The organism is Mesorhizobium sp. M0062 (genome assembly GCF_040323125.1).
Lineage (GTDB): Bacteria > Pseudomonadota > Alphaproteobacteria > Rhizobiales > Rhizobiaceae > Mesorhizobium.
Genome location: NZ_JAMYUO010000026.1, coordinates 1 through 95,306 on the forward strand (window position 1 = coordinate 1; position 95,306 = coordinate 95,306).

Annotated in this window: 86 protein-coding genes; 40 read left to right on the plus strand and 46 right to left on the minus strand. The window is 63.4% G+C overall.

What is annotated here, in order from left to right:
• Nucleotides 1–18 precede the first annotated feature (18 nt).
• Entirely contained in the window at nt 19–1,302 is a 1,284-nt protein-coding gene (locus tag NKJ64_RS24490) for a cystathionine gamma-synthase family protein (protein WP_023688001.1), read from the minus strand.
• Between the two features lie 123 nt (nt 1,303–1,425).
• On the opposite strand from NKJ64_RS24490, the gene NKJ64_RS24495 reads away from it, so the two are divergent.
• Complete coding sequence (locus NKJ64_RS24495) at nt 1,426–1,884, plus strand: Lrp/AsnC family transcriptional regulator (protein ID WP_023682177.1); 459 nt, start codon at nt 1,426–1,428, stop codon at nt 1,882–1,884.
• Nucleotides 1,885–1,932: 48 nt separating this feature from the next.
• On the opposite strand, the gene NKJ64_RS24500 is transcribed toward NKJ64_RS24495, so the two are convergent.
• The 5 genes from NKJ64_RS24500 to NKJ64_RS24520 are packed head-to-tail and all read right to left on the minus strand — an operon-like array spanning nt 1,933 to nt 6,290.
• Nucleotides 1,933–2,904 carry an ABC transporter substrate-binding protein gene (locus NKJ64_RS24500; RefSeq protein WP_023682178.1) on the minus strand — a complete coding sequence of 324 codons (972 nt, stop codon included), beginning with the start codon at nt 2,902–2,904 and terminating at the stop codon, nt 1,933–1,935.
• A gap of 38 nt (nt 2,905–2,942) precedes the next feature.
• Nucleotides 2,943–4,097: an ABC transporter permease gene (locus NKJ64_RS24505; RefSeq protein WP_352463483.1), complete on the minus strand. Its 1,155-nt coding sequence runs from the start codon at nt 4,095–4,097 to the stop codon at nt 2,943–2,945.
• Entirely contained in the window at nt 4,094–4,972 is an 879-nt protein-coding gene (locus NKJ64_RS24510) for an ABC transporter permease (protein WP_352463484.1), read from the minus strand. The genes NKJ64_RS24505 and NKJ64_RS24510 overlap by 4 nt, the downstream gene beginning before the upstream one ends.
• Complete coding sequence (locus NKJ64_RS24515; RefSeq protein ID WP_352463485.1) at nt 4,973–5,455, minus strand: endonuclease domain-containing protein; 483 nt, start codon at nt 5,453–5,455, stop codon at nt 4,973–4,975.
• A gap of 43 nt (nt 5,456–5,498) precedes the next feature.
• Complete coding sequence (locus NKJ64_RS24520) at nt 5,499–6,290, minus strand: ABC transporter ATP-binding protein (RefSeq protein WP_352463486.1); 792 nt, start codon at nt 6,288–6,290, stop codon at nt 5,499–5,501.
• A 110-nt stretch (nt 6,291–6,400) separates the two neighbouring features.
• Between NKJ64_RS24520 and NKJ64_RS24525 the strand changes: the two genes are divergently transcribed.
• Nucleotides 6,401–6,805, plus strand: a complete 405-nt coding sequence (locus tag NKJ64_RS24525) for a cupin domain-containing protein (protein ID WP_031193071.1) — start codon at nt 6,401–6,403, stop codon at nt 6,803–6,805.
• Nucleotides 6,806–6,822: 17 nt separating this feature from the next.
• On the opposite strand, the gene NKJ64_RS24530 is transcribed toward NKJ64_RS24525, so the two are convergent.
• The 5 genes from NKJ64_RS24530 to aptA all read right to left on the minus strand — a co-directional run bounded on the left by NKJ64_RS24530 (nt 6,823) and on the right by aptA (nt 11,759).
• On the minus strand, nt 6,823–7,206 hold the full coding sequence (locus NKJ64_RS24530) for a hypothetical protein (protein ID WP_031194883.1): 384 nt from the start codon (nt 7,204–7,206) through the stop codon (nt 6,823–6,825).
• Between the two features lie 16 nt (nt 7,207–7,222).
• A complete protein-coding gene (locus tag NKJ64_RS24535; RefSeq protein ID WP_023668216.1) occupies nt 7,223–7,600 on the minus strand; it encodes a hypothetical protein in 378 nt (125 codons plus the stop codon).
• Nucleotides 7,597–9,048, minus strand: a complete 1,452-nt coding sequence (gene hydA / locus NKJ64_RS24540) for a dihydropyrimidinase (protein WP_352463487.1) — start codon at nt 9,046–9,048, stop codon at nt 7,597–7,599. Before hydA ends, NKJ64_RS24535 begins: the two co-directional genes overlap by 4 nt.
• A gap of 62 nt (nt 9,049–9,110) precedes the next feature.
• Complete coding sequence (locus tag NKJ64_RS24545) at nt 9,111–10,361, minus strand: Zn-dependent hydrolase (protein ID WP_023690832.1); 1,251 nt, start codon at nt 10,359–10,361, stop codon at nt 9,111–9,113.
• 69 nt (nt 10,362–10,430) lie between these two features.
• The gene (aptA, locus tag NKJ64_RS24550; protein WP_352463488.1) at nt 10,431–11,759 is read right to left on the minus strand and encodes an omega-aminotransferase AptA; all 1,329 of its coding nucleotides are present in this window, start codon (nt 11,757–11,759) and stop codon (nt 10,431–10,433) included.
• A 255-nt stretch (nt 11,760–12,014) separates the two neighbouring features.
• Here aptA and NKJ64_RS24555 point away from each other — a divergent pair, with 255 nt between their 5' ends.
• Nucleotides 12,015–12,644 carry a TetR family transcriptional regulator C-terminal domain-containing protein gene (locus NKJ64_RS24555; protein ID WP_023705585.1) on the plus strand — a complete coding sequence of 210 codons (630 nt, stop codon included), beginning with the start codon at nt 12,015–12,017 and terminating at the stop codon, nt 12,642–12,644.
• A gap of 9 nt (nt 12,645–12,653) precedes the next feature.
• On the opposite strand, the gene NKJ64_RS24560 is transcribed toward NKJ64_RS24555, so the two are convergent.
• Nucleotides 12,654–13,526 carry a helix-turn-helix transcriptional regulator gene (locus NKJ64_RS24560; RefSeq protein ID WP_023697054.1) on the minus strand — a complete coding sequence of 291 codons (873 nt, stop codon included), beginning with the start codon at nt 13,524–13,526 and terminating at the stop codon, nt 12,654–12,656.
• A gap of 99 nt (nt 13,527–13,625) precedes the next feature.
• Between NKJ64_RS24560 and NKJ64_RS24565 the strand changes: the two genes are divergently transcribed.
• Together NKJ64_RS24565 and NKJ64_RS24570 are read left to right on the plus strand one after the other, a co-directional pair.
• On the plus strand, nt 13,626–14,465 hold the full coding sequence (locus NKJ64_RS24565) for an SDR family oxidoreductase (protein WP_352463489.1): 840 nt from the start codon (nt 13,626–13,628) through the stop codon (nt 14,463–14,465).
• Nucleotides 14,462–15,184 carry an SDR family oxidoreductase gene (locus tag NKJ64_RS24570; RefSeq protein WP_352463490.1) on the plus strand — a complete coding sequence of 241 codons (723 nt, stop codon included), beginning with the start codon at nt 14,462–14,464 and terminating at the stop codon, nt 15,182–15,184. Before NKJ64_RS24565 ends, NKJ64_RS24570 begins: the two co-directional genes overlap by 4 nt.
• Before the next feature lie 2 nt (nt 15,185–15,186).
• Here NKJ64_RS24570 and NKJ64_RS24575 read toward each other — a convergent pair whose 3' ends face one another.
• The 7 genes from NKJ64_RS24575 to NKJ64_RS24600 all read right to left on the minus strand — a co-directional run bounded on the left by NKJ64_RS24575 (nt 15,187) and on the right by NKJ64_RS24600 (nt 20,273).
• Entirely contained in the window at nt 15,187–15,564 is a 378-nt protein-coding gene (locus tag NKJ64_RS24575) for a DoxX family protein (protein WP_352463491.1), read from the minus strand.
• Between the two features lie 75 nt (nt 15,565–15,639).
• Complete coding sequence (locus NKJ64_RS24580) at nt 15,640–16,098, minus strand: carboxymuconolactone decarboxylase family protein (protein WP_023668206.1); 459 nt, start codon at nt 16,096–16,098, stop codon at nt 15,640–15,642.
• Between the two features lie 27 nt (nt 16,099–16,125).
• Nucleotides 16,126–16,644: an RrF2 family transcriptional regulator gene (locus NKJ64_RS24585; RefSeq protein WP_023823189.1), complete on the minus strand. Its 519-nt coding sequence runs from the start codon at nt 16,642–16,644 to the stop codon at nt 16,126–16,128.
• 109 nt (nt 16,645–16,753) lie between these two features.
• Nucleotides 16,754–18,067: an NAD-dependent dihydropyrimidine dehydrogenase subunit PreA gene (gene preA / locus NKJ64_RS24590; RefSeq protein WP_023729383.1), complete on the minus strand. Its 1,314-nt coding sequence runs from the start codon at nt 18,065–18,067 to the stop codon at nt 16,754–16,756.
• Between the two features lie 59 nt (nt 18,068–18,126).
• Nucleotides 18,127–18,480 carry a hypothetical protein gene (locus tag NKJ64_RS24595; protein WP_023668203.1) on the minus strand — a complete coding sequence of 118 codons (354 nt, stop codon included), beginning with the start codon at nt 18,478–18,480 and terminating at the stop codon, nt 18,127–18,129.
• Nucleotides 18,481–18,589: 109 nt separating this feature from the next.
• Entirely contained in the window at nt 18,590–18,913 is a 324-nt protein-coding gene (locus NKJ64_RS30555) for a hypothetical protein (RefSeq protein WP_023729384.1), read from the minus strand.
• A complete protein-coding gene (locus tag NKJ64_RS24600) occupies nt 18,906–20,273 on the minus strand; it encodes an NAD(P)-dependent oxidoreductase (RefSeq protein ID WP_352463492.1) in 1,368 nt (455 codons plus the stop codon). The genes NKJ64_RS30555 and NKJ64_RS24600 overlap by 8 nt, the downstream gene beginning before the upstream one ends.
• Before the next feature lie 212 nt (nt 20,274–20,485).
• On the opposite strand from NKJ64_RS24600, the gene NKJ64_RS24605 reads away from it, so the two are divergent.
• Nucleotides 20,486–20,929 carry a hypothetical protein gene (locus tag NKJ64_RS24605; protein ID WP_156935986.1) on the plus strand — a complete coding sequence of 148 codons (444 nt, stop codon included), beginning with the start codon at nt 20,486–20,488 and terminating at the stop codon, nt 20,927–20,929.
• Nucleotides 20,930–20,997: 68 nt separating this feature from the next.
• Here the strand turns inward: NKJ64_RS24605 and NKJ64_RS24610 are convergent, their stop codons facing one another.
• Entirely contained in the window at nt 20,998–21,717 is a 720-nt protein-coding gene (locus tag NKJ64_RS24610) for a gamma-glutamylcyclotransferase (protein ID WP_023699643.1), read from the minus strand.
• Nucleotides 21,718–21,912: 195 nt separating this feature from the next.
• Here NKJ64_RS24610 and NKJ64_RS24615 point away from each other — a divergent pair, with 195 nt between their 5' ends.
• Nucleotides 21,913–22,689: a VOC family protein gene (locus NKJ64_RS24615; protein ID WP_352463493.1), complete on the plus strand. Its 777-nt coding sequence runs from the start codon at nt 21,913–21,915 to the stop codon at nt 22,687–22,689.
• Nucleotides 22,690–22,764: 75 nt separating this feature from the next.
• Here the strand turns inward: NKJ64_RS24615 and NKJ64_RS24620 are convergent, their stop codons facing one another.
• Nucleotides 22,765–23,253, minus strand: coding sequence for a hypothetical protein (locus NKJ64_RS24620; RefSeq protein ID WP_023746952.1), 489 nt, complete (start codon nt 23,251–23,253; stop codon nt 22,765–22,767).
• A gap of 207 nt (nt 23,254–23,460) precedes the next feature.
• On the opposite strand from NKJ64_RS24620, the gene NKJ64_RS24625 reads away from it, so the two are divergent.
• On the plus strand, nt 23,461–23,853 hold the full coding sequence (locus tag NKJ64_RS24625; protein WP_023699646.1) for a DoxX family protein: 393 nt from the start codon (nt 23,461–23,463) through the stop codon (nt 23,851–23,853).
• A 113-nt stretch (nt 23,854–23,966) separates the two neighbouring features.
• Here the strand turns inward: NKJ64_RS24625 and NKJ64_RS24630 are convergent, their stop codons facing one another.
• Together NKJ64_RS24630 and NKJ64_RS24635 are read right to left on the minus strand one after the other, a co-directional pair.
• Complete coding sequence (locus tag NKJ64_RS24630; RefSeq protein WP_023826572.1) at nt 23,967–26,408, minus strand: GcvT family protein; 2,442 nt, start codon at nt 26,406–26,408, stop codon at nt 23,967–23,969.
• A gap of 78 nt (nt 26,409–26,486) precedes the next feature.
• On the minus strand, nt 26,487–28,025 hold the full coding sequence (locus NKJ64_RS24635) for a trimethylamine methyltransferase family protein (RefSeq protein WP_352463494.1): 1,539 nt from the start codon (nt 28,023–28,025) through the stop codon (nt 26,487–26,489).
• Nucleotides 28,026–28,256: 231 nt separating this feature from the next.
• On the opposite strand from NKJ64_RS24635, the gene NKJ64_RS24640 reads away from it, so the two are divergent.
• Nucleotides 28,257–28,832 (plus strand): transglycosylase SLT domain-containing protein, encoded by a 576-nt coding sequence (locus NKJ64_RS24640; protein ID WP_352463495.1) that lies wholly within the window; start codon nt 28,257–28,259, stop codon nt 28,830–28,832.
• A 56-nt stretch (nt 28,833–28,888) separates the two neighbouring features.
• On the opposite strand, the gene NKJ64_RS24645 is transcribed toward NKJ64_RS24640, so the two are convergent.
• The 8 genes from NKJ64_RS24645 to NKJ64_RS24680 all read right to left on the minus strand — a co-directional run bounded on the left by NKJ64_RS24645 (nt 28,889) and on the right by NKJ64_RS24680 (nt 44,265).
• Entirely contained in the window at nt 28,889–29,326 is a 438-nt protein-coding gene (locus NKJ64_RS24645; protein WP_023826569.1) for a TA system VapC family ribonuclease toxin, read from the minus strand.
• The gene (locus NKJ64_RS24650) at nt 29,323–29,550 is read right to left on the minus strand and encodes a hypothetical protein (RefSeq protein ID WP_023668191.1); all 228 of its coding nucleotides are present in this window, start codon (nt 29,548–29,550) and stop codon (nt 29,323–29,325) included. The genes NKJ64_RS24645 and NKJ64_RS24650 overlap by 4 nt, the downstream gene beginning before the upstream one ends.
• A 142-nt stretch (nt 29,551–29,692) precedes the next feature.
• Nucleotides 29,693–31,909, minus strand: coding sequence for a dipeptide ABC transporter ATP-binding protein (locus tag NKJ64_RS24655; RefSeq protein ID WP_352463496.1), 2,217 nt, complete (start codon nt 31,907–31,909; stop codon nt 29,693–29,695).
• A gap of 42 nt (nt 31,910–31,951) precedes the next feature.
• Complete coding sequence (locus NKJ64_RS24660) at nt 31,952–33,109, minus strand: ABC transporter permease (protein ID WP_023690814.1); 1,158 nt, start codon at nt 33,107–33,109, stop codon at nt 31,952–31,954.
• 13 nt (nt 33,110–33,122) lie between these two features.
• A complete protein-coding gene (locus NKJ64_RS24665) occupies nt 33,123–34,157 on the minus strand; it encodes an ABC transporter permease (RefSeq protein WP_023687977.1) in 1,035 nt (344 codons plus the stop codon).
• A 223-nt stretch (nt 34,158–34,380) separates the two neighbouring features.
• Nucleotides 34,381–36,033 carry an ABC transporter substrate-binding protein gene (locus NKJ64_RS24670; RefSeq protein WP_352463497.1) on the minus strand — a complete coding sequence of 551 codons (1,653 nt, stop codon included), beginning with the start codon at nt 36,031–36,033 and terminating at the stop codon, nt 34,381–34,383.
• Nucleotides 36,034–36,286: 253 nt separating this feature from the next.
• Nucleotides 36,287–42,334, minus strand: coding sequence for a translocation/assembly module TamB domain-containing protein (locus tag NKJ64_RS24675; protein WP_352463498.1), 6,048 nt, complete (start codon nt 42,332–42,334; stop codon nt 36,287–36,289).
• Between the two features lie 2 nt (nt 42,335–42,336).
• Nucleotides 42,337–44,265: an autotransporter assembly complex protein TamA gene (locus NKJ64_RS24680; RefSeq protein ID WP_286488128.1), complete on the minus strand. Its 1,929-nt coding sequence runs from the start codon at nt 44,263–44,265 to the stop codon at nt 42,337–42,339.
• A gap of 277 nt (nt 44,266–44,542) precedes the next feature.
• Here NKJ64_RS24680 and NKJ64_RS24685 point away from each other — a divergent pair, with 277 nt between their 5' ends.
• The 7 genes from NKJ64_RS24685 (at nt 44,543) to NKJ64_RS24715 (ending at nt 57,275) form a co-directional block, all read left to right on the plus strand.
• Nucleotides 44,543–50,029 (plus strand): alpha-2-macroglobulin family protein, encoded by a 5,487-nt coding sequence (locus tag NKJ64_RS24685; RefSeq protein WP_352463499.1) that lies wholly within the window; start codon nt 44,543–44,545, stop codon nt 50,027–50,029.
• Nucleotides 50,030–50,112: 83 nt separating this feature from the next.
• Nucleotides 50,113–52,218, plus strand: a complete 2,106-nt coding sequence (gene pbpC, locus NKJ64_RS24690; protein WP_352463500.1) for a penicillin-binding protein 1C — start codon at nt 50,113–50,115, stop codon at nt 52,216–52,218.
• Between the two features lie 253 nt (nt 52,219–52,471).
• The gene (locus NKJ64_RS24695; protein ID WP_352463501.1) at nt 52,472–53,155 is read left to right on the plus strand and encodes a M15 family metallopeptidase; all 684 of its coding nucleotides are present in this window, start codon (nt 52,472–52,474) and stop codon (nt 53,153–53,155) included.
• 230 nt (nt 53,156–53,385) lie between these two features.
• A complete protein-coding gene (locus NKJ64_RS24700; RefSeq protein ID WP_023673082.1) occupies nt 53,386–54,414 on the plus strand; it encodes a sulfate ABC transporter substrate-binding protein in 1,029 nt (342 codons plus the stop codon).
• A gap of 18 nt (nt 54,415–54,432) precedes the next feature.
• The gene (gene cysT / locus NKJ64_RS24705) at nt 54,433–55,284 is read left to right on the plus strand and encodes a sulfate ABC transporter permease subunit CysT (protein WP_023687973.1); all 852 of its coding nucleotides are present in this window, start codon (nt 54,433–54,435) and stop codon (nt 55,282–55,284) included.
• Nucleotides 55,277–56,161, plus strand: a complete 885-nt coding sequence (gene cysW, locus NKJ64_RS24710; protein ID WP_023690809.1) for a sulfate ABC transporter permease subunit CysW — start codon at nt 55,277–55,279, stop codon at nt 56,159–56,161. The genes cysT and cysW overlap by 8 nt, the downstream gene beginning before the upstream one ends.
• 73 nt (nt 56,162–56,234) lie before the next feature.
• Nucleotides 56,235–57,275 (plus strand): sulfate/molybdate ABC transporter ATP-binding protein, encoded by a 1,041-nt coding sequence (locus NKJ64_RS24715; protein ID WP_352463502.1) that lies wholly within the window; start codon nt 56,235–56,237, stop codon nt 57,273–57,275.
• A 14-nt stretch (nt 57,276–57,289) separates the two neighbouring features.
• Here NKJ64_RS24715 and NKJ64_RS24720 read toward each other — a convergent pair whose 3' ends face one another.
• Nucleotides 57,290–57,688 (minus strand): type II toxin-antitoxin system VapC family toxin, encoded by a 399-nt coding sequence (locus NKJ64_RS24720; RefSeq protein ID WP_352463503.1) that lies wholly within the window; start codon nt 57,686–57,688, stop codon nt 57,290–57,292.
• Nucleotides 57,688–57,957, minus strand: coding sequence for an AbrB/MazE/SpoVT family DNA-binding domain-containing protein (locus NKJ64_RS24725; protein ID WP_023739913.1), 270 nt, complete (start codon nt 57,955–57,957; stop codon nt 57,688–57,690). Before NKJ64_RS24725 ends, NKJ64_RS24720 begins: the two co-directional genes overlap by 1 nt.
• A gap of 227 nt (nt 57,958–58,184) precedes the next feature.
• On the opposite strand from NKJ64_RS24725, the gene NKJ64_RS24730 reads away from it, so the two are divergent.
• Nucleotides 58,185–59,168: a sulfate ABC transporter substrate-binding protein gene (locus NKJ64_RS24730; protein WP_352463504.1), complete on the plus strand. Its 984-nt coding sequence runs from the start codon at nt 58,185–58,187 to the stop codon at nt 59,166–59,168.
• A 260-nt stretch (nt 59,169–59,428) separates the two neighbouring features.
• The gene (locus tag NKJ64_RS24735) at nt 59,429–59,878 is read left to right on the plus strand and encodes an RrF2 family transcriptional regulator (protein ID WP_352463505.1); all 450 of its coding nucleotides are present in this window, start codon (nt 59,429–59,431) and stop codon (nt 59,876–59,878) included.
• 65 nt (nt 59,879–59,943) lie between these two features.
• Here the strand turns inward: NKJ64_RS24735 and NKJ64_RS24740 are convergent, their stop codons facing one another.
• Entirely contained in the window at nt 59,944–61,485 is a 1,542-nt protein-coding gene (locus tag NKJ64_RS24740) for an acyl--CoA ligase (RefSeq protein ID WP_502902889.1), read from the minus strand.
• A 113-nt stretch (nt 61,486–61,598) separates the two neighbouring features.
• Here NKJ64_RS24740 and NKJ64_RS24745 point away from each other — a divergent pair, with 113 nt between their 5' ends.
• Nucleotides 61,599–62,744 carry a hypothetical protein gene (locus NKJ64_RS24745; RefSeq protein ID WP_352463507.1) on the plus strand — a complete coding sequence of 382 codons (1,146 nt, stop codon included), beginning with the start codon at nt 61,599–61,601 and terminating at the stop codon, nt 62,742–62,744.
• On the opposite strand, the gene NKJ64_RS24750 is transcribed toward NKJ64_RS24745, so the two are convergent.
• From NKJ64_RS24750 to NKJ64_RS24780, 7 genes are all read right to left on the minus strand, one after another.
• Nucleotides 62,739–63,293 (minus strand): gluconokinase, encoded by a 555-nt coding sequence (locus NKJ64_RS24750; protein WP_023673072.1) that lies wholly within the window; start codon nt 63,291–63,293, stop codon nt 62,739–62,741. The two genes, NKJ64_RS24745 and NKJ64_RS24750, sit on opposite strands and share 6 nt — an antisense overlap.
• Nucleotides 63,294–63,295: 2 nt before the next feature.
• On the minus strand, nt 63,296–64,282 hold the full coding sequence (locus NKJ64_RS24755) for an ABC transporter permease (RefSeq protein ID WP_023673071.1): 987 nt from the start codon (nt 64,280–64,282) through the stop codon (nt 63,296–63,298).
• The gene (locus NKJ64_RS24760; RefSeq protein WP_023826556.1) at nt 64,279–65,259 is read right to left on the minus strand and encodes an ABC transporter permease; all 981 of its coding nucleotides are present in this window, start codon (nt 65,257–65,259) and stop codon (nt 64,279–64,281) included. Before NKJ64_RS24760 ends, NKJ64_RS24755 begins: the two co-directional genes overlap by 4 nt.
• Entirely contained in the window at nt 65,256–66,821 is a 1,566-nt protein-coding gene (locus tag NKJ64_RS24765) for a sugar ABC transporter ATP-binding protein (RefSeq protein WP_352463508.1), read from the minus strand. Before NKJ64_RS24765 ends, NKJ64_RS24760 begins: the two co-directional genes overlap by 4 nt.
• Before the next feature lie 94 nt (nt 66,822–66,915).
• Complete coding sequence (locus tag NKJ64_RS24770; protein WP_023682221.1) at nt 66,916–68,040, minus strand: sugar ABC transporter substrate-binding protein; 1,125 nt, start codon at nt 68,038–68,040, stop codon at nt 66,916–66,918.
• Between the two features lie 324 nt (nt 68,041–68,364).
• Nucleotides 68,365–69,393 (minus strand): HTH-type transcriptional regulator GntR, encoded by a 1,029-nt coding sequence (gene gntR, locus NKJ64_RS24775; protein ID WP_023826554.1) that lies wholly within the window; start codon nt 69,391–69,393, stop codon nt 68,365–68,367.
• A 155-nt stretch (nt 69,394–69,548) separates the two neighbouring features.
• Nucleotides 69,549–70,721 (minus strand): MFS transporter, encoded by a 1,173-nt coding sequence (locus NKJ64_RS24780; RefSeq protein WP_050588124.1) that lies wholly within the window; start codon nt 70,719–70,721, stop codon nt 69,549–69,551.
• A 229-nt stretch (nt 70,722–70,950) separates the two neighbouring features.
• Between NKJ64_RS24780 and NKJ64_RS24785 the strand changes: the two genes are divergently transcribed.
• The 4 genes from NKJ64_RS24785 (at nt 70,951) to mocR (ending at nt 74,252) form a co-directional block, all read left to right on the plus strand.
• On the plus strand, nt 70,951–71,238 hold the full coding sequence (locus NKJ64_RS24785) for a DUF3175 domain-containing protein (RefSeq protein ID WP_023826552.1): 288 nt from the start codon (nt 70,951–70,953) through the stop codon (nt 71,236–71,238).
• Nucleotides 71,239–71,452: 214 nt separating this feature from the next.
• Nucleotides 71,453–72,364, plus strand: a complete 912-nt coding sequence (gene iolE, locus NKJ64_RS24790; RefSeq protein ID WP_023826551.1) for a myo-inosose-2 dehydratase — start codon at nt 71,453–71,455, stop codon at nt 72,362–72,364.
• Nucleotides 72,365–72,577: 213 nt separating this feature from the next.
• Nucleotides 72,578–72,784, plus strand: coding sequence for a LacI family DNA-binding transcriptional regulator (locus NKJ64_RS24795; RefSeq protein ID WP_023682225.1), 207 nt, complete (start codon nt 72,578–72,580; stop codon nt 72,782–72,784).
• 1 nt (nt 72,785) lies between these two features.
• On the plus strand, nt 72,786–74,252 hold the full coding sequence (gene mocR, locus NKJ64_RS24800) for a rhizopine catabolism transcriptional regulator MocR (protein ID WP_245261374.1): 1,467 nt from the start codon (nt 72,786–72,788) through the stop codon (nt 74,250–74,252).
• 21 nt (nt 74,253–74,273) lie between these two features.
• Here mocR and NKJ64_RS24805 read toward each other — a convergent pair whose 3' ends face one another.
• Nucleotides 74,274–75,518 (minus strand): DegT/DnrJ/EryC1/StrS family aminotransferase, encoded by a 1,245-nt coding sequence (locus NKJ64_RS24805; protein ID WP_023826549.1) that lies wholly within the window; start codon nt 75,516–75,518, stop codon nt 74,274–74,276.
• 112 nt (nt 75,519–75,630) lie between these two features.
• Here NKJ64_RS24805 and NKJ64_RS24810 point away from each other — a divergent pair, with 112 nt between their 5' ends.
• The 6 genes from NKJ64_RS24810 (at nt 75,631) to NKJ64_RS24835 (ending at nt 81,066) form a co-directional block, all read left to right on the plus strand.
• A complete protein-coding gene (locus NKJ64_RS24810; protein WP_196814829.1) occupies nt 75,631–75,903 on the plus strand; it encodes a hypothetical protein in 273 nt (90 codons plus the stop codon).
• Entirely contained in the window at nt 75,878–76,789 is a 912-nt protein-coding gene (locus NKJ64_RS24815; RefSeq protein WP_023826548.1) for a polysaccharide deacetylase family protein, read from the plus strand. The genes NKJ64_RS24810 and NKJ64_RS24815 overlap by 26 nt, the downstream gene beginning before the upstream one ends.
• 62 nt (nt 76,790–76,851) lie before the next feature.
• A complete protein-coding gene (locus NKJ64_RS24820) occupies nt 76,852–77,820 on the plus strand; it encodes a rhizopine catabolism ABC transporter substrate-binding protein (protein WP_023687959.1) in 969 nt (322 codons plus the stop codon).
• A gap of 157 nt (nt 77,821–77,977) precedes the next feature.
• Nucleotides 77,978–79,093 (plus strand): ABC transporter permease, encoded by a 1,116-nt coding sequence (locus tag NKJ64_RS24825; RefSeq protein ID WP_031197030.1) that lies wholly within the window; start codon nt 77,978–77,980, stop codon nt 79,091–79,093.
• Complete coding sequence (locus tag NKJ64_RS24830) at nt 79,090–79,926, plus strand: ATP-binding cassette domain-containing protein (protein ID WP_050588122.1); 837 nt, start codon at nt 79,090–79,092, stop codon at nt 79,924–79,926. Before NKJ64_RS24825 ends, NKJ64_RS24830 begins: the two co-directional genes overlap by 4 nt.
• 33 nt (nt 79,927–79,959) lie before the next feature.
• A complete protein-coding gene (locus tag NKJ64_RS24835) occupies nt 79,960–81,066 on the plus strand; it encodes a Gfo/Idh/MocA family protein (RefSeq protein ID WP_352463509.1) in 1,107 nt (368 codons plus the stop codon).
• 149 nt (nt 81,067–81,215) lie between these two features.
• On the opposite strand, the gene NKJ64_RS24840 is transcribed toward NKJ64_RS24835, so the two are convergent.
• A complete protein-coding gene (locus tag NKJ64_RS24840; protein ID WP_352463510.1) occupies nt 81,216–81,992 on the minus strand; it encodes a FadR/GntR family transcriptional regulator in 777 nt (258 codons plus the stop codon).
• Nucleotides 81,993–82,110: 118 nt separating this feature from the next.
• Nucleotides 82,111–83,001: an NAD-dependent epimerase/dehydratase family protein gene (locus NKJ64_RS24845; protein ID WP_352463511.1), complete on the minus strand. Its 891-nt coding sequence runs from the start codon at nt 82,999–83,001 to the stop codon at nt 82,111–82,113.
• 117 nt (nt 83,002–83,118) lie between these two features.
• Here NKJ64_RS24845 and NKJ64_RS24850 point away from each other — a divergent pair, with 117 nt between their 5' ends.
• Entirely contained in the window at nt 83,119–84,057 is a 939-nt protein-coding gene (locus NKJ64_RS24850) for an NAD(P)-dependent oxidoreductase (RefSeq protein WP_023687954.1), read from the plus strand.
• Between the two features lie 18 nt (nt 84,058–84,075).
• Here NKJ64_RS24850 and NKJ64_RS24855 read toward each other — a convergent pair whose 3' ends face one another.
• Nucleotides 84,076–84,858, minus strand: a complete 783-nt coding sequence (locus NKJ64_RS24855; protein WP_023673051.1) for a FadR/GntR family transcriptional regulator — start codon at nt 84,856–84,858, stop codon at nt 84,076–84,078.
• 179 nt (nt 84,859–85,037) lie between these two features.
• Nucleotides 85,038–86,027, minus strand: coding sequence for a sugar-binding protein (locus tag NKJ64_RS24860; RefSeq protein WP_023673050.1), 990 nt, complete (start codon nt 86,025–86,027; stop codon nt 85,038–85,040).
• A 466-nt stretch (nt 86,028–86,493) separates the two neighbouring features.
• Between NKJ64_RS24860 and NKJ64_RS24865 the strand changes: the two genes are divergently transcribed.
• The 10 genes from NKJ64_RS24865 (at nt 86,494) to NKJ64_RS24910 (ending at nt 95,243) form a co-directional block, all read left to right on the plus strand.
• The gene (locus tag NKJ64_RS24865) at nt 86,494–87,234 is read left to right on the plus strand and encodes an ATP-binding cassette domain-containing protein (RefSeq protein WP_023673049.1); all 741 of its coding nucleotides are present in this window, start codon (nt 86,494–86,496) and stop codon (nt 87,232–87,234) included.
• Nucleotides 87,235–87,275: 41 nt separating this feature from the next.
• Nucleotides 87,276–88,274 (plus strand): ABC transporter permease, encoded by a 999-nt coding sequence (locus NKJ64_RS24870; protein WP_023673048.1) that lies wholly within the window; start codon nt 87,276–87,278, stop codon nt 88,272–88,274.
• Between the two features lie 39 nt (nt 88,275–88,313).
• Entirely contained in the window at nt 88,314–89,084 is a 771-nt protein-coding gene (locus NKJ64_RS24875) for an SDR family oxidoreductase (protein WP_031246147.1), read from the plus strand.
• Between the two features lie 149 nt (nt 89,085–89,233).
• Nucleotides 89,234–90,061, plus strand: coding sequence for an AraC family transcriptional regulator (locus NKJ64_RS24880; protein WP_023696208.1), 828 nt, complete (start codon nt 89,234–89,236; stop codon nt 90,059–90,061).
• Between the two features lie 113 nt (nt 90,062–90,174).
• On the plus strand, nt 90,175–90,618 hold the full coding sequence (locus NKJ64_RS24885; protein WP_023696209.1) for an SRPBCC family protein: 444 nt from the start codon (nt 90,175–90,177) through the stop codon (nt 90,616–90,618).
• A gap of 16 nt (nt 90,619–90,634) precedes the next feature.
• Nucleotides 90,635–91,426, plus strand: a complete 792-nt coding sequence (locus NKJ64_RS24890) for an FAD binding domain-containing protein (RefSeq protein ID WP_352463512.1) — start codon at nt 90,635–90,637, stop codon at nt 91,424–91,426.
• Nucleotides 91,427–91,486: 60 nt separating this feature from the next.
• Nucleotides 91,487–91,969, plus strand: a complete 483-nt coding sequence (locus NKJ64_RS24895) for a (2Fe-2S)-binding protein (protein WP_023752952.1) — start codon at nt 91,487–91,489, stop codon at nt 91,967–91,969.
• Between the two features lie 11 nt (nt 91,970–91,980).
• The gene (locus NKJ64_RS24900; RefSeq protein WP_352463513.1) at nt 91,981–93,348 is read left to right on the plus strand and encodes a xanthine dehydrogenase family protein molybdopterin-binding subunit; all 1,368 of its coding nucleotides are present in this window, start codon (nt 91,981–91,983) and stop codon (nt 93,346–93,348) included.
• A gap of 1 nt (nt 93,349) precedes the next feature.
• Nucleotides 93,350–94,354, plus strand: coding sequence for a xanthine dehydrogenase family protein molybdopterin-binding subunit (locus tag NKJ64_RS24905; RefSeq protein ID WP_352463514.1), 1,005 nt, complete (start codon nt 93,350–93,352; stop codon nt 94,352–94,354).
• Between the two features lie 7 nt (nt 94,355–94,361).
• Nucleotides 94,362–95,243: an AAA family ATPase gene (locus tag NKJ64_RS24910; RefSeq protein ID WP_352463515.1), complete on the plus strand. Its 882-nt coding sequence runs from the start codon at nt 94,362–94,364 to the stop codon at nt 95,241–95,243.
• Nucleotides 95,244–95,306: the final 63 nt, after the last annotated feature.

Below are 95,306 nucleotides of genomic sequence, written 5' to 3' on the forward strand. Positions count from 1 at the left end.
GCCGACCTTCGTCAGCAGTCAGACCGCTGCCAGCGCCTGCGTCAGGTCGGCGATAAGATCGTCCGGATGCTCGACGCCGATCGACAGCCTGACCGTGGTCTCCAGCACGCCGATGCGCTGGCGCACGTCGAAGGGAATGCCGGAGTGCGTCATCGCCGCCGGGTGGCTGGCGAGTGACTCCGTGCCGCCAAGGCTCACCGCCAGCTTGAATATTTGCAGCCCGTTGAGAAAGGCGAAGGCCGCCTTCTCTCCGCCCTTAATATCGAAAGAAAATGTCGAGCCGGCGCCGCTGCATTGCGCTTTGTAGGCCCGTCCCGCTGCCGTGTCCTCGCCCAGGAACGGCAGGTAATGCACCTTTTCCACCTTGGCGTGATCGCGCAGGAATTCAGCCACGAGCCGCGCATTGTCGTTGGCGCGCTCCATGCGGATCGACAGCGTTTCCAGCGAGCGGCCGAGCATCCAGCAGGAATGCGGATCGAGCTGCGTGCCGATTGCGCCGCGCAACGCCTTGATTGGCTTGGTCACCGCCTTGCTGCCCATCGCCGCACCGGCGATCAGGTCGGAATGGCCGCCGACATATTTGGTCAGCGAATAGACGGAGACATCGGCGCCATGTTCGATCGGCCGCTGGAACACCGGGCCGAGCAGCGTGTTGTCGCAGACGATGATCGGCGTTGATCCTTGGCTTGCGCCGATCTCGTCGGCAAACTTCCGGATCAGTGCGATGTCGACCAGGCTGTTGGTCGGATTTGACGGCGTTTCGATGAGAATGACCGAGACACGCCCCTTCGCCACCGCTGCATCAGCAGCGGCCCGCACCGCCTTCTCGTCGACGCCGTCGGCGAAGCCGACAGCGCCGATGCCGAAGCCGGACAGCGTGCGCGTCAAAAGCGTCTCAGTGCCGCCGTAAAGCGGCTGCGAATGCAAGATGACATCGCCCGGACGGGCATAGGCGAGCAGCGTGGTGGCGATCGCCGACATGCCGGACGAGAACAGGATGCAGGCGTCCGTTCCCTCATAGACCGCCAGCCGGTCCTCGACGATCTCGGAGTTGGGATGATTGAAGCGCGAATAGACCAGGCCGGACGCCGTGCCGCTCGGCGGCTCCTTGCGGCCGGATGTGTAGTCGAAGAAGTCGCGCCCCTCCTCCGCCGATTTGAACACGAAGGTCGAGGTCAGGAACACCGGCGGCTTGACGGCGCCTTCCGACAGTTGCGGATCGAAGCCATAGCTCAACATCAACGTTTCCGGATGGAGCTTGTGGTTGCCGATGTGGGTTTTCGACGGGCGCGGCGCGGTCATGGCTTTTCCTGCGTTCTGGAGGAGTCTCGTCCAGCAATTTATGCGATCCCGGTCCACCAGTCCTTGCTATTTTCGGCCTCGCATGGCTGCATTCCGGCAACAAATTGCCGAGCGAGAGCAAAAGTGCAACAGAAGATAGCCGACGATTTCGACCGCAAGATCCTGCGCGAGCTGCAGGCCGACGCCCGCATCACCAACAATGAGCTGGCGGAGCGCATCGGCCTGTCGCCGTCGCCATGTTTGAGGAGGGTACGCCGGCTGGAGGAGGCCGGCATCATCAGGGGCTATACCACGCTGGTCGACCCGGCCGCCTTCGGCTGGAACATGGTCGCCATCGCCACCGTCCGGCTCAGCCGCCAGAACGAGGACGAGATCGTCATGTTCGAAGACGCCATCCGCGGTTGGGAAGAGGTACTGGAATGCCACCTCGTCACCGGGTCACGCGATTATGTGTTGAAAGTGGTGACCGGCAGCCTCGAACAGTACGAGCGCTTCATCAAGGAAAAGATCGCGCGGCTGAAATGCGTCGCGTCGATCGAGACCAGCTTCGTCATGAACACCATAAAGGAACGGCGCCTCTGACATTTGGTCAAAGGCGCCGCTCTCGAGGTCGAAATTGCCTGGCCAGGCTTATTTGATCGCCTTGTCGGTGATGGCTGTGGTGTAGGCGCCGGTCGGCGCCTTGGTGATGATCTTCTGGTCGAGCAGCGCCTTGGCGGTGCGCTCGTAGGTCGCCGGGTCGAGCTTGCCGTCGGCATTGTCGATCAGCTTGGCGACTTCGCTCATCATCCGCTTCTGGTGGTTTTCGTCCTGGCCACCGCCGTCCATGACAATGCCCGCGGCCTCGTCATTGTTGTCGATGGCATATTTCCAGCCCTTCATCGAGGCGCGCACGAAACGCACCATCTTGTCTTCGAAAGCCGGATCCTTGAGCTTGTCTTCCGAGGCATAGAGCCCGTCCTCAAGCAGGTCGTTGCCCATGGCCGAGTAGTTGAACACGGTCAGTTGATCCGGCTTGTAGCCGGCATCGATCAGCTGCCAGTACTCGTTGTAGGTCATGACCGAAATGCAATCCGCCTGCTTCTGGATCAGCGGCTGCACGTCGAAGCTCTGCTTCAAAACCGTGACGCCGTCCGGGCCGCCTTCGGTCTTCAGGCCGAGCTTGTTCATCCAGGCGTAGAATGGATATTCGTTACCGAAGAACCAGACGCCCAGCGTGTGACCCTTGAAATCGGCTTCGGTCTTGATCGGGCCGTCCTTCGGGCAGACCAGCTCCATACCGGCCTTCTTGAACGGCTGGGCGATGTTGACCAGCGGCACGCCCTTTTCGCGCGCGGCGAGCGCCCCGCCCATCCAGTCGACGATGACGTCGGCGCCACCGCCGGCGATCACCTGCTCGGGTGCGATATCGGGACCGCCCGGCTTGATGTCGACGTCGAGGCCTTCTGCTTCATAAAAACCCTTGGCCTTGGCGACATAGTAGCCGGCAAACTGCGCCTGCGTGACCCATTTCAGCTGCAAGGTCACCTTGTCGGCGGCCATTGCCTGGAACGCGGCCAGCGACATCGCGCCGGCCAGCATCGGAATGATCAGTCTTTTCATGTTTTTACCCTCTGAAGTTAACACCCGAACCCACCGCCCTATCCACCACGGACAGAGGGATGCCAAAACGTGACGGCTCTCTCGACGAGAGCGACCACGCCATAAAAGACCGAACCCGCCAGTGCTGCAACTGCGATTTCGGCCCAGACCATATCGATGTTCATCCGCCCGACCTCGGTCGAGATGCGAAAGCCCATGCCGACCACAGGCGTGCCGAAGAACTCGGCGACGATGGCGCCGATCAGCGCCAGCGTCGAGTTGATCTTCAGCGCGTTGAAGATGAAGGGCGCTGCCGCCGGCAGCCGGAGCTTCAAGAGTGTTGGCCCGTAGCCCGACGCATAGGTGCGCATCAGGTCGCGCTCCATATGGCCGGAGGCGGCAAGACCGGCAACCGTGTTCACCAGCATTGGGAAGAAGGTCATGATGATGACGACCGCGGCCTTGGACGGCCAGTCGAAGCCGAACCACATCACCATGATTGGCGCCACACCGATGATCGGCAGCGCCGAGACCATATTGCCGATCGGCAGCAGACCGCGGCGCAGGAACGGCACCCGGTCCGCGGCGATGGCCACCAGGAAGCCGGCGCCGCTCCCGACGATGTAGCCGAAGATCACCGCCTTGAAGATGGTCTGCCTGATATCGGCGCCGAGCACCGGCAGGGAACTGGCGATGCGCACACCGATGGCGCTCGGCGGCGGCAAAAGGATGAAGGGAATGCCGGCGCCACGCGTCACCGCTTCCCATATGATCAGGATCCAGGCGCCGAAGATCGCCGGGATGATGAGGCGCAGCGCCATCCGCGCCCCTTTTGCCATAGGCCGAAGCCCCGACAGCACCGCCACGCAGCGCCAGGCCAGCAGCCAGGCAGCCGCGAGCAGCAGGAAATAAGGCGCCATTGCCGTGCCTTCGAACCCTGTAATGCCCGAGATCAGCATCCAGGCGACAAGGTGAGCGCCGATAAACAGCACCGCAGCCTCGGCTACCGCCGAAATTCTGATCATCGAGATCAGCCCCGCCAGCACGGCCAGGCCGATCATCGGGGTCTTTATACCGAAATAGGGGTAGTCGAAACTTGCCGTCGGGTCTGCAAGGGTGGCCGCTTCCGGCTTCGACATCGCGCCGAGCGCGACGGCGACGAGGCACAGCGCAATGGCCAGCACGGCTTGCCAGGAGGGCTTCAGCCAGTTCATGCCGGCCTCCCGCCCATCGCGCGGTCAACGAGGCGCCCGGCTATGCCGACCACCATGACCAGAAGGGCCGCCACCACCGAGCCCGCCACAAGGGCGGACCAGATGTCGATGGACTGGCTGTAATAGGCGCCTGTCAAAAGCTTGGCGCCGATGCCGGCGACAGCACCGGTCGGCAGTTCGCCGACAATGGCGCCGACCAGGCTCGCCGCCACCGCCACCTTCATCGAGGTGAACAGGAACGGCACCGAGGCCGGCACCCGCAGCTTCCAGAAGGTCTGCGAGACACTGGCATTGTAGGTGTGCATCAGGTCGAGATGCATGAGTTCGGGCGAGCGCAGGCCCTTCACCATGCCAACCGTCACCGGGAAGAACGACAGGTAGGTCGAGATCATCGCCTTTGGGATCAGACCGCTGATGCCGATCGCCCCCAGCACGACGATGATCATCGGCGCCACCGCCAGAATGGGAATCGTCTGGGAGGCGATGATCCACGGCATCAGGCTGCGGTCGAGCGTCGCCACATGCACGATGCCAACCGCGATGACGATGCCGAGCGCCGTGCCGAAGGCAAAGCCGAGCAACGTCGACGACAGGGTCACCCAAGCATTGTAGACGAGGCTTCGGCTCGATGTGATGGGCCGCAGGAAGGTGTTCTCGAAGAAGTTCACCGCCACCTGATGCGGCGCCGGCAGCGTCGGCTTGGGCTGCGACAGCGTCTTGCTGATGAATTCGACGGTGTCGTGGGTTTCCCCGGCGCGCCGGTCGAGGTCGCGCTGGAAGGGCGCGTTTAGGATGACCGCGAAGACATACCAGAGCACCACCACGCCCAGGAGGATGGAGGTCACGGGGATGAATTTTTCGCGGAAGGTGTCCATCTAGCGCGCCTCGCCAGCGGGGCGCCCTCCTCTCCCCAACGGGGAGAGGGTGGCCGGAGCGAAGCGGAGGTCGGGTGAGGGGGTAGAAATCTTTCCGTCGAGACAAGCCAAGATCGTATCCAGGACCGCTCGGCGCTCAGCCAAAACTTCGTGATTCCAGAAGCGCAGAACCGAATAACCTTGTCCGTTCAGCCAGGCTGTCCTGGCGGGATCGGTCAGTGAATCCGCGTGTTGGCTGCCATCAAGTTCGACAATCAGCCCCTGCTCGCGGCAGACGAAGTCCGCGATGAAAGGTCCGAGCGGCACTTGCGGCACAAATTTGTAGCCGTTGAGATGACGTCCTCTCAATTCCCCCCAAAGCCGGTATTCAGCTTCGGTCTCGTCAAACCGCAGCTTTCGGGCGCGAGCGGTTGCCCCGACATTTCTCTTGGTCGGATCCGTCGGCGCCGCTCCCTCACCCGACCTCCGCTTCGCTCCGGCCACCCTCTCCCCGTTGGGGAGAGGAGCCAGCCGGTCGTTCGCCCCCTCAATCATCATAGCTGTGCCCTGCCCTCAAGCCATCGCGTACCCTGGCCGCGATCGCCAAAAATTCCGGCGTCTCGCGGATATCCAGTGGCCGCTCTTTTGGCAGCGTCGATTCGATGATGTCGGTAACCCGACCTGGGCGCGGCGACATGACGACGATGCGCGTCGACAGATACACCGCCTCGGGGATGGAATGGGTGACGAAGCAGATGGTCTTGTTGGTGCGCGCCCACAATTCCAGAAGCTGTTCATTGAGATGGTCGCGCACGATCTCGTCCAGCGCGCCGAAGGGCTCGTCCATCAGCAACAGGTCGGCGTCGAAGGCGAGCGCGCGGGCGATCGAAGCGCGCTGCTGCATGCCGCCGGAAAGCTGCCAGGGGTATTTCTTCTCGAAGCCGGAGAGGTTGACGAGCTCCATCGTGCGCTTGATGCGCTCGGCCTGCTCCGCTCTCGAAAGGCCGATGATCTCCAGCGGCAGCGCCACGTTACGCTCGATCGTGCGCCACGGGAAAAGGGCTGCCGCCTGGAAGACGTAGCCATAAGCGCGTTTCTCGCGCGCCTGTTCCGGCATCATGCCGTTGACCGAGATCGTGCCCGATGTCGGTTTTTCCAGATCGGCGATGACGCGCAGCAAGGTGGTCTTGCCGCAGCCCGATGGGCCGATGAAGGAGACGAACTCGCCCTTGCCGATGGTCAGGTTGACATTGGAGAGCGCCTCTACCGGACCGTCATTGGTCTGAAAGGTAAGGCCAAGTCTGCTTGCCGAGACGACGGCTGGCGATTGTCCCGTCATCACTTGCTGCCTGCCTCTCGCAGCCGCCCAGGATGAAATGCCGTTGCATTCGCGTTGATGTTGCTTTCCACTCGTCCAATCCCACCCAATCGACGCCCGGAGCCTTGCCGATGTCGCCCAAACCCACTTGTCACCTTATCCGTCCTGAAAGCACTTATGAAGGCAAGCAGGGATTGACCTATTTTGCCGGCATTGCAGCCGAGACGGTCGGCTCGTCCGGCATCTGCATGCATCTGCTCACCCTGCCGCCTGGCGCCCGCGCCAAGGCGCATCTGCATGAAAGCCATGAGACGGCGATCTATGTGCTCTCGGGCGAGGTCCACACATGGTATGGCGACAGGCTCGAGAACCACATCGTCGTCAAGGCCGGCGACCTCTTCTACATCCCGGCCGGCGTACCGCATCTGCCGGCCAATCTGAGCAACGCCCCGTCCTCGGCCGTCATCGCCCGCACCGATCCCAATGAACAGGAAAGCGTCGTCCTGTTGCCGGAACTGGATGCGCTGGTGGCCTGACGCTGACGGGACTGCCGTCATTTGCACCGCGCCACTTCGCCCATGACATTGCCGTCGTCGTCGGCGACCGTCAGCTTCTTGGCGTTCTTGGCGCTGCGCTTGATGGTGAATTTGGTCGGCTCCTGTCCTTCTTCGCCTTCCGCCTCGCATGTTGCCGTCACCACCAGCGACCCATCAGCCTGCGCCTGCTTGTCCGTGAAGGTGCATGCGCTGGCGGCGGTGACCAATGCCTCGTCGGTCAAAAGCAGCATCCGATCGGCGGCGACTTCCTGGCCGTTGCGGTTGATGCAGCCATATTTGTCCCCATAGGGTTTCGTCAGGTCGATGCCTGCCGCAAGGGCCTGACCCGCAGCCAGAACGACTACCATCGCAACAGACGGCCCCAAACCGCGCGCGCTCATTCCCCCAGCTCCAACGTCACGAACACGGTTGCAACGGCCCCATTTCTTCAAGACCGGGAATGGTCACGAAGAACCCACCCTCGCCCTTGTTGGTGACCACAACGGTTTCAGCCGTCGTCCCCGCCTCGCCTTCGGCGGAACAGGTCGCATCAAGCGATTGCGTGCCCGGCGCCCACGTCAATTGCTGCGCGAACCGGCAGCCGCTGCCATAGGTCTCGATGCCTTCGGCGGTCAGCACGATATAATCGTCCCGGCCCTGAAAACCGGCCTTTGCAAAGACACAGCCGGCATCGTTGCCCCAGGAGCCGGCCAGCCTCTCGGCCCCTGTTGCCGGACCAGCGACCACCATCGCCACGACCAGTGAAATGAGCGCCCCCGGGCTCCGCAACGTCAAACGCCTGTCGCCGGAATGCCGGTGCGTTCCACCTTGCGCGGCGCGGTAATGTCCTTCCAGGTCGACAGCGCCCGGTTGACCGCCGCGTTCGGCTCGCGGGCGACGAATTCGCCATGGCCGGGCTTGGCCTTGACCTCCGCTTCCTCGACCGACAATTCGCCGCGCGAAAAGACGAAGCGCGGCAGCCCGGTCACCTCAAAACCTTCGAAGACGTTGTAGTCGATCAGCGATTGCTGCTTCTTCGAGGTGATGGTCTTCTTGGCGCTGGGGCCCCACACCACGATGTCGGCGTCCGCGCCTTCGACGATGGCGCCTTTCCTAGGATACATGTTGAGGATCTTGGCGATGTTGGTCGAAGTCACCGCGACGAACTCGTTCATCGTCAGCCGCCCGGTGTTGACGCCCGTCGTCCACAGCACGGGCAAGCGGTCTTCAAGCCCGCCGGTGCCGTTCGGGATCTTGGTGAAATCGCCGACGCCATTGCGCTTCTGCTTGGTGGTGAAGGCGCAGTGGTCGGTCGCCACCACCTGCAGCGATCCCGCCTGCAGGCCGGCCCACAGCGAATCCTGGTGCAGCTTGTTGCGGAAGGGCGGGCTCATGACGCGGCGCGCCGCGTGGTCCCAATCCTTATCGAAATACTCGCTTTCATCCAGCGTCAGATGCTGGATCAGCGGCTCGCCGAAAACCCGCATGCCCTTCTGGCGGGCGCGGCGGATGGCTTCGTGGCTCTGCTCGCAGGACACATGCACGACATAGAGCGGCACGCCGGCCATGTCGGCGATCATGATGGCGCGGTTGGTCGCCTCGCCTTCCACTTCCGGCGGCCGCGAATAGGCGTGTCCCTCGGGGCCATTATTGCCGGCGGCGAGCAGCTTTTGCGACAGCGCTGCAACCACGTCGCCATTCTCGGCATGAACGAGCGGCAGCGCGCCGAGATCGGCGCAGCGCTGGAACGACGCGTACATCTCGTCGTCGTCCACCATCAGCGCGCCCTTGTAGGCCATGAAATGCTTGAACGAGGTAATGCCTCTGTCGACGACGGTGGCCATCTCGTCGAACACCTGCTTGCCCCACCAGGTGATCGCCATGTGGAAGGAGTAGTCGCAGGCAGCCTTCGAGGTCTTGTTGTCCCACATCTGCAACGCTTCCAGCAGCGATTGCTGCGGCGCCGGCAGGCAGAAATCGACCACCATCGTGGTGCCACCGGAAAGGGCCGCACGCGTCCCGGACTCGAAATCGTCGGCCGAATAGGTGCCCATGAACGGCATTTCGAGATGGGTGTGCGGATCGATGCCGCCCGGCATGACGTAACAGCCGCTGGCGTCGAACTCATGGTCGCCATGCAGGTTCGAGCCAATGGCGACGATCTTGCCGTGCTGCATCAGCACATCGGCCTTCCAGGTGCGGTCGGCGGTGACGATGGTGCCGTTTCGGATGACTTTGGTCATTGTCGTGTTCCCTTGTTCTCTTCGCGCTTCTTGTGAGCGTCGTTTTGAATACAGATCTTAGTTCACGCCACGATCCCCGCTGTCTCTACCACCGCATGGAACAGCACGTCGGCGCCGGCGCCGGCCCATTCCTTGGTGATTTCCTCAGCCTCGTTGTGTGACAACCCGTCAACGCAGGGGCACATCACCATGGCGGTCGGCGCAACGCGGTTGATCCAGCAGGCGTCGTGGCCGGCGCCGGAGACGATGTTGCGGTGGGAATAGCCGAGCCGATCGGCGGCGTCGCGGATCGCCTTGACGCAGCCGGCATCGAAGGTGACCGGATCGAAAGCGCCGACCTGCTCGACCTTGTACTGGATGTCGAGCGCCTCACAGATTGTGTCGATGCCTTCGCGTATGCGCCCATCCATCGCGTCCAGCACTTCCTTCTCGGGCGAGCGGATGTCGATAGTGAAGACGGTGCGCCCGGCGATGATGTTGCGCGAGTTCGGAAACACCTCCATGTGGCCGACCGCGCCGACGGCGTCGGGCTGGTAGTCCATGGCGATCTCGTGCACCAGTTCGATGACCCGAGCCATGCCGAGCCCGGCATTACGGCGCTTGGGCATCGGGGTCGAGCCGGTATGCGCCTCCTTGCCGGTCAGCGTTACCTGCAGCCATTTCAGGCCCTGGCCGTGGGTGACGACGCCAATGTCGATGCCTTCGTCCTCGAGGATCGGCCCCTGCTCAATATGCAGTTCGAAGAAGGCGTGGATCTTGCGATCACCGACTTTCTCGGTGCCTTTCCAGCCGATGCGCTCCAGCTCCTCGCCAAATTTCCTGCCCTGTTTATCAGTGTGCTGATACACGTCCGCCTGATCGAGCACACCGGCGAACACGCCGGACGCCATCATAGCCGGGGCAAAGCGCGAGCCTTCCTCATTGGTCCAGTTGGTAACGACGATCGGATGCCTGGTCTGGATGCCGAGATCGTTAAGCGAGCGAATAATCTCCAGCCCGCCGAGCACGCCGAGCACGCCGTCATATTTGCCGCCGGTCGGCTGCGTGTCGAGATGGCTGCCGACATAAACCGGCGGCAGGCTGGGATCAGCGCCTTCCCGGCGGGCAAACATGGTGCCCATTTCGTCGAGCCCCATTTCGAGCCCGGCCGCCTCGCACCAGCGCTTGAACAGATGCCGTCCCTCGCCGTCCTCGTCGGTCACGGTCTGGCGATTGTTGCCGCCGGCAATACCGGGGCCGATCTTCGCCATCTCCATGATGGAATCCCACAAACGGTCTGAATTGATTCGCAGATTCTCGCCCGGGGCGGCCATTCAAAGTCCTCTCATTTCATATAACCAACCGGGCGGCGGTTCCCGCCGCCGCCCGACTGGCTGGATAGATTAGTCGATCGCCCTCAGCACTTCTCTGACATGGTCGATCAATTCGTTGATCTGGCCCTTGGTGATGATCAGTGGCGGCGACAGCGCGATGATGTCGCCGGTGGTGCGGATCAGCGCGCCGCGCTCGAACGCCTTGACGAAGGCCGAGAAGGCCCGCTTGGTCGGACTGCCGGCGATCGGCGCCAGTTCGATCGCGCCGATCAGGCCGATATTCCTGATGTCGATGACATGCGGCTCGTCCTTCAGCGAATGCAGCGCATCTTCCCAGTAGGGCGCCAGTTCCTCGCCGCGGGTCAGCAGGCCCTCTTCCTTGTAGGTGTCGAGCGTGCCGAGTGCCGCGGCGCACGCAATCGGATTGCCCGAATAGGTGTAGCCGTGGAAGAACTCGATCATGTGCTCGGGGCCGGTCATGAAGGCGTCGTGGATTTCCTTCTTCACGAACACCGCGCCCATCGGGATGACGCCGTTGGAGACGCCCTTGGCGGTGGTCATGATGTCGGGCGTGACGCCGAAATAATCCGCTGCGAACGGCGCGCCGAGACGGCCGAAACCGGTGATGACCTCGTCGAAGATCAGCAAAATGCCGTGCTTGGTGCAGATCTCGCGCAGTTTCTGCAGATAGCCCTTCGGCGGCAGGATGACGCCGGTGGAGCCGGCGACCGGTTCGACGATGACGGCGGCGATGGTCGAGGCGTCATGCAGGGCAACGATGCGCTCCAGCTCGTTGGCGAGTTCCGCGCCATATTCCGGCACGCCCTTGGAGAAGGCGTTCTTTTCCGGCAGATGCGTGTGCGGCATGTGGTCGACGCCGCCGAGCAGCGTGCCGAACATCTTGCGGTTGGTGACGATGCCGCCGACCGAAATGCCGCCGAAATTGACGCCGTGATAGCCGCGTTCGCGGCCGATCAGGCGGGTGCGCGCGCCCTCGCCCTTCACACGGTGATAGGCGATCGCCATCTTCAGCGCGGTTTCCACCGATTCCGAACCGGAATTGGTGAAGAAGACATGGTCCATGCCCTTGGGCGCGAGGTCGACCAGGCGGTTGGCCAGTTCGAACACGATCGGGTGACCCATCTGGAAGGCCGGCGCATAGTCGAGTTCGGCGGCCTGATGCTGGATCGCCTCGGTGATCTTGGGACGGCAATGGCCGGCATTGACGCACCAGAGGCCCGCGGTGCCGTCGAGCACCTTGCGGCCGTCGCTGGTGGTGTAGTGCATGTCCCTGGCGGACACGAACATGCGCGGCGCCTGTTTGAACTGCCGGTTTGCCGTGAACGGCATCCAGAATGCGCTGAGATCGTTCGGCGTGACTTTCAGCCGGTTGGACATGACCAAGACTTCCCCTTGTAACCTGTTTCGGTGCGGCTAACGCTTGGTCTTTCCAAAGCTTGGTCTTTGCTGCGTTTTCATGCTACGCAAATTTTTGACCGATTGGACAAACGTTAGCACCGCCCTGTCGGCGGTCAAGGGATTACTAGCGGAAATGCGGCCTGCGAAGTGCGCTCCACGGGTAAGAGAAAAACTGGTCCAGAGAATTGGTCCAGATGACCCGCTCGGCCAAGGCTTGCAGGGGTGAGCGGCGCCATGGAAGGCTCAGCCCCTCGCCGCACCCGCATCCAGCAGGAAAAGCGCGAACTGATCCTGGAAGCAGCGCTCGAAGTCTTCTCCACCAACGGCTTTCGCGGTTCGACCATCGACCAGATCGCCGAGGCCGCGGGGATGTCGAAGCCGAACCTGCTCTATTATTTCCGCCGCAAGGAAGACATCCACGAAACGCTGATGGAGCGGCTGCTGGCGACCTGGCTGGCGCCGCTACGTGAACTCGACGACATCGGCGACCCCCTGACCGAGCTCAGGAGCTACATCCGGCGCAAGCTCGAAATGGCGCGTGATTTTCCCAGGGAGAGCCGGCTGTTCGCCAACGAGATCCTGCAAGGCGCGCCGCGCATCATGCCGCTGCTGGCGGGTGAGCTGAAAACGCTGGTCGACGAGAAGGCCAACGTCATCAAGGGCTGGATGCGCGCCGGAAAAATCGCCCGCACCGATCCCTGGCACCTGATCTTTTCGATCTGGGCGACGACGCAGCACTATGCCGATTTCGATGTCCAGGTCCGCGCGGTGCTCGGGCCCGACCGCGGCAGCGACGGCCGCTTCGAGGATGCGGCGCGGTTTCTGGAGCAGTTGTTCATTGATGGGCTGAAGCCGAAGGGCTGACCTTGGGCGTCAGGCGCTGCGGCGCTCCGCCGGCATCGCCTCAAGCAAATTCTGCAGCTTCTCGATCGAATTCTGTTCGGCCAGCGGCGTGTAGACGATCAGCTTCATGTCCGAGCCGTCGTCGATCGACAGGCTCATATGCTCGAACGTCATGGCGCCGGCGCTCGGATGTCGGACATGTTTCACCCCCGACAATCGGCGTGCCACGTCGCGTTGCGGCCACCAGTCGCGAAACTCCGGACTTGAGCGCGTCATAAGCACGATCAGCCGCTCGAAATCCGCATCGCCCACATAGCGGGCGCTTTCCGCCCGGAACGAGGCCAGCACGGTGCGCGCCAATTGCTCCCAGTCAACCAACAGGCGCCGGTGATGCGGATTGGTGAACACCATGTGGACGATGTTGCGGGCGTCGCCCTCTAGCAGGCCATAATCACCGAACACCGCTACCGCCGCCGGATTCCAGGCCAGCACGTCCCAGCGCCGCCCGACGACATAGGCCGGCTGCAGCACCAGGCTCTCCAGCATATGCATCAGCGGGCCATCAACCTTTTCCGGCGCAGCCACGCGGTTCTCCGGTTGCTGGCGGCCTGCCAGGATGAACAGATGCCGCCTTTCAACGGCGTCGAGGCGCAGCGCTTCGCTGAGCGCCGCTAGCACCTCCACCGAGGGTCTGACCTCGCGCCCCTGCTCTAGCCATGTGTACCAGGTGGTGCCGACGCCGGCGATCATCGCCACTTCCTCGCGACGCAAGCCGGGCGTGCGTCTCCGCAGACCGGTCGCGATGCCGGTGGCGGACGGCGTCAATCTTTCGCGGCGCGAGCGCAGGAAGGCGCCAAGCTCGCGCCGGCGGCTGTCTTCAGCGGAGTGCGTGGGGGCATCCATGAGAGCTATTATAGCAGTATTGATACCAGGATAAAGTTTGAACTGTTTGGGCTGCGTCAGGCGCCCCATCTTCCATCCAGAGAGATGGAGGCTCTGAATATGGATCTGAAAGACAAGACAATCCTCATCACCGGTTCGACCGACGGCGTCGGCCGTGTCGTCGCGCAAAGGCTGGGCGCCGGCGGCGCGCGCGTGCTGGTGCATGGCCGTGACGCGGCTCGCGGCAAGGCAACCGTCGCAGAAATCGAATCCGCCGGCGGCAAAGCCGAGTTCCTCGCCGCCGACCTCGCCTCGCTAGCCGAGGTCCGCCGCCTTGCCGAGGCCGTACGCGCAAAAACCGACCGGCTCGACATCCTCATCAACAATGCCGGCATCGGCACGGCCGGCGCCAAGCGACAGCTCAGCGCCGACGGCTTCGAACTGCGCCTTGCGGTCAACTATCTCGCCGGTTTCCTGCTGACCTCGGAACTGCTGCCGCTGCTCAAGGCGAGTTCGCCGGCGCGCATCATCAACGTCGCTTCGGCCGGCCAGCAGGCGATCGATTTCGGCGATGTCATGCTGACCCGTTCCTATGACGGCGTGCGCGCCTATTGCCAGAGCAAGCTGGCGCAGATCCTGTTCACCATCGACCTGGCCGGAGAGTTGAAAGGCAGCGGCGTCACCGTCAACGCTCTGCATCCAGCGAGCTACATGAACACCACCATGGTCCGCCAGGCCGGCGTGACGCCATGGAGCTCGGTCGAGACCGGCGCCGACGCCATTCTCAACCTCGCGACATCGCCCGCGCTGGAGGGCCGCAGCGGCCTCTATTTCGACGGCCAAAGGGAGGCCCGCGCCGACGCACAAGCCTATGATGCCAAGGCCAGACAGCAATTGCGAACCCTGAGCCTCGACCTCGTCGGCCAGGCTTCCCCAAAATCGAAGGAACAGCATTCATGACCGGCAAGATCGAACACACGGTCGTCATCGGCGGCTCATCCGGCATCGGCTTGGCAACGGCGCGAAAACTGCTGGGCCCAGGCATGAAGGTGACCATCACCGGACGAAACCAGGACAAGCTCACCAGCGCCTGGAAGAGCCTCGGCGGCGCCGCCGAAAAAGCTGCCTTCGATGCTTCGAAGCCGGACGAAGTTCGCCAGTTCTTTGGGGAACTCGGACCGTTCGATCACCTCGTGCTGGCCGCCAGCGGCGGCAAGGGACTTGGGCCGTTCGAAACCCTCGACCTCTCAGACATCGCCGGCGGCGTCGACGAGAAAGTCCGGCCGCAGCTGTCCTGCCTGCAGTCTGCCTTGCCGACGCTCGACAGATCGGGATCGGTCACCTTCATCTCGGCGGTGTCCGCCCAATTGTCGGCGCCCGGCGTGGCTGGCATTGCCGCCGTCAACGGCATGCTGCTGACGGTGGTGCCGATCCTGGCGGTCGAACTGAAGCCTCTGCGCGTCAACGTCGTGGCGCCCGGCGTCATCGACACGCCATGGTGGGATTTTCTGGCCGAAGACCAGCGGCAGGCGGTGTTCAGCGAATATGCCGGCAAAACCCCGGTGGGCAGGATCGGCCGCGCCGAGGACGTCGCCGGCGCAATCGCCTTTCTCGTCTCCAACGGCTTCATGACCGGCCAGGTGCTGACCTGCGATGGCGGTTTGCGCTTCGCGGCGTGACCTTACAGCGACTGTGCGATCAGCGTGAGAAAGCCTCCGGCCAGGGCGACGTTGCCGACGAAGCCGTTGATGCGCGAGGCCCGGTCAGGGCCCTGATGGTCCCAGAAATTGTGGAACATCGGCGTCGCGACAATGAGGAACAGCACCAGCACAGCACTGGCGATCGCGGTCCACAGGCCGGCCATCACCAGCGCGCCGGAAACGGTCTGCAGGACGATGCCGGCCCACAACGCCAGTCTCGCCTGCGGCACGCCGCGCGCGGCCATCAGCCCGGTCAGGAACGCCTCGTTTTGAACATTGCGCAGGCCGGCGAAAACGAAGGCGCCGCCGAGCAACAGGCGGCCGAGAAACAAAAAGGTCGAAGGCAAATCGACAGGCATGAAATCTTCCCCGTACTTAAGCATGAAACAGGTGGAGCGCCGCCCTTTCGACGGCGCTCCATACTAACCGGACGGTCAGGCTGCTTTGGCAGCCGGCATCGGGTGAATGGCGTGGAACGGGATGCAGAGCCGGTTCCAGGTGTTGATCATTCCGATCGCGACCGACAGCTTGACCAGTTCCTCTTCCGAGAAGTGCTCTAGCGTGCGGGCATAGAGTTCGTCCGAAACGCCATTGTTGGCGATCAGGGTCGTTGCCTCGGTCCAGGCAAGCGCCGCGCGTTCGCGCTCGGAAAACAGCGGCGATTCCTTCCAGGCCGAAACCAGATAGAGCCGTGTCTCGGTTTCGCCATCGCGCCTCGCCTCGCGGCTATGCATCTCGACGCAGTAGGAGCAGCCATTGATCTGCGAGGCGCGGAGCTTGATCAAATGCAGCAGGCTCACTTCAAGCCCGCATTCGTCGACCGCCTTGTTAAGCGCCGACACGGCTTTCATGATCTCAGGCGCCTTGGCGAAGAATTGCAGTCTCTGTTTCATCGTCTTTCCTTTCTGTCTGGCGGGGGGTTAACTTTGCTTGGCTGCAGCGGGTTTCTGCGGCCGCTGATGGCGCGCGACAAAGGCACAGCTGGCGGCAAACGATCGCGGATCGCCTTCGGCCTTGTAGTCAGCCACGATGTCGGACAACCGGGTTTCCGCAAGGGCCGCGCGATAGGCGCGCTCGGCTTTCAGCATCGCGGCATTGATGCCGCACGGCTTCACATAGGCCGAAGCATCGATCTTGACCGGGCCGCGCTGGCGGATCTCGCCGCAGCGGAAGGCCGGCTCGCGACCCTCGACCGCAAGCACGATATCGAGCAGCGTGATGCGCTCGGCCGGACGCGCCAGCCGGTAGCCGCCCGCCGGTCCCGGCACCGATTCCAGGATGCGCGCAGCCGTCAGCTGGTTCAGATGTTTCAGCAGATAGCTCGGCGACAGGCCGAAGGACTCTGCCAAAGCAGCACCCGGTATCGTGCTGTTGCCCTCCACGCTGGCCAGTGTGGCCGCGCAATGGATGGCCGCTTCTACACCCTCGCCCAGTTTCACGATGTTGCGCTCCTATTCATGGATATCTTTTATCCTAGATAGATTTTATCTGCAATAGTAAAATGAAAAACGGCGCTCGAAAGCGCCGCTTTTTTCTTCGACCCGTTCCCTACTCTGCGGCCACCTTGGCCATCGGGTTGTTCGGGTGCGTCGTCCAGTTGGCATAGATCGGCGACACCGGCTTGCCGGTGCGCTGGTCCATGACGCCGGCGGCCAGCGGCTCCATGGTGATGCAGTTCTCGACCGGGCAGACATTGACGCACAGATTGCAGCCGACGCATTCGGCCTCGATCACCTCGAAATGCCTGACGCCGTCGACCATGTTGGTGATTGCCTGGTGCGAAGTGTCCTCGCAGGCGATGTGGCAGCGGCCGCATTTGATGCAGGCGTCCTGGTCGATATGCGCCTTGGCGATGTAATTGAGGTTGAGATACTGCCAGTCGGTGACGTTGGGCGTGGCGCGGCCGACAATGTCGTTGAGCGAGGCGTGGCCTTTCTCGTCCATCCAGTTTTCGAGACCGGCGATCATCTCCTGCACGATCTTGAAGCCGTAAGTCATCGCCGCCGTGCACACCTGCACATTGCCGGCGCCGAGCGCCATGAATTCAGCCGCATCGCGCCAGGTGGTGATGCCGCCAATGCCGGAGATCGGCAGGCCGCGCGTTTCCGGATCGCGGGCGATCTCGGCCACCATGTTCATGGCGATCGGCTTCACCGCCGGGCCGCAATAGCCGCCATGCGAGCCCTTGCCGTCGATGGTCGGCTGCGGCGCGAAACTGTCGAGGTCGACGCCGGTGATCGAGTTGATGGTGTTGATCAGCGACACCGCGTCGGTTCCGCCGGAGAGTGCGGCGCGCGCCGGCTTGCGCACATCGGTGATGTTCGGCGTCAGCTTGGTGATGACAGGCATGCGGGTGTTGGCCTTGCACCAGCGCACTACCATTTCGATGTATTCAGGCACCTGGCCGACAGCCGCGCCCATGCCGCGTTCCGACATGCCGTGCGGGCAGCCGAAATTGAGCTCGATGCCGTCGGCTTCGGTCTCCTCGACCACCGGCAGGATCGCCTTCCAGCTTTCCTCGACGCATGGCACCATCAGTGAGACGACGATGGCGCGGTCGGGCCAGTCCTTCTTGACCTGTTTGATCTCGCGCAGATTGACCTGCAAATCGCGGTCGGTGATCAGCTCGATATTGTTGAGGCCGAGCAGGCGCCGGTCGGCCCCCCAAATCGCGCCATAACGCGGGCCGTTGACGTTGACCACCGGCGGACCTTCTTCGCCCAGCGTCTTCCACACGACGCCGCCCCAGCCCGCCTTGAAGGCGCGGATGACATTGTAGGCCTTGTCGGTCGGCGGCGCCGAAGCCAGCCAGAACGGATTGGGCGATTTGATGCCGACGAAATTGTTGCGGATGTCTGCCATGGGTCTTTCTCCTCTGGCCGTGGCGGGCTTACCGCCACCTTAAAGCGTTGCCTATCGGATCATTCCTCGCATCGAAGAAAAACCGATGGCGGTTCACCTTCGACCGTTACCGTGATCTGGTCCGGATCGCCCTTGCGCGCTTCCAGCCCGACCATTTTTTCATCCATGCGCACGGTCTCGTCCCCGTTGAGATAGACGCTGGCGCATGAAATCCTTGTCTCAACATGATCGCCGCTTGGCGGCCCGGATGTCCATTGGCAGATCGTGTGCTCGCTGAAGCCGACACCGGATGCCTCGACGGACATCCGCTCTTCACCCTTCGCGTCACACCATTGCGTATAGAGCCAATAGTCCGGTGAAGCCGCCGGCATTGCCGCGGTGCCGATGACGGCAGCGAGGATCGGCGCGATCATCGCAGTGCCCGGTTGATCAAGCGGGTCGGCTTTACCGAGGCCAACCAGAACGGATTGGGCGATTTGATGCCGACGAAATTGTTGCGGATGTCGGTCATAACTCTCTCCGCTAGCTACAGATCACAACAAGAGTCATCTGAACTGCTACAGGCTCACTCGAAACGTTTCGGACGACGACCTGCCACACATGGTCGCTAAACGGATAACTTGCCGATACAACCAACGCAGTAGGGTTGGCCGGCGGGATATCAAGCGCGTAACCTCCAGAGATGAGCTCCTCGTTCCCGCACCCAAGCATAGGAGAGAACGCCTCCCCTGCGCGAACGTCCGGTTGATCAAAATATCTGGTCACACGATGAGCCGCCGAGGCGTTGGCAGAAAACAGCAACAGGCTCGTGCTTAAAGCTCCAACGAACTTGACGACGTTAGGCATTCCAGCTTCCTCCAGCCAGTGCCCGGTTGATGCTCTCCGCCGCGTCGCGGCCTTGCGCGACGGCCGAGACCGTCAAATCGTCGCCGCCGAAGATGCAGTCGCCGCCGGCCCAGACATTGGCGAGCGAGGTGCGGCCTTCCGCATCGACCTTGATGCGGCCGGCTTCAAGATCGATCGAGGCGCCGCTTCCATTAAGCGCGGCCGGCACAAAGCTCTGGCCGATGGCCTTGAACACCTGGTCGGCGGTAAGCGTCAGCGTCTCGCCCGTGCCGGCAAGCCTGTCCCCGTTCATGGCGGTGTATTCGAGCTCGATGCCCGACACTTTGCCAGCCTCGGCGATGACCCGCTTCGGCTGCAGCCAGTGGCGGATGGTGACGCCGTTGGCCGCGGCCAGATCCTGCTCGAACTCGGAGGCGTTCATGTGCTCCTGGCCGCGCCGGTAGCAGATCGTCACCTCCTCGGCGCCGAGCAGCTTCGACTGCACCGCGGCATCGATCGCCGTCATGCCGCCGCCGATGACGACGACGCGCCGGCCGACCGGCAGGCTCGCGAGATCGCTGGCCTGGCGTAGCTCGGCGATGAACTCGACCGCATTGACAACGCCATCGGCGTCCTCGCCATCCGCGCGCAACGCATTCACGCCGCCTAGCCCCATGCCGAGGAAGACGGCATCGTAATTCAGGATCAGGTCCGACAGCTGGTAGTCGCGGCCGAGCGCCTTGCCGTTATGGATATCGATGCCGCCGATCCCCGTGACATAGTCGACCTCGGCCTGGGCGAAATTGTCGGTGCTCTTGTAGGCGGCGATGCCATATTCATTGAGGCCGCCGGCCTTCGGGCGGGCTTCCAGAATGGTGACGTCATGGCCCTGGCGGGCGAGCCGGTGGGCCGCGGCAAGACCGGCCGGTCCGGCGCCCACGACGGCGACCGACTTGCCGGTCGATTCAGCGCGCGGATAAAACTGCTTGTGCTCGGCCATGGCGACATCGGTGGCGTAGCGTTGCAGGCGGCCGATCTGCACCGGCTTGCCTTCCGCCACCTCGCGCACGCAGACCTCTTCGCAAAGCGTCTCGGTCGGGCAGACGCGGGCGCACATGCCACCCAATATGTTCTGGTCGAAAATCGTCTTGGCCGAACCGATCGGGTTGCCGGTCGATATCTGGCGGATGAACAGCGGAATGTCGATCGAGGTCGGGCATGCATTCATGCACGGCGCGTCGTAGCAGAAATAGCAGCGATCGGATTCGACCAGCGCTTCGTGGTGATCGAGCGGCGGATGCAGATCGGAAAAATTCTCGGCGTACTGGTCGGCGGCAAGCCGGCCGCCGGCAATGCCGTCCTTGAACTGGCCTTCTGGCATCGTCAGTTCCCCTGTTTTCGTTTTGGGGAAGGCTAGCACGTTTTATTTTTTTATCAATTGGTCAATTTTCGACCCAAGCCGCTGAAAAGATTAGCTGATAATATGATTTAGTTGCTCATGTTATGAGTGACGGTTGCGTCCTCCAAGAGGGGAGCGCGACAAGCTCCAAGTCGCGGCAAGCTGTTCCAGGCCAGCGCGAAATGATAGGGCGCTTGAGCACGATGCGCGGCTTTCATTCAACGGAGAAGGCGATGACCGATGATAGGGAGACGGCTCACCGGTGGGAGCCCGTGGGAGATTTACCTCTGGCTGCCTGTCAGGTGTGGCGTCTAAAATCCGACAATAACTTTGAGCTGACCGTCGAAGGCGACTTCGGGACATCGGAACGAACTCTCAAGATCGATTTTCAAGGGGTAGTAGCCCTGGCTGCCCATGATGACATGCTGGGACTGACCAAAATCCGTGCGGACACCTCGATCCCATTGATTGGATCTGGCAGGCAAGCCTCCTACAGGTGGCCGATCCTGCGAGTGGAGAACTCGCACTGGTTGCGATCGACACTTGGCCCGACAGAAGACTGTACGCATTTTCTGCTGCTCAGTCTCGAATGCACGGTTGAGGTCATTGCTCGTGAAGCCACTCCTTCTTGGATCTGATCACCCGGGGAGCGAAACGCCTTGAAACCGCATACGCTCCGGCACAGGCCAAGATTGGTGGCTGTTCGCTACGAAGGTGCCAGCTGTAGGCTGGCATCTGAGCGGCCGCCATGGATCGACCTGATCTCGTCGGCAACCAGTTGCTGCAGCCGCCACAGATTGCGGTCGCGGATGCCGAATTCCTCGAGGTGGCTGACGGTGTTGTAGAGATATTCCGCGCCCGAGCCGACATGGCCGCAGGCTCTGGCAAGCACCCCCGCCACCGTGTCCAGCGGCTGCCCGAGCGACGTTCCCCTGCCGGTCACCCCGACCCAGAAGCCGAGCGCCCGTATCCGGCCCTGCTCCGTGCGCACGGGAACCCACCGGACCGAGCTGACACTCTCATGGTCGTCGATCTCGCGCCGCAGCAGTCTTTCGATCTGCTGCGGCTTGTCGCCGTCGGGCAGGCGGTAGATGACGCCGTCGCATCGGCCGCCGCGTTCGAGCGCCATCATCAGCCCCGGCTGCGCGACGCTGCCGCGCCAGCGCACCATGTCGAGGCAGAAGGAGCGATGCCAGCCAAACGCAGTGGCGCGCTGGCGTTCGACGGACTCGAAAGCCGGCTTCCAGATCAGCGAGCCATAGGCGAACACCCATAACGGCCCCGCATCGGCTTCGTCGGAGAGCTGTAAGGCAAGCGTGCGAAAATCCTCGTCGTTCAGCTGCGTCCAGCTGCCGTCCGGCCCGGGATCGACCTCTTCGCGATGACACAGTGACACAAGCTCAGGCGTGAGCGACATAAGGCGCATGAAACGACTACCCTTCGTTTGCCCAAGGAAAGTCGAAAACCGCCGCACGTGCAAGGCGTCGAGCGGGACGAAGTGCGGAACGATGTGTCAACGCAGCCGTTGAACTTTCTCCGCTTCGCTGTCGGATTCGCGTCGCTGAAAACGTCCTTTGATGGATCGGACGACGATCTATGCATGAAGGTGAGGAGACCGAAAATGCCGAAATCCGCAATGCCCTTCTTCTGGTACGAGTTGATGACCAGCGACCTCGATGCGGCGCAAGCGTTCTACACCACCGTGGTCGGCTGGCGGGCCGAGCCCTTCGACAAGGCGCCCGGCATGCCGCGCTATATCGTGGTGAACTCCGCCGAGCGTGGCGTCGGCGGGCTGATGACCCTGCCCGAGGAAGCAGCCAGGACGGGTTTGAAGCCGGCCTGGTTCGGCTATATCCACACCAGCGATACCGATGCCTCGACCGAGGCACTGAAAGCCGCCGGCGGGGCTGTTCACCGCGAACCCGACGACATTCCCGGCGTCGGCCGTTTCTCCGTCGTCGCCGACCCGCAAGGCGCCGCCTTCATGTTCCTGCAGCCCAATGGTCCCGACCAGCCCGTCCTTCCGGCAACGACGCCGGGCCATGTCGGCTGGCACGAGCTTTATGCGGCCGACCGCCAGAAGGCCTTCGATTTCTATTCAAGCCAGTTCGGCTGGACCGATGCCGGTAGCATGGACGTCGGCGAGATGGGCATCTATCAGACCTTCTCGGCCGGCCCTGAATCTGGCGGCGGCATCATGAACAAGCCGCAACAGCTGCCGGTGCCGGTCTGGCTGTTCTACTTCAATGTCGGCGCCATCGACGCAGCCGCCAAACGCGTCACCGACAATGGCGGCAAAATTGTCATGGGTCCGATGCCGGTGCCGACCGGCCAATGGATTGCCCAGTTCACCGATCCGCAAGGCGCTTATTTCGCGCTGATCGCGCCGGGCCGCTGATCCCCTCCGGTACTCGCCTGCACGGAACTGCTCTCATCGCGCCGCCGGTGCGATGAGAGGCGCGTCCGGGCGCGGTCACTCTGGCGCCAGCACCGCAACCTTGAGGTTCTCTTTCCTGGCGCCGCTGAGCTGGATCGTGGCTGCGCCAGGCGTCAGCTTGAAGCGCACGCTCTTGCGGATGCCGGGGCAGGTCTTCACGCCGCTGAAACCGGCTGATTTCACGGCCTGGCCATCCTGAATGACGTCGACCCAGGCCTCATCGGACAGGCTGATCTGGAGCTCTCCTTCCGTTGGCACGGCCACGTTTGCCGTCGCGCCGAACGTGCCGGCTGCCGGCGCGCGTTGCGGTGAGACCGTGAAGCTGACCGCATCGACCGGCTCCAGCGCCATATCCGCGGCTTCGCCGAAAGCAAGAGAGGCACCGGACTGCGCGGCGGGCGCTGCCGGAAACAGTTCCTGCTCGCGTGTCACCGGCCATTTGAAGGCATCGCAGCCAGCATCAGCGGCCATGGCGAAACTGGTGCTTGCGAGGATTGCGAACAGGCTGATGGCGACTTTTTTCATGGCGAAGGAACCCGTCTGGTTTGGAGTGTCTACACGCAGATATACAACCTTAACGAGATGTATGCAACCATAACGAGAGCAAATTTCGAAGTCAGACTGGAAATAATTGCAATCACCGATTGTTGATGACAGGCCATGGGAAGTGAATGGTCCAGCGTCGGGTGATGATTTATGGCCGGGCCACATGGTTGGAAAAATGGAGTTTAGATGAAGCTTTTTGACGGTCTCGCCAGATTTCAGCCGCAGGCACTCGGCGTCCTGCGCATCATCACAGCCCTGCAGTTCATCGAGCATGGCTCGCAGAAACTGTTCAATTTTCCGGTCAGCGCCGAGCCTCACGCTCTTACCGGCCTGACGGCGACGGCAGGCATCCTGGAATTCGCCGGTGGCATCCTGCTGGCGCTCGGTCTGTTCACCCGCCCGGTCGCGTTCCTGCTGGCCGGCGAGATGGCCATCGCCTATTTCATGGCGCACTACCCGCGCGACTTCTTCCCGGTCAACAACAGCGGCGATGCCGCGATCTCCTTCTGCTTCATCTTCCTCTATCTGGTGTTTGCCGGCGCCGGCGCCTTCGCGCTCGACAACCGCCGCAGCACCTGACGCGCCTAATGCATGTCGCCCAAAAGTGCGCAGCGGTTTTGGGGTAACGACTTGCACAAAAAACGACTTGCACAAAACAAGAATCTGAAGCGCCTCGGCGAAGCCGAAGCGCCTCAGGCGCGCATTCGCTCGAAGTTCGCGTCAAAGAGCGGCGCTGCCTGAACGCGCGCCGCGTGGCGCTTGCCCAAAAGTTCGATTTCGAAGCCGTCGCTCTTGTCTGCGATCTCCTTCGGCACATAGCCGATGGCGACGGATTTCTTCGAGTGATGCGCATAGCCGCCCGACGTCACCCAGCCGCGCACCGCGCCATCGTACCAGATCGGCTCGTCGCCGATGACATCGGCATCGTCGGCATCGAGGATAAATGTGCGCAGCCTGAGCTTGCCGCCCTGCTTGCGCTCGGCAAGAGCGCCGGCCTTGCCGACGAAATCGGCATCCTTGCCATAGGCGACGAAACGGTCGAGCCCGGCCTCCAGCGGCCCGTAGATCGGCCGGTATTCGCGCGCCCATGAGCCGTAGTTTTTCTCCAGCCGCAGCGCATTGAGCGCGCGCGAGCCGAACAGGCCGAGGCCGAATTCCTCGCCTGCCGCCATCAACGCCTGGAAGGCAGCGCGCTGATATTCCGGCGCCACCCAGATCTCGTAGCCGAGATCGCCGGTGTAGCTGAGGCGGCCGACCAGGCACGGCGCCGTGCCGATGTCCATTTTCGCGACCGCCATGAAGGGGAATGCGGTGTTGGCGACATCCGCGCGGCTGACCTTCGCCAGCACCTCCCTCGCCTTGGGTCCGGCGATCGCCAGACCGGTCAGTTTCTGCCCCAGCGCCTCCATGCGCACTGAGCTATCCGCAGGTAAATGCGCCTCGAACCAGCGCATATGATACTGCTCGGCGATACCGGAGCCGGCGATGAACCACTCGGTCCCGTTGGAATTGGGGGCACCGATATTGGCCAGCGTGAAATCGCCGATGAGCTTGCCGTCATCCTTCAGCATCGGCGCCAGCGTCATGCGGCCTGGCTTGGGCAACTTGCAGGCGAAGATCCGGTCGAGCCAAGCGGCCGCCCCTTCTCCCGTCACCTTGTATTTGGCGAAGTTCGAAATCTCCGCCAGGCCGACGCTCTCACGAACCGTCGCGACCTCATTGGCGACATGGGAAAAATCGCTGGACCGCCGCCACGAGAACTCGTCCTTGACACCCTCGGGCGCAAACCAGAGCGGCACTTCCAGCCCATAGGACACGCCCCATTGCGCGCCCTTGGCCGACAGCAAATCGTAGATCGGCGTCGTCTTCAGCTGCCGCCCGGCGGGCAGCTCCTCATTGGGGAAACGGATCGAGAAGCGGCGCGAGTAGTTCTCGCGCACCTTGGCGTTGGTGTAGGCCATCGTCGCCCAGTCGCCGTAGCGCGCGACATCCATCGCCCAGATGTCGGCGCCGGGATCGCCCTCGATCATCCAGTTGGACAGCGCCAGGCCGACGCCGCCGCCTTGTGAAAAGCCCGCCATGACGCCGCAGGCGACCCAGAAGCCGGGAAGGCCACGCACCGGCCCAACCAGCGGATTGCCGTCCGGCGCGAAGGTGAAGGGCCCGTTGATGATCTGCTTGATGCCGGTCCTCTCGAAGGCCGGGAAATGCCTGAAGCCGACTTCGAGCGACGGCGCGATGCGGTCAATGTCCGGCTCCAGCAATTCATGGCCGAAATTCCATGGCGTCTGGAATTCGGACCAGACCTTATTGGCCTTCTCGTACGTGCCCATCAGCATGCCGCCGCGCTCCTGGCGCAGGTACAGCTCACCATCGAAATCGACGGCATGGATGATCTCGGTCCCGGTCTTGGCGTTCCACGCCGCCACCTCGGGCATATCCTCGGTGATCAGGTACATGTGCTCCATTGCCAGCACCGGCAGCTCCAGCCCGACCATGCGGCCGACCTCGCGCGCCCATAACCCGCCGGCATTGACGACATGCTCGGCCACCACTTCGCCCTTGTTGGTGACGACGCGCCACATGCCGTCGGGCCGGCGCACAATGTCCTCGACCTTGGTGAAGCGCTCGACCTCGGCGCCCAGTTTCCGCGCGGCCTTGGCATAGGCATGGGTCACGCCGGAGGGATCGAGATGGCCGTCCTCCTTGTTGCGGACGGCGCCGACGAATTGTTTCGGGTCGAGCAGCGGCATCAGCTCGGCCGCTTCATTGGCCGATATTTCTTCGAGCTCGATGCCGAGGTAACGCCCTTTGGCGACGACGCCGCGCAGCCAGTCGAGCCGCGCCTCGGTCGCCGCCAGAAGCACGCCGCCCGTCAGATGTACGCCGGTCGCCTGTCCCGACAGCTCCTCGATGTCCTTGTAGAGCGAGATCGTGTATTTCTGCAGCTTGGCGACGTTGGGGTCGCCATTGATCGTGTGCATGCCGCCGGCCGCATGCCAGGTCGAGCCCGAGGTCAGCTCGTCGCGCTCCAGCAGCACGACATCGGTCCAGCCATGGCGGGCCAGATGGAACAGCACCGAACACCCGACGACGCCACCGCCAATGACCACGACCTTTGCATGCGATTTCATGAGTTTTGCTCTGTTATCAATGAGTTGAGGAGATAAGGTGAATCAGAAAGGCAGCGCCGCGCGCCGACGCTGAAAAAGTCACGGCTCGCCCTGCCCGATCGCTTCCTTGCGCCTGGCCACATACGCCTCCAGCGCCTCGCGCACGGCGATATCCATTACCGGCTCGACATAATCTTCCAGCGCCTTCTTCCACAGCCGCGTCGCGCGCGCCGTGGTGTCGAGGCCGCCGGCTTCCTGCCAGGCCTCGTAATTCTGCCAGTTGGACAGCATCGGCTGGTAGAAGGCGGTGGCATAGCGTTCCAGCGTGTGCGGTTCGCCGAAGAAATGGCCGCCGGTCGGCACCGCGCCCAGCGCCTCGACAGCAAGCTCCGCCTCGTCGACGACGATCGGGCGCAGGAATTCCATCATGTGCTGGATCATCTCGACATCGATGATGAGCTTTTCGAACGATGCCGTCAGCCCGCCCTCCTGCCAGCCGGCGGCGTGGTAGACGAGGTTGCCGTGGCCGAGCACAGCGCCCCACAGCGCCATCAGCGTCTCGTAGGCGCCTTGCGCGTCCGCCGCATTCGATGCCGACCCCGGTGTCGTGCGGTAGGGCAGATTGTAGCGCCGCGCCAATTGCCCCGAGGCGATATTGGCCTTGGTGTTCTCCGGCGTGCCGAAGGCCGGCGCGCCCGACTTCATGTCGACGTTGGAGGTGAAGGCGCCGTACATCACCGGCGCACCGGGGCGCACCAGTTGCGTCAGCACCACGCCGAACAGCGCCTCGGCGTTCTGCTGCGCCAGGGCGCCGGCGAGCGTCACCGGGCTCATCGCGCCCATCAACGTGAACGGCGTCACCGCCACCGACTGGCCGAACTCGGCCATGGTCATCAGCCCTTCGGCCATCATTTCGTCGAAACGCCGCGGCGAGTTGACCGAGATGATGGTGGCAATGCCGGGATCATCGCGCATCTCGTCCAGCGTCAGCCCGCGCGCGATTGCCATCATCTCGATGCCGTCCAGCGCCCGGCCTCGTCCGATCGCCGAGACATGGAAGGATTTGTCGGTCAGCGTCAGATTGGTGAAATAGGTATCCATGTGCCTGGTGTTCGCCGGCAGTTCCACCGGCGCGCAGACCTGGTTGCCGAGCATGTGGATGCAGTTGAAATGCTGAGCCAGCCGGGTCAGATCGGCATAGTCGTGCAAGTTTCCAGCGCGCCGGCCGCGCTCCGTGTCGTGCACATTGGGCGGCCCGGCGACGAGGGTGAAATTGATCGTGTTGCCGCCGAGATGAATGGTGTTGGCGGGGTTGCGCGGCGTCAGCCGGTAGCTGGACTGCGTGGTCTTCAGCGCCTCGGCGACAAGGCCCCGGTCGATGCGGACGTTCGCCGTTGCATGGTCGACCTTTGCGCCCGCCTTCTCGAACAGCGCCAGCGCCCGCTGAGACATCACCTCGATGCCGAAATTTTCCAGAATATGAATCGACGCCTGGTGGATCGTTTCGACCTGGTCGACTGAGAGCATCGCCATCGGCGGATAGGGATTGGTCACCCGCCGCAGTGGAAGTTGCGGGATGGCGGCGGGCCCCCGGTTGCTGGTTCGCTCCGCGCCGCGCTTTCGTCTTGGTTCATTCATGCCTGGCATCAGAGCGCCGGCATCCGGACATCGCTGTCAGAAATCCGCCCTTGGCGGACGCGATTTTAGCCAAGGCGGCATTTTTGAATTCTGACGGAGATAAAGGCGACGCGAAAGGTCGGAACAATGATACAGGCCCACTGAGCGCAGCCAGGCCGGCAAGCCGTTAAGAAACGCCGAAAGATTCCCTTTATGATTTCGGCCTATTCGTTTTCCAATGCGTAGTTCGAGTTGAGTAAAATTGTAGCGGTTGGCGTGCTGCTGGCTTTGTCGGCCTGCGCGACGCCGCCCAACCATATCAACAATGTCTGCGCCGTCTTCGACCAGAACGACGGCTGGTTCGACAACTGGCAGTCGGCCGCCGAGCGCGCCTCGCAGAAATACGGCGTCCCCGTCCCCGTGCTGATGGCGACGGTGCGCAAGGAATCCGGCTTCAAGAGCAATGCCAGGCCGCCGCGTACCAAACTGCTCGGCTTCATTCCGTGGAAACATGTCTCGTCGGCCACCGGTTTCTCGCAGGCACTCGACGGCACCTGGTCGCAATATCAGAGCGAGACCGGCAGCTGGGCGGCGCGGCGGACCAAATTTGCCGATGCCGTCGATTTCGTCGGCTGGTATCATTCCAAGACATCAGACACGTTCGGCGTCGCCCGCAACGACACCTACAATCTCTACCTCGCCTATTATCTCGGCTGGACCGCCTACGGCCGTGGCAACCGTGGCGACGCCGGCGTGCAGGGCTACGCCAGGGCGACCGAAAAGATGGCCCGCGACTATGCCGAACAGCTGCGGCAATGCGGCAGCTGACGTTGCCAAGCGGTCTTGCAGCCACGCAGTTTGCGCTCGAAGCGGAACTCAGCCATTCATTCGCTTGGGATCAGGTGGAGGATCGACCTCCCTCCCCTTACCGCTGCCGTCGACAGCTTTCGGTCAAACGTCGCCAATTGGCCGTCACGCGCCTTGGCGAGTCCCAACAGATAGCTATCCGTTACCTGTGCCGGGGTGAGGATCCTGGCTGCATCGATGTCGTTGGAACCGACAAGGCTGATCTCGTCAGGCCAGAACTGATGTCCTGAAAGGGCATGCAGCTTGCCGACAATCTGCGCCACCACGGCGGGCGAACCCGGAGAATTGGGGTATTTCGGGTTGCTTACAATCCTGATGACGCCATTCTCGGTAATGGGACATGTTGCCCATGATAAATGCCCGGTGGATTGGAACCACCGATGGGCATCTTCATGCGCGACGTGAGCCGGATCGATCAACGCAATCAACACATTGACGTCGAGCAGGAAGGTCACGGCAATTCGTCGCGAAGCGCATTGACCATTTCGAGATCGACCATCGGGCCGTCGGGCCGCGATGCAAGCAAGGGGATGCCGTTGCGTTCACCGCCGGTCGGGGGCCTGCGCAGTGAGCGGCGAGCCAGATCGGAAATGACGTCGCCAACGCTGCGATCCTGCTGTCGCGCCATGGCCTTGGCCGCAAGTAGGACATCGTCATCGATTGCAAGTGTGGTTCTCACAACATGCTCCCTATCGCGCATCAAACATCACGCATCACATAAAGCAATGGACAGCAATATTCAAGCGAACGTAGCTGTCGTTCCTTGAGCTATGGCGACGCTGCGGCAATGCGCCAACGAGCGGCATTGCCTCTATGGCTGGTCAGCTCGGCTTCTTGCCATGCGGGCGCTTCGGCGGTTCGCCGGCGAAACCGGGGCCGATCCCATCCGGTGCGTCTTCCGGCACGCCCTCATGCGCTGCGTGTTCCCTGTCGAACTTGATCACCGGCTCCATCGTCGCCAGCACATCGTCCGACAGCCAGCACAGGCTCATATGGCCATCGCCGAAATGCTTCACCGGCGGCACCTTGGTCTCGCACAGATTGTCCGGCACCAGCCTCTTGTAGCCGCAGCGCGTCTGGAACGGGCAGCCGCTCGGCGGGTTCATCGCCGACGGGATGTCGCCTTCGAGCACGATGTGCCGTTTGACCACGCTGGTGTCGGCGATCGGGATCGCCGACAGAAGCGCCTCGGTGTAGGGGTGGTAGGGCGGCGCGAAGATCTGGTCGGTCGTACCCTGCTCGACGATGTAGCCGAGATACATGACGACGACCCGGTCGGCGATGTAGCGCACGACGGACAGATCGTGACTGATGAACAGCATCGTCGTCTTGTTCTTGCGCTGGATGTCCATCAGGAGCTCGGTCACCGCCGCCTGCACCGAGACGTCGAGTGCCGACACCGGCTCGTCGGCCACCACCACCTTGGCATCGCCGGCAAAGGCGCGCGCCACGCCGATGCGCTGCTTCTGGCCGCCTGAGAGCTGACGCGGCTTGCGCGTCTCGAAGGCCCGCGGCAGCTTCACCAGGTCGAGCAGCTCCAGCATGCGCTTGCGCCGCTCGGCGACATTGTTGCCGACTTTGAATTTTTCCAGCGTGCGGATGATCTGCGAGCCGACGGAGTGGCTGGGATTGAGCGTATCGAACGGGTTCTGGAACACCATCTGGATCGACGACACCGTTTCGACGCTGCGCTTCTCGATGCCGGTCGACTGGATCTCCTTGTTGCCCAGCGTCACTGTGCCGGCACTTGCCGTCTCCAGCCCCAGCAGGACCTTGGCCAGTGTCGACTTTCCACAGCCGGACTCGCCGACGATGGCGACGGTCTCGGATTCGCGCGCCATGAACGAGATCGTCTCATTGGCCTTGACGACGCGGCCTTCGCTTGAGCCGAACACTTCGCTGCCGCCGACCTTGTAGTATTTTCTCAAATCCTCGATCTTGAGCACCGGGGCGCCGGGCACGACCTTCTCATTGACCTTCTTGGCGCCGGGAGGCAGCGCTTCCCAGTCGATCTCGTTGAAGCGCACGCAGCGCGAGAAATGCCCTTCGTGACCGGCGACCTCGATCATCGGGATTTCGGCGGCGTTGCAGACGCCCTCGACGAAATGGTGGCAGCGCGGCCCGAAATTGCAGCCCTTGGGCCGCTCATGCGGCAGCGGCAACTGGCCGGGGATAGAGATCAGCGGCCGCGAATTCTTGTCGGCGCCCGGCAGCGGAATCGAGCGGAACAGCCCTTGCGTATAGGGGTGACGCATCCGGTCGAACACGTCCTTGATCTTGCCGGTCTCGACCGCTTCGCCCGAATACATCACCGTGATGCGGTCGCAGGTCTCGAGGATGAGGCCCAGATTGTGCGACACGAAGATCATCGACGTGCCGAACTTCTCGCCCAGCCCCTTGACCAGTTCGACGATGCCGGCCTCCACCGTCACGTCGAGCGCCGTCGTCGGTTCGTCGAGCAAAAGCAGCGCCGGCTTCGACAGCAGCGCCATGGCAATGACGATGCGCTGCTGCTGGCCGCCGGACAGCTGGTGCGGATAGGAACGCATCATGCGTTCGGGATCGGGCAATCTCACCGAGCGCACCATTTCGAGCGCCCTTTTGTAAGCCTCTTCCTTCGACACCTTGTCGTGGATCAGCGGCACTTCCATCAATTGCTGGCCGACCTTCATCGCCGGATTGAGGCTCGCCATCGGCTCCTGGTAGATCATGGCGATCTTGTTGCCGCGGATGGAGCGCAACTCCTCGTCGGACAGCTCGCCCATGTCCTTGCCCTGGAACTTGATCTTGCCGCCGACAATCTTTCCGATGTTGGAGAGGTCGCGCATGATGCCGAGCGACACGGTCGACTTGCCGCAGCCGGACTCGCCGACGATGCCCATGGCTTCGCCCGGCATCACCGTGCAGGAAAAGTCCATGACGGCGGGGATCTCGCCCTTGCGGGTGAAGAAGGAGATCGACAGGTTCTCGATCTCGATGATCGGCGCAGCGCTTGGCCCAAGGGTCGGCTTGCCGGGATTTCGAACTGCCTCATTCATGGGTCGCTCCAATCCTATTTTCATGCTCGCGGGACCCGCAGATCAGTCTTTCATCGATTGTTCGCGCAGCGAGTCGGCAAGCAGGTTCAAGCCCAGCACGAACGACATCAGCGCGATTGTCGGCGGCAGCGCCGGGTGGATGAACGAGCGCAGCAGGCGGCTGGCGTCCTTGATCGCGGTGCCCCAATCCGGGCTCTCCGGCGCCAGGCCCAGCCCGAAATAGCCGAGCGTGCCGAGCAGGATCGTGGTGTAGCCGATGCGCAGGCAGGCATCGACGATCAGCGGTCCGCGCGCATTGGGCAGGATCTCCCACAGCATGATGTACCAAGGCGATTCACCGCGCGTCTGCGCCGCCGCCACATAGTCGCGCGTCTTGATGTCCATCACCAGGCCGCGCACGATGCGGAACACGCCGGGGCTGGAGGCGAACACCACCGCCACGAAGATGTTGAGCTGGTTGGGATCGATGTGGATGATCTTGAACGGATCGGCGTCGAACACCAGGCCGGCATAGACCCAGCCGCCGATGATCAGCGTCAGCCCGAGCAATATATAGAGGCGGTCCGGCCGGTTCTTGTAGCGGGTCCAGAACAGCACCGAAAAGAAGATGATCGGGAACAGGAAGAACAGCCCGGCCATGGCGTAGGGGATCGGCGTATCCATGATGCCCGGCGTCACCAGCAGGTAAAACAGCAGGATCACCGGGAAGGCCAGCACCAGATTGGCTAGGAACGACAGCACGGTGTCGATCCGGCCGCCATAGTAACCGGCGGGCAGACCGAGCGTGATGCCGACCATCAGCGCGAAACCGGTCGCCGCCGGCGCGATGATCAGCACGATCTGGCTGCCATAGACCATGCGCGAAAAGACGTCGCGGGCGAGCTTGTCGCCGCCGAAATAGTAGATGAGTTTCGATACCGGCTCGAGCGCGCCCGGCAGCGCATCCTTCATGATCGGGACCTGGGCGAGCGGATCGAAGGGCGCGACGGTCGACGCGAAGATTGCCGTGAACAGCCAGAACAGGCAGATGCCGACACCGACTATGCCGACGCCGCTATCGAACAACTGGCCGTAGAGGCCGAGCCTTTTCTTGTAGGTGAAGCTCACCCCCATCACCAGGGCAAGCCCTAACCAGACCGGCCAGAAACGCCCAATCACGCCGAGCACGACATTGAAGGCACCGATATATTCGACCTGCATCTGCCCCAGCCCCCTATTGAACTCTGATACGCGGATTGAGGAACGCGTAGCCGACATCCGAGATGAGCTGCGTGATCAGCACGATGAACACCGACACCAGTGAACAGCCAAGCAGCAGATCGATGTCGTTGTTGCCGGCGGCCTCGACCAGCGTGTAGCCAAAGCCCTGGTAGCGGAACATCACCTCGACGATGACGACGCCGGTAAGCAGCCAAGGAAATTGCAGCATGATGACGGTGAAGGGCGCGATCAGCGCATTGCGCAGCGCGTGCTTGACGACGACGCTGCCGAAGGAAAGCCCCTTCAGCCGGGCGGTGCGGATATATTGCTGCGTCATCACCTCGACCATCGAGGCGCGCGTCATGCGGGCGATGTAGCCGATACCGTAGATCGCCAGCGTCATCACCGGCAGGGTGAAATTGTAGAAGGTGATGCCCTGGCTTGCCGAGGCGGCCGAACCGTTGAGCCAGCCGAGCCAGGAGGCGAAGATGACGGTGAAGATGACGCCCGACACATATTCGGGCGTCGCCGTCGACGCGATCGATGCGACGGACAGTGTTCGGTCCGTTCGCGAGCCCTCGCGCATGCCGGCCAGGATGCCGATCAGCAGCGAAATCGGCACCATCACCAACAGCACGCAGAGCATCAGGATACCGGTGGCGGCGAGTGCGGGGAATAGCTTTGACGCAACGGTGGTTTTGAACTTGGTCGAGCAGCCGAAATCACCTTCCAGGATGCCGGAGAATTTCGGCTCCAGCGGTTCGTTGCAGAAGGAGAAACGCTGCGTCGGCTTGCCGGTCGCCGGATCGGTCACCGGTTGCTTCGGGACGACGCCCAGCCATTGGCCGTAGCGCACGAAGAAGTTCTGCCGGTAGCCATGGTTGACCAGCCAGCTTTCGAGCTGTTCGGCCGATGTGTGCATTTCGGTCTGGCTGATTGCCAGCTTCTTCAAATTCGGCTCGAGGTTGATCAGGAAGAAGACGATCATCGTCAGGCACAGCATCGTCAATGCCATGGTGCCGAGACGCCGGATTACGAAAGAAAGCATGGCGGTCCCCTGCCGGTCTGGTTGGGGTTGGAGCCAGTTCGAAAAACCAGCTTTGCCGTTGCCGGCAGAGTTGGCCGTCAAATCGGCACTCGGATGCAATCAACCCAGTTTTATTGAACGGTCTTTCAGGAGAGTCCGCAACTTTTTGCTGCGGCGGCTTCCGGTTCTGGGCCATGCGAGGCGTGACGGGAAGGAGCGAAGCGCCCCTTCCCTGACGTTCCGATCACGCCTGGTCGAGCCAGACCTTGCCGTAGTCGCGCTCGAAGGTCGGATGCATCTTGTAATTCTGCACCGCCTTGACCGAGTGGCTGTAGAGCTTGCGCCAGTATGGCTGGATCATGATGCCGGAATCCTGCAGGATCTGCTCGATGTCCTTCATCATCTCCTTGCGCTTGGCCGCATCGGCAACGGCCAATGCTGCATTGAGCTTGGCATCCCATTCGGGGTTGGAATAGGCCGACTCGTTCCACGCCTCGCCGGTGCGGTAGCCGATCGCCAGAACCTGAACGCCGAGCGGGCGCATGTTCCAGTTGGTCATCGACAGCGGGTACTTGGTCCAGTCGTTCCAGAACGTCGAGCCCGGCAGCACCGTGCGCTTTACCTTGAGGCCGGCGTCGCGCATCTGCGCGGCGATGGCGTCGCCGGTATTCTTGTGCCAGTCTTCGTCGACTGTGATCAGCTCATGCTCGAAGTCGGCCTGGCCGGCTTCCGCCATCAGCGCCTTGGCCTTGGCCGGATCGCGAGCGACTTTGGGCAGCTCGTAATATTCCGGGTGGATTTGGCAGACATGGTGGTTTTCAGCCACCGTGCCGGCATTTCCGTAGCCAAGCTGCAGAACGACATTGTTGTCGACCGCCAACTGCAGCGCGTTGCGCACTTTCTGATCGCCGTAAGGCTTGTTGTTGATGTTGGTGCGGCACACGATGGTCGACGCGGTGACGATTTCGGACTTGACCAGGTCCAGTCCGTCGAGGATCGACACATAGTCGGCCGAGGTCTCGAAATTCGTATGGACTTCGCCGGCCTCGAAGGCACTGACCATGGCTGCCGGATCGGTGCCGTAGTCGACGAATTCGATGCCGTCGAGGAACACCTCGCCGTCCCACCACTTGTTGTCCTCGCGGCGCTTGTAGACCACCTTCTGGCCGACATCGTAGGAGACGAGCTCGAACGGGCCGGTACCGATCGGGCAGGCTTTGAAGTCGCCGCCCTTCTCGTCGAAGCTCTTGTGCACGATGAGGCCGGGATAGTCGCACATGTTCGGAATGAGCGCGATGTCGGCCTTGCCGAGCTTCAGCTTGACGGTGTGGTCGTCAACCTTGGTCACGGCGCTTTCGTCGAGTTTGTCGTCCTTGACCAGCGTGCCGAGACGGCCAGGCATCGAATTGCCCTCGGCCTTCTTGTCGCCCCAGCGCTTGAGATTGAAGATGACGTCATCGGCGGTGAAGGCATCGCCATTCGACCAGGTCACACCCTTGCGCACATGCAGCGTGTACTCGGTGGCGTCGTCGTTGACCTCCCAGCTCTCCAGAAGGTACGGGCGGAACGTGTATTCGCTGGTGTACTTGACCAGCGGCTCAAGCGCCTGGCGCTCGGCATTGGCGATTTCCGACCAGTCGGCCTTGCGTGGATCCTTGGGATCCTTGACCCATTGCGCGACTTTCAGGATGCCGCCCTTCTTGCCCTGCACCTCTTCGGCCCTGGCTTGGGTCGGCACGGCTACGCCGAGCATGCCGTAGGCCATCGCAGTCGACGCGCCGAACACGCTGGCCATGGCGAGGAACTCGCGGCGATCGACTTTGCCTGCCTTGGCTTCTTCGGCCATGGCCAGGATGTGATCGGGAACGCGATCGCCATTACTCTTGTAATTTGTCATACCTTAACTCCCATTGTTGGCTTTCCGCCTTTTAACATTCCGCATCCCTGCCGTGATGTCAAAGACGGCATGGCTACGGAACCTGTTAGGGAATGTGCAACTTTGAAAAGGGAGCGGTTCGCGTGATAACGACAGACTTGGCGCAAAAGTGCTAGCGCGCCCAGATTCCGCCGGAATCTGCTTAGGCGAGTAATTGATACATTTTGGGCGGGTTGAGACAGCGCCAGTTCCGGTGGCGGTAAGGGCCAGGAACTCAATATTCCTTTTCGTAGAATATGCCGCCCTTGGCCTCACCGCCATCGTTGGCCTCGCCGCGCAGCTTGACGCCGCGTCCGACATTGAGGTCGATCGTCGCCTTGCCCGATCCTGGCCTGTCGCCTTTCTGGATCGTCACATAGGTGCGGTCATTGAGGTACTTGCCCGCCGACACGGCGGTGCCGCCCTGGTCATCGGTGGTCACATCCAGGTCATCGACGCCGATTGCACTGCGCAGGTTTTCGAGCAGCGAGGTCGAGCCGCCGACGCCGGCCAGTTGGCCGGCGGCCTCGGCCAGTTGCGCGATCTGCAGCGGCGACAGGTTCGACATAGAGCGGCCGAAAATCAGCTGCGCCAGCACCTCGTCCTCGGGCAGCGCCGGCACCGATGAGAAGTCGAATTTCGGATTGGTCGCTTCGCCCGAGACGACGATGGTGACGGTGGCGCTGGTCGTGGTCGATGTCGCGGTCAAGTTGAGGTAGGGTACCAGCGACCCCGAAAAGCCGACCGTGCCTTCGGTAAAGGTCAGCCGCTTGCCGAGGATCGACAGCCGCCCACGCTGCAAGGTGAAGGTGCCGACCGCCTGCGGCGAAGCCGCCGGGCCGGTCAGCCTCAGCGAACCGCCGAACTCGGCATCGACACCCCTGCCCTGGATGAAGATCTGGTTCGGCGCATTGACCGTGACGTCGAGGACAAGTCCACTGCCGCCACCACCGCTGGCCGCCGCCGGTCGCAAGGCCTTGTCCTGCGCCCGCACGCTGGCGGGGGCGTTCTTGTGCTTGACACCGAGCGCTGCCAGCGAGCCCGGCAGCTTATCGGGAACGGTGATGACGGTCTTGGCCAGGTTGACGGTGCCCGAAATCACCGGCGCCGAGGTGAGCGGCCCCTTGATGGTCAGGTCGCCGCCGAGATTGGCTGTCACCACCCTGCCGTTGGTATAGCGGCCGTCAACCAGCTTGATAGACAAATCGGCTGGGAAACCTTGCGCCGGATTGATGCCGAGTGTGCCGGAGGCCGACAGGCTGCCGCGTGTCGACAGCGTGCCGGTTAGCCGGTTGACCCGGGCAACGCCGTTGCCGATCGAAATGTCGGCGGCAATGTCATTGACGGCAAGGCCGGAGCGCGCGTCGACCAGGCGGGCGCCCGACGTGCTGACCGTGCCGCCGATCACCGGCGACGCCGCCGGGCCGCGCACCTGGATATTGACGTTGGCGGTGCCGCTGAGCGACAGCCCTTGCGCCGCAAGCTTGGCGGCCAGGAAGGAAAATGGCACCTTGCCGTTGAAGTCGAGCACCAGCGCTGGTGTGCCGGCCGTCGTCACCGTACCGCCGCCCTTGAGGCCAAGCCCGGCCCCGTCGCTGATGTCGGCGTTGAAGGTGAGCTTCTTGCCGGCGAATGTTCCCGACGAAGAGATATTCATGCCGCCAAGACCGGCGCTGCGCGTCTGCGAGGTCTGCACCCCACCAGCATCGATATCGAAAGCGACAGTCGGATTGCCCGGCGCGCCGGTTACCTTGACTGTTCCCGAAATCGAACCGGCGGCCTGGAGGCCCGGCGAAAAACTGTTGGCCAGCGAAGCCGGCACCTTCGACAGCGCGGCACTGATGTCGAGTGCCTGCCCGACCTTGCCGGTCACCGTCGCCGTGCCGCCACCGAGATTGAGCACCAGCTTGTCCAGCGTCGTGGTGCCGTTGGCGATGCTGACGGTCGAGGCCTGGGCGATGGCCGCCTTGATGCCCTGCACCGTGGCCTGGCCGGAAGCGAGTTCGATGGTGGTGGTGCCGCCAGCCACCTTTACCCTGCCCGCAGCCCTCGCCGGAATGCCCTTGACGGTGGCGCCGCCGGAAAACCCGGTCCAGTCGCCGTCGCGCTTCAAATCGACATCGATGCCGCTGATGGCGGTGCCGCCGGAAATGACGCTGTCGGCGCGAATCTTGCCCGAGATGACCGGCGCGGCGAGATAGTTGGCGACCAGCGCATCGATCGACACCGTCTTCGCCTGCAGGTCGCCGCGCGTGATCGAAGCGGTCGCAGCCTTGACGGCGACGTTCGGGCCATCCGCGGTCTTGGAGAATGCAATAGTGCCGCGCACATCGCCTCCGGCCTTTTCCAGCGCCAGCACCGCCAGCGGTCCGATATCGGGCAGGTCGAGCGCGATGGTGCCGACCGGCACGAAAGCCTCGTCGAGCGCAAGGTCGCCGGAAATCCTGTTCTTGCCGAGTGACAGCAGCAGGCCGTTGATGGCGCTCTTGCCGTCGGCAGTCGCCAGCACCGCGCTGCCTTGCAGTGCCTGCCCCGCGACATTGCCGGTCAGTTGCACATTGGCTGCCGGGTTCGCGGCATCGGCCTTGCCGGTCGCAATCAGCTTAAGTCCGGTGATTTCGCGTTCCGCCACCAGCAGGCGGTCGCTGTTGACCGTCAGCGACAGGTCCGGCGCCAGGCTGGGCCCCTGCACGTTGAGTGCAAAGCTGATCGCGCCTTTGGCATCTTTCGACAACAGCGAGATGTCGGCCAGTGCACCCTTGATATCTGCGCTAAGCTTGTTGTCGGCGAGGCTGGCCTGACCGTCCGCGGTCAGTGCGCCCGACGCCAGCGTGACCGGATTGGCGCTGACATTGCCATTGGCATCCCGCTTCAGCGTGGCGCTGAGCTGCGTGCGCTCTGCCAGCACGCTGCGCGCCGCAGCCGGCAATGCCGCCGACAGCACGTCGGCGTTGAGGTTGAGGTCGATTGCTCCATCGGCAATGCCGACACGGCCATTGAAGGCACTGCCCAGCGCATCGCCCTGCACCGAGCCGCTGTCGATGGTAATCGCATCGGCCGCCAGGCTGCCCGCGACCTTGGCGGTGATTTTGCCGACGATCAGCGGCGCGATGGTCGGATTGTCTAGACCGATCTTGTCCGCCGTCACCGTGCCCGAGATCGGACCGGTTCGGCTTTTCATATCAAATGCATCGGAATGCAGCGCAAGCGCAATGCCCTCGACCTTGGCGTCATCCGTCGCCACCGAAGGCAGTACCGCCGAGATGTCGAGCTTGGCTTGCGCAGCCTGCCCGGCCGCCTTCACCGACAGCGCCTGCAATTCGAGCTTGATCGGGCTTTCCGCGCTGCCCAGCGTCAACGGCAGGCTCGGACCGGACGATGTCAGATCGAGCGCGAAATCGCTGGCGCCGTTCGGGTTGACGGTGCCGGCGGCCTTGCCGGAGATTTTTTGGCCCGACAGCGTCGCCTGATCCAGCACGACGCCGCCGGCCGTCGAATAGCTGCCGGCCGCATCGACATCGAGCGGTCCGAGCCCGGCCTGACGGGTCTGGCTGGTCTCGGCGCCGGCCAGTTTTGCATTAAAGCGAATGTCGGGATTTGCTGACGGCCCGGTGATTTGCGCCGTGCCGTCGAGCGTGCCCGCGGCATCGAGGCCGGGCGAAAAGCCATTGGCAAGCGCAGCCGGCAGCGCCGAGAAGGTCGCCGCCAGATCGAGCGTCTGGCCCGCCGTGCCCGACAGCGTCACCGAGCCGCCGCCGAGATCGACTACCAGCCTTTGAATGTTGGTTATGCCATCGGCAATGGTCAGGCTCGACGGCTCGGCGATCGCCACCTTGATGCCGCGCACCGTCGCCTCGCCGGACGCGATCTCGACGCTGGTCGCGCCCCCGGCAATCTTCGCCCGCCCGGCAGCTGTCGCCGGAATGCCTGATATGGTTGCGCCGCCGGTGAAATTCGTCCAGTCGCCGTCACGCTTGAGGTCGACGCCGATGCCACTGACGACGGTCGTTCCCGAGGTCACGCTCTCGGCCTTGATCGTGCCGGAGATCGCAGGGCTGTTAAGATAGTTGGCGATCAGTGCGCTGACGGTGACTGCCTTGGCTGCCACATCACCGCGCGCGATCGACACGCTGGCTGCATTGATGGTGACAGTGGGAGCCTCGCCGTCTTTGGCGAACACCACGGTGCCGCCGATATCGCCGGCCGCCGTCTGCCCGGCCAGCGACGCCAGCGGCGCGATATCGGGGGCGGAGATCGTCAGCGTCCCCAGCGGCAGGAATTTTTCATCGAGCGTGAGGTCGCCCGACACCTTGTTGTCGCCCAGCGCTACGCTGAGCCCCTTGATGGAGCGCTTGCCATCGCTCGTCACCAGCGCCGCCTTGATGGCGAGCGGCTGTTCGTCGACCGCGCCGGTCAGCGAGACATCTGCGGCCGGGCTCACAATGTCGGCCTTGCCCGATGCGGTCAGCTTGATGTCCTTGACGGTGCGGCCGGAGGCCGTCAGGCTGGCACTGTCGGCCGAAACCGAGAAATCCGGTGCGTTGCGCGCGCCGCTTGCCGTCAGCGCGAAATCGACCCCGCCGGCGATCGGCACGCCGACCAGCGAAGACAGCACCGAGACGTCGCCGAGCTTGCCCTTGATGTCGGCCTGGATATCGCTGCCTTGCGCGCTGGCGGTGCCGCTGGCGCTCAGCGAACCGGAAGTGAGTTCGATCGAGTTGGCGGCGAAAGAGCCCTGCGGATCGCGCGTCGCGGTCGCCGAGAATTTGACCCGTTCGCCAAGCAGCGAACTGATCTGCGGCGGCAGCGCCGTCGACACAGCATCCGCATTCATCTTCAGCGTCATGGCGAGATCGGCCAGCGTCACCTTAGCCGTCAGCCCGGCATTGAGAGCATCGCTGCGCAGCGTGCCTTCGTCGAGCGAAATCTCGTCCCTGCTGATCGAACCGGCAAGAGAGGCCGTCAGCTTGCCGGTGATCAGCGGCGCCAGCGTCGCCACGTCGGTCTTCAGCCCGGCCGCCGCCAGCGACACGCTGACCGGGCCGCTGCGGTTCTCGATGTCGAAACCGTCGGAATGGATCCGCGCATCGAGATTGTTCACCTGAGAACCGCCCGCAACCACCGAGACGAGCGAAGCGCCGGCATCGATCATCGGCGCCTTGCCGTCACCGAAGGCGCGCGCGGTCACATTGTTGATGGCCACCATGATCGGCTGCGCCTGGGTACCGACATTGACCGTGACCGGCTTGGCTTTGGCCACGAGTTCGACCGAAAGGTCACTGGCGCCCTTGGGGTCGACCATGCCGGCAGCGGTGCCATGAACTGCGTCGCTCTCGATCGCAGCGCGCTCGATGTCGACGCCGCCGGCTGCGGTCGCGGTGCCGGCGAGGTCGAAACTGGTCTTGCCGGCAAACAGCGACTTGAACCGTTCCGGCAGGAAGCCTTCGAACGAACCGTCGCCCTTGGCCTCGATCCGGTTGCCCTTGTCGGTGAGCTGGTGCCGGCCGGTGAGCTGGGTAACGATCTGACCGTCGACCATGAAGGTGCCGATGCCGCTCCAGTTGGCCAGCGGCCCGGTGCCCGAGACGACGATGTTGACCGGCGGCGCGCCGGGTAGCTTGAGCAGGTTGGCGATGATGCCGCCGGCCGGCTCGGAAGCCTTGAGATCGAGGTCGAGCTTGTTTTCATCCGGCGCGAAGTGGATGTTGGCGTCGATATTGCCTTGCTTGCCGTCATGGCGGGTAACGTTGAGCACCGTCTGGATCGCCAGCGGCGACGCATCGACCTTGGCCGATCCCTTGGCCGCAAGTTCGGCAATGCCGCTGCCGGCAAGTTGCTGGCCGAGCGCGATCTCCGGCAAATCGATCGCTCTGATATCAAGCGAAACCGGCAGGCCGGTCGACCCGCTCTTGCTCGGCTCGGTGCTCGCCACAGGCAGCCGTGCCAGTTCTATCCGTTCGGCCGCTATGCGGTCGGCGCTGAAATTCTTCGACAACAGCGCCAGCGGCGACCAGTCGACGGCCACCTTGCGGGCCACCAGCCAGGCGCCCTCGCGGTCTTCCAGCACGACATGGTCGACCGTCAGCGCGCCGGACCAGATACCGTTAATGCCGCTGACCGTGACTTTGCTGTCCCCTGACGAGGCCATGTCAGAGATGATGCCGGCGAGATTTTCGCGGCCGCGCTCGGTCTTGGTCAGCACGATCAACGCGCCGATGCCCGCCGCCGCCACGATCAGCAGCGTGTAGAAAAACAGGCGAAGGATGCGTTTCAAAATCTTCATCGTCAGAACGCCTGTCCGATCCCGGCATAGATGCCGAAACGCGGGTCGCCACGGTCGCGGTTGAGCGGCACGGCGGCGTCGATGCGCAGCGGCCCGAACGGCGTGATGTAACGCAGGCCAACGCCCGCGCCGACCTTCACGTCGGAAAAGTCCGGCGTCGCTGTGGTCGAGACAGTGCCGGCGTCGACGAACGGCACGATGCCGATCGTGTCGGTCAGCGCAATGCGCATTTCGACCGATGTTTCGAAGAAGGAAAGCCCGCCGATCGGCTGATTGTCGATGTCCTTCGGTCCGATGCCCTGATAGGCATAGCCCCGCACCGAGCCGCCACCGCCGGAATAGAAGCGCCTGTCGGCTGGAACGTTCTGAAGGCCGGTGCCGACGATCGAACCCAGCGCGACGCGTTCGGCAAGCACGAATTTCGAGGCCGTGTCGAGCGACTGATAGGCCGACCCCTCGCCCCTGAGCTTGAGGAAGGCGGCGCCGCTCAGAATGTCGTAACTCGGTTCGGCATAGGCCAGAACCCTGAAGCCGCTGGTCGGGTTGAGCCGGTTGTCCCTGTTGTCGTAGACATATTGCAGCGGAATGCTGGCGATCAGGTATTTGTGCTTGCCGAAGGCGTCGGTGATCCTGGAGTAGTCGAGCGCGATTTCAGCCGAAACCGTCTGCTTCTTGTCGATCTCATAGGACAGGCCGGTGCTGCCCTTGACCGAAAAATGGTCGTAGGCGTCGGGATGTTCGAGTACGGTCTTGACGCTGGCGATGAATTTCGAGGCCGGCCCGACCACCCCCGGCTTCTCGAACATGATGCCGGCATTGTAGTTGAGCTCGCTGAGATCGTTGCTGCCGATGCCGCTGATCTTGCCCTCGATGCGCAGCTTTTCGGCCCGGCCGAACAGATTTCGGTGGCCCCAATAGCCTTCCAGGCCTAGCCCTTCGGTGTTGGAGAAAGTGCCGCCGACGCCGAAATAGCGTGGTTTGCGCTCGCTGACCTGAACGCCGATCGGAATGTTGCCGTCGGCGTCAAGACTGTCGGCTTCCTTCAGCGTCACGCTGTTGAACACTTCGAGCCTCAGCAGCCGGTCGCGGGCATCGTCGATCTCGTCAGGCGAATATTGCCGGCCGCGTTTCAGCCCGGTCATATATTCGGTGAACTCGCGATCGACCTTCTCGGTGCCATCGACGGTGGTGTCGCCATAACCGGCAACCGGCCCGGCGGCCACCGTCAGCGTCACGTCTAGCGTCGAGGTGGTGTGCTCGGCCACGACCTGCCTGTCGGTGATCCGGGCCAGCGGCCGGCCCTCCTGCTTCAGCGCCCGCACGATCAGCGCCTCGGCCTTGAGCACGGCGCCCGAGCCGGCATCGCCGCCGGCTATCAGGCCGAAATCGGCGCTCGCCAGCCCGGCGGCATCGCCCTCCAGCCGAATATTGCCGAGCGTGAATTTGGGCCCGCTCGAGATGCTGATCACCACCGGGATCGGCTGCGGACCCGTAAATTCGACATCGGGCGGCAAATCGTCGAGCACCTTGCCCTGGATGGCGATGGTGACGACGCCTTCATAACGGGCGTCGGCATAAAGCGCGGCGACCAGCTGTTCGCGGTCGCTACGCGCCTTTGCCAAAAGGCCGAGCGAGCCGGAAACCGGGCGGTCCTCGTCGGATTTCAGCGACGAGGCGTTTTCGAGCTTCTTGACCAAGTCCTTGTCGGCATCGGGCGCTTCGATGGTCACCGCATAGCGCAGCGGGTCGACGATATCGGCGTCCTCGTCATTCGAAGAGCCCCACAATTTGATGCCGAAGAGCTCGAAGGCGGCCGCCGACCCCGATTCGGCAACGAGCACGCTCGAGCACGCCAACGCCACAATCAGCGCGCGCGAAAGCGTGCGCCGTGGCGCACTTACCTTCGACATCTGCGCTTCATACGCCGGCATCAGGACAACCTAGGTTACAAAACTAAAATTGGAATGAAGTTTTGAAGCGCTCGTAAAGGGGCCACAATCCAATTGTCTGAAATAGGCAGGGCTTGGAATTCACACCTTCTGCGTTTTCGCAAGAAAGCGTGATCCCTTTCCCCTGGATGAACTATCGGCATACCGGTCATTGGCCGGTTTGGGAACCGTTGGCGGGCGGAAACCTGCCCGTCCTCGTGTTGACAAGCTTGACTGAAGCTTGAACATGCCGCGGACGTAGCAGTGTCTGGAGGGTGTTATGGCGATGCGCGCGGCGGCTCGTGGTCTGTCGATCTTGATTCTTCTCATTTTCGCCTGGGGGTCTGTAGCGCAAGCGGCCGAAGCCCGCCGGGTGGTGACCTCAAATAATTCCGACTATTTCGGGTTCGATCTCAGATCGGACCAGAATGTCAGCCTCGATCAGTGCAAGACGACATGCCTCGGCGACCCCGCCTGCCGCGCCTTTACTTACAACAACAAGGCCAAATGGTGCTTCCTAAAATCCGACTATAACCAGTTGAAACCCTTCAGCGGCGCGGTCGCGGGCAAGGTCGTCAATGTCGATGGCGACCCCGATATCGGCGCCCCGCCGGAACTCGCCTTCTTCCCCAACTGGATGGCCGACCAGGCCCAGCAATACCGCAACAAGCTGACCGATCCGGCCTATGACAAGCCGACCGACGGGCTGGAATCACTCCGCGCCGCCGCCGAACAGGCTGCACTGACCGGCGACCATGGCCAAGCCATGAACAAATACGAGGCCGCGGTCTCGGTCCTGCCTGACGACGGCCAGCTTTGGCTCGGTCTGGCGCGTGAAACGCTTGCCATACAGCCGGCCAGCGGCACCTCCGAATCCTACAATCTGCCGGTCAAAGGCACCTCCGCCGCCATCAACGCCTACAAGTTGCTGCGCACCACCAAGACCCGCGCCGAAGTGCTGGCGCTGCTCGGCAACGGCCTCGACCGCCGCGATCTCTACCGTCCAGCCCTGCAGGCCTATGAAGCCAGCCTCGCGCTGGTCAGTTCGCCGGCGGTCAAGGCCGAATATGAGGATCTCAAGGCCCGCAAGGGCTTCCGCGTCATCGATCACTCGATCGACGCCGACACCAGCGCGCCGCGCATTTGCGCGCAGTTTTCCGAGGAGCTGGTGAAGACCGGCGTCGACTACGCCCAGTTCGTCACCGTCGACAACCAGCCGCCCAAGGGCGTCGAGGCCAAGGACAAGCAGATCTGCGTCGAAGGCCTGGAACACGGCCAGCATTACGAAGTGACCTTCCGCGCCGGCCTGCCGGCCGCAATTGGCGAGGTCACCGCCGCTCCGGTCGTGCTGTCGATCTATGTGCAGGACCGCGCGCCGTCCGCCCGTTTCACCGGCGACAGCTTCGTGCTGCCCGCCGGCGCCCGCCGCGGCATCCCGGTCGTCACCGTCAACATGAACGCCGCGCAGATGAAGCTCTACCGCATCGGCGATCGTTCGCTCGCGCAGCTTCTGTCCGGCTATCAGTTCCTGAAGCAGCTCGACGGCTATGATATCTCCAGCATTTCCGACCAGATGGGTGAGCCGGTCTGGCAGGGGCAGCTCGATATCGCCAACGACCTCAACAACGACGTCACGACTTCGTTCCCGGTCGACGAAGCCTTGCCGCAGCGCAAGCCCGGCGTCTACGTGCTGACCGCGCAAGCGGTAAATGAAAATGACGAGGACAATTACAATTCGCTTGCCACGCAGTGGTTCGTCGTCTCGGACATCGGCCTGTCGACCTATACCGGCCAGGATGGCCTCAATGTCTTTGCCCGCTCGCTCGGAACCGCCAAGCCGATCGCCGGCGCCGAACTGACGCTGCTGGCCAGGAACAATGAAATCCTCGGCACAGCCACGTCGGACGCCGAAGGCCATGCTGTCTTCAACCCCGGCCTGACGCGCGGCGACGGCGGCATGGTGCCGGCCGTTCTGATGGCCAAGCAGGGCGACAACGATTTCGTCTTCCTCGACATGGGCCGCGCTGGCTTCGATCTGTCCGATCGCGGCGTCGCCGGACGCGCCGCACCGGGCGCGCTCGATGTCTATGCCTGGACCGAACGCGGCATCTACCGCGCCGGCGAGGATGTGCATGTCGCAGCCCTTGCCCGCGACGGCGCCTCCAAAGCGGTGGAAAACCTGCCGCTGACCTTCATCTTCACCCGTCCCGACGGCGTCGAGAACCGCCGCATCGTTGCCGATGGCGTCTCGGCCGGCGGCTATGCCGTCGACCTGCCGCTGGAAGCCAACGCCATGCGCGGCACCTGGACGGTGTCGATCTATACCGATCCCAAGCAGGCGGCCGTTTCCAGCCAGATGTTCCTGGTCGAAGACTTCGTGCCGGATCGCATCGAGTTCGATATGAAGTCCGACAAGCAGGAGATCGCCCAGGGCGAAACCGCCAACATCGACATTGACGGCCGCTTCCTCTATGGCGCGCCGGCCGCCGGCCTCGCGCTCGAAGGCGAGCTGACGCTGTCGACGGCGCGCGACTGGGACCGTTTCGCCGGCTATTCGTTCGGCCTTGCCGACGAGCAGTCGGCCGAGCCTTCGGTCACCCCGTTCACCGGTCTGCCGGTGGTCGGCGACGACGGCAAGGCGACCTTCCCGGTCACGGTCGACCAATTGCCCGCGACCACCAAGCTGGTCGACGCCAAGGTCACGGTTCGCATGCGCGAAACCGGCGGCCGCGCCATCGAGCGCTCGATCAACATCGGCATCCGCCCGCAAGGCCACATGATCGGCATTCGTCCGGATTTCGCCGACAATGAGGTGCCGCAGGGCGGCACCGCCAAATTCAGCCTCATCGCGGTCGATCCCGACGGCAAGCGCGAGACGCTGAAGGGCGCGCAGTGGTCGCTGGTCAAGGTCGAACGCAATTACCAGTGGTATCGCAACAACAACTCGTGGAACTACGAACCGGTCACCTTCACCAAGTCGATCGCCAACGGCCAGGTCGATCTCAGCGCCGATGCCGAGGCGACCGTGACGATGCCGGTCGACTGGGGCCAGTACCGGCTCGAGATCGAGACTGCCGATCCCGAGGGCCCGGCGACCAGCTATGAGTTCGACGCCGGCTGGTATGTCTCCTCGACCTCCACCGAAACGCCTGATGGGCTCGAGATCGCTCTCGACAAGGACAGCTATGCCGCCGGCGACGTGGCCAAGCTGAAAGTGTCGCCGCATTTTGCCGGCGAACTGCTGGTCACCATCGGCGCCGACAAGCTGCTCAAGACCGTCACGGCAACCGTGCCGGCCGGCGGCAGCACGGTCGACATCCCGGTCGGTGACGACTGGGGCGCCGGCGCCTACATCACCGCAACCCTGCTCCGGCCCGGCGATGCGCAGGAAACCCGCATGCCGGCGCGCGCCATCGGCGTAAAATGGCTGACGGTCGACCCGGGCTCGAAAAAGCTCGCGGTTACCCTGACGCCGCCGGACAAGACGATGCCGCGCCAGCAGCTGTCGATCCCGGTTTCGGTCGCCGGCGTAGCGCCGGGCAGCAATGCCTATGTCACGGTCGCTGCCGTCGATGTCGGCATTTTGAACCTCACCAACTACAAGGCGCCGGATCCGGAGGGCTGGTATTTCGGCCAGCGCATGCTCGGGCTCGAAGTCCGCGACATCTATGGCCGTCTCATCGACGGCTCGCTCGGCACCAGCGGCAAGCTCAGGACCGGCGGCGACGGCGCCTCGATGCAGCCGCAAGGCAGTCCGCCGACCGAAAAGCTGGTCGCCTTCTTCTCCGGCCCGGTCCAGCTCGACGCCGACGGCAAGGCGAGGATCGACTTCGACATCCCGCAGTTCAACGGCACCGTGCGCGTCATGGCCGTCGCCTGGACCAAGGAGGCCGTCGGCCATGCCACGACCGATGTCATCGTGCGCGATCCGGTGGTGATCACCGCCGGCCTGCCCCGCTTCCTGGCGCCTGGAGATGCAGCGATCATGCGGCTCGATGTCGCCGACACCGACGGTCCGGAGGGCGACTATGCCCTGTCGATCGCCACGACCGGCGACCTCTCGACCGGCGACAAGCCGTTGCCCGAAAAGCTGACTCTCGCCAAGGGCAAGCGCCAGACGCTGACTGTGCCGCTGGTTGCACAGACGGCGGGTAATGCCTCGATCACCATCAAGCTCGCCCATGGCGACGGCACCTCCGTCGAGCAGACGCTGTATGTCCCGGTGCGTCCGGCGCAATTGCCGGTCACCACCCGTCTGGTCGTCGACCTCAAGGGCAATGGCGGCTCGCTGCGCGTCGACAAGGAGCTGCTCGCGGCAAGCCTGCTCGACGGCGCCTCGATCAGCGTCGGCGTTTCGCAGGCTGCCGCCTTCGACGTGCCGTCGCTGCTGATGACGCTCGACCGCTACCCCTATGGTTGCGCCGAGCAGACCACCAGCCGCGCCATGCCGCTTCTCTACGTCAACGATCTGGCGTCCGGAGTCGGCATGCAAAGCGATCCCGAACTGCACGGCCGCGTGCAGGCCGCCATCTACAAGGTGCTGAGCTACCAGGCTTCGGCCGGCAGCTTCGGCCTGTGGGGTCCGGGCTCCGGCGATCTGTGGCTTGACTCTTACGTCACCGACTTCCTGACCCGGGCGCGCGAGCAGAACTACGACGTGCCGGCCCTGGCGATGAGCCAGGCGCTGAGCAATCTGCAAAACTCGGTCGGTTACGACCAGGACGTCCAGGATCGCGGCAGCGAAATCGCCTACGCGCTCTATGTTCTGGCCCGCAACAAGAAGGCCTCGGTCGGCGATCTGCGCTACTACGCCGACACCAAGCTCGAAGCCTTCTCGAGCCCGATGGCCGTCGCCCAGTTGGCGGCGAGCCTGGCGCTCTACGGCGACGCGCAGCGTTCGGAAGCAACCTTCCAGACGGCGCTGCAGCTGGCCAAGTCGACCACCGAATACGACTACTACCGGTCCGACTATGGCTCGCGGCTGCGTGATGGCGCCGCGATCCTGGCGCTCGCCGCCGAATCGAAGCCGGTGCCGACCATCGTGCCGGAGCTGATCCGGCTGGTGGCAAGGGAACGTGCCGATGCCCGCTGGACCAGCACGCAGGACGAGTCCTGGATGCTTCTGGCGGCCCGCGCGCTGAAGTCGGGCAACGACTCGATCACGCTCTCGGTCAACGGCGCGCCGCATGCCGGTGGGTATTCCAACCACCTCAGCGGCACCGACATTGCCGACAGCCCGCTGACCATCGCCAACACCGGCGCCACGCCGCTGCAGGCGGTCGTCACCACGGTCGCCTCGCCGGTAGAGCCCTTGCCGGCCGGCGGCGACGGCTTCACCATCGACCGCACCTACTACAAGCTCGATGGCACCGAAGCCAACGTCACCGAGGCGACGCAGAACGAACGCTACGTGGTCGTGCTCAAGGTTTACGAGCAGAACCGCTGGCCTTCGCGCCTGCTGATCACCGACCTGTTGCCGGCCGGCTTCGAGATCGACAATCCGGGCCTTGTCTCCAGCGCCCAATTGTCGAACTTCACCTGGCTGGCGCAAACGGACGCAGCCCATCTCGAATTCCGCGACGACCGTTTCGTCGCGGCATTCAATCCCAATGACGGCGATGGCGACCGCAACATCATGCTGGCCTACGTCGTGCGTGCGGTAACGCCGGGCACCTATGCCCATCCGGCAGCCACGGTGGAGGACATGTACCGGCCGCAATATTCGGCCCGCACCGCCACCGGCATGATGGAGATCAAGGCGCCGTAAGGCGCCTTGACGAAGATGAACACGCCGATGTCCGCGACCATCTCCTTCTCCCCGCTATGCGGAGAGAAGGAGCCGGCAGGCGGATGAAGGGCACCACCATGCTCTCCAGAAAATTTCTCCGTCGAACAGGCATCGCCGCCGCCTCCCTCGTCGGCTTTGCGGCGATCGCTGCCGCTTCTCTCTGGGAACTCGACCGCGCTTTTCCGCCGCCGCTGCCCGGAAGGCTCACCGTCTCCACCGAGGTCCAGGACCGCGACGGTCAGCTGTTGCGCGCCTTCGCCACGTCGGACGGTTACTGGCGGCTCGACACTCATCTCGACCAGGTCGACAAGCAGTTCGTCGACATGCTGGTCACCTATGAAGACAAGCGCTTCTGGGACCATGATGGCGTCGATGTGCTGGCGCTGGCGCGCGCCGCCGGCCAGTTCGCCACCAGCGGCCATATCGTCTCCGGCGGCTCGACCCTGTCGATGCAGCTTGCCCGGCTGATCGAGCCACGCGAAAACCGCAGCCTCGGCTCGAAGATCAAGCAGATGCTGCGTGCCATCCAGATCGAGCGGCGGCTGTCCAAGCAGGAGATCCTCGAACGCTACCTGACCTTGGCGCCCTATGGCGGCAATCTCGAAGGCGTGCGCGCCGCCTCGCTCGCCTATTTCGGCAAGGAGCCGAAGCGGCTGACGGTCTCGGAAGCCGCCCTGCTGGTTGCGCTGCCGCAATTGCCGGAAAAGCGCCGGCCCGACCGCAATCTCACCATCGCTCATGCCGCCCGCGACCGCGTGCTGACCCGCATGGTGTCGGCTGACCTGCTTGGCGAGCGCGAGGCCGCGCGCGCAGCGCTCGATGATGTCTCGGGCTTGCGCCGCAAACTGCCGGCGCTGGCGCCGCATGCCGCCTATGCCATGCTTCCCAAGGCCGTACCCGGCAAGCCATTGCAGCTGACGATCCGCAAAAGCGTCCAGCAAGGGCTGGAGCAGGTGGCGCGCGATGCCGCGATCAAGCTTGGTCCGCGCCTCTCCGTCGCCATGGTGATGGCCGATGCCCGCACCGGTGACATCCTCGGCGAAGTCGGCTCTGCCGATTTCTTCGACGCCAGCCGTTCCGGCTGGATCGACATGACCAAGATCGTGCGGTCGCCCGGCTCTACGCTTAAGCCGTTCATCTATGGCCTCGCCTTCGAGCAGGGGCTGGTGGCGCAGGAAATGCTGATCGAGGACAGACCGGTCGATTTCGGCGGCTACCGGCCAAAGAATTTCGACATGGGCTATCAGGGGGATGTCTCGATCCGCCAGGCGCTGCAGCTGTCGCTCAACGTGCCGGCAATCCGCGTGCTCGACTCTGTCGGCCCGGCACGGCTGATGGCGCGCTTCCGCCAGGCCGGCGTCAGCCCGGTGCTACCGGTCAACGAGGCGCCGGGCCTCGCCATCGGCCTCGGAGGCGTCGGCGTAACGCTGCGCGATCTCGTCCAGCTCTATACCGGCCTCGCCAATGGCGGCAAGGCAAACACGCTCCATGACGGCACCGAGCCGGCCAACGACGAGCGCGCCACCGCCACCATCCTCGACGCCCAGGCGAACTGGCAGATCACCGACATATTGTCGGGCGTAAAGCCGCCTGAGGGCGCCTTGCAGCGCGGCATCGCCTACAAGACCGGCACGTCCTACGGCTATCGCGATGCCTGGTCGGTCGGCTTCGACGGCCGCTACGTGCTGGGTGTTTGGGTCGGCCGCGCCGATGCCGGTGCGGTGCCCGGCCTGTCCGGCTATGTCTCGGCCGCCCCCATCCTGTTCGAGGGCTTCGTCCGTTCAGGCCTCACCGCCGTCCCGTTGCCCAGCCAGCCGGCCGGCGTCGTCAAGGCCAGGCGCGAAGACCTGCCGGTGACATTGGCGCGCTTCGGCGCCGGCGCCGACGGACTGGTGCAGGCAGGCCCGACGGAACCGGCGCCAACGATCATTTTCCCGCCCAACGGCGCCCGCGTCGATCTCGCCACCAATTCCGCCGAGGCCTCGCCGCTGGTGCTGAAACTGCAAGGCGGCCGCGCGCCGTTCCGCTGGCTGGCCAATGGCAAGCCGCTCGTCGGCATCGACCGCCGCCGCACCGCGACCTGGCTGCCCGACGGCGCCGGCTATTCGACGCTCACCGTCATCGACGCCGTGGGACGCGCGGCAAGCGTGAAGGTGTTCGTTGAATAGAGGGCGCCAAGCGGTAAAGGGGATTGGGTTTCTTCGCCTGAAACCCGGCGCGAGGCACCCCCCTCTGGCCTGCCGGCCATCTCCCCCGCAAGGAGGGAGATTGGCAGCTTCGGCGCCGCGCTCATTCAGCAACGTTGAAAATTGGCGAAAGCCGCAGCGACACCTGATCTCCCCCCTTGCGGGGGAGATGGCCGGCAGGCCAGAGGGGGGTGTGCCGAAGCGCTTGCATCGAGGATTGGCCTTAGCCGTATCCATGTTCGTTTCGACTTGCTCCCCCGCCGCCGCCGATCCCCTGCCCGCCGGCTTCGTCCGCCTGGCCGATGTCGATCCCTCGATCCGCCAGGACATCCGCTATGCCGGCCTGGAAAATTTCCTGCATCGCAAGGCCGATGGCTACGACGCCCCAGTCTGCATCCTCACGAAGCAAGCTGCGCAAGCGCTGTCCGGCGTGCAGAAAGCGCTCGCCGCCGACGGCCTGACGCTGGTCGTCTTCGACTGCTACCGCCCGGCCCGCGCCGTTGCCGACATGGGCAAATGGACCAGAGAGGGCGGCCCGCCCGATCCGCAATGGTACCCTCTGGTGCCGCGCGGCGACCTCATCGCCAAGGGCTATATCGGCGAATTGTCCACCCATTCGCGCGGCTCGACCGTCGATGTCGCCATCGCCCGCAGCGACGGCAAGAACAAGTCATCCGCCGCTTGCGGCGCGGCCGGCGCCGGCACGCTCGATTTCGGCACCAGCTTCGACTGTTTCGACCCGGCGAGCGAAACCGCCCATCGCCCATTGGCGGCAGAAGCAGCGGCAAACCGCAAAAAGCTGCTCGACGCCATGCGCGCCGGCGGCTTCAAGAATTATGCGCGCGAGTGGTGGCACTACACGCTTCGGGATGAGCCGTTTCCAAAACTGCGCTTCGATTTTCCCATCACTGCGGGCTGAAGTGCCCGGTGCTACAGCGAGCCTTCCCTCGCTCGGCCTTGCTTCTGCGGTGTCAGCTCCTAGATAGCGTCAAACCGGCCGGATTCGGGTTAGACCAATATGAGGAAAATATTTCCTTCCGAAACCCAATATCGGCGAAAATTTCCTTCGGGGGGACAAAAAATGCAACGTTGAATGCATCTAATTTCTATCAATTCGATAGAGTTCAGCCGTCATCAACGGAGGCGGAAATGACCAAACCTCATTTCAAGAAACTGCTCGGCGCACTGGTCGCCACATCGATCCAGTTCGGCACGCTCGGTTTCGCGTTTGCCGATACGACCATTCTGAACGTGTCCTACGACCCGACACGCGAACTCTACAAGGCCTATGACGAAGCCTTCGTCGCACACTGGAAGGCCGAGACCGGCGAGACGGTCACCATCCAGCAATCGCATGGCGGCTCCGGCGCCCAGGCCCGCGCCGTGATCGACGGCCTCGATGCCGATGTGGTCACGCTGGCGCTCGAAGGCGACATCAACGCCATCGTCACCAAGTCGAAGAAGATCAACCCGGACTGGCGCAAGAAGTTCGAGAACAATTCGGCGCCGTACACCTCGACCATCATCTTCCTGGTCCGCAAGGGCAACCCGAAGGGCATCCACGACTGGAGCGATCTGGTCAAGGACGGCGTCCAGGTGATCACGCCGAACCCCAAGACCTCCGGCGGTGCCCGCTGGAACTACCTTGCCGCCTGGGCCTATGCCAACGCCAATGATGGCGGCGACGAAGCCAAGAACAAGGAATTCGTCGGCAAGCTCTACGCCAATGCTCCGGTGCTCGACACCGGTGCGCGCGGCTCGACGGTCACCTTCGCGCAAAAGGGCATCGGCGACGTGCTGATCGGCTGGGAAAACGACGCCTATCTGGCGCTCAATGAATTCGGAGCCGACAATTTCGAGATCGTCTATCCCCCGACCTCGATCCTGGCCGAGCCGCCGGTGGCGATCGTCGACGCCAATGTCGATGCCAAGGGCACCCGCAAGGTCGCCGAAGCCTATCTCGGCTGGCTCTATTCCAAGGAAGCCCAGACGATCATCGCCAAGAACCACTATCGTCCGGCCAAGCCCGAGCTGGTGGATGCGGCTGACATTCCGAAGACGCCCGAAATCAAGCTGATCTCCATCGACGATCCGCTTTTTGGCGGCTGGAAGAAGGCACAGCCTTATCATTTCGGCGATGGTGGTATATTCGACCAGATCTACAAGCCGGCCCAGTAGGATTTAGATCAGGACGACATGACCATAGCACCCGCCAAGGCGGGGTGGCGATTCAGACAGCCGAGTGTCATTCCGGGTTTCGGATTGACGCTCGGCTTCTCGCTTGCCTACCTCACGCTCATCATCCTCATCCCCCTGTCGGGCCTGATCTGGCGCTCGGCAGCCCTCGGCTGGACCGATTTTTGGGCGATCGCCACCGACCGCCGGACCATCAACGCACTCGAAATCAGCTTCGGCACAGCCTTCATCGCAGCCGCCGTCAACGTCGTCTTCGGCACGCTCGTCGCCTGGGTGCTGGTGCGCTACCGCTTCCCCGGCCGCCGCGTCGTCGACGCGATGGTCGACCTGCCCTTCGCGCTGCCGACCGCGGTCGCGGGCATTGCGCTGACCACTCTTTATGCGCCCAATGGCTGGATCGGCCATCTCCTGGCGCCGCTCGGCATCAAGGTCGCCTACACGCCGCTCGGCATTGTCGTGGCGCTCGTCTTCATCGGCCTGCCGTTTGTCGTGCGCACGGTGCAGCCGATCATGGAGGAGATCGACAAGGAAGTGGAGGAAGCCGCCGCGACGCTCGGCGCCAACCGCTTCCAGATCATCACCCGCATCCTGTTTCCCGGCCTGGCGCCGGCCATCATCACCGGCTTCTCACTCGCCTTCGCACGCGGCGTCGGCGAATACGGCTCGGTCATCTTCATCGCCGGCAACCTTCCCTACAAGTCGGAGATCGCACCGCTTCTGATCGTCATCCGGCTCGAGGAGTACAATTATCCGGCGGCCACCGCGATCGCGGCAATCATGCTTTTGCTGTCGTTCGTGATGCTGCTGGTCATCAACCTGGCGCAGTCATGGAGTCGCAAGCGCTATGGCTGACCCCGAGATCAAATCCTACGAACCGCATCACGAGAGCCGGTCGGCGGCGGTGACCGAAAGCCGGCCGGTGCGGCTGCTGCTGATGGCGGTGGCCTTCGCCTTCCTCGCCATCTTCCTGCTGCTGCCGCTGATCATCGTCTTCCACGAGGCGCTGGCGAAAGGCATTGGCGCCTACACGGAATCGCTCTCCAATCCCGATACGCGCTCGGCGATCCGGCTGACGCTGCTGGTGGCGGTGATCGCCGTTCCGCTCAACGTCGTCTTCGGCATTTCGGCTGCCTGGGCGATCGCCAAGTTCGAGTTCAAGGGCAAGGCTTTTCTAACCACGCTGATCGACCTGCCCTTCTCGGTCTCGCCGGTCATTTCCGGCCTGGTCTATGTGCTTTTGTTTGGCGCTCAGGGACTGTTCGGTGAATGGCTGAAGGCGCACGGCATCCAGATCTTGTTCGCCGTGCCCGGCATCGTGCTCGCGACCATCTTCGTCACCTTCCCCTTCGTTGCCCGCGAACTGATCCCGCTGATGCAGGAACAGGGCAACGGCGACGAGGAAGCCGCGCTCTCTCTGGGCGCCAACGGCTGGCAGACCTTCTGGTACGTGACGCTGCCCAACGTCAAATGGGGATTGCTCTACGGCGTGCTTCTGTGCAACGCCCGCTCGATGGGCGAATTCGGCGCGGTCTCGGTCGTGTCGGGCCACATACGCGGGCTGACCAACACCATGCCGTTGCATGTCGAAATCCTCTACAACGAGTACAACGCCGTCGGCGCTTTTGCCGTCGCTTCGCTGCTTGCCGGCCTGGCGCTGGTCACGCTCGTCTTGAAAACACTTCTCGAGATGCGCTACGGCGCCGAGATCGCCGCGACGCGCGGGCACTGACTAAATGCATGTCGCCCAAGACTGGGAACCGGTTTTGGGACAACGACATGCACCAAATTACTGAGGGATCTACATGGAAGTTCGCGTTGCCAACGTACGCAAGGAGTTTGACCGGTTTCCGGCCCTCCATGACGTATCGCTTGACATCAAGTCGGGTGAGCTGATCGCGCTGCTTGGGCCATCCGGCTCCGGCAAGACGACGCTGCTCCGGCTTATCGCCGGCCTGGAGCGGCCGACGCGCGGAAAGATCTTCTTCGGCGACGAGGACGCCTCGCACCGCTCGATCCAGGAGCGCAATGTCGGCTTCGTCTTCCAGCACTATGCGCTCTTCCGGCACATGACGGTCGCCGACAATATCGGCTTCGGCCTCAAGGTCCGGCATGGACCGTCGCGACCACCGGCGGCCGAAATCCGCCGACGCGCCTCCGAACTGCTCGATCTCGTTCAGCTTTCCGGCCTGGAAAAGCGCTATCCGGCGCAACTTTCCGGTGGCCAGCGCCAGCGCGTGGCGCTCGCCCGGGCCATGGCCATCGAGCCCAAGGTGCTGTTGCTCGACGAGCCGTTCGGCGCGCTCGATGCGCAGGTGCGCCGGGAACTCCGCCGCTGGCTGCGCGAGATCCATGACCGTACCGGCCACACCACCGTCTTCGTCACCCACGACCAGGAAGAGGCGCTCGAGCTTGCCGACCGCGTCGTGGTGATGAGCCAGGGCCGCATCGAGCAGGTCGGCTCCGCCGACGAGATCTACGACACGCCGAACTCGCCCTTCGTCTACTCCTTCATCGGTGAATCGAGCATGCTGCCGGTCAAGGTTGAGAATGGCGAGATCTGGCTCGCCGACCGTCCGATCGGCGTGTCGGCGCCGCACGCACCCGGGGGCGATGCGACGCTGTACTTCCGCCCGCACGATATCGAACTGCTCGACGGCTGCAGCGGCTGCATCGCCGGCACGGTCGCCGCCAGCCGCCGCGTCGCCGGCACAAGACGCGTCGAACTGGAAATCGGCGGCGAGCGCCAGCGGGTCGAGATTGAACTGCCTGTGGACCATCCTGCGGCGCAGAAGAGCCGGGTGGCGTTCCGGCCGCGGCGCTGGAAGCTTTTCCCGGCGGCATAGACGTCGATCCGGCGCTACTCCAGCCAGTTCTCGACCTTCAGGCCCTTGATCCGGCTGAACTCACCGGTGTTGGCCATAACCAGCGTCGTCCCCAGCGCGCAGGCGTGGGCAGCAATGAAAAGGTCATTGTGGCCGATGACCTGGCCCCTTGCTTCCAGTTCGGCACGAAGTGCGCCGTATTCGGCATCCACCGGCACGTCGAGCGGCAGCACAGGTAACTCGGCGAGCAATTCCTCCACCTTGGCGAGCAGCTTGGCCGATCCCTTGCGGGCGCAGCCATAGCGCAGCTCCGAGGCGACAACGATGCTGGTGCACAGGGCACCGTCTCCCGCGCGAACCGCCGCACTGGCAGCCTTGCCGGCAGGGTTTCGGATCATGTCGCTGAGAATGTTGGTGTCCAGCATGAACCGCATCAAAAGATATCCTCAGGCCCCACGGGCGCATCATGGATCTCGGGAAAGTCGTCTTCAGGACCAAGCGGCGGCTCTTTCGCCCATTGGGTGAGCAAGGCGGTGAGGCCTGGTTTACGGACTGGCTCGATAACCAGGCGATCGCCGTCGCGGCTGATCAGGACTTTTTCGCCGGGAAGCTCGAACTCGACGGGAATGCGCACCGCCTGGCTGCGGTTGTTGCGGAAGAGCTTCGCCTCTCTCGGCGGCGTTGAATGGCGGTGTTGCGGCATCACGATGCATCCTTGTATATGCCAAATGTATATGCCCCAACGGCAAGATGTAATCATTTTGCATGGCGTTGGAAGGAAATCCTACCAATCGGCTGTTTCGGCAACGCTTTTTCTCATCGTCGAATGGCGAACCCGGCGCGCATGTCTGGCCGCGCTGGACATGGTCCTATTATGTTGGCGCATTATATCGATGCATCGACAAACGGCCTCTCAAGGAGCTCCTTTTCATGAAGCGATTTTTCCTCAGCGTAGCCGCCGCCGGCCTGGTCCTCGCCTCTTCGCAGGCCTGGTCGGCCGACAAATTGCTCAACGCTTCCTATGATGTCGGCCGCGAATTGTTCGCCCAGGTGAACAAGGCTTTCATCGCCGGCCATCCGGGCGTCACCGTCGACCAGTCGCACGCCGGCACCTCGGCGCAGGCGCGCGCCATTGCCGAAGGCCTCGGCGCCGATGTCGTCACCTTCAACCAGGTCACCGACATCGATTTCCTGGTCAAGAAAGGCCTCGTTTCCGCTGACTGGCAGAAGGATTTCCCCGACAACGCCTCGCCCTTCTATTCGCTCCCATCCTTTCTCGTCCGCGCGGGCAACCCCAAGCACATCAAGGACTGGAACGACCTCGTGCGCGACGACGTGCAGGTGATCTTCCCCAACCCCAAGACCTCGGGCAATGCGCGCTACACCTATCTGGCCGCAACCGCCTACGCCAAGGAAGCCTTCAAGGGCGACGACGCCAAGGTGAAGGAGTTCGTCACCAAGCTGTTCAACAACGTGCCGATCTTCGACACCGGCGGGCGCGCCGCCACCACCACCTTCGTGCAACGCGAGATCGGCGACGTGCTGATCACCTTCGAGTCGGAAACGCGCGGCATCCGCAAGGAGTATGGCAACGACAAGTTCGAACAGGTCACGCCAACGGTCAGCCTGCTCGCCGAATTCCCGGTGGCGATCGTCGACAAGGTCGCCGACGAGCACGGCAGCCGTGACCTCGCCAAGACCTATCTCGATTTCCTCTACACGCCCGAAGGCCAGACCATCGCGGCTGAAAATGGCCTGCGCGCCCGCAACGCTGAAGTCGCGGCAAAATACAAGGCCGACTTCCCCGATGTCCGCCTGCTGACGGTGGAAGACGTCTTTGGCGGCTGGGACAAGGTACAGAAGGAGCACTTCGCCGCCGGCGGTCTGCTCGACCAGACCTATGGCAGCCGCTGATATCAGCAGCGTTCGACCTCACCTCACAAGAAAGCCGGCGCTTTGCCGGCTTTTTCGTTTTCGCGCGCCGACAAACGGCTTTCATGCGGAATCTGTCGCGATCGGTGAAAAACGTTACAAAGAATCAACGCCTTTGTGCCTAACGTGCAATCGGGCGGCTTGTTCTACGCGAAACCGGGTTGTTCAGGCGAAACGTCATGATTTGCACACAAACAACCGCCAGATGCGGGTGGTTGGGGTTTTCATGAACTGAAGCGGGCATGCTTACCAAAAAAGGCAAATACGGCCTCAAGGCCCTCGTGCATCTTTCCGGCCTGCCGGTCGGCCAGCTTGCATTCGTCAACGACATCGCGATCGCCAACAACATCCCGAAGAAATTCCTGGATGCCATTCTGGGCGAGCTGCGCAATGCCGGTTTCGTCCTCAGTCGCAAGGGCAAGGAAGGCGGTTATCGCCTCGCCCGGCCGGCTTCCGAAATCAAGATCGGCCACGTCGTGCGCGTGCTGGACGGCCCGCTCGCTCCCATACCCTGCGCCAGCCGCACGCAATACCAGCGCTGCGAGGATTGCGACGAGGCGACCTGCCAGGTCCGGCACATGATGCTGGAAGTGCGCCTGGCGATCGCCGAAGTGCTGGACAATCGCAGCCTCGCCGCCATGCGCGACGCCGACAATGATGATTTTCCGGTCGAGCTGACATCGCAGATCTAAATAAGAGCATGGTCCCGAAAAGTGGGAACCGGTTTTCGGACAAGATCATGCTCAAATGAGAGTCCTCAGACCAGGCCGAGCTTGCCGGCCAGGCCGACGCGCTGGATTTTGCCGGTGGGACCCTTGGGTATCTCCTGGAGAAACAGGATGTGGCGCGGCACCTTGAACTCGACGATCCGGCTGCGCGCGAAATCGCGGATCTGCTCGGCATCGGCGGTGGCGCCCTCGGCCAGCACGATGGCCGCACCCACCTCCTCGCCGAGCATGGCGTGCGGCACGGCAAAGGTCACCGCCTGCGCCACCAGCGGATGATCGAGCAGCACATTGTCGACCTCGAGCGGCGAGATCTTTTCGCCGCCGCGATTGATGATCTCCTTCAGCCGCCCGGTGATCTTCAGATCACCATCCTCGTCGATCAGACCCTGGTCGCCGGTGCGGAACCAGCCATCGCTGAAGGCAGCTTCATTGGCCACCGGATTGTTGAGATAGCCATCATGAATGTTGGCGCCGCGCACGGCGATCTCGCCCTTTTCACCCGCCGGCAGGATCGTCCCCTTGTCGTCCAGGATCGTCACCTGCGGACCCGCAGGCAGGCCGACCGAGCCTGGCTTGCGGCGCGCCGGCGGCAGGCCGTTGGATGTCATCTGGTGCGCCGCCTCGGTCATGCCATAGGCCTCGACCACCGGACAGCCGAAGACGCGCTCGAGGTCGCGGAACACGGTGTCGGGAAGCGCTGCCGAAGACGAGCGGATGAAGCGCAACCTCGCAGCCGCGATGGTTTCGCCATTGCGCGCGGCGCGCGCCAGGATCGCCTGATGCATGGTCGGCACCGCGCTGTACCAGCTCGGCCTGAAGTCGCCCAGCCAGCCGTAGAATTTGAGCGGGTTGAAGCCCGGCGTGCAGACAACAGCGCCGCCGACTGCCAGCTGTGCGCTGAGCGCCGCCATCAGCCCGTGAATATGGAACAGCGGCATCACGTTGAGACAGATATCGTCTGCCGAAAGCGCCAAGGTGCGGGCGATGTTGGCCATCGATGCCTGCAGATTGCGCTGCCGCAAGCCGACGATCTTCGGCCGCGCCGTGGTTCCCGATGTGTGCAGGACAAGCGCGAAATCGTCCGGCCCGTTGAGCTGCATATCGTCGAGGCGAGCCTCGCTGGCAGCCTCCACCTCGGCGTCGCCCGCCAGCAGAAACTCGCCGGCCTTGGCGCCGTCAGTCACGACGACGTCGAGCACCGCAATGCCGAGCCCCTTTGCGGCGTTGCGCGCGGCATCGCCCATGCCTTGTCCGCACAGCAGCAGCTTCACATCGAGATCGCCGAGATAGAAGCGGAATTCGTCTTCGCCGTAAGCCGGATTGAGCGGCGCCGCCGTCGCCAACGCCGAGACCGCCAGGAAACAGGCCGCCATTTCCGGGCCGTTGGGCAAGACGATGCCGACGGCCGTGCCGCGGGCAACGCCACGCCTGGCGAGATCGCCGCAGAGCTTATCGACAAGATTGGCGAGGCCGGCAAAGCTCAGGGATGGCCGGTCCGGCGCCATCAGCGCCACCGCAGCCGGCCGCCAGGGCGCCAGTTGGGGAAGTGCTACCGATAGGGCCTGTTTCAAGTTCGAACCCTGAATGGCGTTCACCATGGCCTTGCCGGCGCCGATTGCGCGCCCGTGGCAGACGCAGTAAAGCGATTTCCGGACGCACGCAAGAACAGGTGGACACCGATCGGATGAGGCTGCCGTGGTTGGGAAAATCCCGGAAAGCCGACCGGACACCATCTTCCGCCGTCATTTATCATACGGAAATCATCGCCGACATCCTGGTGCCCGAACGCGCCGAGCATGTCCGCTTCTTCAGCCGCAAGCAGGTCCGCGCCGGCAAGTTGCGCACCTTCAACAACAGGGATCTCCGCGAGCTGCTGCTGGCCGCCTTCTACATCGGCGTCGCGGCATCGCTGCCGGTCGATTGGTGGGCCGCGGTCTGCAGCCGCGTATCGGGGCTGCGCCTCAAGCGCCATATCCGCAAGGATTTCGTGCGCTACGCCGCCGCGACGCGCGCCGTGCTCGGCAATGGCATCGATGCGCAAAGGCAGTTCAGGGCCTTGCTCTGCGCCAACCACCGCCGGCGTCTGCTGCTTGCCGCGCATCTCATCGGCCGCCGCTGGTCACCTAATATCCGGCTGGAGGGCCGGGAAGGCCTGCAAGCGGCGCTGAAGCGCGGCCACGGCGCTATCATCTGGTGCGATCAGTTCACGACCCAGACCATCATCGGCAAACGCGCTCTCCATGAAGCCGGCATCGAGACACACCAGCTCAGCGTCAGGGCTCACGGCATATCCGATTCGACCTTCGGCTTGCGCTTCCTGAACCCGCCGATGGTTCGGGTCGAGAACCGTTTCCTGAAAAGCCGGATCGTGTTCGACCGCAACGACGCCTACCAGGTCACCGGCCGGATCCAGAAGATCCTTGGCAGCAACGGCGTCGTATTGGTGACCAACACGGTGCATGCCGGCTCGACATTCACCGAAGTCGGCCTTGGCGAGAGCGGCTGGACTCACCTCGCCTCGGCGCCGACGAATTTCGCTGCCAGAGGCAAGGCGGCGCTGTTTTCCATGTCGACCTTTGAGACCGATCCGTTCCGCCAATACCGCGCCGTCCTAAGTCCCGAACTGGTGCCGGCCCCGGCAGAGGCCGGCGAGCGCGCGGCCAGAGCCGGCGCCAAGAACATGGCGCTGCAGGCCGAGTACATATTGCTCAAGCGCGACCGCTTGCTGGAGGCGCTGAAACTCTATCCCGAGCAAATGATGGTCTGGTCCGGCGCCGACCGGTTCACCGAACGGCCGGAAACCGCCTTGCCCGACGAGGGTGGTTCATGATTTTGCGCCGGCCAGCAGGCTGGCAACGGCGGTGACGATTTCAGCCACTGGAAGTGTGGCGTCGGCCGTCAGCGCCCGCTCGTCGGCGCCAGGCGGCTCAAGGATGGCGAACTGGCTTTCGACCAGGCTTGCCGGCATGAAATGGCCCTTGCGGTTGGCGACACGCTGCTTGGCGGTTGCGGGATCGATCTTCAGATAGATGAAATCGATATCCCGGCGGAAGCCACGCAGACGATCGCGGTAGCTGCGCTTCAGCGCCGAGCAGGCGGCAACCACGCTTTGGCCGCTGCCGGTCAGGTCGGCGATCCGCTCGCCAATGGCATCGAGCCAGCCCTCACGCAGTTGATCTGTGAGCGGCTCGCCGCTCGCCATGCGGGCGACGTTTTCGGGTGGGTGCAGCCTGTCGCCTTCGACAAAGACGGCCCCTTCCTCTGCTGCCAATGCTTTGCCGACAGCCGATTTTCCGCAGCCGGCGACGCCCATCACCACAATGGCCCGAGGCACTGAGCCGGTAGCGCCCATTGGCGCCTTTGCGGTCTTTTCGTCCACGGTCAGCGGCTTGCCGGCGCGCGGCCGTAGAGCAGGAGCATGGCAACGATGACCAGGCCATAGACGATCTGCCGCCCCGCCTCCGGCATCTGCATGACCGAAAGGATGGACTGCAGGAGCGTGATCAGGATGACACCGGCGACGGTGCCGAGATAGGAGCCGCGGCCACCCAGGATCGAGGTGCCGCCCAGAACCACGGCGGCGATCGACGGCAGGAGATAGGCATCGCCCATCGATTGCGCCGCCTTGGAGGCATAGCCGGCGAGAAGCACTCCGCCAAAGGCGGACAGCCCGCCTGAGATAGCGAAGGCGATCATCACCACGCGCCTTGTATCGATGCCGGAGAGATAGGCGGCACGCTCGCGGTTGCCGATGCCGTAGACGGTGCGGCCGAAGCTGGTGCGGGACAGCACGAACACCATCGCAGCGCCAATCAGCGCCCAGATGATGACGGCGTTAGGTACGCCAGGAATGGTGAAACCTGTCGCAAGATAGCGCATGGCGCCGGTGGCCGAATCCTGTGGCGAGTAGCCGCCGGTATAAACGACCATGAGCCCTTGCGCGACAGCGTTGGTGGCGAGCGTGATGATCATCGAGGGTATGCGCAGATAGGCGACGCCAAAGCCGTTGACGATCCCGATCAGCACCCCGCAAAAGATGCCGAACGGGATGGCCAGCGCCACACCGATCGGGCCATAGGCCGCGGCCGCACACGCCATCATCGCGCCCGCCGCCACCGCCCACGGCACCGACAGGTCGATCTGGCCTAGCAGGATGACCAGCATCATGCCTGTGGCGATGACGCCGAGGAACGAGGCCACCTTGAGCTGCTGCAAGAGATATTCAGGCGACAGAAAGCTCCTGGAATAGAGGCTGCCTAGGAACAGCAACAGCACGATGCAGGCGAAGGCCGTCAGCACCGCCGGATCGGCGCGGCGGATGAATTTCGGCATGCGGCCGGCGATGCCGCCCAATGTCGTTTCGCTCACAGGAACCACTCCAGCCGGTTGCGGACCCGAAACAGTGCGAAGGCGCCGAGGCTGACCGCAACCAGCAGGATAACGCCCTGGAACAGTGGCTGCCATAGCGGGTCGAAATCGAACACGAACAACAGGTCGCCGATGGTGCGGAAGGCCAGCGCGCCGAAGATGGCGCCGATGGCGCTGCCTTTGCCGCCGAACAGCGAGACGCCGCCCAGCACCACCGCGGCGATTGAAAACAGCGTATAGGCGTTGCCGCTGGCATAGGCTGCATCGCCCGTATAGGTGAAGAAGGTCAGGAACAGTCCGCCGATCGCGGCCAACAGGCCTGCGAGCGCGTAGGCAGCGAACTTGCCGCGCCTTATCGGCACGCCGGACATGTAGGCCGCCGTCTCCGACGAGCCGGCCGCATAAGCCGCGCGCCCGAGCACCGAGCGGCTGAACGGCACCCAGACGATTAGCACGACGGCGAGCAGCGCGATAAGACTGGCCGGCACTACGCCGAACAGGCGCCCGGTCAGCGCGTCGGCGAGACCTTCGTTGACCGAACCGCCGGGAAACGGCCTCAGCAGCAGCGCGATGCCGAAATAGACCGCACCCGTGGCGATCGTGGCGACGATCGGCTGCAGGCGGCCGTAGATGACGATGGCGCCGTTGATCGCTCCGCACAGGAGCCCGGTGCCGAGCACGGCGATGACGCCGAAAGCGGTCTCGAGGCCGGTGCCTATGACCAGCCAGGAGGCGAGGCAATTGGTCAGCGTGAAGATCATGCCGATGGAGAGGTCGATGCCGGCGGTGATCACGACCAGTGTCTGCGCCATGGCGACGAAGGCGAGCAGCACGCCCTTGTTGGACGCCGTCTGCACGACATTGGCGGTGAAGCCCGCCGGATGGTTCGAGGTGTAGATGACGAACATGACAATGAATATGCCGAGTGCCATCAGTGTTCCGCGCTGCTCGGCCAGCCAGTAGCGCCACTCTTTCACGCGTCCGCTCCCTGTCTTGCGCCGGTATCGTCTGTCGCGCCGGCGTCATCGCCATGGATGTTGAGCGCGCTTGCAATGAGCGCCCGCTCGGTGATCTCGGCCCCGACCAGCTCGCGCTTGACCGCGCCGTCATAGAGCACCAGCACGCGGTCGCAGCAGCCGATCAGTTCGTCATAGTCGGTCGAATAGAACAGGATCGCCGCCCCCGCATCCGCCAGCTTGCGCATCAGTTGATAGAGTTCCTGCTTGGTGCCGACGTCGATGCCGCGCGTCGGATCGTTGAGCAGGATGATACGCGGCTGGCGCATCAGCCATTTGGCGATGACCACCTTCTGCTGGTTGCCCCCCGACAGCGCACCGACCGGAATGTCGAGGCCGGCCGTCTTGATCGCCAGCAGCCCGACCATGTCGTCGATCAGCCGCTGTTCGGCGGCGCGGTCGATGATGCCGGCCTTGGACAGCCGGTCTAGGGCGGCAAAGGAGAGGTTCTCGCGCACCGTCATCGGCAGCATCAGGCCTTCGGTCTTGCGGTCCTCCGGGATCAGCGCCATGCCGATGCGGCCGTCGCGCGCCGCTTGGGGGCTGGCGATCGAAACAGGCTTGCCGTCGATAAGGATCTGGCCGCCGAGGCCGCGCAGCACACCGAAAAAGGCAAGCAGCAATTCGCGCTGGCCCTGGCCGTCCAGGCCGCCAAGGCCGACGACCTCGCCTGCCCCGACCGTCAGCGAGACATTGTCCAGCCGGTCCGTCCAGGACAGCTTGCGCGCCTCCAGCACGGGAACGGCGGCGGCTGCGGTGCGCGCGGGTTTCGGCGGGAAAATATGGCTGTATTCGCGCCCGATCATCAGTTCGACGACTTCGTTGTCGCTCTTTGTGCCTGCCTTGTAGCTGGCGACATTGCGGCCGTTGCGAAACACCGTGCAGTGGTCGGCAAGCTCGGCGATCTCGTTCATGCGGTGCGAAATGTAAAGCAGCGCCAGCCCTTCCGAGCGCAATCGCTTGAGCACGCTGAATATCCTGGCGACGTCCGTCGCGGTCAGGGCCGAGGTCGCCTCGTCGAGGATCAGGATGCGCGGCTTCCTGGCCAATGCCTTGGCGATCTCGACCATCTGTCTTCTTGAAAGCGGAAGATCCTTGACCAGCGCCAATGGATGGATGTCGGCCGCACCTGCGCGTGCCAGCGCATCCTCGGCAATGCGGCGCTGCGCCTTGCGGTCGATCATGCCGAAACGCTTCGGCGGATCGGAGATGACGATGTTGTCGGCAACGCTGAGTTCGGGAACCAGCGACAGCTCCTGGAAGATGCAGACGATGCCGGACTTGTTTGCAGCAGCAGGCGAAGCGAACGTCACCTCGCTGCCGTTCAGCATCATGCGGCCTTCGTCGGGCGCGACGACGCCCGCCATGACCTTGATCAGCGTCGATTTGCCGGCGCCGTTTTCGCCGAGAATGGCGTGGATGCTACCGGACGAGACCGAAAGCTCGGCCTTTTCCAGCGCCCGCACACCACCATAGCGCTTGGATATGCCTTCCATCCGGAAGAGCGGAACCGCACCGTCCATCGGCCCTCCCGAGGCAGTTTGACTTCAAGGGATATCGAGTGGCCGGCGCCGCGGAGATCCCGCGGCGCCGGATATGCCGCCTATTGGTCAGCCCCTATTGGTCAGCTTTGGTCTGGCCCATAATTTCCTGCGCGGTGAAATTGATGCCGCAGGTCGGGAAGGAATTGCCGACGAAGAAATTGTCGGACTGGTCGGGGAAGAAATCCTGACCGGCCTTGAAGTTCGGATCCTCGACGATCGCCAGTGGCAGTTTCACTGCTTGCGGAACGACGTTGCCTTCGAGCGCGGCAATCGCCGTCTTGATGGCGACCGCGACCTGCGCCGGACCGGTGCCGGCCGATGAGCATTTCAGCCCGTCGCCGGCATGTGCCGCGCAGAACTTGCGGAAACCGTTCTCGGTCTCCCCGCCGAACGGCACGAAAGCATGCTTGGCATCGATCATCGCCTGCACGATGCCGGTGTCGCCGCCTTGCCCGGTGATGCCGTCGAACGGACCGTTGGTGGCAATGGCGTCGGCCGTGGCCTTCTGTGCCACGCCGTCGTCCCATTTGCCGACCACCTCGGTGACGTCCCATTTCTTGCCGGAGGCATCGAGCGCTTCATGGATGCCGTTGTGACGGTCGGTGTCGACGGAAGTTCCGGCAACGCCGCGCACTTCGAGCACCTTGCCGCCATTCGGCACATGGCCGACCAGCCATTTGCCCCACAATTCGCCAAGGCCCTTCTGGTCGACATTGACGTTGATGGCGTCCTTGGTGTCGAGAATATTGTCGAAGGCGACGAGGATGACGCCAGCTTCCTTGGCGCGCTTGATGACCGGCCCGAAAGCGGTCGGGTTCTGGGCGTTGACGACGATCGCGTCATAGCCGGAATCGATGAAGTTGTTGATCGCCGAAATCTGGGCCGGCACGTCCTCGCCGGTCGAGACGACCTTGAATTCCTTCAGTTTCGCGGCGACCTCCGGCTGGGCCGCATAGGCCTTGGCGGTCTGCACCATCTGGATGCGCCAGGTGTTGGCGATATAGCCATTGGCGAGCGCGATGCGGTATGGGCCGTCTTTCTTGGGGAACTTGAAGAACTGCGTATCGGCCGCCCAGGGCGCAAAGCAATCCGGCTCAGCCGACGGTCCCTTGACGACTTCCGGGTCGGCCATGGCCGACGAACTCAGCATGACGAATGCAGTGGCGGCAACGATGCCACCAACAAGTGACTTGATCATCGATATTCCTCCCAGTTGTAGTTTTATTTGCTGCTGCTTGTTTATTTGATGCTGTTTGTCGTGGTGTGTTTTCCACGCCTGCCGAAGGCCCTCCAGCCTGGCCGGCGCCACGTCTCAAGGGCCCGAAGCCGGCCCGATCCCCTCCCCCTCGCCGCTTCACAGGCGAGAAACGAAACTAGCATATTATACATAATAAACAAGCATGAGCTGTTGCTTATGTATAATAAACAGGCACGGCCTCTCATCAAAACGTCTGCCCGACGAAAATGGTAGCGCTACCATGACGTTGTGTAAAGCACCATTTGCTGAGGCCGCCAAGCGTGTTCAGCGTGCGGTGCTCTCGCGGGGCTTGAGTTCGAAACCGAGATCGACGACCCGCTGCTCAGGCCTTCGTCCTGCGATCGCCGCCAGCGCCATGGCAACAGACCGACGGCCGATTTCATAGCGAGGGGTGCGGATACTGGTGAGCGGCGGGAACGCCGCCTGCATCATTTCGAGGTCGTTGAAGCCGACAATGCCGATTGTTTTCGGCACGTTGAGCGCGGCGCTATGGCATTCGAACAAAACGCCGAGCGCGATGTCGTCATTGTTGCAGAAGACGCCGTCGAGCGCCGGCATCTTGGCCAGCGCATCGCGAAGCAGCTCGCGGCCGAGCGTCACGCTGGACAGTAGCGGCGTGGTGGTGACCAGCCGGGGGTCGAACAGGCCGGCCTTCTCCATTGCCGCGCGATAGCCGGCAAGCCGCCGCTGCGACCGCGGGTCCATGCGTGCGCCGATGAAGCCGATCCGCCGGTAGCCCGCCTCGATCAGATGCTCGGTCGCCGTGCGGCCGCCGTCGAAATGCGAGAAGCCGACCAGCATGTCGACCGGATCGGGCCCAGTCTCCATCACCTGCACCACCGGGCAGCCCGCGCTCTCCAGCAGCTTTCGCGAGGTCGGCGTCTGGTCGATGCCGGCCACGATCAGCGCCGCCGGGCGCTGCGGTGCGAACACCTGCAGCAGGCGCTCCTCCTCGAGGCCGGAATAATGGGTGTTGCCGAGCTGGACGCGGAACGGGCCGTCCGACAGGCAGTCATAGATGCCGCGCACCACTTCGGCGAAGACGTTGTTGGTCAGCGACGGCACCAGCACGCCGAACACATCGGCGCGCGCCGAGGCCAGCGCCCGTGCATTGGGATCCGGGATATAGCCGAGTTCGTCGACGGCGGCCTGGATCTGGCGCCGCAGATCCTGGCTGACGCGTTCCGGTTCGCGCAGAGCCCGCGACACGGTGATGGCGCCGACGCCGGCCTTGCGCGCAACATCTGATAGGGTCGGGCGGCCGCCGCCGCGACGCGAGCGCGGCTTGGTCATGGACATCCTCCACGTGCCGGGCCCCGGCCGCTGCGCCCTTGCGAAACCATGTTCAGCTTTTCCACTGCCACCATGCCGGCTGCTGCCGCACCCACTCGCCTGCTGGCGTCGCGCAGCCAATCGCCCTTGTCAAGCAACAGGGCAATCCTGCCTTCCTAAGCCATCAGGGCAGCACTGCGTTTTGCTTTCCACAGCAGCAGCCCGATGGCCACTATGTTCAGCAAGTTCCACGCGATCCCGTTGAGGAACGCGGCGGCGTAGGAGCCGGTCAGGTCGTAGATCCAGCCCGACATCCAGCCACCGATCGCCATGCCGAAGATGGTCGCCATCATGACGATGCCGATACGCTGGCCGGCCTCCCTGGCGGGCAGGTATTCGCGCACGATGATGGCATAGCAAGGCACGATGCCGCCTTGCGACAGGCCGAACACCAGCGACACGACATAGAGCGAGGCAAGCCCGTCGAACGGGATGTAAAACAAAAGCGACAGGCATTGCAGCACGGAACCGATAAGCAGGGTTTTCACGCCGCCGATGCGGTCGGCGACAAAGCCGGAGGCAAGCCGGCTGACGACGCCCGCCGCCATCATGATCGACAGCATGTCGGCGCCATGCGCAATGCCGTAGCCAAGATCCATGCAATAGGCGACGATGTGCACCTGCGGCATCGACATCGCCACGCAGCAGCCGAGACCGGCAACGATCAGCAGCACCTGCAACGCCGCCGGCGACAGCGAAATCGACTGCACTGGCCGGCTTCCGGGCGAACCGGCGGCAGCCGCCGTCGGAGCAGCGCGCCGCAACAACAGCACCAGTGGCACCATGGTGACCAGGCAGAAGACACCGATGCCGGCATAGGTGAAGCGCCAGCCTTCCGCCTTGATCAGTGTCGGCATGATGGTTGGCCAGAGCGCTCCGGCGAGATAGTTGCCAGCAGCCGCCGCCGTGACGGCGACGCCGCGCCGACGGTTGAACCAGTGCGAGATGTCGGCGATCAGCGGCCCGAAGATCACCGATGTGCCGACACCAATCAGCACGCCCTGGGCAAGGGTGAATTGCAGGATAGAGGTCGACAACGCGGCGAGCAGCAGGCCGGCGGCGAGAGCCACCGAGGATAGCAGTGCCGGGATCCAATACCCCATGCGATCGACCGCGCGGCCAACCAGCACATTGCCGGCGGCGAAGCCGACCATGGTTGCGGTGTAGGGCATCGATGCCGCGGCGCGGTCAACGCCGAACTCGGCCTGCACGGCCGGCAGCACGACGACGACGGCCCACATGCCGACCGCACCGATCGTCGCCAGCAGCATGGAGATGGCAAGCCGCATCCAGGCGTAGCTGCTGTCGATGCCGGGGCTATCCGCCTGATTGGCGACGATCGGGGTCAAGGCGTTTCCTGTCTACGGTCCTGGGAAGTCGACCGTTGTGTCGCCACTATCGGCGCATTCACCGCGACGGGCAGCGCCACAGGGCCATGATCCGTGGCTCCAGCGGCCCGGCGATTTCTCGGGAACCGCGGCGGCCTGCCCGAGTTTTTGCGACAGGAAGGAGTTTGTCATGACCGCGAAGAAAAAATGGTCGGCCGAGGTGACCGAGCACAGCGATGCGATGGACCTTGAGGACCACATCTTCGAAGCCGACGACGCCAGGAAGATCGCGGCCTCGCTCAAGCGCTCGGCCGAGCACAGCGACCGCCGCAAGGCCCAGCCGTTTGAGTCGGCCATGTCGATGCTGAATTTCTACATCAACCGCGCCGGCAAGAACCTGCCGCAGGCGCGCCGGAAAGTGCTCGAGGACGCCAAGGACGAACTGCGCGCGGCCTTCGGACGGCCGCAGCAGGATTAATGCATGTCGCTCAAAAGTGGCGCCGGTTTTGAGACAACGACATGCATAAACAAAGACCTAAGCGCGTCGACTTAGTCCGTTCAAACGGGACGCGCTTTAGCGCTCCCGATTGGCTCTGCCAAATTCACCTCAACTGGACCTAGTGACAGGTCCTCTTTCCCCTCAATTTGCCGGCCTCGGCTTTGTGTTTCCCCGAGCCCTTTGAAGTAGCGGCATGACGGTCAAGATCGGCATCAATCCCATCACCTGGAGCAATGATGATGTTCCCGCACTCGGCGGCGATACGCCGCTCGCGACATGCCTGTCGGAAACCAGGCAGGCCGGCTATCGCGGCACCGAACTCGGCGGCAAATTCCCCAGGCGAAGCGACGAGCTTGGACCGATCCTGTCTTCTTACGGACTGGAGCTCGTCTCCGGCTGGTATGACGGCCGCATCCTCGACCGCACGGTCGACGAGGAATTCGCCGCCGTCACCTCGCATCTGACCCTGCTGCGCGACCTCGGCGCCGAGGTCGTGGTCTATGCCGACACCTCGCGCGGCCGTCATGACGGCATTTTCGCACCGATCTCGCAGCGTCCGCGCCTCGCTGACGGCGAATGGAGCGCCTATGGCGAGAAGCTGACCGAACTCGCCGACCGCATGGCTGCCTTCGGCGTCGGCATGGCTTTCCATCACCATATGGGCACCATCGTCGAGAGCGATGACGAGGTCGACAGGCTGATGGCCGCAACCGGCAAGAGCGTCGGCCTGCTGTTCGATACCGGCCATTGCCTGTTTTCGGGCGGCGACCCGGCCTCGCTCCTGAACCGGCATCTCGACCGCATCGTGCATTTTCATTGCAAGGACGTCCGCGCGGCCGTGCTGGAGAAGGCACGGCGCGAGGACATGAGTTTCATGGCGGCAGTGATGGAAGGAATCTTCACCGTGCCCGGCGATGGCTCCGTCGATTTCCTGTCGCTGCTGCAGCCTCTGGCCAGCCATGGCTTCGAAGGCTGGATCGTCGTTGAGGCCGAGCAGGATCCGGCCAAGGCACATCCCTTGACCTATGCCACGAAAGGTTACGCCTCGCTTCTCGCCACGGCCCGCAAGGCCGGGTTCGAGGTGGCTACACGAGACATGGCCTGACCACCGCCGGGGGGCTGGTGGTTGGCCGGTTGGGCGCGCGCCTCGGTAGGGGTAGCGACGCGAAAGCGCCCGGCGATCCGCGCCGCCGCCCTCCCTTGGCGGCGCGGATCGCACAGTTCTTGGCATCGAAATTTTTGCCCCCGAGTTGCCGGCCCGGCGTTTCCAGCTTGAGGCTGGCGACGAGGCATGCCTTGATGCAGATGGAGGAGCGACATGGCATTCGAGGCGGCACTCGGCATGGAACGGCTTTGCACCATCCGTGAGATCGCCGAGAAGGCGGAACTCGGCGCGGCAACCGTTCACCGCGCGCTGAAGAACAGCCGCGAGGTTCATCCCGAAACCAGACGGCTGGTGCTGGAGACTGTCTGCCTGCTTAACGAAGAGAAGATCGCCCGCGCCGCCAGGTTGGTCGGAGACTAGCTTGGCCGACCATATGCGCCTTTCCCTCGACATCATGTCGGTCGACCGCGGCTCGGACGAACCGATGCACCGGCAGATCTACGGCGCCCTGCGGCGCTTCATCCTCGACGGCCAGATCCAGCAGAACACGCTGCTTCCTTCGACACGCTCGCTGGCCGAGGATCTCAAGGTCGGCCGCAACACGGTGATCGCCGCCTACGACCAGCTGCTCGCCGAAGGGTTTATAGAGGCGCGCGCCGGGTCCGGCACCTGGGTGGCGCCGATCCAGCAGAAACGCCCGCCGGCCGCGCTGCGCGCCGGGCTTGCCGCTCCGCAAAAGCTCTCGCGGCGCGGTCAGACCATCGTCAACGGCCCGCAGCCGCCGCGCAATGCCGGTGTCATCAACTTCCATCCCGGCGTGCCGGAAACCGCGTCCTTCCCCTTCACCATCTGGTCGAGCCTTCTGGTGCGCAACGCACGCAGCCGCGACGAGAACTTGCTCGGCTATATCTCCTTTGCCGGCCATCCCGGTCTGCGCCAGGCCATTGCGTCGACCATCAGCCTGTCGCGCGGCATCAACTGCACCGCCGACCAGGTCATCATCGTCACCGGCGCGCAGGCAGCACTCGACCTCGCTTCGCGCGTGCTGATGGACGAAGGCGACCATGTCTGGATGGAGGAGCCCGGCTATCTCGGCGCCAAGAGCGCCTTTCTCGCCAGCGGCGCGCAGCTCGCGCCCTTGAAGGTCGATCGCCACGGCTGGCACCTGTCCGACCCCAACCTGCCTCCGCCACGCCTGATCTATGTGACGCCATCCTGCCAATGGCCGTTCGGCACCATCATGCGCATCGAAGAACGGCTGCAACTGCTTGACATCGCGGAACGCCACGGCGCCTGGATCGTCGAGGACGATTATGACGGCGAATACCGTTATCGCGGCCGGCCGGTGCCGGCGCTGCGCGGCCTCGATCATGCCGACCGCGTCGTCTATATCGGTTCCTTCGGCAAGACGCTGATCCCGGCGCTGCGCATAGGCTATCTCATCGTACCGCGCGAACTGTCCGTGCCCTTCGACCGTGCCGTCTCGATCACCGGCCAGTTCGCGCCGCTGATCCTGCAGGCGACGGTCAACGAATTCATCACGCAAGGCTATTTCGCCACGCATCTGAAACGCATGCGCCGCCTCTATGCGCGCCGGCAAGCCAATTTCGTCAAGCTGTGCCAGGAGCATCTGGCCGAATGGCTGACGGTGACCGAGAACGATTCCGGCATGCAGCTGCTGGCCAGTTTTGTCCGACCCTACAAGGACAGTGACGTCGTCGCCGCCGCCGTCAAGGAGGGCCTCGACGTGCAGGGCATCTCGATCAACTACCATTCGAGCGAGCCGGAACACGGCCTGCTGCTCGGCTATGCCGCGATGGACGAACGCCAGATCCTGCGCGCGGTGCTGGCGTTGCGCGCTGCCTTCATGCGGCTGGACCGGCAATAGGCCGATCCAGCGCTGAGCGCTTCAATTCACACTATCGAATTTCTGCAGATCGACGGGCGCTGCCTTGCGCACCTCGACATCGTCCAGCGAGGCATTCTCCAGCGCCACACGGGCCGCCGCATCGATGTTATGGATCATGTCGTCGATGTCGGCGTCGCCATGCGCCGGATTCATCGCGATCATCACCGTGCGGTTGAGGATGTCGAGAGAACCCTTGCCCAGATCGTCGGCATAGGTCAGCCGCAGGCCCTTGTTTTCCGGCAGCGTGTACGGATTGAGCGCCGGATGATGCGCGCCCTCATGCATCAGCACCTGATCCCACTGGGTGAAATTGTGGCGGCCGGTCTTGCCGGCGATGACACTCGGAATGGTCTTGGAAAAAGTCTGCGCCGCCTGTTCGCTGGGCAGCAGATACATCACCTGCGCCGCGCAATCGTCGTCGGGGCTGTTCATCGGCGACGGCGTCAGGCCGAGATTGCCGAGATGGCGCGTGCCGGCCAGCACCTTCTTCTTCTCCGCCCGCATCGCCTCGATGATGCCGTCGAGACGGTCGAGCTGGACATTGAGCATTGCACCCATCAGTTCCGAGGCGCGCGCGCCGATGCCGGCGAACGGCTTGATGCTGTCGCTGCGGCCCTGCCAGTAGAAATGGCAGGGGTCGATGGCGCAGCGTGCGCGCTCGGCCACTTTCGGATCGCTGGTGGCGATGCCGCCGCCCTCGCCCGACGTCATGTTCTTGAAGTAGTTGAAGGAGTAGGCGCCGGCATGGCCGATCGAGCCGAGCTTCTTGCCCTCATAGCCGCCGCCAATGCCCTGGCAGACATCTTCCAGCACGAGCAGACCGCGTTTTTTAGCGATGTCCATGATGGCGTTCATGTTGCAGGCCGCACCCCACATATGTACCGGGATGACCGCCTTGGTGAGCGGGCCGACGGCGTCGCGCAGAGCGGCCGGGTCGATGGTCAGGCTCTCGTCGATATCGACAATGACCGGAATGGCGCCGACCGACAGCACTGCTGTGGCGGTCGCCATATAGGTGTGCGCCGGCACCAGCACCTCATCGCCCGGGCCGATGCCGAGGCCGATCAGGCCGGCGGCGAGCCCATAGGTGCCGCTGGCGGCAAGCGCGAAATGCTCGACGCCGAGATGCCTTGCATAGCGCGCCTCGAAGCGGTTGCACTCGCTGTTCTCGCCATAGCGAAACAGCGCGCCCGAGCGGATCACCCTGGCAATGGCTTCGATCTCTTCTTCGCCGGCAGTGTACATGGCAAGTCTCCACATCGCTGATGGTATGAAGGCAGTACGCCTGCGGCCGCTGTTTGAAAGAACCACTCCGCTGCGATCTGACCAAGCCATCCTGGTTGCTTGATGGCCGGGTTTGACGCCGAATGTGGGCATAGCGAATGAAATCGGCATTCCAGAACGCAGGCCCGCGGAAAAATCGTACCCATCCGAATTCGTCGAAGTGGCCCTGTCGGAAAGCCCGCATTGGGCGTTCCATCGCGTCCAGTTGGGCAAACGGTCGGTTCCATGCAGCACGGGACACACTTTGGAAGACCCTCGAAACCGGCGTGCCGGCAAGATGGTGGCCGGCAAGACGGTGACCGGCAAGACGGTGGCCGTCCATGACGCGACAGCTCGTCCTGCATGAAGACGATGTCGGCATGTGCCATGGCGCCAACAGCGCCTTCCTCGAACTGACCGCATTGGGCGCCTGCAGCTCCGGCGCCGTGATGGTGCCGTGCCCATGGTTCCCTGAGATGGCCGAAGCGGCAGCCGCCAATCCCCGGCTCGATCTCGGCGTCCACCTGACGCTGAACAGCGAAAAGCAGCACTACAAATGGCGGCCGCTGACGTCGCCGTCGCGCGCGGCCGGCCTGACGGACGAGTTCGGCTATTTCTGGCCCGATGTCGCGACCACCCGCCGCAAGGCAGCACCGCAAGCGGTGGAAACCGAGCTTCGCGCCCAGATCGACACCGCCTACCGCGCCGGCATCGACGTCACTCATCTTGACGCCCATATGGGGGCAGCGCTGTCGCCGGAGTTTTGCGACGTCTACATCAAGCTCGGCCTGGAATATCGGCTGCCGGTGCTGTTGACCAAAACGCTGTCGGCCTATTCGCCCAATGACAATCTCGTCGGCGTCACCGAAGCGGCGTTCCAGCGCGGCGTCACTGAAGCCCGGGCCAAGGGCTTTGTCATCTTCGACGCTGCCATACAGACGACCTGGGGCCGTCCACGCTCAAAACCGATAGAGCCAGCCTACAAGGCATTGGTCGAAGGGGTCCGCGAAGGCCTGACCTTCTTTTGCCTGCATTTCAATGCGCCGGGCGAGTTGGAACTCATCGAGCCGCGCTCCGCCTATATCCGTACCGAGGAATACGAACTCTTCCGCGACCAGGCTTTCCGCGACTGGCTCGGCGCGCAGGACATCGACATCATCGGCATGAAGCCGCTGCGCGAGGAGCTTCGTGCACGGCTCGGGGCATCGACACCGGCAAAGGCCCGCAAAGCGGCCACCCGGTCAGCGCCGTAAGCCGATCCGTCGGCCGAGGCGCAAAGAGGGAATTGGAACTGCAACGACAATGGGAGAATGACATGAAGACTGTTCTGAAACTGGCGCTCGGCGCGCTTGTCTCGATGAGTATGCTGGCGGGCGTCGTGCAAGCGGCCGGCCTGAAGGATCCCAAGGATGTCCGCATCACCTTCGTGGTGCATGGCTCGGCCTCCGATCCCTACTGGTCGGTGGTCAAGCGCGGCGTCGACGATGCGGCGGCGCTCACCGGCGCCAAGGTCGAATATTATGCGCCGCAAGTGTTCGACGTGGTCGAGCAGGCCCGCCTGCTCGACGCGGCCATCGCCACCAATCCCGACGGCATCGCCGTCTCCATTGCCGACGCCAATGCGCTCGGCAAATCGGTCAAGGCCGGACTTGCCGCCAACATTCCGATGGTCGTGCTGGATTCCGGCGAGAAGGAAGGCGCCGAACTCGGCACCTCTCTCTATGTCGGCACCGTCTCCGAATATGATTCCGGCAAGAAGGCCGGCGAGCGGCTGGCCAAGGAAGGCACGCTCAAAGTCGTCTGCATCAACCACGAGGTCGGCAATGTCAGCCTCGACCAGCGCTGCCAGGGGTTGAATGACGGGCTGAAGCCGTCAGGCGGCGGCACCGAGGTGCTTACCGTGTCGCCCGATCCGGCCGACATCCAGCGCCGCACCGAGGCCTATCTGTCGGCGCATCCCGACACCCAGGCGGTGTTTGCGCTCGGCGCCACCGCCGCCAATCCGCTGATCCCGTTCTTCCGGCAGAAGGAATTGTTCGGCAAGATCAAGCTCTACACCTTCGACATCAGCCCCGAAGTCCTGGATTCCGTCGTCGCCGGCGAAATGGGCTTCGGCATGGACGCACAGCAATATCTGATGGGATACCTGCCGGTGATCTATCTGGTCGAGCATGCCACACATGGCTTCTGGCCGCAGAACAACGCCTACACCGGCCCGCTGTTCATCGACTCGCCCGACAAGGCCAAGGCGATCCTAGCGCTCGCCAAGGACGGCATCCGCTAAGGCAAGACCAAAACGGATCGGGGAGCCGCCATGCGCTCCCCGTCTCTGGTCGAGATTGCGAAGTGAGCGATTGGGGAGCCTAATGGCTGTTGTGGAAGACAAGGCGATACCTCCAGAAGCGCCGGCGCCCGGGGTACTGGGCAAGGACCGTTTCGGCATGATGTCGAAACGGGCGGCCGGTGCTGACGAGCGGCTGGCCAGCACCGGCCGGCTGACTCAATGGCTTCGCCGGCCCGAAGCCGGTGCCGCCGGCGGCCTCATCGCCACCATTATCATCTTCGCCCTGCTGCCGGGTGCATCGAACCTCTATTCGCTGCAGGGGTCGATGACCTTCCTGACGCTGGCAGCCGAACTCGGCATCATCGCCACGGCCGCAGCCCTTCTCATCATCGCCGGCGAGTTCGATCTCTCCGTCGGCTCGATGGTCGGCTTCGCCGGCGTCGTCATCGGACTGACGGTGAAATATTGGGGCCTGCCGCTGTGGGGCGGCATCGCCTGCGCCTTCGCTGTCGCCATCCTCACCGGCTACGTCAACGGCCTGATCGTTGTGAAGACCCGCCTGCCCTCCTTCATCGTGACGCTGGCGTCGCTCTACATCCTGCGCGGCCTGTCGATCGGCATTACCCGCGCCGTCACCGGCCGCACGCAGATCCCCTACATCCTCGACGGCGCACCGGACCCGGCAACCGCGGGCCTGTTCAACGGCCATCTCCTGACCGGCTTCTTCCAATGGATGGGCACGCAAGGTTGGATCGCCACCCGGACCGACGGCATTCCCTTCGTCGTCGGCATTCCGATGTCGATCGTCTGGTGGCTCGGCCTGACAGCGCTTGCCGGCTATGTCTTGACCCAGACCAAATACGGCAACTGGATATTCGCCACCGGCGGCGACCTCAATGCCGCCCGCAATGTCGGCGTGCCGGTCGACCGGGTTAAGATCGCGCTGTTCATCTACACCGCCTGTGCCGCGACCTTGCTTGCCACCATCCAGGTGATGGAGGCCGGCTCCGCCGACACCACGCGCGGCCTGCTCAAGGAATTCGAGGCAATTATCGCCGCGGTCATCGGCGGCGTGCTGCTCACCGGCGGCTATGGCACCGTCTATGGCGTGCTGTTCGGCGCGCTGATCTTCGGCCTGGTGCAGATGGGCATCTTCTACACCGGCATCGACACCGACTGGTTCAAGGTCTTCCTCGGCATCGTCATTTTGATGGCCGTGCTGGTCAACAACTACATCCGCCTCAAGGCGCTCGGACGCGGAGGTGGCAAATGACCTACCCAAACCCGTCCCCGGTCATCCAGCCAGCCATGGAATTGCGTGGTGTGTCGGTCAATTTCGGCTCGGTGCGCGCGCTCCAAGATATCGACATCAAGGTCTATCCCGGCGAGGTGCACTGCTTGCTGGGCGACAACGGCGCCGGCAAGTCGACGCTGATCAAGGTTCTGTCGGGCGTGCACCGGCCGACCAAGGGCGAGATTTTCGTCGACGGCAAGCCCGTCACGTTCCGCAGCCCGCGCGACGCGCAGGACCTCGGCGTCGCGACGGTCTTCCAGGACCTCGGCATGATCTCGCTGATGTCGATCACGCGCAACTTCTTCCTCGGCCGCGAGCCGACCAGAAGCCGCCTGCCCTTCTCGCGCTTCGACAAGGAGCGCGCCAACACAATTGCCCGCCAGGCGATGGCCGATATCGGCATCGACGTGCGCGACCCGACGCAGGCCGTCGGCACGCTGTCGGGCGGCGAGCGCCAATCGGTGGCAATCGCGCGCGCAGTCCACTTCGGCGCAAAGGTGCTGATCCTTGACGAGCCGACCTCGGCGCTCGGCGTGCATCAGGCGGCCATGGTGCTGAAATTCATCATCGAGGCGCGCATGCGCGGGCTGGCGGTGATCTTCATCAGCCACAACATCCACCACGCCTACCCTGTCGGTGACACTTTCACGCTGCTCAACCGCGGCCGCAATCGCGGCACATACGCAAAGTCCGAGATCTCGCGCGACGAGGTGATTTCCATCATGTCGGGCGGCGAGGATCTGAAGGCGGTGGAAGCTGAGATTGCCGGGCTGTTGGCGCAGATCGGCAATCGGCCGGCCGCCGCACCCTGAGCCTGGAACACTTTTGCAGAGAGTAATGACAGCATGAGCAGGATACGGGTCGGCGTCATCGGCGCCGGCATGATTTCGCAGGTCGAGCATATTCCAAACCTGTTGCGGCTCGGCGACCTGTTCGAACTGGTCGGCGTCGCCGACCCGTCAAGGATTTCGCGGGAATATGTCAGCGAAGTTCACGGCTTCGCCAATTTCGAAAAGCCGGAGCAACTGTTCGACCATAAGCTCGACGCCGTCGTGATCGGCTCGCCCGACCCGCTGCATCACGAGCAGGTGCTGGCCGCACTCGGGCGCGGCCTGCATGTCTTCTGCGAAAAGCCGCTCTGCTATTCCCCGGCGGAAATCGCCGAGATCGTCGCCGCGCGCGACAAGGCCGGCAAGGTCATGCAGGTCGGCTATATGAAGCGCTTCGATCCGAGCTACCGGCTGGCGCTGGCCTCGCTGCCCGGCACGGCAAAGACGCTGCGGTCCGTCTCGGTCGAGGTCAACGATCCCGACGCCTGGCCGTTCATCGCCCACCAGCGCTACAAGCGCGGCAACGACATTCCCGAGGAGCTGATTGCCGCCGCGCAAGCCAGGCAGAAACAACAGGTCGAACGCGCTATCGGCCAGCCTTTCAACGATCTGGCTTTCCGTGGATTTACCGCCGCTTACAGCTCCGCCTTGATTCACGATGTGAATGCCGTACACGGCCTGCTCGACGCGCTCAGCGTGCCGGATGGGGAGGTCGTCGGCGCGCAGATCTTCGCCAATGGCGATGGCGGCCAGGGCGCGGTAAAACTGCTCGACGGCCAGGCGCTGTGGACCATGACGCATCTGACCGTGCCGAAGCTCGCCGACTACAAGGAGCGCATCACGCTGTTCTTCGACGATGCCAGCCTCGAGCTCGAATTCCCCTCGCCCTGGCTCAACCATCACCCGACCCGGCTGACTGTGAAGACCTCGGACGGCCACACACTGTCGGCGAAGGATCTGCGCGCCGGCTACGGCGAAGCCTTCATCGAGGAACTGCGCGGCTTCTGGGGTGCGATCGTCAATGGCGACGAGGTGGTCAACCGCCCCGAGCACGCCGCGCGCGACCAGGCGCTGCTGATCGCGCTGACCAAGCAGCATTTGGCCACTTCGCAGGCCGGCTGAGCGCTCGCAGGATGTGTTGAGATTCAGGTCAGGCCGCGCCGAAAACATTGGGTTTCGAGAACCGGAGCGGAGCGTACTTAAGTACGTGAGCACCGGAAGCGCAGAAAGCCGGCGTTTGCAGGCCCGCCTCACCTGAATTTCAGCACATCCTACCGGGTGTTGATGACGCCGTCTGTATTGGCGAGCAGCTTGCGCACCGCGTTGCGGGCCGCCTCCGGCCGCTGCAGGCGGATGGCCTTCTCGATCGCCTCGTGCAGTTGCTGTGCATGCTGCAGATCGTCGAGTTCGCGCGTCGTATAGGTGAACAGATGATCGAAGGCGGATTCGATCAGCACGCCGAGCGGCACCAGCAGGTCATTGCCGGAGGCACGCAGGATGGCCAGATGGAAACGTGTGTCGGCGCGCGTGCGCTCCTGCAGGCTCGACGCCTCGCCCATCTCGCGGCAGGCCTGGCTGATCTCGGCCATCTGCTCCTCGGTGCGTCGCATGGCTGCGAAGGCAGTCGCTTCCGGCTCGATGATGTGGCGGAATTCCTGCACCGTCTTCAGGAACACCTCACGGTCGGGCGCGGTCGCGTACCAGGCGAGCACATCGCGATCGAGCAGGTTCCAGCGCTCCCTGGGCTCCACCCAACTGCCGATCTTGGGGCGCGATGCCAAAAGGCTTTTGGCCATCAGCATCTTGATCGCTTCGCGCACCGCAGAGCGACTGACGTTGAAGGTTTCGGACCATTTGGCTTCATTGGGCAGGATGGTGCCTGGCGGATAGTCGCCGCGCACGATCCGAAGCCCGATTTCGCTGGCCAGCGAGGCATGCACGCTGGTGCCGGGCACCCGGGTGGCGTCAGCCCGCCGAACGGCAGCCGGGCGCTCGGCTGTCTCAGTCTTGTCAGACTTCTTTCCCTTATTCGGCTTTCCGTCCCTCATGCATCCACAAAGTCCGGATTTCGAAAGCTGTCAAGCAGAGGGCCGGGCGCAGGCGGCAAAGCCTGTGGCTGTGCACAGATCAGGTTATAACCTTGCCCCAAAGCCCAATTTGCCAGACCTATTTGACGTATTTGCGCCAGCTGTGCTCGGGACGGAAGCCGAGCATGTCCCTGGCCTTGCGGTTGGAAAGCAGCGTTTCATATTCGCCGAGCTTCGTCTTGACCGGCACGTCGGGATAAAACCGCTTCAACAGTTCCGCGGTCGGCAGGTCGGACGAGGTGTCGTCATTGGCGGCGTTGAACACCTGGAAGCCGAGCCCGTCCGTTTCAACGGCGCGCAGCGTGATCTGGCCGAGATCGCGCGCGTCGACATAGCTCCAGGCGATGCGCTTGCGAAAGCCCGGATCGGCAAACCACTTCGGAAACAGCGAATATTCGTGCGGTTCGATGACGTTGCCGATGCGCAAGGCATAGATATCGGTGCCGTTGCGCTGCGCAAAGGCGCGCGCCGTGTGCTCGTTGACGACCTTGGACAGAGCATAGCTGTCCATCGGATCGACGTCGTATTCTTCGTCGAGTGGGAAATATTTGGGATCGCGCGGCTCGTTGGCGAACACCACGCCATAGGTGGTCTCGCTGGACGCGATCACCACCTTCGGGATGCCGAGCTTCACGGCCGCCTCGATGACGTTGTAGGTGCCCATCGCATTGATGCGGAACACCTCATTGTCGGTCGTGATCATGATGCGCGGTATGGCGGCGAAATGCACCACGGCATCGACCGGCTGCGGCCGCAGCGACGGGTCGAATTCATGCAGGCCCATATAGCTCGACAGCGCGTTGAACACCTGGCCGCTGTCGGTGATGTCGGTGATCAGCGTGCGCACCTTGGGATTGTCGAGCGGCTTGGTGTCGATGTTGAGCACCTGGCAGCCCTGTTCGACCAGATATTGCACGACATGGCGACCGGCCTTGCCGCTGCCGCCGGTGAACATGATCCGCTTCGTCATTTTCGTCTCCAATGCCTAGGATTTCCGTGTATTGTCAGACAATATGGCATTCCGCAACCACCCTCGCCCGCCAGACGGCGGCGCCCACTATCAATCATCGCAACAGGACTTCAAGACATGACCACGACCGCCGCGAGCGAAAAGATCGGCTTTATCGGCCTTGGCCTGATGGGGCACGGTATTGCCAAGAACATCGTCGACAAGGGCTATGGCCTGACCTTCCTCGGCCGCAAGAACCGCAAGCCGGCGGAGGACCTGATTGGCCGGGGCGCCAAGGAGGCGGCGACTTCGCGCGACGTGGCGGCGGCGTCCGACATCGTCTTCATCTGCGTCACCGGCTCGCGCGAAGTGGAAGCCATCATCCGCGGCCCCGGCGGCCTCAAGGAGGGCTTGAAGAAGGGTTCGGTCGTCGTCGACTGCTCGACCGCCGATCCGGTCTCGACGGTGGCGCTGGCGGCGGAACTGAAGGAGATCGGCGTCGACTTCGTCGATGCACCGCTCAGCCGCACCCCGAAGGAAGCCTGGGAAGGCACGCTCGACGCCATGGTCGGCGCGCCCGACGCGCTGTTTGCCCGTGTGAAGCCGGTCATCGAAACCTGGGCCGGCCGCATCGTCCATATTGGCGATACAGGTGACGGCCACCGCATGAAGCTGCTCAACAACTTCATCTCGCTGGGCTATGCCGCGATCTATTCCGAGGCGCTGGCGCTGGCCGAAAAGGTCGGCATCTCGCCACCGCGTTTCGACAGCGTCATCCGCAACGGCCGCATGGATTGCGGCTTCTACCAGACCTTCATGCGCTGGACGCTGGAGGGCGACCGCGACGCACATAAATTCACCATCGCCAACGCCTTCAAGGACCTGACCTATCTGGAATCGATGGCGGGCGCGGCCGGCATCGCCAACCCGCTCGGCAACGCCACCAAGAACTCCTTCGCCGGTGCCCATGCCACTGGCCCGGCCGAGCAATTCGTGCCGATGCTGGCGACATATATCGGCAAGGTCAACGGCGTCGACCTGATGCCCAGCAAGGATGGCAAGAAGCAGACGATTTGAGGTGGCGAAAAGCCTGTGTCAGCGCCTCGACCGGCCGATAACATCGTCGGTGTTGGCGAGCAGTTTGTGCACCGCATTGCGCGCGGCCGCAGGACGCTGCAGGCGGATGTTCTTCTCGATCGCCTCATGCAGCGCCTGCGCCCGCCGCTGATCGCTGGTCTCGCGTGTGACGAAGACAAAGAGATGATCGAGCGCCGACTCGATCAGAACGCCAAGCGGCACCAGCAGATCGTTGCCCGAGGCGCGCAGTATGGCGAGGTGAAAACGCGTATCGGCGCGGATACGCTCCTGCAGGTTCAGAGCCTCGCCCATCTCACGACAGGCCTGGCTGATCTCGTCCATCTGCTCGTCGTTGCGCCGCGTGGCGGCAAAGGCCGACGCTTCCGGCTCGATGATGTGACGGAACTCCTGCACCGTGCGCAGGAAGGCTTCCCGGTCCGGCCCGGTCGCGTACCAGGCCAGCACATCGCGGTCGAGCAGGTTCCAGCGTTCCCTGGGCTCGACCCAACTGCCGATCTTGGGCCGTGAAGCCAGCAGGCTTTTGGCCATCAGCATCTTGATGGCTTCGCGCACCGCCGAACGACTGACATCGAAGATCTCGGCCCATTTGGCCTCGTTGGGCAGAATGGTGCCGGGCGGATAATCGCCGCGCACGATTCTGAGGCCGATCTCGCCGGCCAGCGAGACATGGACGCTCGCTCCCGGAAAATGGGCGGCACCGGCCCTGCGCATGACAGCCGGACCGCGGCTGGCTTGTGCCTTGGCCCGCTCGGTTCGCTTCTTTGATTTCTCGTCCGGCATTCACGTTCCAATGCGTCGGCCGTCTGCGTCCGGACTGGTCCGAACCTGCACGGCGCGCCGATCTCGTTGCCGAAAATCCAAACTACAGACGCGTCAAAGCCGGAGCCTGCTGCCCCAACCGTTGCGTCCGTCCGGGAAGAGACGGGGCGCCCGTCAAAGGGCGCCCCGAAATCGAGAACCTACTTCTGGATGCAGGTGTCGACCGTGTCCTTTGTGCATTCGTCGAGGCCGGTGAACACCGGATCGGCGACGGCCTTGCCTTCGACCAAATCGATCATCACCGACGGTGCCTTGTAGCCCATTTCGAACGGCCGCTGACCAACCAGAGCGGTTACAAGGCCGTCACGGGCGATCGCCACTTCATCGCCGATCGTATCGGCGGCGCCGATGACGAAGTCGTTGCTGGCGATGCGGTCCTTGAGCGGCCCGAACAGGTCGCGATAGGGCTGCGGTGCGCCAAACAGCGGCCAGCCGCCCATGATGCCGAAGGCGTCGAGCTTGGGATTGGCGGCGAGGATGTCGGTCATCGCCTGCACGCCCTTGGCGCCGTCGTCATTGGTGAACACCGGGCAACCGGCGACTTCGGTCCAGCCGCCTTCGCCGGCAAGTGCCGCCAGGCCTTCCTTGCCCGACAGCGCGTCACGCATGCCCTGCGCGCGGCGCAGGATGTTGTCGGCCGCGGGATTGCCTTCGATGGTACAGATCGTGCCGCCGTTCGGCTTGCCCTTCTTGATGTACTCGCCGATCTTGTGACCCATCAAATAGTTGTCGGTGCCGAGATAGGTCTTGCGCAGCGCGGCATCTTCCTTGCTGAGATCGGCGTCGAGCGTCATGATCGGGATCGTCGGATTGGCGGTCTTGATCGTCTGAGCGATCAGCGGCGCGTTGGATGGCGAAATCGCCATTGCCACCGTGTCGGCCTTGCTCAGCATGTCCTGAACGATCTGCGCTTCGCCGGCCTCGTCGGAGGTCGATGCCGGGCCGGTGTAGAAGCATTCATATTCCGAGCTGGCATTTTCCTTGTTCCATTTCTCGCAGCCCTGGTGGATGGCTTCGAAGAATGGATTGTCGAGACCCTTCACCACGATGACGAGCTGTTTCTTGGCCAAAGCCGGCCCGGCGCCCAGCGCCATGGCGGCGACGGCGGCGAGCAAAAGTGTTTTCCTCATGTCAGTCCTCCCTTGAAACAGACGGACACGGCGTGCCCGCCACACAGATCGACCGGATGCTTAATGACCGAGGTTCGTTTCACGAGCACTCGTGTCGCCAAGACAGATCGATAAGCATTTCCAGATGCGGCATTGGCCCGGCTCAACACAAGGGTGGCGCCGCAACCTCGACCGATAAACCTCCGCCGATTCCGCCCGGCTAACCGCCAGCGGCATCGGCATAATCTCCTCCGACGCTTAGCTAATATCGGCTTGCGGCCAACGTCAATGCTATTTGTCCTACAAAACGGATTTTTGGATAACCAAGGCTTCAATTCGTCCGACAATTGATTGACGAGCGCCGGCTTTTGCGTAAAAGAACGCTGACGCTGTTTCCGGGAGGAGATGGGGAGAGCGGGGCCAAAGCAGCGCCGGCATTCACGCCGGGAACAGCAGCGGGTCGCAAAACACGGGGAGGCAAAGACTGGTGGCGGTTCTCGAACTCACCAATATCTCGAGGCATTTCGGCGCCATCCAGGCGGTCAACGACGTATCGCTGTCGATCGAGCCCGGACAGGTGGTCGGCCTGATGGGCGACAACGGCGCCGGCAAGTCGACGCTGGTCAAGATGATCGCCGGCAATTTCCGCCCCAGCCATGGCGTCATGCGCATGGACGGCAAGGAGTTGATCCTGCACAAGCCGGCGGAAGCTCGCCAGCACGGCATCGAGATCGTCCACCAGGACCTGGCGCTGTGCAACAATCTGACCGCTGCCGCCAATGTCTATCTCGGCCGTGAATTGCGCCGCGGCTTCGGCCCTTTACGCATCCTCGACTATGCCGCCATGTACAAGCGCGCCGGCCAGCTCTTCGCCGAGTTGAAGTCCGAGACCCGTCCGCGCGACCTCGTCAAGCAGATGTCGGGCGGCCAGCGCCAGGCAGTAGCGATCGCGCGCACCATGCTGTCGCAGGCGAAGATCGTGTTGATGGACGAACCGACGGCCGCGATCTCGGTGCGCCAGGTCGCCGAAGTGCTGAACCTGATCCGCCATTTGCGCGACCAGGGCATCGCAGTGGTGCTGATCAGCCACCGCATGCCTGACGTGTTCACCGTCGCCGACCGCGTCATCGTCATGCGGCGCGGCCGCAAGGTCGCCGACAAGACGATTGCGTCAAGTTCGCCCGAGGAAGTCACCGGGCTGATCACCGGCGCCATCGAACAGGTTTGATCTCAGCGAATTTCACCACGCACAGCACATGAAGGTCGACGATGGCACTGACAATTGACCAGCCGATCGAACAAAAGCAGCAATCCTTGCCGGCAAGACTGTTTGCCAGCCAGACCTTCTGGGTGGTGATCGCGGTCATCCTGGCCTGCCTGTTCCTGTCTTTTGCCACCGACGCCTTCGCCACGTCGAAGAACCTTTACAACATCACCCGCAACATCACCTTCGTCGCCATCATCGCGCTCGGCATGACCTTCGTCATCATCACAGGTGGCATCGACCTGTCGGTCGGTTCGGTGCTCTGCCTGTCGTCGATGGTGCTGGCCGTCACCATGCATGCCGGCTACTCCATCGAGGTCGGCATCCTCGCCTCGATCGCCACCGCGCTCGCCATAGGCGCCTTCAACGGCATCATGATCGCCTATCTCGGCTTTCCACCCTTCGTGGTGACGCTCGGTATGCTGTCGATTGCCCGCAGCCTCGCCATGGTCGCCTCCAACAACACCGTCGTCTTCCAGTTCGGCCCGGATCACGACAAGCTTCTGGCGCTGGGCGGCGGTGCCTGGGTGTTCGGCATCGCCAATCCGGTGCTCTACATGATCCTTTTGGCGCTGATCACCGGCTTCACGCTGCGCTGGACCAAGTTTGGCCGCCACATCTTCGCCATTGGCGGCAATGAGCACGCGGCGACGCTGACCGGCGTTCCCGTCAAGCAGATCAAGGTCGCCGTCTATATGATCTCGGCGCTGGCGGCGGGCATTGCCGGCATCATCCAGACCGGATGGCTGGGCGCCGTCACCACCAATCTCGGAACCGGCATGGAATTGCAGGTCATCGCCGCCACGGTCATTGGCGGCGCCAATCTCGCCGGCGGCGTCGGCACCGCCTTCGGCGCTATTGTCGGTGCCGCGCTCATCGAAGTGATCCGCAACAGCCTTGGTCTGCTCGGCATCAATGCTTTCTGGCAAGGCGTGTTCATCGGCGGCGCCATCCTGCTCGCGGTGCTGTTCGACCGGATCCGCAACTTCAGGCGCAATGACTGAATGTTTTTGGACTGAACCTTTCGGCTGGAAACCGTTGCCTTGACATCGAAATCCCTGTTCGAGCTCAACGGCCGGCTGGCGCTGATCACCGGCTCCGGCCAGGGCATCGGCCTGGCGCTGGCGCGCGGCCTTGCCGAGCATGGCGCAAGTGTCGTGCTCAACGGCCGCGATGCCGGCAAGGTTGCCGGTGCTGTCGCCGGCTTGCGCGACGCTGGCTTCAAAGCGCACCCCTCGACCTTCGACGTGACGGATTTTCGCGCGGTCGATGCCGATGTCGCCCGCATCGAGGCCGAGATCGGCGCCATCGACATCCTGATCAACAATGCCGGCGTGCAGTTCCGCGCTCCGCTCGAGGACTTTCCCGAGGAGCAGTGGGAGCGGCTGTTCAAGACCAATGTCTCCGGCGCCTTCCATGCCGGCAAGGCGGTCGCCCGCAATATGATCGCGCGCGGCAAGGGCAAGATCATCAACATCGGCTCGGTGCAGAGCGAACTCGCCCGGCCCAACATCGCGCCCTATACGGCCACCAAGGGCGCAATCCGCAATTTGACACGTGGCATGTGCACCGACTGGGCGAAATACGGCTTGCAGGTCAATGCCATCGCCCCCGGCTATTTCCGCACCGAGATGAACCAGGCGCTGGTCGACAACCAGGAATTCTCCGCCTGGCTGGAAAAGCGCACGCCGGCTGGCCGCTGGGGGTATGTCGACGAACTGATCGGCGCCGCCGTGTTCCTCGCCTCCGACGCCTCATCCTTCGTCAACGGCCATACGCTTTATGTCGACGGCGGCATGACGGCTTCGGTTTGACGGGAAACCCTATCGCTCAGTCTGAAAATCCACCACTACGGCCGGCAGCACACAGCGGCTTTCGCCCCGCGCCTTGACGCGAGCCCGAACTCAGCCGCACAATCCCGTTGCAGGCGAAGGGAGGCCAGTCGTCTGCGGGAGGTATACCCATGACGGACGCGATCAGGCTCTATTGGGGCCGGTTCGGACATGTTTCTGTCCTGAATGTCGCCAGCGACTTCGTCACCCATGCGCATGTCGAGGCCCACATCATCATCTGGCTGGAGGGCACGGCCGGCGAGATGACCGTCGGCCGCGAGACGGTGCCGCTGGGTCCCGGCACCGCCGCCGGCATCAATTCCTACCAGCCGCACAGCCACATTCTGTCGCAGAACGGCAGGCCCGGCCTGTTCCTCGCCTTCTACATCGATCCGGATTGGGCGCGCCGGCGCCGCGACCTGCCTTCGTCGGCGCCGTTGTTTGCACAGGCCGCAATCACGCTCGAACCATGGCTGCACCAGGCCGCCGCCAATCTGCTCGACCATTTGAGCGAAAATGAAAGCATCGACGACGTCGCCAATTACGAGATCGAGCGCTTCATCGATAGCGTGCTCGACGCCGCCGACGCCTCGGCGCCGCCGGAGGTACGCATCCGCATCAACACCATGCAGGACTTTCGCGTCCGCAAGGCAATCCAGCTGATGAAGGCCAATGTCTGCGAACGCATCTCGTTCGACGACGTCGCCCGCAGCGTTGGCTTGTCGCGGCCGCATTTCTTCGCTTTGTTCAAGGAACAGACCAATCTGACGCCCAATGTCTACTGGAACACGCTGCGCATGGAGGAAGCCGTGCGGCAGCTGCAGTGGTCGCAGGAGCCCCTGATCTCGGTCGCCTGCAATCTCGGCTTCACCACCCAGGGCAATTTCTCGCGCTTCTTCCGCGACCATGTCGGCGTGCCGCCGACGCTTTACCGCGAGGCGGCGCGGGCCATGGCCTGAGCCAAGCCGCTCGTTTTTCAGACTCCTTGATAGGGCCGCAAGACCCATTGATAAGCGCAGCACCGGCCGCCGCCCTACCCTGCTGCGTATCGAATTCGTAGGGGAATGATCATATGGCTGAAGTCACCGTCTCCAGCGTCATCGACGCGCCGGTCGAAAAGGTCTGGGCGCGCATACGCGACTTCAATGACCTGCCGGGCTGGCATCCGCGCATGGTCAAGAGCCATATCGAAGACGGCAAGAGCGCCGAAACCATCGGCTGCGTGCGTAATTTCGAGCTCGCCAGCGGCGCGCGTATCCGCGAAAAACTGCTCGACTTCTCCGACGCGAATTTCCGCGTCAGCTACTCCATCCTGGAGACGCCGCAGCCGCTGACCAATCACAAGGCGACGCTGCAATTGCGCCGCGTTACCGACGGCGACCGCACCTATGCCGAATGGACAGCAACCTTCGACGCGGCGCCCGAAGAGGCCGACAAGATCGCCGCCGGCATGGCCGCCAATGTCTTCCAGGGTGGCTTCAATGCGTTGAAGAGCCACTTTTCTGGCCAGAGCTGAGTCAGGGGAGACTGCCATGGCGCTTGCCCTCCAGACCTTTTCGGCCGTCAGGGATGCCAACGCGGCGCTGAAGGCGCCCGGCACCCGCTATCTCGGCGGCGGCACACTGGTCGTGCGCGCCGCCAATGAAGGCGATATCTCCGTCTCCGGCCTTGTCCGCTCGACCGATCCGACCCTTTCCGGGATCACTGTTGCCGGCGGCAAGGTCCGCATAGGCGCTTCGGTGACGATGGCGGCTATCGCCCGCCATCCGGAGCTTGCGGCGCTGTCCAAGGCCGCACGCGCCGTCGGCGGCCCGGCAATCCGCAATATGGCGACTGTCGGCGGCAATCTGTTCGCACCCGCGCCCTACGGTGATTTCGCTGTCGCCCTGCTGGCGCTGGATGCGACGGTTGGCACCGATGATGGGGAATTGCCTATCGAGGATTTCCTGGCCAAGCGGGACGGCAGCCGCGCCATTGTCACATCAGTCGCCTTCGCGTTGCCGAAGGCCGAGAATTTGCGCTTCCTGAAAGTGTCGCGGGTCAAGCCGAAGGGCGTCTCGGTGCTCAGCGTCGCTGCCGTTCTCGAACAGGCCGGCGACGGCACTGTCTCCTCGGCGCGGATCGCGCTCGGCTGCATGGCAGACCGGCCGATGCGCGCCCGTGCGGCGGAAAAGGCACTGATCGGCAGCAGGCTTGACCAGGACGGCGTCGCAGCGGCGCTGGCTGCAGCCGGTGAAGGCACTTCGCCAATCACCGACCCGATCGCCAGCGCCTGGTATCGCGCCGAGGTTCTGCCGGTCCATCTCGGCCGGCTGCTTACTTAACCACCGCTTGGGGGGCGCGCGTCTGTCCGATCAATCGGGCAGGCGCGCTGGGAGGAAAACATGGCAAAGGTTCCGGTTCAGTTCACGCTCAACGGCTCGGAGAAGGCCGAATTTGTCGACAGCGGCACGACGCTGCTGCACGCGCTGCGCGACAAGATCGGCGACACCTCGCCCAAGGGCGGCTGCCACCAGGGCACCTGCGGCGCCTGTTCGGTCATCATCGACGGCGAACTCCGGCTCTCTTGCCTGACCCTGGCCGAGACCTGCAGCGGCGCCGACATCCGCACCACATCGGGCCTCGCTGAGGCCGGCGTCCTGCATCCGCTGCAGCGTGCCTTCCTCGATGCCTTCGCCACGCAATGCGGCTTCTGCACGCCTGGCATGATCATGGCCGCCAAGGTGCTGCTTGACCACACGCCCAATCCGAGCCGCGAGGATGTGGTCGAGGCGCTGTCCGGCAATATCTGCCGCTGCACCGGCTACGAGCCGATCATCCAGGCGGTGCTGACGGCGGCCCGAGCCAATTCGCAGAACGCGGCCTAAGGATCAAAAGAATGGAACTGCGCAAAAACTATTTCGCCGATCAGCGCAAGGACGGCCTGCACGAGATCGGCCATGGGCGGCCTCGGCTGGATTCGCCGGGACATGTGACGGGCAAGACCGCCTATTTCGCCGACCGCAACTTCCCGAATATGCTTCACCTGAAAATGGTGCGCAGTCCGCACCACCATGCCCGCATCCGTTCGATCGACACTTCCGAAGCGGAGAAGCATCCCGGCGTGGTGAAAATCCTCACCGCCAGGGATGTGCCGCACAATGTCTACACCATCCTGATCCTGATCCAGGTCGGACCGGAAGACGAGACGGTGCTGGCCGACGGCAAGGTACGCTGGAAGGGCGAGGCGGTGGCGGCGGTGCTGGCCGAGACCGAGCGCGCGGCTCAGGAAGCGGCAGCCAAGGTCAAGGTCGACTACGAGGTGCTGCCGGCCGTCTTCGACATGGAAGAAGCGCTGAAGCCCGGCGCGCCTTTGGTCAATGAATATCACGGCCAGAACTATTATCTCTATGACAGCGGCGAATGCCGCAAGGTGCGCTTCGGCGATGTCGAGGCGAGCTTCGCCGGCGCCGACCACATCCTCGAACAGAGTTATCAATCCTCGCCCATCGAGCATGCGCCGACCGAGACCACCGGTTGCGTCGTGGTGCCCGAAGGCAATGACCGCTTCACCTGCTACACCAACACCCAGGCGATGTTCTTCACCCTCGACAACGCCTCGATCATCCTGCAGATGCCCGGCTCAAAACTGCATTTCGTCGGCGGCACTGTCGGCGGCGGCTTCGGCGGCAAGGTCGACGTCATCGTCGAGCCGATCGCCATTCTTGGCGCTAAACAAACCGGACGCCCAGTCTCCTTCATCTACAGCCGCGAAGAGGAGATGCAGATCTCCTCGCCGCGCGCCGCCGAAAAGATAATCATCAAGGATGGCGTGATGAACGATGGCCGCATCGTGGCGCGCAAGGTGACCGGCTATACCGATGCCGGCGCCTATTCGCGCCACTCGCCCTACGGTGCGCAGAAGGGTGCCGCGCACTATCCCGGCCCCTACACCATCCCCAATGTCTGGATCGACACCTACTGCGTCTACACCAACCGTACACCCTCCTCCGCCATGCGCGGCTTCGGCGTCACCATCGGCGACTTCGCGCTTGAGGTGCAGATGGACAAGCTGGCGCGGCTGATCGGCATGGACCCGCTCGAATTCCGCTTCATCAACGCCTATCGCGATGGCGACATGAAGGCGCATCGCCAGCCGACCGAAGGAGCGGCGCTGATCGAGTGTATGCAGGAGGCGTCGCGCGCCGCCAACTGGGCTGTGGCGGAGAAGTATATGGCGATGTCCTCCTACAAGAAGGGAGCTTGAGATGGCGCTAAGGCGCGGACGCGGCGTCGCCGCGATCAACTATCCGACGGGCATGAACCTTGGCGGCGACCCGACGCAGGCGCTGGTGCATTCGACGCCGACCGGCAATTTCATGGTGACGCTTTCCAGCGTCGATCTCGGTCAGGGCTTGAAGCAGATCATGGCGCAGATCTGCGCCGAGACCATCGGCGTGCCGACGGACCGGGTTACCATCGACACCGCCGACACCGACACCGGTCCGCACTGCATGGGCACCTTCGCCTCGCGCGGCACCCACCGCGCCGGCAACGCCGTCATCCAGGCGGCCAAGGAAGCGCGCCAGGTGATGCTGGAAGTGGCGGCGGAAGAGCTGGAGGTCAACGCTTCCGATCTCGAAACTGATGGCCAGGGCAACATTCTGGTCAAGGGCGCGCCGCAAAAGTCGGTCTCGATCTTCGATGTCGCGCTGTCGGCTCATTTCAAGCGTGGCCGCTCGATCTCAGGCCGCGGCATGTTCCTGATCCCGCGCTCCTATCCGGAGAAAGAGACCGGCGCGATGAAGCCGTCGACCTGCTACGCCCATGCCTGCACGGTGGCCGAGGTCGAGGTCGATGACGAGACGGGCGAGGTTACGGTGCTGACCGTCAAGAACGTCTTCGAGATCGGCCGCGCGCTGAACCCGAAAATGGTCGAGCAGCAACTGGTCGGCGGTTCCTGGATGGGCATCAGCCACGCGCTCTACGAAACGACCGAGCCCTATTATCCCAACCGCGACCATGGCGGCACCGACTTCAACCAGTATCTGATGCCGGGACCGGGCGATCTCGCCCAAACCGAGATCATCGTGCTGGAGCGGCCTTCGGCCGACGGGCCTTATGGCGCCAAAGGGCCAGGCGAAATGTGCGCGAACCCGCAGATCCCCGCGGTTGCCAATGCCGTCTTCGACGCCGTCGGCGTGCGCATCGACACGCTGCCGATCACGCCGGAACGCATCTTGCGCGCGCTGAAAGCGCAAGCGGCGAACTGAGGACGACATGCAGGAGCCGAATGCCGAGACTGTCGCGACCTCGCCGGAGGCGGTGGCACGCCACCTCGCTGGATCGCGCTACCTCGCCGACGACAGCCTGGCCACCGCCATCTTCCTGGCCATACGGCTCGGCAAGCCGCTGCTGCTGGAAGGCGCGCCCGGCGTTGGCAAGACCGAAGCTGCGAAGGCGATCGCGCAACTGCTTGGCCGCGATCTGGTGCGGCTGCAATGCTATGAAGGCATCGACGCAGCACACGCGCTCTACGAATGGAACTACCAGCGCCAGCTGCTCGCCATCCGCCATGCCGGCGAGCATGAGATCGACATCTATGACGACCGCTTTCTGATCGCGCGGCCATTGCTGCAGGTGCTGCGGGCGCCGGAGCAGCGCGTGCTGCTGGTCGACGAGATCGACCGCTCCGACCACGAATTCGAAGCGCTACTTCTGGAATTCCTCTCCGACTTCCAGATCAGCATTCCCGAACGCGGCACCATCCGCGCCGAAGCGCAGCCGATCGTCATCCTGACCTCGAACCGAACCCGCGAACTGGCGGAGGCGCTGCGTCGGCGTTGCGTCTATCACTGGATCGGCTATCCCGACGCCGAGCGCGAAGCCGCCATCATCATGCTGCGCGCCGGCGATGTCGCCGAGACCACCGCGCGCGCCGTGGCGAATGCCGTGCAGTCGATCCGCGCGCGGCCACTGGCCAAGCCGCCCGGCATCTCCGAGGCCGTCGAATGGGCCAACGCCGCCACCATACTGGAGAAGGGCGGCAGCCCATGGCCGCAAGCCTTCCGCCGAGCCATCGGTGTGCTGATCAAGGACGAGGAGGATTTGTCCGCGATCGCGCCGGAGCTTGGCCAGATTGTCGAGGAGGCGCTGGGGTGACGTGTGAGGTCAACAGCTCGTTCATAGCGAGGTGGCCTCACCTGGGCACTCTGCAACGCTGGC

Bases quoted from the DNA above. Each gene is read 5' to 3' on its own strand.
- NKJ64_RS24490 (WP_023688001.1), bottom strand. From the start codon at position 1,302: ATGACCGCGCCGCGCCCGTCGAAAACCCACATCGGCAACCACAAGCTC.
- NKJ64_RS24500 (WP_023682178.1), bottom strand. From the start codon at position 2,904: ATGAAAAGACTGATCATTCCGATGCTGGCCGGCGCGATGTCGCTGGCC.
- NKJ64_RS24505 (WP_352463483.1), bottom strand. From the start codon at position 4,097: ATGAACTGGCTGAAGCCCTCCTGGCAAGCCGTGCTGGCCATTGCGCTG.
- NKJ64_RS24510 (WP_352463484.1), bottom strand. From the start codon at position 4,972: ATGGACACCTTCCGCGAAAAATTCATCCCCGTGACCTCCATCCTCCTG.
- NKJ64_RS24520 (WP_352463486.1), bottom strand. From the start codon at position 6,290: ATGACGGGACAATCGCCAGCCGTCGTCTCGGCAAGCAGACTTGGCCTT.
- NKJ64_RS24525 (WP_031193071.1), top strand. From the start codon at position 6,401: ATGTCGCCCAAACCCACTTGTCACCTTATCCGTCCTGAAAGCACTTAT.
- NKJ64_RS24530 (WP_031194883.1), bottom strand. From the start codon at position 7,206: ATGAGCGCGCGCGGTTTGGGGCCGTCTGTTGCGATGGTAGTCGTTCTG.
- hydA (WP_352463487.1), bottom strand. From the start codon at position 9,048: ATGACCAAAGTCATCCGAAACGGCACCATCGTCACCGCCGACCGCACC.
- NKJ64_RS24545 (WP_023690832.1), bottom strand. From the start codon at position 10,361: ATGGCCGCCCCGGGCGAGAATCTGCGAATCAATTCAGACCGTTTGTGG.
- aptA (WP_352463488.1), bottom strand. From the start codon at position 11,759: ATGTCCAACCGGCTGAAAGTCACGCCGAACGATCTCAGCGCATTCTGG.
- NKJ64_RS24555 (WP_023705585.1), top strand. From the start codon at position 12,015: ATGGAAGGCTCAGCCCCTCGCCGCACCCGCATCCAGCAGGAAAAGCGC.
- NKJ64_RS24560 (WP_023697054.1), bottom strand. From the start codon at position 13,526: ATGGATGCCCCCACGCACTCCGCTGAAGACAGCCGCCGGCGCGAGCTT.
- NKJ64_RS24565 (WP_352463489.1), top strand. From the start codon at position 13,626: ATGGATCTGAAAGACAAGACAATCCTCATCACCGGTTCGACCGACGGC.
- NKJ64_RS24570 (WP_352463490.1), top strand. From the start codon at position 14,462: ATGACCGGCAAGATCGAACACACGGTCGTCATCGGCGGCTCATCCGGC.
- NKJ64_RS24575 (WP_352463491.1), bottom strand. From the start codon at position 15,564: ATGCCTGTCGATTTGCCTTCGACCTTTTTGTTTCTCGGCCGCCTGTTG.
- NKJ64_RS24580 (WP_023668206.1), bottom strand. From the start codon at position 16,098: ATGAAACAGAGACTGCAATTCTTCGCCAAGGCGCCTGAGATCATGAAA.
- preA (WP_023729383.1), bottom strand. From the start codon at position 18,067: ATGGCAGACATCCGCAACAATTTCGTCGGCATCAAATCGCCCAATCCG.
- NKJ64_RS24595 (WP_023668203.1), bottom strand. From the start codon at position 18,480: ATGATCGCGCCGATCCTCGCTGCCGTCATCGGCACCGCGGCAATGCCG.
- NKJ64_RS30555 (WP_023729384.1), bottom strand. From the start codon at position 18,913: ATGCCTAACGTCGTCAAGTTCGTTGGAGCTTTAAGCACGAGCCTGTTG.
- NKJ64_RS24600 (WP_352463492.1), bottom strand. From the start codon at position 20,273: ATGCCAGAAGGCCAGTTCAAGGACGGCATTGCCGGCGGCCGGCTTGCC.
- NKJ64_RS24610 (WP_023699643.1), bottom strand. From the start codon at position 21,717: ATGCGCCTTATGTCGCTCACGCCTGAGCTTGTGTCACTGTGTCATCGC.
- NKJ64_RS24615 (WP_352463493.1), top strand. From the start codon at position 21,913: ATGCCGAAATCCGCAATGCCCTTCTTCTGGTACGAGTTGATGACCAGC.
- NKJ64_RS24620 (WP_023746952.1), bottom strand. From the start codon at position 23,253: ATGAAAAAAGTCGCCATCAGCCTGTTCGCAATCCTCGCAAGCACCAGT.
- NKJ64_RS24625 (WP_023699646.1), top strand. From the start codon at position 23,461: ATGAAGCTTTTTGACGGTCTCGCCAGATTTCAGCCGCAGGCACTCGGC.
- NKJ64_RS24630 (WP_023826572.1), bottom strand. From the start codon at position 26,408: ATGAAATCGCATGCAAAGGTCGTGGTCATTGGCGGTGGCGTCGTCGGG.
- NKJ64_RS24635 (WP_352463494.1), bottom strand. From the start codon at position 28,025: ATGAATGAACCAAGACGAAAGCGCGGCGCGGAGCGAACCAGCAACCGG.
- NKJ64_RS24655 (WP_352463496.1), bottom strand. From the start codon at position 31,909: ATGAATGAGGCAGTTCGAAATCCCGGCAAGCCGACCCTTGGGCCAAGC.
- NKJ64_RS24660 (WP_023690814.1), bottom strand. From the start codon at position 33,109: ATGCAGGTCGAATATATCGGTGCCTTCAATGTCGTGCTCGGCGTGATT.
- NKJ64_RS24665 (WP_023687977.1), bottom strand. From the start codon at position 34,157: ATGCTTTCTTTCGTAATCCGGCGTCTCGGCACCATGGCATTGACGATG.
- NKJ64_RS24670 (WP_352463497.1), bottom strand. From the start codon at position 36,033: ATGACAAATTACAAGAGTAATGGCGATCGCGTTCCCGATCACATCCTG.
- NKJ64_RS24675 (WP_352463498.1), bottom strand. From the start codon at position 42,334: ATGAAGATTTTGAAACGCATCCTTCGCCTGTTTTTCTACACGCTGCTG.
- NKJ64_RS24680 (WP_286488128.1), bottom strand. From the start codon at position 44,265: ATGCCGGCGTATGAAGCGCAGATGTCGAAGGTAAGTGCGCCACGGCGC.
- NKJ64_RS24685 (WP_352463499.1), top strand. From the start codon at position 44,543: ATGGCGATGCGCGCGGCGGCTCGTGGTCTGTCGATCTTGATTCTTCTC.
- pbpC (WP_352463500.1), top strand. From the start codon at position 50,113: ATGAAGGGCACCACCATGCTCTCCAGAAAATTTCTCCGTCGAACAGGC.
- NKJ64_RS24695 (WP_352463501.1), top strand. From the start codon at position 52,472: ATGTTCGTTTCGACTTGCTCCCCCGCCGCCGCCGATCCCCTGCCCGCC.
- NKJ64_RS24700 (WP_023673082.1), top strand. From the start codon at position 53,386: ATGACCAAACCTCATTTCAAGAAACTGCTCGGCGCACTGGTCGCCACA.
- cysT (WP_023687973.1), top strand. From the start codon at position 54,433: ATGACCATAGCACCCGCCAAGGCGGGGTGGCGATTCAGACAGCCGAGT.
- cysW (WP_023690809.1), top strand. From the start codon at position 55,277: ATGGCTGACCCCGAGATCAAATCCTACGAACCGCATCACGAGAGCCGG.
- NKJ64_RS24715 (WP_352463502.1), top strand. From the start codon at position 56,235: ATGGAAGTTCGCGTTGCCAACGTACGCAAGGAGTTTGACCGGTTTCCG.
- NKJ64_RS24720 (WP_352463503.1), bottom strand. From the start codon at position 57,688: ATGCGGTTCATGCTGGACACCAACATTCTCAGCGACATGATCCGAAAC.
- NKJ64_RS24725 (WP_023739913.1), bottom strand. From the start codon at position 57,957: ATGCCGCAACACCGCCATTCAACGCCGCCGAGAGAGGCGAAGCTCTTC.
- NKJ64_RS24730 (WP_352463504.1), top strand. From the start codon at position 58,185: ATGAAGCGATTTTTCCTCAGCGTAGCCGCCGCCGGCCTGGTCCTCGCC.
- NKJ64_RS24735 (WP_352463505.1), top strand. From the start codon at position 59,429: ATGCTTACCAAAAAAGGCAAATACGGCCTCAAGGCCCTCGTGCATCTT.
- NKJ64_RS24745 (WP_352463507.1), top strand. From the start codon at position 61,599: ATGAGGCTGCCGTGGTTGGGAAAATCCCGGAAAGCCGACCGGACACCA.
- NKJ64_RS24765 (WP_352463508.1), bottom strand. From the start codon at position 66,821: ATGGACGGTGCGGTTCCGCTCTTCCGGATGGAAGGCATATCCAAGCGC.
- NKJ64_RS24770 (WP_023682221.1), bottom strand. From the start codon at position 68,040: ATGATCAAGTCACTTGTTGGTGGCATCGTTGCCGCCACTGCATTCGTC.
- gntR (WP_023826554.1), bottom strand. From the start codon at position 69,393: ATGACCAAGCCGCGCTCGCGTCGCGGCGGCGGCCGCCCGACCCTATCA.
- NKJ64_RS24780 (WP_050588124.1), bottom strand. From the start codon at position 70,721: ATGCGGCTTGCCATCTCCATGCTGCTGGCGACGATCGGTGCGGTCGGC.
- NKJ64_RS24785 (WP_023826552.1), top strand. From the start codon at position 70,951: ATGACCGCGAAGAAAAAATGGTCGGCCGAGGTGACCGAGCACAGCGAT.
- iolE (WP_023826551.1), top strand. From the start codon at position 71,453: ATGACGGTCAAGATCGGCATCAATCCCATCACCTGGAGCAATGATGAT.
- NKJ64_RS24795 (WP_023682225.1), top strand. From the start codon at position 72,578: ATGGCATTCGAGGCGGCACTCGGCATGGAACGGCTTTGCACCATCCGT.
- NKJ64_RS24805 (WP_023826549.1), bottom strand. From the start codon at position 75,518: ATGTACACTGCCGGCGAAGAAGAGATCGAAGCCATTGCCAGGGTGATC.
- NKJ64_RS24815 (WP_023826548.1), top strand. From the start codon at position 75,878: ATGACGCGACAGCTCGTCCTGCATGAAGACGATGTCGGCATGTGCCAT.
- NKJ64_RS24820 (WP_023687959.1), top strand. From the start codon at position 76,852: ATGAAGACTGTTCTGAAACTGGCGCTCGGCGCGCTTGTCTCGATGAGT.
- NKJ64_RS24825 (WP_031197030.1), top strand. From the start codon at position 77,978: ATGATGTCGAAACGGGCGGCCGGTGCTGACGAGCGGCTGGCCAGCACC.
- NKJ64_RS24830 (WP_050588122.1), top strand. From the start codon at position 79,090: ATGACCTACCCAAACCCGTCCCCGGTCATCCAGCCAGCCATGGAATTG.
- NKJ64_RS24835 (WP_352463509.1), top strand. From the start codon at position 79,960: ATGAGCAGGATACGGGTCGGCGTCATCGGCGCCGGCATGATTTCGCAG.
- NKJ64_RS24840 (WP_352463510.1), bottom strand. From the start codon at position 81,992: ATGAGGGACGGAAAGCCGAATAAGGGAAAGAAGTCTGACAAGACTGAG.
- NKJ64_RS24845 (WP_352463511.1), bottom strand. From the start codon at position 83,001: ATGACGAAGCGGATCATGTTCACCGGCGGCAGCGGCAAGGCCGGTCGC.
- NKJ64_RS24850 (WP_023687954.1), top strand. From the start codon at position 83,119: ATGACCACGACCGCCGCGAGCGAAAAGATCGGCTTTATCGGCCTTGGC.
- NKJ64_RS24855 (WP_023673051.1), bottom strand. From the start codon at position 84,858: ATGCCGGACGAGAAATCAAAGAAGCGAACCGAGCGGGCCAAGGCACAA.
- NKJ64_RS24860 (WP_023673050.1), bottom strand. From the start codon at position 86,027: ATGAGGAAAACACTTTTGCTCGCCGCCGTCGCCGCCATGGCGCTGGGC.
- NKJ64_RS24870 (WP_023673048.1), top strand. From the start codon at position 87,276: ATGGCACTGACAATTGACCAGCCGATCGAACAAAAGCAGCAATCCTTG.
- NKJ64_RS24880 (WP_023696208.1), top strand. From the start codon at position 89,234: ATGACGGACGCGATCAGGCTCTATTGGGGCCGGTTCGGACATGTTTCT.
- NKJ64_RS24885 (WP_023696209.1), top strand. From the start codon at position 90,175: ATGGCTGAAGTCACCGTCTCCAGCGTCATCGACGCGCCGGTCGAAAAG.
- NKJ64_RS24890 (WP_352463512.1), top strand. From the start codon at position 90,635: ATGGCGCTTGCCCTCCAGACCTTTTCGGCCGTCAGGGATGCCAACGCG.
- NKJ64_RS24895 (WP_023752952.1), top strand. From the start codon at position 91,487: ATGGCAAAGGTTCCGGTTCAGTTCACGCTCAACGGCTCGGAGAAGGCC.
- NKJ64_RS24900 (WP_352463513.1), top strand. From the start codon at position 91,981: ATGGAACTGCGCAAAAACTATTTCGCCGATCAGCGCAAGGACGGCCTG.
- NKJ64_RS24905 (WP_352463514.1), top strand. From the start codon at position 93,350: ATGGCGCTAAGGCGCGGACGCGGCGTCGCCGCGATCAACTATCCGACG.
- NKJ64_RS24910 (WP_352463515.1), top strand. From the start codon at position 94,362: ATGCAGGAGCCGAATGCCGAGACTGTCGCGACCTCGCCGGAGGCGGTG.